This is a genomic window from Comamonas thiooxydans, assembly GCF_002157685.2.
Lineage (GTDB): Bacteria > Pseudomonadota > Gammaproteobacteria > Burkholderiales > Burkholderiaceae_C > Comamonas > Comamonas testosteroni_H.
The window spans coordinates 2,341,167-2,456,509 of sequence record NZ_AP026738.1 but is presented as its reverse complement, the minus strand read 5'-3'; the positions used below and the strand labels follow the sequence as shown (position 1 = coordinate 2,456,509).

98 protein-coding genes (1 of these 98 only partly in view) are annotated in these 115,343 nt (G+C 61.6%); 55 read left to right on the top strand and 43 right to left on the bottom strand.

What is annotated here, in order from left to right; translation table 11 throughout:
* Positions 1-185: 185 nt before the first annotated feature.
* The 4 genes from CTR2_RS11335 to CTR2_RS11320 all read right to left on the bottom strand — a co-directional run bounded on the left by CTR2_RS11335 (position 186) and on the right by CTR2_RS11320 (position 7,165).
* Complete coding sequence (locus CTR2_RS11335; RefSeq protein ID WP_087084007.1) at positions 186-1,652, bottom strand: efflux transporter outer membrane subunit; 1,467 nt, start codon at positions 1,650-1,652, stop codon at positions 186-188.
* Between the two features lie 13 nt (positions 1,653-1,665).
* Positions 1,666-4,896, bottom strand: coding sequence for an efflux RND transporter permease subunit (locus CTR2_RS11330; RefSeq protein ID WP_087084008.1), 3,231 nt, complete (start codon positions 4,894-4,896; stop codon positions 1,666-1,668).
* Between the two features lie 22 nt (positions 4,897-4,918).
* The gene (locus tag CTR2_RS11325) at positions 4,919-6,160 is read right to left on the bottom strand and encodes an efflux RND transporter periplasmic adaptor subunit (protein ID WP_087084009.1); all 1,242 of its coding nucleotides are present in this window, start codon (positions 6,158-6,160) and stop codon (positions 4,919-4,921) included.
* Between the two features lie 180 nt (positions 6,161-6,340).
* Positions 6,341-7,165 carry an alpha/beta hydrolase gene (locus CTR2_RS11320; RefSeq protein WP_087084010.1) on the bottom strand — a complete coding sequence of 275 codons (825 nt, stop codon included), beginning with the start codon at positions 7,163-7,165 and terminating at the stop codon, positions 6,341-6,343.
* A 176-nt stretch (positions 7,166-7,341) separates the two neighbouring features.
* Here CTR2_RS11320 and CTR2_RS11315 point away from each other — a divergent pair, with 176 nt between their 5' ends.
* Complete coding sequence (locus CTR2_RS11315; RefSeq protein WP_087084011.1) at positions 7,342-8,268, top strand: LysR family transcriptional regulator; 927 nt, start codon at positions 7,342-7,344, stop codon at positions 8,266-8,268.
* A gap of 38 nt (positions 8,269-8,306) precedes the next feature.
* On the opposite strand, the gene hrpA is transcribed toward CTR2_RS11315, so the two are convergent.
* A complete protein-coding gene (gene hrpA, locus CTR2_RS11310; RefSeq protein WP_087084012.1) occupies positions 8,307-12,353 on the bottom strand; it encodes an ATP-dependent RNA helicase HrpA in 4,047 nt (1,348 codons plus the stop codon).
* Positions 12,354-12,529: 176 nt separating this feature from the next.
* Between hrpA and CTR2_RS11305 the strand changes: the two genes are divergently transcribed.
* The 4 genes from CTR2_RS11305 to CTR2_RS11290 all read left to right on the top strand — a co-directional run bounded on the left by CTR2_RS11305 (position 12,530) and on the right by CTR2_RS11290 (position 17,438).
* A complete protein-coding gene (locus CTR2_RS11305; protein ID WP_087084013.1) occupies positions 12,530-13,708 on the top strand; it encodes a metallophosphoesterase in 1,179 nt (392 codons plus the stop codon).
* A 468-nt stretch (positions 13,709-14,176) separates the two neighbouring features.
* A complete protein-coding gene (locus tag CTR2_RS11300) occupies positions 14,177-15,001 on the top strand; it encodes a zinc ribbon domain-containing protein (protein ID WP_087084014.1) in 825 nt (274 codons plus the stop codon).
* A 5-nt stretch (positions 15,002-15,006) separates the two neighbouring features.
* Complete coding sequence (locus CTR2_RS11295) at positions 15,007-15,669, top strand: hypothetical protein (RefSeq protein ID WP_087084015.1); 663 nt, start codon at positions 15,007-15,009, stop codon at positions 15,667-15,669.
* 65 nt (positions 15,670-15,734) lie between these two features.
* Entirely contained in the window at positions 15,735-17,438 is a 1,704-nt protein-coding gene (locus CTR2_RS11290; protein ID WP_087084016.1) for a zinc ribbon domain-containing protein, read from the top strand.
* Between the two features lie 96 nt (positions 17,439-17,534).
* Here the strand turns inward: CTR2_RS11290 and CTR2_RS11285 are convergent, their stop codons facing one another.
* The 3 genes from CTR2_RS11285 to CTR2_RS11275 all read right to left on the bottom strand — a co-directional run bounded on the left by CTR2_RS11285 (position 17,535) and on the right by CTR2_RS11275 (position 23,065).
* The gene (locus CTR2_RS11285) at positions 17,535-19,388 is read right to left on the bottom strand and encodes an enterochelin esterase domain-containing protein (RefSeq protein WP_087084017.1); all 1,854 of its coding nucleotides are present in this window, start codon (positions 19,386-19,388) and stop codon (positions 17,535-17,537) included.
* Positions 19,389-19,404: 16 nt separating this feature from the next.
* Positions 19,405-21,630: a TonB-dependent receptor gene (locus tag CTR2_RS11280; protein WP_087084018.1), complete on the bottom strand. Its 2,226-nt coding sequence runs from the start codon at positions 21,628-21,630 to the stop codon at positions 19,405-19,407.
* A gap of 154 nt (positions 21,631-21,784) precedes the next feature.
* Complete coding sequence (locus tag CTR2_RS11275; RefSeq protein WP_087084019.1) at positions 21,785-23,065, bottom strand: XAC2610-related protein; 1,281 nt, start codon at positions 23,063-23,065, stop codon at positions 21,785-21,787.
* Positions 23,066-23,198: 133 nt separating this feature from the next.
* Here CTR2_RS11275 and CTR2_RS11270 point away from each other — a divergent pair, with 133 nt between their 5' ends.
* From CTR2_RS11270 to argA, 16 genes are all read left to right on the top strand, one after another.
* Positions 23,199-24,392: an MFS transporter gene (locus tag CTR2_RS11270; protein ID WP_087084020.1), complete on the top strand. Its 1,194-nt coding sequence runs from the start codon at positions 23,199-23,201 to the stop codon at positions 24,390-24,392.
* 872 nt (positions 24,393-25,264) lie between these two features.
* Entirely contained in the window at positions 25,265-25,855 is a 591-nt protein-coding gene (locus tag CTR2_RS11265) for an A24 family peptidase (RefSeq protein ID WP_087084021.1), read from the top strand.
* Positions 25,856-25,887: 32 nt separating this feature from the next.
* Positions 25,888-26,733 (top strand): Flp pilus assembly protein CpaB, encoded by an 846-nt coding sequence (gene cpaB / locus CTR2_RS11260; RefSeq protein WP_087084022.1) that lies wholly within the window; start codon positions 25,888-25,890, stop codon positions 26,731-26,733.
* A 66-nt stretch (positions 26,734-26,799) separates the two neighbouring features.
* Positions 26,800-28,368, top strand: coding sequence for a type II and III secretion system protein family protein (locus CTR2_RS11255; RefSeq protein ID WP_087084023.1), 1,569 nt, complete (start codon positions 26,800-26,802; stop codon positions 28,366-28,368).
* Between the two features lie 14 nt (positions 28,369-28,382).
* Entirely contained in the window at positions 28,383-28,712 is a 330-nt protein-coding gene (locus CTR2_RS11250; protein ID WP_087084024.1) for a hypothetical protein, read from the top strand.
* A 164-nt stretch (positions 28,713-28,876) separates the two neighbouring features.
* On the top strand, positions 28,877-29,086 hold the full coding sequence (locus tag CTR2_RS11245) for a Flp family type IVb pilin (RefSeq protein WP_034408050.1): 210 nt from the start codon (positions 28,877-28,879) through the stop codon (positions 29,084-29,086).
* 187 nt (positions 29,087-29,273) lie between these two features.
* A complete protein-coding gene (locus CTR2_RS11240) occupies positions 29,274-29,483 on the top strand; it encodes a Flp family type IVb pilin (RefSeq protein WP_087084025.1) in 210 nt (69 codons plus the stop codon).
* A gap of 187 nt (positions 29,484-29,670) precedes the next feature.
* A complete protein-coding gene (locus CTR2_RS11235; protein WP_034408044.1) occupies positions 29,671-29,880 on the top strand; it encodes a Flp family type IVb pilin in 210 nt (69 codons plus the stop codon).
* Between the two features lie 116 nt (positions 29,881-29,996).
* Positions 29,997-31,208 carry a pilus assembly protein TadG-related protein gene (locus CTR2_RS11230; protein ID WP_087084026.1) on the top strand — a complete coding sequence of 404 codons (1,212 nt, stop codon included), beginning with the start codon at positions 29,997-29,999 and terminating at the stop codon, positions 31,206-31,208.
* Positions 31,209-31,213: 5 nt separating this feature from the next.
* A complete protein-coding gene (locus tag CTR2_RS11225) occupies positions 31,214-31,657 on the top strand; it encodes a TadE/TadG family type IV pilus assembly protein (RefSeq protein ID WP_034408168.1) in 444 nt (147 codons plus the stop codon).
* Positions 31,654-32,097, top strand: coding sequence for a TadE family protein (locus tag CTR2_RS11220; protein WP_087084027.1), 444 nt, complete (start codon positions 31,654-31,656; stop codon positions 32,095-32,097). The genes CTR2_RS11225 and CTR2_RS11220 overlap by 4 nt, the downstream gene beginning before the upstream one ends.
* 15 nt (positions 32,098-32,112) lie before the next feature.
* Entirely contained in the window at positions 32,113-33,273 is a 1,161-nt protein-coding gene (locus CTR2_RS11215) for a CpaE/TadZ family protein (RefSeq protein WP_087084028.1), read from the top strand.
* Between the two features lie 27 nt (positions 33,274-33,300).
* A complete protein-coding gene (locus CTR2_RS11210; RefSeq protein WP_087084029.1) occupies positions 33,301-34,716 on the top strand; it encodes a TadA family conjugal transfer-associated ATPase in 1,416 nt (471 codons plus the stop codon).
* 21 nt (positions 34,717-34,737) lie between these two features.
* Positions 34,738-35,727, top strand: coding sequence for a type II secretion system F family protein (locus CTR2_RS11205; RefSeq protein WP_087084030.1), 990 nt, complete (start codon positions 34,738-34,740; stop codon positions 35,725-35,727).
* A 27-nt stretch (positions 35,728-35,754) separates the two neighbouring features.
* Positions 35,755-36,666: a type II secretion system F family protein gene (locus CTR2_RS11200; RefSeq protein ID WP_087084031.1), complete on the top strand. Its 912-nt coding sequence runs from the start codon at positions 35,755-35,757 to the stop codon at positions 36,664-36,666.
* A 474-nt stretch (positions 36,667-37,140) separates the two neighbouring features.
* Positions 37,141-38,487: an amino-acid N-acetyltransferase gene (argA, locus tag CTR2_RS11195; RefSeq protein ID WP_087084032.1), complete on the top strand. Its 1,347-nt coding sequence runs from the start codon at positions 37,141-37,143 to the stop codon at positions 38,485-38,487.
* 102 nt (positions 38,488-38,589) lie between these two features.
* On the opposite strand, the gene CTR2_RS11190 is transcribed toward argA, so the two are convergent.
* Positions 38,590-39,405, bottom strand: coding sequence for an AraC family transcriptional regulator (locus CTR2_RS11190; RefSeq protein WP_087084033.1), 816 nt, complete (start codon positions 39,403-39,405; stop codon positions 38,590-38,592).
* A 275-nt stretch (positions 39,406-39,680) separates the two neighbouring features.
* Here CTR2_RS11190 and CTR2_RS11185 point away from each other — a divergent pair, with 275 nt between their 5' ends.
* The 3 genes from CTR2_RS11185 to CTR2_RS11175 all read left to right on the top strand — a co-directional run bounded on the left by CTR2_RS11185 (position 39,681) and on the right by CTR2_RS11175 (position 44,874).
* Positions 39,681-41,342: a 2-isopropylmalate synthase gene (locus CTR2_RS11185; RefSeq protein WP_087084034.1), complete on the top strand. Its 1,662-nt coding sequence runs from the start codon at positions 39,681-39,683 to the stop codon at positions 41,340-41,342.
* A 263-nt stretch (positions 41,343-41,605) separates the two neighbouring features.
* Entirely contained in the window at positions 41,606-43,999 is a 2,394-nt protein-coding gene (locus tag CTR2_RS11180) for an adenosylcobalamin-dependent ribonucleoside-diphosphate reductase (RefSeq protein ID WP_087084035.1), read from the top strand.
* A 227-nt stretch (positions 44,000-44,226) separates the two neighbouring features.
* Entirely contained in the window at positions 44,227-44,874 is a 648-nt protein-coding gene (locus CTR2_RS11175; protein WP_087084036.1) for a dihydrofolate reductase family protein, read from the top strand.
* Between the two features lie 137 nt (positions 44,875-45,011).
* Here CTR2_RS11175 and CTR2_RS11170 read toward each other — a convergent pair whose 3' ends face one another.
* From CTR2_RS11170 to bla, 9 genes are all read right to left on the bottom strand, one after another.
* Entirely contained in the window at positions 45,012-45,377 is a 366-nt protein-coding gene (locus tag CTR2_RS11170) for a hypothetical protein (RefSeq protein ID WP_087084037.1), read from the bottom strand.
* A 324-nt stretch (positions 45,378-45,701) separates the two neighbouring features.
* Positions 45,702-47,132, bottom strand: coding sequence for a chloride channel protein (locus CTR2_RS11165; protein WP_087084038.1), 1,431 nt, complete (start codon positions 47,130-47,132; stop codon positions 45,702-45,704).
* Between the two features lie 205 nt (positions 47,133-47,337).
* Positions 47,338-47,694: a DUF3325 domain-containing protein gene (locus CTR2_RS11160; RefSeq protein WP_087084039.1), complete on the bottom strand. Its 357-nt coding sequence runs from the start codon at positions 47,692-47,694 to the stop codon at positions 47,338-47,340.
* A complete protein-coding gene (locus CTR2_RS11155) occupies positions 47,691-47,993 on the bottom strand; it encodes a hypothetical protein (protein ID WP_087084040.1) in 303 nt (100 codons plus the stop codon). Before CTR2_RS11155 ends, CTR2_RS11160 begins: the two co-directional genes overlap by 4 nt.
* Positions 47,994-48,007: 14 nt before the next feature.
* On the bottom strand, positions 48,008-49,648 hold the full coding sequence (locus tag CTR2_RS11150; RefSeq protein WP_087084041.1) for a PepSY-associated TM helix domain-containing protein: 1,641 nt from the start codon (positions 49,646-49,648) through the stop codon (positions 48,008-48,010).
* A gap of 10 nt (positions 49,649-49,658) precedes the next feature.
* Positions 49,659-52,241, bottom strand: coding sequence for a TonB-dependent siderophore receptor (locus tag CTR2_RS11145; protein WP_087084042.1), 2,583 nt, complete (start codon positions 52,239-52,241; stop codon positions 49,659-49,661).
* Positions 52,242-52,341: 100 nt separating this feature from the next.
* On the bottom strand, positions 52,342-53,313 hold the full coding sequence (locus tag CTR2_RS11140; RefSeq protein WP_254913375.1) for a FecR family protein: 972 nt from the start codon (positions 53,311-53,313) through the stop codon (positions 52,342-52,344).
* Positions 53,314-53,321: 8 nt separating this feature from the next.
* The gene (locus CTR2_RS11135; RefSeq protein WP_087084044.1) at positions 53,322-53,789 is read right to left on the bottom strand and encodes a sigma-70 family RNA polymerase sigma factor; all 468 of its coding nucleotides are present in this window, start codon (positions 53,787-53,789) and stop codon (positions 53,322-53,324) included.
* Between the two features lie 198 nt (positions 53,790-53,987).
* Positions 53,988-54,893, bottom strand: coding sequence for a class A beta-lactamase (gene bla, locus CTR2_RS11130; protein WP_087084045.1), 906 nt, complete (start codon positions 54,891-54,893; stop codon positions 53,988-53,990).
* 113 nt (positions 54,894-55,006) lie between these two features.
* Between bla and CTR2_RS11125 the strand changes: the two genes are divergently transcribed.
* The 3 genes from CTR2_RS11125 to CTR2_RS11115 all read left to right on the top strand — a co-directional run bounded on the left by CTR2_RS11125 (position 55,007) and on the right by CTR2_RS11115 (position 57,461).
* The gene (locus CTR2_RS11125) at positions 55,007-55,870 is read left to right on the top strand and encodes a LysR family transcriptional regulator (protein ID WP_087084046.1); all 864 of its coding nucleotides are present in this window, start codon (positions 55,007-55,009) and stop codon (positions 55,868-55,870) included.
* Between the two features lie 139 nt (positions 55,871-56,009).
* Positions 56,010-56,726 (top strand): glutathione S-transferase, encoded by a 717-nt coding sequence (locus CTR2_RS11120; protein WP_087084047.1) that lies wholly within the window; start codon positions 56,010-56,012, stop codon positions 56,724-56,726.
* A 99-nt stretch (positions 56,727-56,825) separates the two neighbouring features.
* Entirely contained in the window at positions 56,826-57,461 is a 636-nt protein-coding gene (locus CTR2_RS11115) for a LysE family translocator (protein ID WP_087084048.1), read from the top strand.
* A gap of 35 nt (positions 57,462-57,496) precedes the next feature.
* Here CTR2_RS11115 and CTR2_RS11110 read toward each other — a convergent pair whose 3' ends face one another.
* The 7 genes from CTR2_RS11110 to CTR2_RS11080 all read right to left on the bottom strand — a co-directional run bounded on the left by CTR2_RS11110 (position 57,497) and on the right by CTR2_RS11080 (position 64,269).
* Complete coding sequence (locus tag CTR2_RS11110; protein WP_087084637.1) at positions 57,497-58,009, bottom strand: disulfide bond formation protein B; 513 nt, start codon at positions 58,007-58,009, stop codon at positions 57,497-57,499.
* Positions 58,010-58,170: 161 nt separating this feature from the next.
* Positions 58,171-59,298, bottom strand: coding sequence for a sulfate/molybdate ABC transporter ATP-binding protein (locus tag CTR2_RS11105; protein WP_087084049.1), 1,128 nt, complete (start codon positions 59,296-59,298; stop codon positions 58,171-58,173).
* Between the two features lie 29 nt (positions 59,299-59,327).
* Positions 59,328-60,368 (bottom strand): sulfate ABC transporter permease subunit CysW, encoded by a 1,041-nt coding sequence (gene cysW, locus CTR2_RS11100; RefSeq protein WP_087084638.1) that lies wholly within the window; start codon positions 60,366-60,368, stop codon positions 59,328-59,330.
* Positions 60,368-61,225 (bottom strand): sulfate ABC transporter permease subunit CysT, encoded by an 858-nt coding sequence (gene cysT / locus CTR2_RS11095; RefSeq protein WP_034352054.1) that lies wholly within the window; start codon positions 61,223-61,225, stop codon positions 60,368-60,370. The genes cysW and cysT overlap by 1 nt, the downstream gene beginning before the upstream one ends.
* A 154-nt stretch (positions 61,226-61,379) precedes the next feature.
* Complete coding sequence (locus CTR2_RS11090; RefSeq protein ID WP_003067963.1) at positions 61,380-62,381, bottom strand: sulfate ABC transporter substrate-binding protein; 1,002 nt, start codon at positions 62,379-62,381, stop codon at positions 61,380-61,382.
* A gap of 217 nt (positions 62,382-62,598) precedes the next feature.
* Complete coding sequence (locus CTR2_RS11085; RefSeq protein WP_087084050.1) at positions 62,599-63,186, bottom strand: RBBP9/YdeN family alpha/beta hydrolase; 588 nt, start codon at positions 63,184-63,186, stop codon at positions 62,599-62,601.
* A 141-nt stretch (positions 63,187-63,327) separates the two neighbouring features.
* The gene (locus CTR2_RS11080; protein ID WP_087084051.1) at positions 63,328-64,269 is read right to left on the bottom strand and encodes a LysR family transcriptional regulator; all 942 of its coding nucleotides are present in this window, start codon (positions 64,267-64,269) and stop codon (positions 63,328-63,330) included.
* Positions 64,270-64,464: 195 nt separating this feature from the next.
* Between CTR2_RS11080 and CTR2_RS11075 the strand changes: the two genes are divergently transcribed.
* Together CTR2_RS11075 and CTR2_RS11070 are read left to right on the top strand one after the other, a co-directional pair.
* A complete protein-coding gene (locus CTR2_RS11075) occupies positions 64,465-65,082 on the top strand; it encodes an FMN-dependent NADH-azoreductase (protein ID WP_087084052.1) in 618 nt (205 codons plus the stop codon).
* Between the two features lie 212 nt (positions 65,083-65,294).
* Positions 65,295-65,711, top strand: coding sequence for a hypothetical protein (locus CTR2_RS11070; protein ID WP_254913377.1), 417 nt, complete (start codon positions 65,295-65,297; stop codon positions 65,709-65,711).
* Positions 65,712-65,754: 43 nt separating this feature from the next.
* On the opposite strand, the gene CTR2_RS11065 is transcribed toward CTR2_RS11070, so the two are convergent.
* The 6 genes from CTR2_RS11065 to CTR2_RS11040 form a co-directional block, all read right to left on the bottom strand.
* Entirely contained in the window at positions 65,755-66,534 is a 780-nt protein-coding gene (locus CTR2_RS11065) for an SDR family oxidoreductase (RefSeq protein ID WP_476390651.1), read from the bottom strand.
* A 91-nt stretch (positions 66,535-66,625) separates the two neighbouring features.
* On the bottom strand, positions 66,626-67,624 hold the full coding sequence (locus CTR2_RS11060) for an ABC transporter substrate-binding protein (protein WP_087084055.1): 999 nt from the start codon (positions 67,622-67,624) through the stop codon (positions 66,626-66,628).
* Between the two features lie 22 nt (positions 67,625-67,646).
* Complete coding sequence (locus CTR2_RS11055) at positions 67,647-68,423, bottom strand: ABC transporter permease (RefSeq protein ID WP_409021390.1); 777 nt, start codon at positions 68,421-68,423, stop codon at positions 67,647-67,649.
* Between the two features lie 8 nt (positions 68,424-68,431).
* Entirely contained in the window at positions 68,432-69,205 is a 774-nt protein-coding gene (locus CTR2_RS11050; protein ID WP_087084057.1) for an ABC transporter ATP-binding protein, read from the bottom strand.
* Complete coding sequence (locus tag CTR2_RS11045; protein WP_087084058.1) at positions 69,195-70,661, bottom strand: acyl-CoA reductase; 1,467 nt, start codon at positions 70,659-70,661, stop codon at positions 69,195-69,197. The genes CTR2_RS11050 and CTR2_RS11045 overlap by 11 nt, the downstream gene beginning before the upstream one ends.
* Complete coding sequence (locus tag CTR2_RS11040) at positions 70,658-71,752, bottom strand: LuxE/PaaK family acyltransferase (RefSeq protein WP_087084059.1); 1,095 nt, start codon at positions 71,750-71,752, stop codon at positions 70,658-70,660. The genes CTR2_RS11045 and CTR2_RS11040 overlap by 4 nt, the downstream gene beginning before the upstream one ends.
* Before the next feature lie 472 nt (positions 71,753-72,224).
* Here CTR2_RS11040 and CTR2_RS11035 point away from each other — a divergent pair, with 472 nt between their 5' ends.
* From CTR2_RS11035 to CTR2_RS11005, 7 genes are all read left to right on the top strand, one after another.
* The gene (locus CTR2_RS11035; protein WP_087084060.1) at positions 72,225-74,354 is read left to right on the top strand and encodes a TonB-dependent receptor family protein; all 2,130 of its coding nucleotides are present in this window, start codon (positions 72,225-72,227) and stop codon (positions 74,352-74,354) included.
* A 617-nt stretch (positions 74,355-74,971) separates the two neighbouring features.
* Positions 74,972-75,721 (top strand): energy-coupling factor ABC transporter ATP-binding protein, encoded by a 750-nt coding sequence (locus CTR2_RS11030; protein ID WP_087084061.1) that lies wholly within the window; start codon positions 74,972-74,974, stop codon positions 75,719-75,721.
* Positions 75,714-76,307 (top strand): energy-coupling factor transporter transmembrane component T family protein, encoded by a 594-nt coding sequence (locus CTR2_RS11025; RefSeq protein ID WP_087084062.1) that lies wholly within the window; start codon positions 75,714-75,716, stop codon positions 76,305-76,307. The genes CTR2_RS11030 and CTR2_RS11025 overlap by 8 nt, the downstream gene beginning before the upstream one ends.
* A gap of 10 nt (positions 76,308-76,317) precedes the next feature.
* Positions 76,318-76,911, top strand: coding sequence for a biotin transporter BioY (locus tag CTR2_RS11020; RefSeq protein WP_087084063.1), 594 nt, complete (start codon positions 76,318-76,320; stop codon positions 76,909-76,911).
* The gene (locus tag CTR2_RS11015) at positions 76,908-78,419 is read left to right on the top strand and encodes an AMP-binding protein (RefSeq protein WP_087084064.1); all 1,512 of its coding nucleotides are present in this window, start codon (positions 76,908-76,910) and stop codon (positions 78,417-78,419) included. The genes CTR2_RS11020 and CTR2_RS11015 overlap by 4 nt, the downstream gene beginning before the upstream one ends.
* A 5-nt stretch (positions 78,420-78,424) precedes the next feature.
* Positions 78,425-79,648, top strand: coding sequence for an acetyl-CoA C-acyltransferase (locus tag CTR2_RS11010; protein WP_087084065.1), 1,224 nt, complete (start codon positions 78,425-78,427; stop codon positions 79,646-79,648).
* A gap of 82 nt (positions 79,649-79,730) precedes the next feature.
* A complete protein-coding gene (locus CTR2_RS11005) occupies positions 79,731-80,387 on the top strand; it encodes a nitroreductase (RefSeq protein ID WP_140401051.1) in 657 nt (218 codons plus the stop codon).
* 243 nt (positions 80,388-80,630) lie between these two features.
* Here CTR2_RS11005 and CTR2_RS11000 read toward each other — a convergent pair whose 3' ends face one another.
* From CTR2_RS11000 to CTR2_RS10985, 4 genes are all read right to left on the bottom strand, one after another.
* Positions 80,631-81,431 (bottom strand): MetQ/NlpA family ABC transporter substrate-binding protein, encoded by an 801-nt coding sequence (locus CTR2_RS11000; RefSeq protein ID WP_012838141.1) that lies wholly within the window; start codon positions 81,429-81,431, stop codon positions 80,631-80,633.
* A gap of 204 nt (positions 81,432-81,635) precedes the next feature.
* Positions 81,636-81,944, bottom strand: a complete 309-nt coding sequence (locus CTR2_RS10995) for a single stranded DNA-binding domain-containing protein (RefSeq protein WP_012838140.1) — start codon at positions 81,942-81,944, stop codon at positions 81,636-81,638.
* 141 nt (positions 81,945-82,085) lie between these two features.
* Entirely contained in the window at positions 82,086-82,751 is a 666-nt protein-coding gene (locus tag CTR2_RS10990) for a methionine ABC transporter permease (RefSeq protein WP_003055731.1), read from the bottom strand.
* Positions 82,752-82,756: 5 nt separating this feature from the next.
* Positions 82,757-83,803: a methionine ABC transporter ATP-binding protein gene (locus tag CTR2_RS10985; protein WP_087084067.1), complete on the bottom strand. Its 1,047-nt coding sequence runs from the start codon at positions 83,801-83,803 to the stop codon at positions 82,757-82,759.
* A 328-nt stretch (positions 83,804-84,131) separates the two neighbouring features.
* Here CTR2_RS10985 and CTR2_RS10980 point away from each other — a divergent pair, with 328 nt between their 5' ends.
* From CTR2_RS10980 to CTR2_RS10965, 4 genes are all read left to right on the top strand, one after another.
* Complete coding sequence (locus CTR2_RS10980; RefSeq protein WP_087084068.1) at positions 84,132-84,542, top strand: hypothetical protein; 411 nt, start codon at positions 84,132-84,134, stop codon at positions 84,540-84,542.
* Positions 84,543-84,962: 420 nt separating this feature from the next.
* Positions 84,963-86,348: a DUF1329 domain-containing protein gene (locus CTR2_RS10975; protein ID WP_087084069.1), complete on the top strand. Its 1,386-nt coding sequence runs from the start codon at positions 84,963-84,965 to the stop codon at positions 86,346-86,348.
* A 123-nt stretch (positions 86,349-86,471) separates the two neighbouring features.
* A complete protein-coding gene (locus CTR2_RS10970; RefSeq protein WP_087084070.1) occupies positions 86,472-87,869 on the top strand; it encodes a DUF1254 domain-containing protein in 1,398 nt (465 codons plus the stop codon).
* Between the two features lie 17 nt (positions 87,870-87,886).
* Positions 87,887-89,374 carry an MBL fold metallo-hydrolase gene (locus CTR2_RS10965; RefSeq protein ID WP_254913378.1) on the top strand — a complete coding sequence of 496 codons (1,488 nt, stop codon included), beginning with the start codon at positions 87,887-87,889 and terminating at the stop codon, positions 89,372-89,374.
* On the opposite strand, the gene CTR2_RS10960 is transcribed toward CTR2_RS10965, so the two are convergent.
* Positions 89,375-90,280 carry an MBL fold metallo-hydrolase gene (locus CTR2_RS10960; protein ID WP_087084072.1) on the bottom strand — a complete coding sequence of 302 codons (906 nt, stop codon included), beginning with the start codon at positions 90,278-90,280 and terminating at the stop codon, positions 89,375-89,377.
* A 94-nt stretch (positions 90,281-90,374) separates the two neighbouring features.
* On the opposite strand from CTR2_RS10960, the gene CTR2_RS10955 reads away from it, so the two are divergent.
* The 3 genes from CTR2_RS10955 to CTR2_RS10945 are packed head-to-tail and all read left to right on the top strand — an operon-like array spanning position 90,375 to position 91,597.
* The gene (locus CTR2_RS10955) at positions 90,375-90,719 is read left to right on the top strand and encodes an ArsR/SmtB family transcription factor (protein WP_087084073.1); all 345 of its coding nucleotides are present in this window, start codon (positions 90,375-90,377) and stop codon (positions 90,717-90,719) included.
* Entirely contained in the window at positions 90,716-91,159 is a 444-nt protein-coding gene (locus tag CTR2_RS10950; RefSeq protein WP_087084074.1) for a YeeE/YedE family protein, read from the top strand. Before CTR2_RS10955 ends, CTR2_RS10950 begins: the two co-directional genes overlap by 4 nt.
* 18 nt (positions 91,160-91,177) lie before the next feature.
* Positions 91,178-91,597 carry a YeeE/YedE family protein gene (locus CTR2_RS10945; protein WP_087084075.1) on the top strand — a complete coding sequence of 140 codons (420 nt, stop codon included), beginning with the start codon at positions 91,178-91,180 and terminating at the stop codon, positions 91,595-91,597.
* Between the two features lie 170 nt (positions 91,598-91,767).
* Here the strand turns inward: CTR2_RS10945 and CTR2_RS10940 are convergent, their stop codons facing one another.
* Positions 91,768-92,688 (bottom strand): LysR family transcriptional regulator, encoded by a 921-nt coding sequence (locus tag CTR2_RS10940; protein ID WP_087084076.1) that lies wholly within the window; start codon positions 92,686-92,688, stop codon positions 91,768-91,770.
* 177 nt (positions 92,689-92,865) lie between these two features.
* On the opposite strand from CTR2_RS10940, the gene CTR2_RS10935 reads away from it, so the two are divergent.
* The gene (locus tag CTR2_RS10935) at positions 92,866-93,537 is read left to right on the top strand and encodes an orotate phosphoribosyltransferase (protein WP_087084077.1); all 672 of its coding nucleotides are present in this window, start codon (positions 92,866-92,868) and stop codon (positions 93,535-93,537) included.
* Positions 93,534-94,790 carry a hydantoinase/carbamoylase family amidase gene (locus tag CTR2_RS10930; RefSeq protein ID WP_087084078.1) on the top strand — a complete coding sequence of 419 codons (1,257 nt, stop codon included), beginning with the start codon at positions 93,534-93,536 and terminating at the stop codon, positions 94,788-94,790. Before CTR2_RS10935 ends, CTR2_RS10930 begins: the two co-directional genes overlap by 4 nt.
* Before the next feature lie 137 nt (positions 94,791-94,927).
* Here the strand turns inward: CTR2_RS10930 and CTR2_RS10925 are convergent, their stop codons facing one another.
* The gene (locus CTR2_RS10925; protein ID WP_087084079.1) at positions 94,928-96,553 is read right to left on the bottom strand and encodes an FAD-dependent monooxygenase; all 1,626 of its coding nucleotides are present in this window, start codon (positions 96,551-96,553) and stop codon (positions 94,928-94,930) included.
* A gap of 23 nt (positions 96,554-96,576) precedes the next feature.
* Positions 96,577-97,575 (bottom strand): tripartite tricarboxylate transporter substrate binding protein, encoded by a 999-nt coding sequence (locus CTR2_RS10920; RefSeq protein ID WP_087084639.1) that lies wholly within the window; start codon positions 97,573-97,575, stop codon positions 96,577-96,579.
* 68 nt (positions 97,576-97,643) lie between these two features.
* On the opposite strand from CTR2_RS10920, the gene CTR2_RS10915 reads away from it, so the two are divergent.
* Together CTR2_RS10915 and CTR2_RS10910 are read left to right on the top strand one after the other, a co-directional pair.
* Entirely contained in the window at positions 97,644-98,573 is a 930-nt protein-coding gene (locus CTR2_RS10915) for a LysR family transcriptional regulator (RefSeq protein WP_254913379.1), read from the top strand.
* A 416-nt stretch (positions 98,574-98,989) separates the two neighbouring features.
* Entirely contained in the window at positions 98,990-101,362 is a 2,373-nt protein-coding gene (locus CTR2_RS10910) for a DNA polymerase II (protein WP_087084640.1), read from the top strand.
* 18 nt (positions 101,363-101,380) lie between these two features.
* Here the strand turns inward: CTR2_RS10910 and CTR2_RS10905 are convergent, their stop codons facing one another.
* Both CTR2_RS10905 and CTR2_RS10900 read right to left on the bottom strand, forming a co-directional pair.
* A complete protein-coding gene (locus CTR2_RS10905) occupies positions 101,381-103,642 on the bottom strand; it encodes a xanthine dehydrogenase family protein molybdopterin-binding subunit (protein WP_087084081.1) in 2,262 nt (753 codons plus the stop codon).
* 17 nt (positions 103,643-103,659) lie between these two features.
* The gene (locus CTR2_RS10900; RefSeq protein ID WP_087084082.1) at positions 103,660-104,124 is read right to left on the bottom strand and encodes a (2Fe-2S)-binding protein; all 465 of its coding nucleotides are present in this window, start codon (positions 104,122-104,124) and stop codon (positions 103,660-103,662) included.
* Positions 104,125-104,271: 147 nt separating this feature from the next.
* Between CTR2_RS10900 and CTR2_RS10895 the strand changes: the two genes are divergently transcribed.
* Complete coding sequence (locus CTR2_RS10895; RefSeq protein WP_087084083.1) at positions 104,272-105,210, top strand: LysR family transcriptional regulator; 939 nt, start codon at positions 104,272-104,274, stop codon at positions 105,208-105,210.
* A gap of 352 nt (positions 105,211-105,562) precedes the next feature.
* On the opposite strand, the gene CTR2_RS10890 is transcribed toward CTR2_RS10895, so the two are convergent.
* Positions 105,563-106,534, bottom strand: coding sequence for a Bug family tripartite tricarboxylate transporter substrate binding protein (locus tag CTR2_RS10890; RefSeq protein ID WP_087084084.1), 972 nt, complete (start codon positions 106,532-106,534; stop codon positions 105,563-105,565).
* An 80-nt stretch (positions 106,535-106,614) separates the two neighbouring features.
* Positions 106,615-107,388, bottom strand: coding sequence for a 3'(2'),5'-bisphosphate nucleotidase CysQ (gene cysQ, locus CTR2_RS10885; protein WP_254913380.1), 774 nt, complete (start codon positions 107,386-107,388; stop codon positions 106,615-106,617).
* Between the two features lie 117 nt (positions 107,389-107,505).
* Here cysQ and cysD point away from each other — a divergent pair, with 117 nt between their 5' ends.
* The 7 genes from cysD to CTR2_RS10850 all read left to right on the top strand — a co-directional run.
* Positions 107,506-109,425 carry a sulfate adenylyltransferase subunit CysD gene (cysD, locus tag CTR2_RS10880; protein WP_310224064.1) on the top strand — a complete coding sequence of 640 codons (1,920 nt, stop codon included), beginning with the start codon at positions 107,506-107,508 and terminating at the stop codon, positions 109,423-109,425.
* The gene (cysN, locus tag CTR2_RS10875) at positions 109,425-111,338 is read left to right on the top strand and encodes a sulfate adenylyltransferase subunit CysN (RefSeq protein WP_087084086.1); all 1,914 of its coding nucleotides are present in this window, start codon (positions 109,425-109,427) and stop codon (positions 111,336-111,338) included. The genes cysD and cysN overlap by 1 nt, the downstream gene beginning before the upstream one ends.
* Before the next feature lie 112 nt (positions 111,339-111,450).
* The gene (locus tag CTR2_RS10870) at positions 111,451-112,560 is read left to right on the top strand and encodes a DUF1214 domain-containing protein (RefSeq protein ID WP_087084642.1); all 1,110 of its coding nucleotides are present in this window, start codon (positions 111,451-111,453) and stop codon (positions 112,558-112,560) included.
* Positions 112,557-113,744, top strand: coding sequence for a sulfotransferase family protein (locus tag CTR2_RS10865; protein WP_087084087.1), 1,188 nt, complete (start codon positions 112,557-112,559; stop codon positions 113,742-113,744). The genes CTR2_RS10870 and CTR2_RS10865 overlap by 4 nt, the downstream gene beginning before the upstream one ends.
* 11 nt (positions 113,745-113,755) lie before the next feature.
* Entirely contained in the window at positions 113,756-114,478 is a 723-nt protein-coding gene (locus tag CTR2_RS10860) for an EthD domain-containing protein (RefSeq protein WP_087084088.1), read from the top strand.
* A gap of 31 nt (positions 114,479-114,509) precedes the next feature.
* On the top strand, positions 114,510-114,965 hold the full coding sequence (locus CTR2_RS10855) for a nuclear transport factor 2 family protein (RefSeq protein WP_087084089.1): 456 nt from the start codon (positions 114,510-114,512) through the stop codon (positions 114,963-114,965).
* A 13-nt stretch (positions 114,966-114,978) separates the two neighbouring features.
* Positions 114,979-115,343, top strand: the 5' portion of a protein-coding gene (locus tag CTR2_RS10850; protein ID WP_087084090.1) for an SRPBCC domain-containing protein. Its footprint extends 115 nt past the window's final position; the window shows 365 of its 480 coding nt (coding positions 1-365); it begins with the start codon at positions 114,979-114,981; the stop codon falls past the right edge of the window.

The window sequence follows — 115,343 nt, the reverse complement described above, 5'->3', positions numbered from 1 at the left end:
AGCATCCATTGACGATCCACATGGACCGTCAATGAATCTAGCACCACTGGCGCCCGCGCCGCCAGAGCCTCAAGTCTTGCCTTGATGCCCATCAAACCACTGAGCCTGTACGGGCACGGCTGGCTGTGCAGCAGGAGTCACAAGCCGGCAAACCGGCCGCCAGGGCGGACGGGACAGCTCTCGCCTCAGCTGCTTGCCGCCACAGGCTCTCCGCTGTCCCAGCCGCCGCCCAGCGCGCGGATCAGCGCCACCGTGGCCGTGTACTGCGCGGTGCGCACCTGCAAGGCCTGGCGCCGGTTGCGCAGCTCGTTGCGGCGCGCATCGAGCAGCTCCAGCTGGCTCACCAGACCGTTGCGATAGCGCACGTCCGAGAGATGGGTGGCGCGCTCGGAAGACTGCACGGCCTGCCCCAGCACGCGGGCCTGGCCCGAGAGCAGGCGCAAGGCACTGAGCTGATCCTCCACATCCCGAAAGGCAGCGAGCACCTGGCCGCGCTGGGCGGCCACGGCTGCTTCCAGGCGCGCCCGGGCGCCCTCTTCCTGGGCGGCCCGCTGGCCGCCGTCGAAGATGGGCAGAGACAGCAAGGCGCCTATGCCCCAGGAGCGTGCCGACCACTTGAACAGATCGCCCAGCTCCGGCGAGGCATAGCCGCCATTGCCCGTGAGCGTGATGGCCGGAAACCACGCGGCCTGCGCCACGCCCACGCGGGCCTGGGCCGCCAGCACCGATGCCTGGGCCGCCGACACATCGGGGCGGCGCGCCAGCACCGTCGCGGGCACGCCTGCCGGAATCACCGGCAGCGTGGCTGCCTGCGGCTGCGAAGCCAGCGCAAAGCCGCTGGCCACATCGCCGACCAGCACGGCCAGCGCATGCGTGAGGGCCGCCTGCTGGCGCTCAAGAGCCAGTGTCTCCGCCTCGGTGGCCGAAACCTCGGTCTGCATGCGCGCCACATCCAGCTCTGCCGCATCGCCGGCGCGGTAGCGCTTCTCGATCAGCGTCAAGGTCTCGCGATAGGCAGCCAGACTCTGCTCGACCAGCTGGCGTTCGGTCTGCAGCGAACGCAGCTGCAGATAAGTCTGCGCCACATCGGCCTGCACCATCAGCCGCGTGCTCTGCAGCAGGGCCTCGCGTGCGTTGGCATCCTCGCGTGCCGCTTCGCTGGCCCGCGACAGGCGGCCGAACAGATCCGCTTCGTAGGAAAAGTTCAAGCCGGCCGTGACCAAGGTTGCGGGCTGCATGCCGTTCGCGGTGTTCACACCGGCCTGACGGGCGGCACCGCCCGCGGCCCCGATCTGCGGCTGACGCTGCGCATCGGCCGAGCGCAGCAGTGCCCGCGCTTCGGCCAGACGTGCCGCAGCGGTCTGCACGTCGGTATTGGCTTCACCCGCACGCTCCACCAGCGCGCTGAGCTCGGTGTCGGCAAATACCCGCCACCAGGCACCGCGCGGCTGGGCCTCGGCCGGGGCGGCCGTGGTCCAGCCGGGAGCAGCGTCCTTTCCGGTGCTGAAGCTCGCTGGCACGGCCACGCCGGCATGCTCTGCCACCGTGGGCGGCGCACTCGCGCAGCCCGCGAGCACCAGGGCCGCCATCAGCGCGCTCAGGGACGGCATCAGGGATCGAATGCCTTGCATCGTTTTCATATCGGAATCCATGGTTGATTGGGGCTTATTCGTCATGGCCGCGCGGCGCAGCAGGCATGGGCAGGGCCGAGGCGCCGTGACCCTGCTCGCTGATCGGCGCCACATGACTGCCATGCTGCTGCAACGGGCGGTTGCCGGCCAGACGACGCAGCACCACATAGAACACCGGCGTGAGGAACAGGCCAAAGGCCGTCACACCGATCATGCCGGCGAACACCGCCACACCCATGGCACTGCGCATCTCGGCTCCCGCGCCCGTGGACAGCACCAGGGGCAGCACGCCCATGACAAAGGCCAGCGAGGTCATGAGGATGGGGCGCAAGCGCAGGCGGCTGGCTTCGATGGCGGCCTGCACGGGCGTGCGGCCGGCAAACTCCAGCTCGCGGGCGAACTCCACGATCAGGATGGCGTTCTTGGCCGACAGCCCCACCAGCACGATGAGCCCGATCTGCGTGAACACATTGTTGTCGCCGCCGCTCAGCCACACTCCCGTCATGGCGGCCAGCAGGCCCATGGGCACGATGAGGATGATGGCGATGGGCAGGGTCAGGCTTTCATACTGCGCTGCCAGCACCAGGAAGACCAGCAGGATGGCGATGGGGAACACCAGCACGGCGGAATTGCCGGCCAGGATTTCCTGGTAGGTCAGCTCGGTCCACTCGAAGCCTATGCCGGGCGGCAGGGTTTCGGCGGCAATGCGCTCGACGGCTGCCTGGGCCTGGCCCGACGAGAAGCCGGGTGCGGGACCGCCATTCACGTCAGCGGCCAGAAAGCCGTTGTAGCGCATGGCGCGTTCTGGCCCGAAGCTGGGCTCGAGCTTCATCAGCGCCGACAGCGGCACCATCTCGCCCGTGGTGGAACGCACCTTGAGCAGTCCCACATCCTCGGCACGCGCCCGGTAGGCGGCATCGGCCTGCACTCGCACGCTGTAGGTGCGACCGAACTGGTTGAAGTCGTTCGCGTACAGGCTGCCCAGGTAGATCTGCAGCGTCTCGAAGATATCCGTCACGGGCACGCCGAGCTGACGCGCCTTGGTTCGGTCGATGGCGGCATAGAGCTGGGGTACGTTGACCTGCCAGCTGGTGAACAGGCCGGCCAGCTCCGGCGTCTGGTAGGCCTTGGCCATGAAGGCCTTCACGGCCGCGTCCATGGCGTCATAGCCCAGCGAGGCACGGTCCTCGATCTGCAGCTTGAAGCCGCCGGTCGTGCCCAGGCCCGCCACGGGCGGCGGCGGGAACATGGCGATGAAGGCTTCCTGAATGCTGCCAAAAGCCTGGTTGAGCTGGCCCGCCACGGCACCGCCGCTCTGGTCTGCATGCGTGCGCTCGGCAAAGGGCTTGAGCGTGACAAAGACAATGCCCGAGTTGGAGCTGTTGGTGAAGCCGTTGATGGACAGGCCGGGGAAGGCGATGGCGTCTTCCACATTGGGATTGTTCTTGACGATCTCGCCCATGCGGCGGATCACGTCTTCGGTACGGTCCAGCGTGGCACCATCGGGCAGCTGGGCAAAGCCGACCAGGTACTGCTTGTCCTGGGCCGGCACAAAGCCGCCAGGCACCAGCTTGAACAGACCACAGGTCGCGCCCACCAGCACGGCGTAGATCACCAGCATCAGCGCCTTGCGGCCGATGACGCGCTGCACGCCGCCGCTGTAGGCATCGGAGCCGCGGCGGAACAAGGCATTGAAGCGGCGAAAGAACCCGCCCAGCACGCGCTCCATGCCGCGTGTCAGAGCGTCCTTGGGCGCATCGTGGCCGCGCAGCAGCAGCGCGGAAAGCGCAGGCGACAGGGTCAGCGAGTTGATGGCCGAGATCACCGTCGAGATGGCGATGGTCACCGCGAACTGGCGATAGAACTGGCCCGTCAGGCCGCTGATGAAGGCCAGCGGCACGAACACGGCCACCAGCACCAGGGCGATGGCGATGATGGGCCCGCTCACCTCCTGCATGGCGCGGTAGGTGGCCTGGCGCGGCGACAGACCGGCCTCGATGTTGCGCTCCACGTTCTCCACCACCACGATGGCGTCATCCACCACGATGCCGATGGCCAGCACCAGGCCGAACAGGCTCAGCGCATTGATGGAAAAGCCCAGCAGGTGCAGCACGGCAAACGTCCCCACCACCGACACCGGCACGGCCAGCAGCGGAATGATGGAGGCACGCCAGGTCTGCAGGAACAGGATCACCACCACCACGACCAGGGCCACGGCTTCCAGCAGGGTCTGGATCACGGACTTGATCGAGGCACGCACGAATTGCGTGGGGTCGTAGGCGATGCGGAACTCCACGCCTTCAGGCATGTGCTTTTGCAGCTCGGCCATGGTGGAGCGCACATTGGCCGAGATCTCCAGGGCATTCGAGCCCGGAGCCTGGAACACGCCCATGCCGACGGCGGGGTCGTTGTTGAGCAGGGAGCGCAGCGAATAGTCGGCTGCGCCCAGCTCCAGCCTGGCCACGTCACGCAAGCGCGTCACGGCACCGTCGGAGCCGGTCTTGACGATGATGTCGCCGAACTCTTCCTCGGTCTGCAAGCGGCCTTGCGCATTGATGGACAGCTGCATGTCCACACCGGGCAGACCGGGCGAGGCGCCGACCACGCCGGCCGCAGCCTGCACGTTCTGGCCGCGGATGGCAGCCACCACATCGGCGGCCGAGAGACCGCGCTGCGCCACCTTCTGCGGGTCCAGCCAGGCACGCATGGAATAGTCGCCGCCGCCGAAGATCTGCACCTGACCCACGCCCTTGATGCGCGCCAAGCGGTCCTTCACATTGAGCACGGCATAGTTGCGCAGATAGTCGATGTCATAGCGGCCGTTGGGCGAGACCATGTGCACGACCATGGTCAGGTCGGGCGCGCTCTTGACCGTGGTGATGCCCAGGCGGCGCACTTCCTCGGGCAGGCGTGGCTCGGCCTGGGAGACGCGGTTCTGCACCAGTTGCTGGGCCTTGTCGGGATCGGTGCCCAGTGCAAAGGTCACGGTCAGCGTCATCACGCCGTCGGTCGTGGCCTGGCTGCCCATGTAAAGCATGCCTTCCACGCCGTTGATGGATTCCTCCAGCGGCGTGGCCACGGTTTCGGCAATCACCTTGGGGTTGGCGCCGGGGTACTGGGCGCGCACCACGACCGAGGGGGGGGCGACCTCGGGGTATTCCGAGATCGGCAGCGTCCGCATGGCGATCAGGCCAGCGAGAAAGATGAGCACCGACAGCACACCCGCAAAGATCGGGCGGTCGATGAAAAATCGGGAAAGGTTCATGGTGTCGGAGGATTAAGGGTTCTCAGACCGTGGGTTGCTTGGCGGTGCCGCGGCCATCGGCCAGCTCGGCCTTGGCATCCATGGGCACGTCCTGAGGCGCGACCACCACGCCGGGGCGCACACGCTGCAGTCCGTTGACGACGATGCGCTCGCCGGCCTTGAGGCCCGAAGTGACCACGCGCAGGCCGTCCACCGGCGCGCCCAGTTGCACCTCCCGGTACTCGGCCTTGTTGCCCTCGCCAATCACCAGCACGAATTTCTTGCTCTGGTCCGTGCCCACGGCGCGCTCGTTGATGAGCACGGCCTGGGTGGTCTGGGGCTGCCCCATGCGGATGCGCGCGAACTGGCCGGCCATCAGCGTGCCGTCCACATTGCCGAACACGGCGCGCACACGCACCGTGCCGCTCTTGGCATCGACCTGGTTGTCTATGAGCTGCAGATGACCGGCATAAGGCGTGCCGCCGCTGGTGCCCACACCCATCTGCACGGGAATGGTTTCAATCAACGCACGCGTGCTGCGTCCCTGGCTTGCGCTCTGCAGCCCCTGCAGCGCCTGGGCCACGATCTGCTCGTCGGCGTCGAAACTGGCATACATCGGATCCACCGACACCAGGGTGGTCAGCACCGGCGCTCCGGCTCCCGAGCTCACGAGATTGCCCACGGTGACTTCGATGCGGCCCACGCGCCCGCTCACGGGAGCCTTGACCTGGGTGTAGCCCAGGTTCAGCTTGGCGGTCTGCAGCGCCGCCTGGGCGGCGCGCAGATTCGCATCGGCCTCGCGCCGGGCATTCACCCGTTCGTCGTATTCCTTTTGCGCGATCGCCCGCTCATCCCACAGACGCGTGGCGCGCTCGGACTCGCTCTGGGTGTAGGCCATGCGCGCCTTGGCGGCAACCACCTGGGCTTCGGCGCGATCGACTTCTGCCACATAGGGAGCCGGGTCCACGGTGAACAGTAGATCGCCAGCCCTGACCAGCGCACCTTCCTTGAAATGCACGGCCTGCACCGCTCCCGAGACGCGCGGCTGCACATCCACGCGCTGCACGGCTTCGAGGCGGCCGGAGAATTCATTCCACAGCGTCACGTCCTGCTGCAGAACCTGGGCTGCCGAGACCGGCACGGCCGGCGCGGCGGCTTGCGCAGCCGGCGCTTCTGCGTGCGACGCCTGCAGGCCCAGCATGGCGGCGGTCGTGGCGATCACTGCAGCGGCGACGCCGACGGCGGCCCACCGGCGGCGGTTGGAGAGTTTGGAGTGCTCGTTCATGGCAATGTCTTTGGTTCAAGGGTTGAAAGCGGTAGCGGCTCTTTCGGCGGCAGGCAAGACTCATCCCTTCCAGCGCTCAGGCCAGGAATCGAATGAGAAAGAGAAGAAAAAGGCGCAGCCATGCTGCGTCAGGCCCAGGGGGCCGGATCAGGTCGGCGGTCTCAGCAGGGCAGGATCAGCTCAGAGCCGACATCGGGTGGTTTCGAAAAACTGGCGCAGCTGGCCTTCACAGGGGCAAGACTCGGGCGGTGGCTCCATCAGCGCCTCCGGCCACTGCCCCACTTCGGCGAACACATGCGGGAAGACGGTCAATCCGGCAGCTTCCAGCCGTGCGGCATAGTTCAGCGCTTCATCGCGCATGGGGTCTATCTGCCCCACCAGAATCAGCGTCGGCGGCAACCCCGCCAGACGGCGGGCACGCGCGGGCACGGCATAAGGGTGCTCGGCATCGTGCGGGCCGCCCAGGTACTGGCACCAGCCCGCAGCCCATTTGCATTCGACGGACTCGCCCTGAGCGGCACGCTGCGAAGGCGTGGCAGCGCAGGGGTCGAGCATCGGCGAGATGAGGATCTGCCCGGCCAGCGGCGGATGCTGCTGATCGCGCGCCATCATGCAGACGCCAGCAGCCAGATTGGCGCCGGCCTCTTCGCCGGCCAGATAGAGCGGAGCGCCCTTTCCGGCCAGCTTGGTGCGTTGCTTGTAAGCCCACAGCAGCACCTCGTAGCCTAGCTCCAGCGGACGCGGAAACGGATGCTCGGGTGCCAGCGGATAGGCCAGCGACACCACACAGGCCCCGGCCGCCGCCAACGAGCTGCCGACGGTGCAACCGTTGTCCAGATCTCCGGCCACAAATGCGCCGCCATGGAAATGCAGCACCAGCGGGACGACTTCGCCGCGCCGCTTGCCGCCGTATATGCGCACATCGGCCTGCACACCGTCGGCCACGGAAATCGTGGTGTCGGTATGAGGAATCGGCTGCAATGCGGTGGCTTTGGTGTTTGACATGGATTTTCCGGACAGGACCGGGTGATGGAACAGAAATGTAGCAACAGCACTTGACGGCATAAACCCCGCAAACGCGGCCACACTGTTTCCAATTCTCGAACAATGACGGTGTGAGCTGTGTGTGAGAATCCCGCATCCTCGGCGAGTCCGGGTTTTCGCGAGGACAAGGAGATCCCATGGATCAGATACAGGCTATGCGTATTTTCGCGCGGGTCGTGGAAGCCGGCACTTTCACGCGTGCAGCCGATTCGCTGCAAATGCCAAAAGCCAGTGTGACCAAGAATGTGCAGGCGCTGGAAGAGCGCCTGCGCGTAAAGCTGCTCAACCGTACCACGCGCCGCGTCACCGTGACCGCCGACGGTGCGGCCTACTACGACCGCGCGGTACGTCTGCTCGCCGACTTCGACGACCTCGAGGCCAGCGTCAGCCAGGCCCGCACCACGCCGCGCGGGCGCCTGCGCGTGGATGTGGGAACGACCGTGGCGCGTCTGCTCATCATTCCCCATCTGAGCGAGTTCCAGTCTCGCTACCCAGAGATACAGATCGATCTGGGCGTGAGCGACCGCACCGTGGACCTGATCAGCGACAACGTGGACTGCGTAATCCGCGGTGGCGAGCTCTCCGACCAGTCCCTGGTGGCGCGCCGCATCGGCAATCTGGAATTCATCACCGTAGCCGCCCCCGAATATCTGCAGCGCCACGGCGTGCCCCAGCATCCGCGTGACCTGGAGTCAGGCCATCGCAACGTGATCTATTTCTCTCCGGTCTCGGCCCGGCGCTATCCGCTGGAGTTCCACAAGGGCGGCGAAGTGATAGAGATCGCCAGTCCCGCGCATCTTGGCGTCAACGAGGGCAATGCCTATATCAGCGCCATACTCGCAGGCCAGGGCATAGGGCAGCTCAGCCGCTTCCAGATTCACAAGTACCTGGAAAACGGCCAGTTGCAACGGGTGCTGGAGGACTGGAAGCACCCTCTGCTGCCGATCTATGTGGTCTATCCGCCCAACTCCCACCTCAGCGCCAAGGTGCGCGCCTTTGTGGACTGGGTGGTGGAGCTGTTTTCGCGCAATCCGCTGCTGCAGGGCGAAAGCCGGCCCGCCTAGGCAGGCAGGGCCGCACTTGCCAAACCGTCAGGGCAGCATCACTGCTGCAGCTGCGCCCAGACCTTGTCCAGCCGCTTGGCGCTGACCGGATACGGCGTGCGCAGCTCCTGGGCAAAAAAGCTCACGCGCAGCTCCTCCAGCATCCAGCGGTACTCCTGCATGCGGGCATCGATCTGCCCCTTGCGCTCGGCCACCAGCCGCCAGTAGCGCTGCTCCAGCGGCAGCAGCTCCTTGAGCTTGGCGGCATCGCGCGCCGGATCGGCCCGGTACTTGTCCAGGCGTGAGGTAATCGCCTTGAGGTAGCGCGCGTAATGACCGAGCTGCGCCCAGGGGGCCACTGCGATGAAGTTCTTGGGCATCAGCTTTTGCAGCTGCTCGCTCGCGTCCTTGGTGGCCTCCGGCGCGTTCTTGGTGTCCTTGATCTTGCGCGCGGCGGCCGCGTACTCGATAAGGATGGTGGCCGACATGCGAGCCACCTCGTTGGCAATCAGCGTCAGGCGGCCACGGCCGTCCTGCACGCGCTGCTTGAAGTCGGCCTCGTTGCTCGGCAGCGGCTCCTGCAGAAAGGCGCGGTCTATGGCCACGTCGATGATCTGGCTGCGCAACTCCTCCTGCGTACCCAGCGGCATATAGGCCACGGCCATCTTCTGCAGATCGGGAATATTCTTTTCCAGATACTTGAGCGCATCGCGAATCTGCAGCGCGAACAGCCGACGCAGACCCACGCGGTGCTTCGCAGCAGCCGCTTCGGGCTCGTCGAAGACTTCGATGCCGACGGCGTCGCCATGGTCGATCAAGGCCGGAAAGCCGATCAGCGTGGTGCCGCCCTTCTTGATCTCCATGAGCTCGGGCAGCTCGCCGAAACTCCAGTCCTTGTAGCGCGCATCATGCGACTGGGCCGGCTTGCCCGCCACAGCCTTATCATTTTTAGGAGCTTCTTGCGCTTTATTCTTCTCACTTTCAGATGCTTTTTTCTCTGAATTTACCGGATCACCAGCGCCAGCAGCTACCTTTAATGAAGCAAGCGCCTGGAAAGCGCCGCGTGCCTTGGCGCCCCACTCGGCCTTGAGCGCACCCAGATTGCGGCCCTGGCCCAGCTGGCGGCCATGCTCGTCGGTGATGCGGAAGTTCATGAACAGATGCGGGCTCAGCATGTCCAGCTTGAAGTCGGCGCGCTTCACATCCAGCGAAGTCTCGTCGCGCACCTGCTTGAGCAAGGCATCGATCAGCCCACCCTGGGCCCAGCGCTCGTTCTGCGTGAACAGCTCGGCCAGCCGCGCCGCGCTCTCGGGCAGCGGCACGAAACGGCTGCGCGGGCGCTGGGGCAGGCTCTTCAGGAGCGCCTGGATCTTGTCCTTGAGCATGCCCGGCACCAGCCACTCGGCGCGCTCCTCCGACACCTGGTTGAGCACGAACAGCGGAACGGTGACGGTGATGCCGTCGCGCGCATCACCGGGGCTGTGCAGATAGCTGGCGCTGCAATCGGCACCGCCCAGCTTCACGGTCTTGGGGAATTTGTCCGTGGTGATGCCTGCGGCCTCGTGCCGCATCAGCTCGTCCCTGGACAGGCGCAGCAGCTCGGGCTGGTTCCTGCTCTCGGCGCGGAACCACTTGTCGAAGCTTGCGCCGCTGTACACATCCTTGGGCAGATGCTGGTCGTAGAAGGCAAAGATCAGCTCGTCGTCGACCAGCACGTCCTGGCGACGGCTCTTGTGCTCCAGCTCCTCGACCTTGCGCATGAGCTTGAGGTTGGCGGGCAGGAAATGCCATTGGGTTTCCCACTCGCCCTCCACCAGCGCCTGGCGGATGAAGAGATTGCGCGCCTCGTACGGATCGACGCGGCCGTAGCTGACGCGGCGGCCGTTGTAGACCACCAGGCCGTAGAGCGTGGCGCGCTCCAGCGCCACCACATCGGCCTGCTTCTTGCTCCAGTGCGGGTCCAGCAACTGTTTCTTAAGCAGATGGCCGCCCACCTCCTCCAGCCACTGCGGCTCTATGGCCGCAATGCCACGGCCGTAGAGACGCGAGGTCTCGACCTGCTCGGCCGCCACGATCCAGCGGCCGGGCTTCTTGCTCAGGTGCGCGCCGGGATGCGGGTGGAACTTGATGCCGTGCGCGCCCAGATAGCTCTCGCTCTCCTCTCCACGATAGCCAATATTGCCGAGCAGCCCCGACAGCATGGACAGGTGCACGGCCTCATAGCCCGCAGCCTCGTTGTTGAGCAACCATTTCTGCTCCTTGACCACGGTCAGCAGCTGAGAATGAATGTCGCGCCACTCGCGCACGCGGCGAATATTGATGAAGTTCTGGCGCAGCAGCTGCTCCCATTGGCGGTTGCTGATCTTGTGCGTGGCCTCGTCGGCCTGCTCGGCGGGGTTGAACAGCGCCAGCCGCTCTTCCACCGTGCCTTCGACCTGCGCACCACTGGCACGCTGACTGACGGGCAGAAAGGCCTGGTTGCGCGCATTGGGCTTGGCCGCAGGCGCGTGCTGGGCCGCCATCTCCTTGCGGCTCTTGGCCACGACCTTGCCGCCGCGCGCATCCGACAGCCACTTCCACAAACGCAGATAGCCGCTGAATTCGCTTTTCTCGTCGTCGAACTTGGCATGTGCCTGATCGGCCTGCTGCTGCGCCTCCATGGGCCGGTCACGCACGTCCTGCACGCTCAGAGCCGAGGCGATGATCAGCACCTCGGCCAGGGAGCGACGTTCGCGCGCCTCCAGAATCATGCGGCCCACGCGCGGATCCAGCGGCAGGCGTGACAGCTCCTTGCCCATGGGCAGCAGATGGCCGTGATCGTCCACCGCGCCCAGCTCGGCCAGCAGCTGATAACCGTCGGCGATGGCACGACCCGAGGGCGCTTCGAGGAAGGGGAAATGCACCACATCGCCCAGACCCAGCGACTTCATGCGCAGGATCACGCCAGCCAGCGAGGAACGCAGGATTTCGGGGTCGGTGAAGCGGTCGCGGCTGACAAAGCTCTCTTCGTCATACAGGCGGATGCAGATGCCGTTGGCCACACGACCGCAACGGCCCGCGCGCTGGTTGGCTGCGGCCTGCGAGATCGGCTCGACCAGCAACTGCTCCACCTTGCTGCGAAAGGAATAGCGCTTCACACGCGCCGTACCGGCGTCGATCACATAGCGAATGCCCGGCACCGTGAGCGAGGTTTCGGCCACATTGGTAGCCAGCACGATGCGCCGGCCCGTATGGCCGTCAAAGATGCGGTCCTGCTCGGCCTGCGACAGGCGCGAGAACAGCGGCAGCACCTCGGCGCTGCGCAGCGTGGGCGAGTGCTGCAAATGCTTGCGCAGATGGTCGGCGGCTTCGCGAATCTCGCGCTCGCCCGGCAGGAAGATCAGGATATCGCCTCCCTTGCCGCCGGCCCAGAGTTCATCGACGCCATCAGCAATGGCGTCGTTCAGATCCTTGTCCTTTTCACCCTCGAACGGGCGATAGCGCATCTCCACCGGATAGGTACGACCCGAAACCATGATGACGGGCGCAGGACCGTTCTTGGATTCAAAGTGCTTGGCAAAGCGGTCGGCATCGATGGTTGCCGAGGTCACCACCACTTTCAGGTCTGGGCGCTTGGGCAGGATCTGCTTGAGATAGCCGAGCAGAAAGTCGATGTTCAGGCTGCGCTCGTGGGCCTCGTCGATGATCAGCGTGTCATAGGCCTTGAGCAGCGGGTCGGTCTGGGTCTCCGCCAGCAAGATACCGTCGGTCATCAGCTTGACCGATGCGCCTTTTTGCAACGTGTCCTGAAAACGCACCTTGTAGCCCACCACCTCGCCGGGCGGCGTGTTCAGCTCTTCGGCAATGCGCTTGGCCACCGAGCTGGCGGCAATACGGCGCGGCTGGGTGTGGCCGATCAGATGGCCGCGCACCTGGCCATTGGCGTCGGGCGCGGCATTGAGCCTGCCCCGGCCCAGTGCCAGTGCGATCTTGGGCAGCTGCGTGGTCTTGCCCGAGCCGGTCTCGCCACAGACGATGATGACCTGATGGCGATCCATGGCCTCCATGATTTCCTGGCGACGGCTGGATACGGGGAGCGACTCGGGGAAGTTGATCTTCAAAGACATAAGGGCTGGGATTATCCCCGTCCTTGGCCGGTCTTGCGCAGTGATGACAAAAGCAGCCGTGCCGCGCCATTTTCAACGCCATGCGGTGCAGCCGGCGATGGTGGCTGCAGCAGCGTTCATCGCGGGGACAGCAACGCTTGCTATGCTCGCGGCAATTTCCGGTTTCTCTCCTGCCCATGGTTTCGACTGCTGCTCTCGTCATCCCTCTTCTTGCTCTCTGGCTCTGGTGGCCTGTCTCCAGTCTCAACGGCACCTCCCGTCTGGCCCGCCTGCTGGCCGTGCTGATCACGGCCTTGCTGGGCATTGCGCCGGCCTTGCTGCTCAAGGCCGCGCAGACGAATGCCCTGCCCTACGCCGTGGTGGCGCGCCTGCAGGTTCCCGGCGGCTGGATTCTGGCCATGCTGCTGATGCTGGCGCTGTTCGTGCTGCTGCGCGATCTGCTGTGGCTAATCGCCCGACTCATAGGGCGAGCCAGCCTGGCGCAGTTGCTGCACCTTCCCGCACTCACCTCAGCCGCCGTGGTGGCGACCGGCTGCCTGAGCGCCATCGGCGTCTTCAACGCCCTGCAGCCGCCCAGGGTGCATGAGCAGCAGATCGCGGTCAGAAACCTGCCCAGCGCCCTGCAGGGCCTGCGCATTGCCGTGCTGGCCGATATCCACGCCAGCCCGGTCAATGATGCAAGCTATGTGCAGACCATCGTGCAGCGCACCCTGGCCACCACACCCGACCTGATCGTGCTGCCCGGCGACATGGTGGACGGCGATGTCGCCACCAGCGGCGCCCATGTGGCGCCGCTGGCTGCCTTGAGCGCGCGCTACGGCGTCTGGGCGGCGCCGGGCAACCACGAGTACTACAGCGGCTACAACGCCTGGATGGCCGAGTTCCGCCGCCTGGGCCTGAATCTGCTGGAAAACCGCACGCAGCTGCTGAACATCAAGGGCAGCAAGCTGGCCCTGTCCGGCATCGGCGACCCGGTGTTCGGCCGCACCTCGCCCAACAACGCCGACCCCGAGGTTGCCGAAGGCGTCCCCCCCGATGTGGACGCAGTTGCAGCCCAGGCCCGCAAGGCCGGCGCACAGTTTCATATCCTGCTCGCGCATCAGCCCAAATTCGCGCGCGACAACGCGGACAAGGGCGTGAATCTGCAGATATCGGGCCATACCCACGGCGGGCTGATCCTGGGCATGGACCGCTGGCTGGTGGCGCCCGTCAACAACGGTTTTGTGCGCGGCGAATATGAAATCGACAATATGAAACTGCTGGTCAGCAGCGGCGCGGGTCTATGGGCCGGTTTTGCCATACGCCTTGGTGTGGCACCGCGAATCGAGTTGCTGACGCTGGTTGCGCAGCAGTGATTACCGGCCTTGCTGACTCTCGAGGTTCAGCAAAGCCTGTATTTCATTGAAATCTTCACCGCGCAAAACACTCTCAACCATTTGAAGCATTTGCAAAAATCAAACAGATTTCGAGATTCGAGCTTTCCCGGCAACCCCGGCCTCCATAAAGCACCTGATTTATTTCCTTCTTTTCAAATCAGTCACTTACGCCCCATAAATCCCTTGAAACTCCGCGCAGTCCCATTAACCCAAACTCCATTCATAGATTGCCATGCCTGACAAAAAGCTGTCAAAACCGAACGTGCTTACATTCCCGTAAAGCGATCCGGCAGGCTGCGGCAAATGCGCCGCTAAGATACAAATCATTTTTCAGGGTCCGTACCGGTTCATGCCGATGCGCAAAAACCGGCCCATATTCCACGCATTGCCAAGGCAGCAATGCCGCCGAGCGGCCATTCCAGCGGACTCTTTTCTCGATTGCAGACCATGAATTGTTCCCAATGCGGCAATCCGCTCTCTCCGAATGCCAAGTTCTGCAAGAACTGCGGCGCCAGACAAGCACCGGAAGCGGCAATCACTGCTGTTGAAAAAATCTGCAGCCAATGCCAGGCTGTCTGCAAGCCCGAGGCCCGCTTCTGCACACGATGCGGCCTGGTGTTCGAGCGCCCCGGCGATAGCCATGCCGCAGTGGCAACTGCGCCGCCCATGCCTTCAGGTGCCTCGCAGACCATTGACAGCGCAAGCCTGGCCCCTCCCCTGATCGAGCCCATGGATGCACCCGCGCCAAGGCCGCCACAGTCGGAGCCTGCCGCAAGCTTTGCGCAGCGCAATGACCGCACGCCTGCCTTTCCCCAGGAGCCGGTGCGCGGCAACAATGCCTGGATCAAGTGGGTGGTGCTGGCACTGCTGGTCGCCGCCATTGCAGGTGGTGTGATGATGGCAAGCAATATGAAGGGCCTGACCAGCTCGGGCAATAGCGCATCCAGCTCGTCCCAAGCCGGCAAGGATGGGATTTCGCCCGAAGACAAGGCCAAGGCCGACGCCCTGGTCGGCCCGCTGGGCGGCAGTACCGCAGCACAAACGACACCTGCCGAAAATGCCCCGATTGCTGGTGCCGTAGACAACGCGCCCGCCACGGCAGTCACGCCCGCAGCGACGACAGCAAACACTGCCAGCGACGCACCCGCGCCTGCGGCCAGCCCGGAGCCGTCTTCAGCCCCGGCATCTGGCAAACCGCCCGTGCCGGCCCCTGCAAGAACACCTCCAGTCAAGAAGAATGCCGCGCCATCCCTGGATGACCTGCTGGATTGAAAGCCATGAAAAAACTCAAACTCACTGTGCTCGCCTGCGCCGCAACCCTGCTCGGCGGCTGCGCCAGCTTGCAAGATGCCTCCACATCGCTGAGCTGCATGCTCTCGCGCGTCACCAATTCCGCAGACCCCAGCTGCGGCCCTGGCGGCGGCGGGCCCGCAACCGCTGTTTCGGGCGGGCAGAACGAGCGCTTTGCCCGTTTGCAGGCCGCTCTGGATCAGGAGACGCAGCATGCGCAGAGCATGCAGGCCCAGGCCGTTCAAGCCATGCAGAAGCTGCCGGCCAAACAACGCGCCGTGGCCGGGCCGGTACAGACCAGGAACGTCAGCATCGCCGACGGGCAGTCGGGACAGGCACACCAGATGCGCAGTTTCTCCGCACTGACCGTGGAGATGCCGCTGGCCGCCAAGGGTCGCAAAGAATATACACAGGCCATGAATGTGCTCAAGGAACTGGCCAATGAACTGGCCGACAACCGGGGCTCATCCAGCATCGTGGTCGATCAGTCCGACGAGGATGTCAGGGCCGGGCGTGTGAATACCGCCACTGGCACCACCCAGTCCAAGGGCGGCAAACCCGTGACTGTCATCAAGAAGATCGATACTGGTCTGCCCGCCGGCGTGGAGCGCTACACCATCGAAGCCGGCGAGATCCGCGGCAAGCTTTGACCCCCGGCCAGCCAGCGGCTCATCGCGCCGGACCAGCCAGCCTCAACCATCAGACAGGACGAAAAATGAGAGAGCAATCCCTGGGAGAAATACGTTTTGCCACCCTCGCCAGAGCCGCCGAAGGACTGACGCAGTGGCGACCGCTGCTGCTGTGCTTTCTGACACTGCTGCTGACCGGTGCACTGATAGCAGGCGCGGCCTGGATGCTGGTCAAGGCTGGCTTCTTCATGTACCTGATCTTCATGCTGGCGGCCATGGTCGCGCTGCTGGCAGGCTCTTCGGGCGTCGGCATCATGCTCATGGACAAGGCCAGGAACGAGCCCGTTCGCTCCTTCTCAGCGGCGGCATCAGCCGGTCTGCTGTGCCTTCCCAAATTCCTGCTGGTCGGCCTCGCGATATTTGTTGCCACGCTGGCCTACTACCTGCTGGCCGCCGTCATTTACTTCATCTGCAAGATTCCCGTGCTCGGCGGCATTCTGGCCTTTGTAGCCCACCCGATTCTGGTGCTGGTCGCCGCAGCCTTGCTGATCGCCATGATCTGGGTCATCGGTCCCTTGATGGGTCCCGCGCTGTGGAGCGGCCTGTCCGTCAAGGCTGCTCTGGCCAATGTGCTGAGCATCGCGCGCAAGCGCCTGATCGAAGTGGTCCTGATGGAAGTCGTGCTCTATGTCATTTTGGGCCTGGTCTGCTTCATGCTGTTTGCCGGACTGGTGCCTGCCACTGTCTCCCTGACCGGGATGGCCATGAGCATTACTGGAGATGCCGGTTCCATGGCCGGCATGTTCATGGGCGGCGGCTACGGCCGTGGCTACGGTGGCGGCTTCAATCCCATGGGCATGATGGGTGGCGGCAGCACCGGCCTCATCGCCGGCCTGGGCGTTCTCTATTGCGTGGTGGGCGCACTGCTGGCCCAGGTTGCCATCATGGGCATGAATCTGATCTATCTGCAGGCCCGTGAAAGCGTGGACCCTGCCGAGGCCGAGGGTGCACTGGACAGCCTGATTGGCGATGTTCGCAAAAAAGCCGAGGAAGCCAAGGCCCAGACCATGGCTGCCGCAGAACGCACCATGGCCGCGGCCGAGCGCGCCAAGCAGGCTGCCAGCGAGCGCCTGCAGGAAGCCACAGCCAAGCCCTCCGCCACCGACATCCCGCCTGGCACCGACAGCAATGCCAGCGCTGGCGCAGCAACGGCTGCCGCAGCAACGGCTGCCGCAGGCCTGACTGCCGCCACAGCAGCATCCACCGAGCAGGCGTTTGCCGAGCAGCAGGCGCGCGAGCGTGCTGCCGCCGATGCGGCGGAAAAAGCACGTCAAGGCGCTGAAGAGGCTGCCGCCCGCCAGCGTAGCGAAGCCGAGACGGCACGCCTGCGCGCCGAGGCCGAAGCAGCCCGCCTGAAGGCTGAAGCCGAGGCCTCCGAGCAAGCTGCACGCGAACGTGCTGCTGCCGAAGCTCAGGAACTGGCCGCACGCCAGCGGGCCGAAGCCCAGGCAGCAGAGCGTGCAGCACAGCAAAAGGCCGCTGAGGAGCGCGCCGCAGCCCAGGCTGCCGAAGAAGCACGTCAGCAAGCAGAAGCCGAGCGCTTGAAAACCCAAGCCGAGCAACTGGCCAGGCAGCAGGCTGCCGAGCGTGAAGCAGCCCGGGCCCGTGCCGAAGCAGAGGCCACCGAGAAAGCCCGTCAGGCTCAGACTGCGCCGAGCTGCCCAGCCTGCAGCGCCCCGGTAGCCGCCAATGACCTGTTCTGCGGCGAATGCGGCAACAAGCTCAAGTAGAAGCTTGCATGGAAAAGCCTGCAGCGCTTGCGAACGGGCGCTGCAGGCCAAAAGCAAAAAAGGGGCTTCCGGCCCCTTTCTTTATGCTCCCCGGACTCAGAGCCCGCAAGCCTGTGCAACCTGCTCCTTGAGCCCCTCGGTCGATGGTTCTCGCCCCGTCAGCGCCAACAGCCCGCAGGCCAGCGAACCCTGCCAATGCACATAGTCATGGCCAGTGCTGTGTACCCGCTGCACGACCTTGTTGCCCTTGGCACGCAACACATCGCCCAGTTCCTGGCTGGTTTCGCGTATGCCTGCCTGACCACCGCGAGCCCCTTCGTATAGGCCGGCATCAAAGTAAAAGCGAATGGGCAGTTGCGGTGCTTGCTCATACTGGCGAGCCAGCCAATTGGGCGACTCGCCCTTGGGTGCCCACCAATAGGAGCCCGAGAGACTGAGCACATTGCCAAACCACTGCGGATAGCGCAGCGCCACATAGCTTGAAGCCAGGCCGCCATAGCTCGATCCTGCGATCACCGTGCGCTCGGGCCCGGCCGCTATGCCCTGTGCCTTGAGCCAGGGCATGAGCTGCTGACCCATGAAGTCGGCAAACACCGGATTGGGCGGCAACTCGCGGCTGCGCGCGTCGCCTGCGCCATTGGCCACCAGCACGACTGCCGTTGCTGGCAGCAGGCCGTCGGCCATCAGGTTGTCGATGATGGCGGGCGTGGGAACCTGACGCAGATAGGCCTGGGCGTCGAACAGCACCAGCAAGGAACGCTGAGCCGCATCGGCCTGCTGCCAGCCCTGCGGCTTGTAGATCCAGATGTCGCGCCCATTGCCCAGCGCCTGGCTACCCAGCCAGTGACGCTGCAACTGGCCAGTTGCCACGCTGGCGCGGGACTGGCTCCAGGGCTGGGGTGGCGCCTTGACCAGCGTCAGCACGGAGCGACCGTCGTAGCGATCCTGCACCGCCTGCAAATCCGCAGACCGCCCCCAGCTCTGGCGATTGAGCGGATCGCGCTGCAAAGTGGACAGAATGGCTCGGCGCTGAATCATGGCATCGGCCGAGACTGCAGGCACATCGGGAGCAAAACCATAGCTGAGCCGCGCATCCCTGGGCATGACGAAGCTGGCCCACCAGACATCGCTGCTTCCGAGGCGCTGCAGAGGCTCATGGTTGCCCGAGGGACTGCCGAACAGACGCACGGACTGCCCGGCGCCGCGCCAGACAAAGCTCACCAGCTGATGCTCGGCATCCCAGGGCTCGATCAGCGGCGTACCCTGGCGTTCCATTTCCTGCCAGAAGCCGCGGCTGTCGCCGCCTTGCGCCAGCCGCGCCTGCAATGTCTTGAGCCTGGGGCTGCGCAGCGGCTCTGGTTCGATCTCTGCAGCAGGCGCATGGCTGGCCGCCAACGGCGCCAGCACCTGGGTGATAGTCAGCTCGTAGGCACCAGGACTGGGCGCAGCATAGGTTGGAGCATCGCTGCGCCCATCCTGCGCCGCCGACACACCGTTTGCTGCCGACGCATAGGACTGGACCTTCACGGCGCGCAGCACCAAACGCTCCTGCACCTTGCCTCGGCTTTGCCAGGTGAATGCGTGATCGACGCCTTCGCCCTGGCTCAACCGACGCAGATGGCGCCCGTCAGGTGTTTCCACATCCAGCACAACGCCCAGCGCCTGCAGATTGCCGCGCACCACGGCACCGGCCGGTGCGTCCAACTGCAGGCTGAACGCCTGCCCAGGTTCCAGCCGGCCGGAGAGCGGCTCCCGCACCGCAAGCAAGGAGGCCGCCTTGCCCGCGCTCTGAACAGAGCCGCCAGGCAAGGGCTGGGCCGCACCGACCGAGCCGCTGATGCCGACGCTAGCCGCAGCCAGCAGACCTGGAACAAGCAAGGAGCGCAGCCCTTTTCCGGATGGCCTGTGCCCCGTCACCGGCAAGCACAAGCCTTGGAGATCTTCATGCATTGATGCCTCCCTCTTCTCAGAATTCCACGGCGGCGCTGATGCGCACGGTGCGCGGCGCGCCCACGGTCAGGAAGTTGTCGGCAAAGGCGCCGGCCCAGTAATTGCGAGCAAAGACGTTGTCCACCGTACCGCGCAGCACCACCTTCTTGTCGGCAACGCGCGTGGTGTAGCGGGCACCGACATCAAAGCGCGTCCAGCTCGGGGCCCGCAAGGTGTTGGCCGAGTTGACCCACTGCTTGCCCGTATGCACCAGGCGTGCGTTCAGCGCCAGACCGGCCACGCCCGGTACATCCCAGTCTGCCGCCAGATTGGCCGCCCAGCGCGCTGCTCCGAATGCATCATGGCCGTCGTTGGCACCGCCCTGGGTGCTGGTCAGCTTGGGCTGCAGATAGGTGATGCCGCCCAGCACACGCAAGCTGGAGCTCAGAGCACCAAAGGTATTCCACTCCACACCGCGATTGCGCTGCTCGCCATTGAGCTTGAGGGTATTGGCCGCCGTATCGATGGTGGTCGAAGGCTTCTCGATCTGGAACAGCGAAAGCGTATTCGTCCAGCCAGCGCGGCGCCACTTCACACCCGCCTCCATCTGCTTGGATTTGTAGGGTGCGAATGTCTCGCCTGCATTGGCATAGGTGGAGCCCACCTCGAGACCGGGGCTCAGCCCCTCGATGTAGTTGGCGTAGAAGGACAGATCCTCGCCCCAGGGCTTGGCCACCAGGCCCAGCATGGGAGTGACGGCGCTCTCGTCGTAGCCCTTCATCTTCTGATTCACGCGCTGGTGGCGTGCGCCCAGCGTCAGCTGCAGCCGGTCCTGCAGCAGGCTCAGGGTATCGGCCACGGCGAAACTGCGGATTACATTGTCGTTTTCCTGGCGCACGGCATTGCGCGGGCCCGCCAGAACCGGCAGCACCGGATCGTAGATATTGGTGGCGTAGCTGCTGCTGACCACGATGGGCAGCGCGCGTCCGCTTTGCTGCTGCAGCTCGTTGAACGAGAACACCAACTGATGGCCCACATCGCCGGTTCTGAAGCGGCCGCGCAACCCCGCGTCCAGCGCCGTGCTGTTGGTATAGCCCTGCAGGTTATAGGTCTGGCCCACGGCAGAGCCGTCGCCCACGGCATTGAGCACCACACGTGTGCCCGTGGGCTGGCCAGCATAGTCATGCCAGGCCTTGCCCAGGCTACCGTAGAGCTGCCAGCTGTCGCTGAGCTCGAAGCTGCCGCGCAGCGCCACCGATTTGTTCTCCACTTCGGTGTTGACGCCGCGGAACAGATTGTTGCTGGCATCCGGCGCACCGATCAGATTCTTCATCTTGCCAAAGCTCACCATCACCGGGCTGCCGTTGTCCAGGTTCACCTTGTAGTGATAGGCATCCAGCCCCAGCGTGAAGCGATCGCCCTGATAGTCCAGCGCCACGGCGCCCAAACGGCGGCGGCGCTTCTGGTCGTCTACCTCGGTCTCCCCGCTGGACAGAGCGCCGTTAAAGCGAATGCCCAGGCGGCGCTCGGGGCCGAAGCGCCGCGACACATCCACATGCTCCTGCAGTTGCGAACCCGAGGTGAAAGTGGTGGTCAGCCGCGTCAGATCATCGGCCAGCGGCTTCTTGCTGACCACATTCACCACGCCACCCACCGCCCCATTGGGAGCCATGCCGCCGAGCAGCGCACCCGGGCCCTTGAGCAGTTCCACGCGCTCTATCATCTCGGTCGGCACATGGCTGTCGGGCGCCAGGCCATACAGGCCGTTGAAAGCCACTTCGCTGGCATTGACGTCGAAGCCGCGGATCACATAGTTTTCGTTGACATGGCCGGTATTGGTGGTGAAGCGCACTGAAGAGTCGTTTTCCAGCACGGCAGCCACCGTGGCCGCATTCTGGTCGCGGATCAACTCTTCGGAATAGGCCGTGCTGTTGAAGGCGGCATCCATTACATCCACATTGCCCAGCAGCCCCAAGCCTGCGCCCTTGGCGACCTGGGCACCAGAGGCCAGCGCAGGCAGAGCGTTGCCGTCCTGCTTGCTGGAAACCATGACTTCGCTCAGGCGTTTTTCCTGCGGGTCCGCTGTCTGGGACTGCGCCTGGGCGCCTGCACTCAAAACCACCAACACAGCCAGCCCCACGGCTGAGCGGGGGCTGCGGCACGCCGCAGAAGACAGCCAATGCGCGAACGGAGAGAACTGCGTGGATACGAGCGCTGAAGCCGACGGCGCCTTGCCTGCGCCGCCACGAACTGGGGTTGCCATGTAGACCTCGTCTTTGATCGATCTCCTATGGCTAAAACGAAGTGCGTGGCTAAGGCTTGTTGAGAATGAATCTCAATTATCTAAATTGTATAACAAGCAAACATTCTCAAAACGATAGCAGCAAGCGATTTCCATTCATAGCGATAAACCATTTTCAAGGCTGGGCCCCTGCGGGCTTTTCCGTCTCGCAGTCCTGCTCGGCATTCTCGCTCATCAGTACACGCACCACCTTGTGGGCATCGGCATCGAAGACTGCGATATCGGGGCAGTAACGGGCACCTTTGGGCGTATCGACCTTGCGGTAGCTTGGGCCATAGGCCTTGAGGATCTGGGGTGGCTGTCCGGGTCTGGGCTCGGCCAGCACCTGTACCAGGTTCTGGCCCATGGTCGCAGCAGGATCGGCATCGCACCAGTCGGCAGCGGGCTCCTGCCCCAGACTCAGCTCGCCTCCCCGCTGGTAGAGGCCGGCAGGCCAGTGCACATGGCCTTGCGCATAGTCCGGCACCTGATAGCAGGCCATGAGCTTGCCGCCCTTGCGCACCGGCAGCATATGGCTTTCAGCCTGCTCGACCAGTTCCAGCCCTGCGGGCTTCCAGGCATAGATGTTTACGCCATGGCTACAACAGCTGGCGCGCCATTCGCTGTAGATGCGCCTGGCCTTGCCATCGAATGCGGGTGAGCTGATGTCCTGCAGGGACTGCGGCCCCAGCACCAGCTTCTGCGTGCCCGGGTCGTAAAGCCAGGTGCGGTGCGCAATATTCGGCCCCGCAGGCAGATCCAGCGCCTGGGTCAGGTCAGGCCAGCCGTCAAAATTCGCATCCACCCAGCGCGGCTGCACCAGCCAGCAACTGCCCACGGCGGCGGTCGGCAGGCTTTGCTTCAAGCGCCCCTGCTCATAGACCTGAATGGCGGAAACCTGGAGATCCGTATGTTCGCCGCAGTCGGCCAGAGAACGCAGCTTCTGATCCATCAGCAGGCGCAGCTCGTAATTCAGCGCATGGGAAAAAACCGAGGGCTGGCGCAGCAGATTGAGCGGCCAGCGCTTCTTGCCGTCCATGGACTGCCACTGGCCCTGCAGACGCGGTGGCGCCATGCCAGGCAAGGCCGCCAGCGACCAGCGGCCCGAAGGCTTGGGATCGCTTGCACTCGCCATCGGCGTCTCGGTCAGTTGCCCGCTTGCCGAGCCTTCCAGATCAAGTGTTGCGCCAGGCCGATTGCAGGGCTCGTAGCAATAGCTGCCGCCGACGGCGCCGTCGAGTCGCCACAGCTCCAGCTTGACCGCCTTGCCGGCGATCTCGCCGCGATAGCTCGCGGACCAGACCACCGCTTCATGCGGGGCGTCTGCCGTCCCGGCATGCGTCATCGACGCCCAGCTCATGAGCGCCAGAGCAATGTTCAGGCCTGCAGCCCGGCCAGTCAGGCATTTCAACGTCATATCACTCCCGTTCACTTCGATCACCAGGCTCGCGACTGCACCATGCCCGCAGCAAACCTTTTAATGTGCGGCCAATATGAATGCTGCAAGATGTGACAAATCTGCGTACAAGCATGGGCAGCCGAAGCGATTTATGCAATCAGACAACAACACACAACAAAGCCGCAATATGGGCCTGCTGGTCGCAGCCCAGTCCCTGGGAGGTGCCTCTCCGCCCATCATCATCTCACTGGGCGGTCTGGTCGGGCAGCAACTGTCGTCCAACCCCACCGCGTCCACCTTGCCGGTCAGCATCTACCAGCTCGGGCTGGCGCTGTCCACACTGCCGGCCGCCTGGATCATGAACCGCATGGGCCGCCGCGCGGCCTATGTGCTGGGCGCCGTTCTGGGCGTGATCTCCGGCGTGGTCGCCGCGCAAGGCATTGCCCGCAGCGACTTCGTCACCTTCTGCATCGGCACGGCGCTGGCTGGCTTTTATGCGGCCTGCGTGCAGAGTTACCGCTTCGCCGCCACCGATATGGTGAGCGAGCCTGCGCAACAGGCCAAGGCCATTTCGCGTGTGATGATCGGGGGGCTGATTGCCGCCATCATCGGGCCGCAGGTGGTGATCTGGACGCGCGACGCCCTGCCCGCCACACCGTTTGCCGGCAGCTTCTACAGCCAGGCGGTCCTGGCCCTGCTGGCCCTGCCCTTGCTCATGGGCCTGCGCCTACAGCCGCCTCAGACCAAAACCGCCGTGGCTGGCGACGCCAGGCCTCTGGGCGAGATTGCCCGCTCCCCCCAATTCGTCGTGGCCTGCGCTGCCGGTGTGGTCAGCTACGGACTGATGGCGTTCCTGATGACCGCCGCCCCCATGGCCATGGTGGGCTGCGGCCATAGCGTGGGCGAAGCCGCCATGGGCATTCAATGGCATGTGCTGGCCATGTTCGTGCCCAGCTTCTTCACCGGCAAGCTGATTGCGCGTTATGGCAAGCGACCCGTGACCGCTCTGGGCCTGCTGATGATAGGCGCGGCTGGCGTGCTGGCCTTGATGGGCCTGGATATCTTCCACTTCTGGGGCTCGCTGATTTTGCTGGGCGTGGGCTGGAACTTCGGCTTCATCGGAGCCACGGCGCTGCTGACCGAGTGCTACCGCCCTTCGGAGCGCGCCAAGGTGCAGGCACTCAACGATTTCCTGGTCTTCGGCACGGTGGCCGTGGCCTCGTTCGGATCGGGGCAGTTGCTGCACAGCGCTGGCTGGAACGGCATCAATATCGGCATGCTGCCCCTGGTGGCCGTCGTGCTGGTGCTGCTGGGCCTGCACAGCCAGCGCAGGGCAAACGCCTGAAGCCGGCAAGACGATTGCTATCAACATCAAAGCTGCTGGCGATCGCTGGATGAGCGCATCCGGGTCTTTCTGCATCGAAGTCATTGCATATCAACCGCCAGGCGCTATTTTTCGATAGAACCGTATCCGATGCGAATGCGCTCATCCTGCATCGGATGGACTGAGCCTTCACCCACAGCAGACAGGCAACCAGACCGCAGCCTTGGCGCCTGGCGAACAAACTGCCTCGGCACATGACTGCTGGTGGTCGAGGACTACCTCGGCCCCATCCCTCAAAGCGGCTACTCAACCCTGGCTCAGACCCTGTCCCAAGCCACGGAGCCAACATGCCGAAGCAGCCAGGCCATGCACCGGCAGGCATTGCAAGCTTCTAAAAATGGGTAACGCTCGAAGCAAAGTTCAGCGTATTCCCAAGCCTGCGCCGAGAGCAGCTACCCGGCAGGAAGCAGGTCTTCGAAGGCCTGCGCGATTTGCTCAGAAGCTATCTAAAGAGCCCAGACACTCAGGCTCCGAGCCCGCGCCTTTCAGCGCCCACGCTCACGATCCAAGACTCAAGACCCGTCATGCGGCGTGAGCCGGTCTGCGTCAGCAAGCGCATGAGACCACTGCTTACGCAACCTACAACGGCGTCACATTTGCATCTCATTCAGATTAGAAAAATCCTTACGAACTCAAATATTGATAAGCGATTTCTATAGGAATAGTATTTCCACAAAATTAAACAAAAGAATGAAGTTGATAGAAAAATTGTATTTAGTCACACATAGCCCGAATCCTGTGGACACCAGTCAGATGAGCTGAACGCAGCAGACAGCCAGCGTCAACTCTGAGGCCCGAACAGGATTCGCTGAACACAGGACTGGAGGTTGACCATGACATCTTCCGAACTCAGCGCAGCATCCGAACTCGTGGCCGCCGTTTTCACCGAGCCGCGTTCGCTGATCCTGTTGCTGCTTTTGCTGGCAGCCAGCATCTGTGACCTGCGCACACGTCGCATCCCCAATCGCCTGACCTTCGGCGGCGCCGCCCTGGCCCTGCTCTACGGCCTGCTAGCCCCTCATCCCCACACCGGCGGCTTTTTCTGGGCGCTGGGCGGCATGGCGGTAGGCCTGGCATTGATGCTGCCTCTCTATCTGCTGCATGCCATGGGAGCCGGCGACGTGAAGCTGATGGCCATGGTCGGCAGCTTTCTAGGCCCCGCCGCCGCCTGTCAGGCCGTGATCTTTATCTTCATCACCGGCGGTGTGGCTGCCATCAGCTACGCACTCTGGCACCGCATGGCCGGCAAGCTGGTGCGCAACTCGGCCGAGGCAGTGCAGTTGCTCTACGTCAATGTCGCTGCGGGGATCCGTCCCGATGCTCGCTCCAACTCGGCGCATTCGGTAGGCACCTTGCCTTACGGCGTCAGCATCGCCCTGGGAACCCTGGCGTTCCTGGTCGCTCGGCAGTTCACCTGGGTCTAGTCACTTACATCACGGCATAGCGGGAGCCTCCCATGAAAAACCTCAAAGCTTTGGGTCTGTTTATCCTCGCAGCACTGGCCAGTCTGGCAGCGGCTGTCTACGCCGCCAACTGGGTGGCCCAACGCGGCAGCTTAGACGCCGACAAGGTGGTCGTCGCTGCCACCGACATTCCACTGGGCGGCAAGATTCTGCCGACCATGCTGAACACGGTGGACTGGCCACGGGGCTCGATACCTGATGGCGCCTTCCATGATATGCAACAGCTACAGGATCGCGTCGTCAAGGTCGGAGTGCTGCGCGGCGAAGCCGTGCTCGAAGGCAAGCTGGCCCCGGTCGGCACCAAGGGCGGACTGGCTGCCGTCATCGCTCCGGGCAAGCGGGCCATGACGGTGCGCGTCAACGATGTGGTCGGTGTTGCGGGCTTCGCCCTGCCCGGCAACTACGTGGATGTGGTGGTCAATGCCCAGCAGGAGCAGAACGGCAAGACAGAAGAGTCGCGCCAGATCAGCAAAACCGTGCTGGAGAACGTGCTGGTTCTGGCCGTGGCCCAGGAGGCCGATCGTGACGAGACCAAACCCAAGGTGGTGAGTGCCGTCACGCTCGAGTTGAGCCCGGAAGATGCCGAGAAACTCGATCTTGCACGCAGCGTAGGCAATCTTTCACTGGTGCTGCGCAACCAGATTGACAAGGACCCGACCAGCACCGCTGGCATCACCAAGCACCAGCTTTTTGGAACACCCGAACCAACCCCTGCACCCATCAAGGTCGCAGCTCCTGCCAAACCCGCAATGCAGCGAGCCAGGCCCGCACCCCAGACTTCGACGGCTACCTGTGTCGAGGTCATCCAGGGCGGCGCTCGCACTCTCAACTGCTTCTGATCTTCTACTCGCAACAACTCAGAGAGGTCGGCTGTGCAACATCATCACCTATACATAGCAGCTAGCATGCTGCTCGCCAGCTCAGCACCTGTGCTGGCCCAATCTGCGGGCACACCTGCCCAGCCCGGCCCCGTGGCTGCGGCAGCTCCCGCAGCTCCCCGCAACACCCTGCCCGCCAGGAATTGCACGGCCATCCGCACGGAGGATCCGACCACCGTCACGCTGGGAAAATCCGTGGTCATTCCGCTGAGCTCGCCCATGGCGCGCATCCTGGTGAGCGGCCAGACACCCGGAGCGGGCCAGGCAGCAGCACCCATGGCCGCGAATAGCCAGCCGCAAATGCAGAACGGCATGGGCGATATCGAGGTGCAATTGCTCAGCCCGCGAGACCTGTTCTTTCGCGGCCGCAAGTCCGGCTCCATGAACGTCATCCTGCAAAACGCCCAGGGTGCCTGCTTCATCAAGGACGTGATCGTCACCATGGACCCGGGGCCGCTGCAGGCCAAGCTCAGCGAGCTCATGCCCGAGGAACGCAGCATCCGCGTCCAGGGCGCCGACAATGCCCTGGTCCTGAGCGGAGAGATCAGCAATCCGCTGCGCCTGGACGATGTGGTGACGCTCGCCGGCGCCTACAGCGACAGCAAGAAGATCGTCAACCTGCTGCGCACCACTTCGCCTCACCAGGTAATGCTGGAAGTCAAGATTGCCGAGGTCAGCAAGACATTGCTCGACAAGCTCGGGGCCAGCCTTGCGGGCCAGCGCATCACCAGCAATGGCATGAACACCTTCTCCATCGCGTCCAACTTCCTGAGTGGCGGCGGCGGACTGCTGAGCGCCATGCGCATAGGCAAAGGCTCGATCAGCATTGACGGCCAAAAAGACGACGGCCTGGTGCGAATCCTGGCCGAGCCCAACATCATGGCCATCAGCGGCCAACAGGCCAGCTTTCTCTCGGGCGGCAAGATCTTTATTCCCGTCGCACAGAGCAATACCACTGGCGTGCCAGTGATGACGCTGGAGGAAAAAGAGTTCGGCATCGGCGTCAAGTTCACGCCCACCGTACTGGGTGGCTCACGCGTCAATCTCAAGCTGGTCTCAGAAGTGTCCGACCTGTCTCAGACAGGCTCACCCTTCACCGCCATCAATGGCGTCACCTCGGTCATCCCCTCGCTTTCGGTGCGACGCGCAGACACCACGGTGCAGCTCAATGACGGGCAAAGCCTGGTCATTGCCGGTCTCATCAAAAACAACATCACCGAGGCCGTCAAACGCTTTCCGGGACTGGGGGAAATACCGGTTCTCGGCGCGCTGGCCCGCAGCACCGAGTTCCAGACCGATCAGACCGAGTTGATGTTCATCATCACTCCGCGCCTGGTGCAGGCACTCGCAGAAGCACCCAGAGTGCCCACCGACAACCATGTGGTGCCCTCACGCGCCGAGGTCTATCTCAACGGTGCGCTGGAAAGCTCCAAGCCCGCGTCAGCCGCGAGGACTGCGCCCGCCGCAGCCATGCCGTCCGGCACTGAAACCCCAGCTCCGGCACCTGCCCCGGTAGCAGCACCTCAGGAGCTGCAACCCCAAGCACCGGCCGAGCCCTCGGTTGACCGTCCCGCCCCCCTGAATCCGCCCACCTGAACCGGAGGCAAGCCATGATCGAACGCAGCATCCTATTTCCCGTGGCCCTCGCAGCCCTGCTGGCGGGCTGCGGCAGCACAACCCCTCACTACGACGCTCGTTTTGGCGAGGCTGTGCGCACCGCCCGCATGCAGATGACCCTCAACCCTGAAGCCGGCAAGACTCCTGGCGTCGGTGTTGATGGAGCCACAGGCATGGACGGTCGAGCCGCAGCGCACACCATGGAGCGCTACGAGCGCAGCTTCAAAACGCCACCGCAGGCAGTCAATGTCATCAATATTGGCGGCTCGCTGACCAGCAACCAAAGCGGTGGCGCAGGCGGGGGCAGCGGCGGCACGCCCTAGTCCTCGGAATCTCCAACAAACCGATTCACCAGTTCCACACCATTGAATTTGAAAGGAGAGCAGATCGCATCGCGGCCTTGCACGCCACTTGCCGCCGGCCCTGCAAACCGGCACCCAACCCGTGTAGATGTTTTCGATCCGTTACTCACTTTAGAGGTATCACCATGAACAGCATCGCTCAGCAATTTGGCCATTCCCTGCAATCCTTTGTCCAGGATGAAGAAGGCGCGCAGATCATCGAATACGCGCTCGTCGTGGCCGTAGTTTCCATCGGACTGATTCTTCTGATGAAGTCTTCAATCAGCAACGCCCTCTTCACTGATTGGCTCACCAAAGTCAAGGCTTGCCTGACCAACTCGGCTAGCTGCACCTAACTGTATTGAGAGGTAAGCCATGACGGAGCCGCGCTCACTGTCATGGCCATTAGCAAAGAACCGATCAAGGCGCATTGGACCATGAAAAACAGCCCGCACTACTGGACCACAACCCGGCACATGCGTGGTTCTGGCGCCGCGCTATAGCGCCAGCATGGAGTCGTTGACCCAACTTTGAGGTATCACCATGAACAGCATCACTCAGCAATTTGGCCATTCCCTGCAAGCCTTTATCCAGGATGAAGAAGGCGCGCAAATCATCGAATACGCACTCGTTGTGGCCGTGGTCTCCATTGGCTTGATCCTGCTAATGAAGTCTTCAATCAGCAACGCCCTCTTCACTGATTGGCTCACCAAAGTCAAGGCTTGCCTGACCAACTCGGCTAGCTGCACCTAACTGTATTGAGAGGTAAGCCATGACGGAGCCGCGCTCACTGTCATGGCCATTAGCAAGGAACCGATCAAGGCGCATTGCACCATGAAAAACAGCCCGCACTACTGGACCACAACCCGGCACATGCGTGGTTCTGGCGCCGCGCTACAGCGCCAGCATGGAGCCGTTGACCCAACTTTGAGGTATCACCATGAACAGCATCGCTCAGCAATTTGGCCATTCCCTGCAAGCCTTTATCCAGGATGAAGAAGGCGCGCAGATCATCGAATACGCGCTCGTCGTAGCCGTAGTTTCCATTGGACTGATTGTTCTTATGAAGTCCTCCTTAGGCAGCACCCTCTTCGATGATTGGCTCACCAAAGTCAAGGCTTGCCTGACCAACTCGGCTAGCTGCACCTAACTCTATCCACAGACAAGCCATGGCGGTCGTCTCGTCCGTCATGGCTCTCCAGCCAACCACTCCATTCGAAACACATCATGAGAAACCACCCACACCTCAGGTCCAAAGCCCGGCCCATGCGTGGTTCTGCCGCACAGCGGCGGCAGCATGGTGCCTTTCTGATTACCTTTGCCCTGTTCATGCTGTTCCTGTTGGGCTTTATGGGCATTGCATTGGATTTTGGCCGGCTGTTTATCGTCAAGACCGAACTGCAGACGGCCGTGGACAGCTGCGCGCTGGCCGCGGCACGAGAGCTCAACGGCCAGCCTGACGCCATCACACGTGCCCAGAGCGCAGGCATGGCGGCGGGAAACAGCAACAACGCCAACCTGCAATCCGCAAGCTGGAATGGCGTTGGCAAGATCGCCGCCAGCGATATAGGGATCTTTCGCGACAAGACATATGCACAGACTACCCTCGCCAAAGATGCACGGTATGTCGAGTGCAAATACACCATGAACAGCATCAAGCTCTGGCTGCTGCAAGCCATGGGTTCCTTTACCGGCGATAGCGCCACCTGGCCCAATACAGGCACCGTAGGTGCGAGGGCCGTGGCCACACGAAGTGTTGCCCAAAGTTCCTGCCCAATCCCGGTGCAGTTGAAGCAGTCCAAATTTACGACCCTCAACAAGGGCGACTGGATCATCGCGCTCAGCAAGTCAGGAAGCAGTGGTAGCGACTTCGGCTGGGCCAATCTGGACGGTTCGACGAGCGCTACCGAAACATGGGCAGAAATGGAGGGGAAATACTGTAGCTCCGAGTATCCTCCTCTTCCTATCGGCACCAGCGGCGTGAAAACCTCTGTTTTTGAATATTGGAATCACCGCTTTGGTATTTACAAGGGTGCTCTAAATGCGACCAATGGCCCAACCGTAAGTCGCCCTGATTACACGGGCTATATCTACACCGCCACAAACTGGCCCAGCAAGTTCAACGCCTACAACGGCCCAGCTCAAGGCGGCATCCCCAACTTCATAACGCAGCGCCAGTCGTTTACTCCTTGCAGCCCCAGCTGCCCCATTAATGGGAGCAATGAAACTGCTGTTAGCTCCGCACAACTCCAAAGCTATGGCGCAGACCGCCGCCTTGTACTGACACCTGTCGTGAATACCGCAGGCAATGTGGTCAATTTCGCCTGCATGCTGATGCTTCAGCCAATTTCCAATCCGGTCAAAGAGGACATTTACCTCGAGTTCCGAGGCAATGCCAGCGATCTCGACAGTCCCTGCACCACCACCGGTCTGGCAGGCGGAACAAACGGCCCTTTGGTACCCGTCCTTGTAAGGTGAACCTCATGCGCAAATATCAGCATCAACAACAAGGGGCAGCGCTGATTGAGCTGGCGCTAAGCATTCCTTTCATGATCATGCTGAGCATGATCGTCATCGAGTTCGGCCGTGCCCTTTACGAATACAACACGGTGACCAAGTCGGTACGAGATGCTGTGAGGTATCTTTCCGTGCAGATGCCAAACACCCTGTGTGCCAATGCGCAGAACCTTGTGGTGTACGGCACAACTACTACGGGCACCCAACCACTGGCCCCCGGACTCAAGACCAGCGCCGTGAGCTGCAGCTGGCAGACCACAGGTGCACTTCCGCTGATCAATACCGTCACCGTCACCGTTACCGGGTACCACTTCACGTCACCGGTGTCCGGCGTGTTCGGCCTGCAGCTATTCACCAACGGCGGTATCAACTTCGGCAATATCACCGCCACGATGAGGACGCTGACATGAAACACCTCACTCAACGCGGCTCCACGCTCATTGAATTTGCACTGGGGCTACTGATCTTTCTGATGTTCCTGCTGGGCGTGGTGGATTTCAGCCGCTTGCTCTACACCTGGACCGCGGCCAACGAAGCCACACGTGCCGGTGCTCGCTATGCGGTGGTGTGCGATGACCTGAATCAGAAAGCTAGCGTGCTGCAATATATGAAAAATCGGCTGCCGCAGATCACTGCTGTGGACGTGAAATGGAAACCCGACAGCTGCACGACTGCCACCTGCCAGAGCGTCACGGTAAGCATCCCTCAAGACGGTCTGAAGTTCCAATGGATCGCGCCCATCGTGGGTTCGGCGGCGCAGACCGTCATTGGCATGCCGGGATTTAGCACCACCCTGCCGCGTGAAATCATGTACCAGGATCTAAACGTCCGCTCGGACTGCACTCCTTAATCAGGGAGAATTCGTATGAAAATCGCCATCATCTCCCCCAACACCGCCCATCTCCGCGAGATGGCCCATGTGCTGCAAGAGCAATCCCATCAGGTGCAGACCTTCGAGGGTGGCAAGACCCGCATGCCCACGATTGCCGAGCAGGAGCTGCCGGATCTGATGATCGTCGATGGTATGTGCTGCGACCCCGCAGACCTGGCCCCGGTGGAGCAGGTAACTACCCATCACCCACGCATGGCCGTGGTCCTGCTGTGCGCCCAGCAGACACCAGAGTTTCTGCTGCAATCCATGCGGGCGGGCGTGCGCGAGGTTCTGCCATCGCCACCGCCGCCGCAGGCGCTGGCCGATGCCGTTCAGCGCCTTGCCAGCAAATTGCAGGACAGCTCCCCCTCCCGTGCACAAGGGCAAGTCATGGCCTTTCTGCCCTGCAAAGGCGGTGCCGGCGCTACTTTCCTGACCACCAATCTGGGCTGGGCGCTGGCGCAAAAGCACTCCGTGCTGTTGATCGACCTGAATCTGCAGTTTGGCGATGCGCTGCCCTATCTGCATGAAGGCAAGCCAAGCTCGACATTGGCGGATGTGGCACGTGACCTTCACCGCCTTGACGCCTCTTTTCTCACGGCCAGCACGGTAAAGATCACACCGCGTCTGCATGTGCTGGCGGCCCCCGAAGATGCCATGCATGCCATGGAAGTGGAGCCCGGGCATATTGAGGCCATCGTGCAACTGGCTGCCACGCACTACGACTTCGTGCTGCTGGACATGGGGCGCGTGCTGGACCCCTTGGCTCTACGCGTGCTCGACAAAGCGCAGTGCATTGTTCCTGTGCTGCTGCCCAACGTACCCGCCGTTCGCAATGCGCAAAAGCTGCTGCGCATGTTCCACGATCTGGGCTACCCGGAAAGCCGCCTGCATCCGGTGCTGAACCGGGTGGACAGGCGCAGCGAAATCGGTCTGTCTGAAGTGCGCAAGACCCTGGGCCTGGAGCAGCAATGGCGCAGCATTCCCGACTCTTCCCAGGAAGTACAAGCAGCCATCAATGCTGGAGCACCGCTGGCCGAATCCGCTCGCAGCAGCAGCGTGGTGCGCGAGCTGACGGCCTGGGCCGATGCACTGTCACCTCGAACTCATGAAGAAAACGGCAATTTTTTGAACCGGCTCTTTCGCCGGGCGTAGGCATCCGTATTGCAGAAGGAGACTGTCATGTCACTACGAGATTTCTTGACCGCGCCATCGACACGCACGCCCAAGCCTTTGCTGCAGGTCGTGTCTGAGTCCACAGATATGTCGGCCATGCCGGCAGCAGAGCCTCCTGCGCCATCCACCCCCATCTATGGTCACTCTGCGGCCTATCTGGCACTCAGAAGCCGCATTCATGCCAAGCTGCTGGAGCGGTTTGATCTTGCTGCCCTGGATGCAGTATCCGTGCAGACACTGCAGCAAGAAATTGCGACCATGACCGAGCGCCTACTGACTGAGGACTCCGCGGCCATCAACGATCTCGAGAGAAAAATGCTGATCCGAGATATCCAGCATGAGATGCTGGGTTTCGGTCCACTCGAGCTGTTGATGGCCGACCCTTCGGTATCGGACATCCTCGTCAATCGCTACGATCAGATCTATGTGGAACGCCAGGGCCGACTGGAGTTGACGCCCGTTGTCTTTACCGATGAAAAGCATTTGCTGCGCATCATTGACAAGATCGTTTCACGCATAGGCCGGCGCATCGACGAATCCAGCCCCATGGTCGATGCCCGCCTGCCAGATGGTTCGCGCGTGAATGCGGTCATCCCGCCCGTGGCCCTTGATGGCCCCATGATGTCGATCCGGCGCTTTGCACGCATCCCTTTGCGCATGGAGAATCTGATCAACGATCTCAAAAGCCTGACACCTGGCATGGCCCTGGTTCTTGAGGCTCTGGCCAAGGCCAAGGTGAACATGATCATCTCTGGCGGCACCGGGGCCGGCAAGACAACGCTGCTCAACATTCTCTCTAGCTATATTCCTACAACCGAACGCGTGGTCACCATCGAGGATGCGGCCGAGCTGCAACTGCAGCAGCCTCATGTGGTGCGCATGGAAACGCGCCCGCCCAATATAGAGGGCCGTGGCGAAATCACGCAGCGATCCCTTGTGCGTAACGCACTGCGCATGCGCCCTGACCGCATCATCATCGGCGAAGTCCGGGGCGCCGAAGCGGTAGACATGCTGCAGGCCATGAACACCGGCCACGAAGGCTCATTGACGACCATCCATGCCAATACGCCACGCGACTCTTTGGCTCGGCTCGAGAACATGGTCGGCATGGCAGGCCTCAATCTGCCGCACCAGGCCGCGCGCCAACAGATTGCCTCTGCCATAACGGTGGTCGTGCAGGCACTCCGGCTCACGGATGGCAAACGCAAGATCACCAGCATCCAGGAGATCACGGGCATGGAGGGCGATGTGGTGACCATGCAGGAGATCTTTGCCTTTACCCAGACCGGGATCGGCGCCAATGGTGAAGTCCAGGGATATTTCCACGCCACGGGTGTCAGACCCAAGTTCGCCGATCGGCTCAAAGGCTTCGGCATTGCGTTGCCCGACAGCATCTTCGCTCCAGAGCGCCACTATCAATGAACTCCGCAAAAAGGTGCCGCCATGCTGTCCTTTTTTTCTTCCCACTCGATCCTGGTAATCATCGGTCTGGTGTTTGTAGCAGTGCTCCTGCTACTGGAAGCACTGCACACGATCTGGAAGAAGTACAAGAGTCCTGAGGCAAAGCGGCTTGAGCGCCGACTCAGAGCCTTGTCAGCAGCCGATGACAACAGCAATCCGACCAAGCTGGTCAAGGAGCGCGTACTTAGCGATATGCCCAGAATGCAGCGTGTGCTGCAAACCATGCCGCGCGCACATCAGCTAGACCGCTTCATCGTTCAATCAGGCCTGGACTGGACGGTTTCGGGCTTGATGCTAGGCAGTGCGATGCTGTTTGCGCTAGGTATGCTGACAACCATCATGCTTCGCCAGCCCATGGAGTTGGGCGTGCTTTCAAGTTTGGTGCTGGGTTCCCTTCCATGGCTGTTTCTGCAACGCAAAAGACTGCAGCGCCTAAAACGTATGGAACACCAACTCCCAGAAGCTCTGGACCTTATCGCGCGCGCATTGCGCGCAGGCCATGCATTTTCCGCAAGCCTGCAAATGGCTGGAGAGGAACTGACCGAACCTATCGCCGATGAGTTCCGCCTGGTGCATGACGAGATCAACTATGGCACCTCGCTACAGCAGGCCTTGACCAATCTGGGTGAGCGGGTACCGATCACAGATCTGCGCTACTTCATCGTCGCCGTACTGATACAGCGCGAATCTGGCGGCAACCTCACCGAGATGCTCAGCAACCTGAGTCGCCTGATCCGCGAGCGGCTCAAACTCCATGCCAAGGTCCGCGTACTCTCCGCTGACGGGCGAATGTCGGCCTGGTTCCTGGGTTTGATGCCATTTGGACTGGCCGCTCTGCTCAATCTAATGAATCCGGAATTCATGCATCCGCTCTGGACTGACCCTATTGGCATCACCATTTTGAAATGGTTGGCCGCACTGATGGTCATAGGCCTGTTGCTGCTGCGCCGCATCGCCCGTATCAGGGTTTGAGTCCATCTGAAACGCAAGGAGTCCTCCATGTTGATCGTCGCCCTGCTCACTTTCACCGCCGTCATGCTGGCTGCTGGAGCCTTGTTCTTCTGGGCAACACCAACAGTCGCCGAGCGACGCCTACAGTCACTTACCCCCACCTCTCAAGACAAGGGGTGGACAGAAACAGTCGTCAAGCTGGTCGGCCCATTTGCACACCTGTCGTCACCCACCAAAGACAGTGATGCAACGCCATTGCGGCTGCGCTTTCTGAATGCCGGCATCCGCCACGAAAGTGCACCACTGCTGTACTTTGGAGTCAAAACGCTGCTGCCTATTGCTTTGGGACTGGCGGTGTACTCGCTCATGCGGACAACCAGCAAGGCAGATAGCACCCAGCTATTGTTCTTCCCCTTGGTGACCGCTCTTGTGGCGTGCTACCTGCCGAATCTGGTTCTGCGCTGGATGGCCTCGCGCCGCAAGCGCGAGATCTTTGAAAACTTTCCCGATGCCGCCGATTTGATGCTGGTCTGCGTAGAAGCAGGCATGGGCCTGGATGCCGCGCTGGGCAAGGTAACCGATGAAATTCGCATCAAAAGTGAAGCCCTGGCGGAGGAGCTCCACTGGACCAACCTGGAAATGCGTGCCGGCAGCACTCGCGAAAAATCCTTGCGAAATCTGGCCGCCCGCACCGGTGTAGATGAAATTCACACTTTTACGGCCATGCTGACGCAGGCAGACCGATTTGGTACCAGCATAGGCGAATCGCTCCGGGTTTTCTCGGATGATCTACGCCACAAACGGCAGATGCGCGCCGAAGAGCTCGCCGCCAAGATCCCCACCAAGATGCTGCTGCCGCTGGTGACCTGCATCTTCCCGGCCATCATCATGGTGGTTCTGGGTCCAGCCATCATTCGAATCGTGCGCATGATCCTGCCCATGATGGGCGGCAGCATGTGAGGGCTTCAACAGGGGTTCGGATTCGCCTCTCTGACGAGATATCCTGAAAGTAGTCTCGACATCTTTGATCTAATCCACGGGGACGGCAATGACCTGCAGAGGGCATGTGCCCTCTCCATGACGCTTAGATTGACAATCTTGAGCTGGCCCCTTGTCGACGTGGTCGAAAGATGCGACATGAAATGAGCCGTACGGATAGATCTGCGCAGACGGCAATCGGACAGATTGACCGAGTGTCTAGCTTTGCCTCGCATGGGTTCGACGCTGACTACCACTCGGAGCTCTGCTCAAATACAAGCCGTCATTTTTTGAAAACTTCACGCCACAAAAGCCACAAACTGTGCGATCAGCGCGCACAAAACCCTGCAACAACGAGCTAAGGCAAGCGAGTAACCGCTACACTTTGCGCCTCAGGCCTGCGTAATACCCGACGCAGGCCTTTTTTCCCGCTTTTCGAGGTTTTCGCGCACTGCCATGTCCACCGTCTTCAATTTCACCTTTGTTCCCTGGTTCCGGTCTGTGGCCCCCTATATCCACAAGTTCCGACACCAGACCTTTGTGGTGGGCCTGACCGGTGAAGCCATTGATGCGGGCAAGCTCAGCTCCATCGTCCAGGATCTGGCCATGATCCAGGCCATGGGCGTCAAGATCGTGCTGGTGCACGGCTTCCGCCCCCAGGTCAACGAGCAATTGCGCCTCAAGGGCCAGGAGCCGCGTTATTACAACGGCATGCGAGTCACCGACTCCATAGCACTGGACTGCGCCCAGGAAGCGGCCGGCCAGCTGCGCTACGAGATCGAAGCCGCCTTCAGCCAGGGTCTTCCCAACACGCCCATGGCCGGCGCGCGCGTGCGCGTGATTTCGGGCAACTTCCTCACGGCCCGTCCCGTGGGCATTGTCGACGGCGTGGACTTCATGCACTCCGGTCTGGTGCGCAAGGTCGACGTGGAAGGCATTCGCAGCGCACTGGACTCCGAAGCCATGGTGCTGGTCTCGCCCTTCGGCTTCTCGCCCACGGGTGAGGCCTTCAATCTCAGCATGGAAGAAGTGGCCACCCGCGTGGCGATCGAGCTCAAGGCCGACAAGCTGCTGTTCCTCACCGAGGTGCCTGGCGTACGCATGGACCCCAACGGCCCTGCCGACGAGAACAACCCCATCGATACCGAGCTGCCGCTGGACGCCGCGCGCCGCCTGCTGGCCCAGCTCCCGCCTGCGCAGCGACCTACCGACGTGGGCTTTTATCTGCAGCACTGCGTGCGCGCCTGCGAACATGGTGTGGAGCGCAGCCATATCCTGCCCTTCTCCACCGACGGAGCGCTGCTGCTGGAGATCTATGTGCACGACGGCATAGGCACCATGGTCATTGACGAAAAGCTCGAGGAACTGCGCGAGGCCACGATCGACGACGTGGGCGGCATCATTCAGCTGATCGAGCCCTTCGAGCGAGACGGCACGCTGGTCAAGCGCGACCGCACCGAGATCGAACGCGATATCGCCAGCTACACCGTCATCGAGCATGACGGCGTGATCTTCGGTTGCGCGGCCCTGCACCCCTATCTCGAGGCCAAGACCGCCGAAATGGCCGCCGTCACCGTCTCGCCCAAGAGCCAGGGTACGGGCGATGGCGAGAAGCTGCTCAAACGCATCGAACAGCGCGCCCGCGCCCTGGGCTGCGAAACCATGTTTGTGCTGACCACGCGAACCATGCACTGGTTCATCAAGCGCGGCTTTCAGCCCGTGGAGCCCGAATGGCTGCCGGAGGCCCGCAAGGCCAAGTACAACTGGGGCCGCAAGAGCCAGGTGCTGGTGAAGAAGCTCTAATCCGCCTTCATTATTCAAAATAGCTTCCAACGTTTGATGAACAAGCGTGGGAAGCTATTTTCGAAGCAAAAGATCTTGATGCGGCAGGCGTTGCAAGACCGGCTAAGGCCGCCTAGCCCGGCCTGCCGACGCTACAAACTCCGATGGCGGGCGGCCGAACTGCTTGCGGAATGCAGCCGAGTATGCGCTATGGCTTTCATAGCCGCTTTCCAGTGCCACAGTCGTGATGGCCATCCCCTGCAGCAACTGGGGGATGGAGGCCATCAGGCGCATCTGCTGATACCACCTGCCCCAGTTCATCCCGGTGCTTTTCAGAAAACGGCGGTGCAGCGTCTTGGGCGTGAGCGCATGCTGCTGCGCCAGCGCCTCCACCGTGGTGCGCTGTGCCGGAGCATGCAGCATGCTCTCGCAGATGCGTCGCATCAGCGCATCCTCCGGCCAGGGCAGGTAATACGGCAGCGGAGCCAAGGACCTCAGCTCCTCCAGCAGCAAACTTCCCAGCAAGGCATCGCGCGGGCGATGCGGCCCCTGATGAGGCAATTCGACTAGCGCCACCATCAGCTCCCTGACCAGCGGCGAGACATGCAGCACGCAATCCTGGGCCGGCAGCTGTGCGGACCAGGCCTCGTCGACGAACAGACCATAGGCTCGCACCGCCGTGGTCGCAGTGATCCGGTGCAGCATGCCCGGGCGCAGCCACACCGCTGTAGTGGGTGGCACCAGCCACCGGCCGCAGGGGGACTCGACCAGCAACACGCCTTCAGAAGCATAAATGACGTGACCACGGGCATGGCTGTGCTGAGGCACCACATGACCAGGCGGATAACGCTGCTCCACGCCCGTGACAGGCAGTGGCGAGGCCTGGGCATGCTGCAGATCCAGCGCATGCGCACCATGTTCGGGGGAGGCAAAACCCATTCAATCTGTCCAAATCTCTACAACAAATGGATATCTATCGATAGAAGTCTATACCGTTGACGACATAAAGTAGCCCCACTGTCTGCATCAACCCGCACTTTTGCCGTGAAACACCGCCACCCGCTTTCGCTATGCCTACTGGCTCTGACATCTGGTCGGGGTCCGCATGCACGCGTTCGCGCATGGTCCCATCCTAGTCTCCCCAGACCCCGACCTTAGCCAGCCCAATGCGGGCAGGGAGACCAGATCATTGTTTCCCAAACCCCAAGGTCTCTATGCTGGCTGATCCCTCTACAAAATACCGCGCATTTCCCGTTGTGGACTTGCCCACCCGCCAATGGCCTGCCCGTACATTGGCGCAAGCGCCCGTGTGGCTTTCGACCGACCTGCGCGACGGCAACCAGGCGCTGTTCGAACCCATGAACCGCGAGCGCAAGCTGCGGTTGTTCGAGGAACTGGTCGCCATCGGTTTCAAGGAAATTGAAATCGGCTTCCCCTCCGCTTCCCAGACCGACTTCGACATCGTGCGCCACCTGATCGATGCGCAGCTGATTCCGCATGACGTCACGCCCATGGTCATCACCCAGCTGCGCGAGGACCTGATTGCCACCACGGTGCGCAGCGTGGCGGGTGCGCGCCGCGTGATCGTGCACCTGTACAACGCAGTGGCCCCGGCCTTCCGCGAAATCGTCTTTGGCATGGAAGTGCCGCAGATCATTGCCATGGTGGAGCACCATGTGCGCCACCTCAGGCAACTGACCGAGCAGCACCCCGAAACCGAGTGGGTGCTGCAATACTCCCCGGAAACCTTCTGCATGGCCGAGCTGGACGTTTCCCTGGCCGTTTGCAATGCCGCCATTGCAGCCTGGGATGCCGGTCCTAAGCGCCCCATGATCATCAACCTGCCGACCACGGTGGAGGTTTCCACCGCCAATGTGTTTGCAGACCAGATCGAATGGATGGACCAGCGCCTGGCACGGCGCGAGCACATCACGCTGTCGGTACATCCCCATAATGACAGAGGCACTGGCGTGGCCTGTGCCGAGCAGGCCCTGCTGGCCGGCGCCCAGCGTGTGGAAGGCTGCCTGTTCGGCAACGGCGAGCGCAGCGGCAATGTGGATCTGGTGACGCTGGCCCTGAACCTCTACACTCAGGGCATTGCCCCCGGCCTGGATTTTTCCGACATCGCTGCCGTGGCCCGCATCGCCGAAGCCTCGACAGCCCTGCCCATACATCCGCGCCACCCCTATGTGGGTGACCTGGTGTTCACGGCTTTTTCCGGTTCGCACCAGGATGCGATTGCCAAAGGCTTTGCGGCGCAGAAAGCCGATGCCCCATGGCGCGTACCCTATTTGCCCATAGACCCGCAGGACCTGGGACGTACCTATGACAGCATCGTGCGCGTCAACAGTCAGTCCGGCAAAGGCGGTATTGCCTTCCTGCTGCAAAAGGACTGGGGCATCACCATGCCGCGGCGCATGCAGATCGAGTTCAGCGCCATCGTCCAGGCCTGGGCCGACAGCAGCGAAACCGAACTGAGCAGCGCACAGATCTGGGAGCTGTTTGAAGCCACCTACCTGCGTGCCCAAGCCGGGTCTCGGTCACTGCGCTATCAAAGCCACCGCCTGTTCGGCAGCCCGCAAGGCCAGGGTATCGAGCTGCACTGGCACGATGCCGACGGGCAACTCAGGCTGTGCAGCGGCATGGGCAACGGCCCTATTGCAGCCACCGTTGCTGCACTGGAGTTGCCGCTGCGCATCGACAGCTATGAAGAGCGCAGCCTGGGCAACGGCGCCGACGCCTGCGCCGTTGCCATCATCGAAGCCGCATGGCCTGGCGTGCCCGGCTCACGGTTTGGCGTAGGCATGCACGCGAACATCGTCACCGCATCGGTGATGGCGGTCGTGAATGCCGCTGCGCGCTTTGAGGGGGCATGATTCAGACCCGTGCGTAGCCTTACGTTGCTTCGCCCTATCGTCGGCCGATACCGCTTGAGGCTCGACCTGCGCGGTGCCCTCCCTCATACGCCGACCCGGTCTTTTCCGTCTATTTTCAGCGGGTCTGTCACAATTTTGGGGCGGGCCCGTTCTGGCGACGGAGGCCTCGGGTCACTTGGTGCATCGCCGATGTTGCGCTGCGTCACAGTACTGGCAAACAGTCTGCGCTACAAAGTCGGCATCCGATTAGCATGAGGCATGTCATGAATACACTCCCTCCTCAGGCCATCAGCCAGGATGTGCTGGCCGAAAAATATCTGGCCGACGGCGAGCAATCCGAACAAGAGCTGTTTGCCCGCGTGGCACGAGCCCTGGCCGCCGTTGAGAAGCCTGAGCTTCAGACGCATTGGGAGCAGCAATTCCTGGCCAATCTGCAGCGCGGAGCCATCGGTGCTGGCCGCATCATGGCAGCGGCGGGGCTGGACACCAAGGCCACGTTGATCAATTGCTTTGTGCAGCCCGTCGCCGACGCCACCAATGGTTTCGACACCCAGGGAAACCCCGGCATCTACACAGCGCTTTCTCAGGCAGCCGAGACCATGCGCCGCGGTGGCGGCGTGGGTTATGACTTCTCCAACCTGCGACCGCGCGGTGCGCTGGTGCGCGGCACCAACTCCTTTGCCTCGGGCCCTTGCTCCTTCATCGATGTCTTCGATGCATCCTGTACCACGGTGGAGTCGGCCGGTGCGCGTCGCGGCGCCCAGATGGGCGTGCTGCGCATTGACCACCCCGATGTACTGGAATTCATCACTGCCAAGCGACAAAAAGGCCGCTGGAACAACTTCAATGTTTCTGTGGGCGTGAGCAGCGCCTTCATGCAGGCGGTCAGGGACGACGAAACCTGGGAGCTGGTGCATGTCGCCGTTCCCAGCGAGGCTCAAATACAGGCCGGCGCCCATCGCCGCGACGACGGCCTCTGGGTCTATAAAAGCCAGCCTGCGCGTGCGCTATGGGATGCCATCATGCGCTCGGCCTACGACTTCGCCGAGCCCGGCATCCTGTTCCTCGACAACATCAACGCCGACAACAACCTCTGGTATGCCGAGCAGATTGCCGCCACCAACCCCTGCGGCGAGCAGCCCCTGCCGCCCTATGGCTGCTGCGATCTGGGTCCCGTCATACTCACACGCTTTGTGCGTGAGCCGTTCACACCTCAGGCTTTCTTCGACATGGAGGCCTTTCGCGCCGCCGTCGCGGTTCAGGTGCGCATGCTGGACAACGTGCTGGATGCCACCGTCTGGCCCCTGCCCGAGCAGCAACGCGAGGCGCAGCAAAAGCGCCGCATCGGCGTGGGCTTCACAGGACTGGGCGACGCCCTGATTCTGCTGGGCCTGCGTTACGCCAGCGATGAAGGCCTGCAGCAGGCCGCATCAATAGCCCGCGCCATGCGCGATGCGGCTTATACCGCGTCGGTGGAGCTGGCACGGGAAAAAGGTGCCTTCCCTCTGTTCAACGCCAAGCAGTATCTGAAAAGCGGCTTTGCCAAACGCTTGCCCAAGGAGCTGCGCGCTGCCATCAAAAAACATGGGCTGCGCAACAGCCATCTGCTGTCCATCGCGCCCACGGGCACCGTGTCGCTGGCCTTTGCCGACAATGCGTCCAACGGCATCGAGCCCGCTTTTTCCTGGACCTATACGCGCAAAAAGCGCACGGCCGACGGCGGCGAGCAGTTCTACACCGTACAGGATCACGCCTACCGCCTCTACAAGGCCTTGCACGGCGACGATGCCCCGCTGCCCGAGTGCTTTGTCAGCGCCTTGGAGCTAAGCGCCAGCGAGCATGTGGCCATGATGCGCTGCGTCCAGCCGTTTATCGACACTTCGATTTCCAAGACCGTCAACATCCCGGCCGACTATCCGTTCGAGGACTTCAAGCACCTCTATATGGAGTGCTGGGAGGTCGGCCTCAAAGGCTGTGCCACCTACCGCCCCAACGACACGCTGGGTGCAGTGCTCTCTACCGAATCTGCCTCAAAAACCTCTCAAAATCCCACTAATAAAGCGCAAGCTGCTATCAATTCCTCAGGCTCCAATGGCACGGCGGCCGTGATAGAGCGCCGCCCCGAAGGACCGCTCAATGCCGTGGTCGACAAGATCGAATACTTCACGCATGACGGCATAAGGCGTCTCTATCTCGTCGTCAGCTTCATGGTGGTCGACGGTGTGGAGCGTCCCATCGAGTTCTTCATGCCCGTGGGCCAGACCGGGGAGAGCCAGCAATGGATCACGGCCACCATGCGCAGCCTGAGCCTGGCCGCGCGTGGCGGCTTTCTCGACAAGGCCCTGGCCGATCTGCGCAAAGTTGCCTGGGATCGCGGACCTGTACGCTACGGCACCAGGATGCGTGATGACGGCAGCCGCATTCCGCTCTGGCATGACAGCGAAGTGGCGCTGCTGGCCTACGCCATCCAGAGCATCATCGCCAACCGGGGCCTACCCCAGCCCGCGCCCAGCACGGCGGCCACGCCGGCATCTCCCTCCGAGAACAATGCCTCCGTCACCGGTCAAAAATGTCCCGACTGCGGAGCACATGCCATGATCAAAAAGGATGGCTGTCAGTTCTGTACCGCCTGCGGCTTTGTGGGGTCATGCGGTTGAAAAATGGATCGCTTGAATTGCGAACAAGCGGGGCAGCCAGTTGGATGACTGAGTCCGCAGCAGCATCCATTCAGGCAGAGACCCAAGGCAGCGGTCCGACGCGGCTTCGGACCCAACACCCTGCGCGCAACAATGCGCTGGGTGACCGAGGCATGTGGAAACGCCAGGTACAGACGTTGATATCAAGGCCATCGATCATCACTCTTTAACCTGAAAGGTGTTCCGTCATGAAAGTCAAAGTCCTCTGCTTCGGCATCTCGCTGGACGGTTACGCCGCCGGACCCAACCAGGATTTGCAGAACCCGCTCGGCGTCGGTGGGCCTGAGATCCTTGAGTGGTTCTTCCCCACCCAAGTCTTTCAGCGTATGCATGGAGGGTCTCAGATCGGCGAAACAGGTGTCGACAATCAGATGGCCGAACGCTCCTTCGAGAACATCGGTGCGTGGATTCTGGGGCGCAATATGTTCGGCCCGATACGCGGCCATTGGCCCGACGAAAGCTGGAAGGGCTGGTGGGGCGATGAGCCACCCTATCACGTGCCCGCATTTGTCCTGACCCACCATGCGCGGCCCGTGCTGCGCATGCAGGGAGGCACCGATTTTCACTTCGTCACGGATGGCATTGCATCGGCGCTGGCGCAAGCCAAGGCAGCCGCAGGTGGTCGCGATATTCGCATAGGCGGCGGCGTAGCCACCGTGCGACAGTTCCTGCAGGCGAGACTGGTCGATGAGATTCACCTCGCTGTACGTCCTCTGTTGATGGGGGCCGGCGAAAACCTCTGGCAAGGCCTGGACATGCGTGCTCTGGGCTATGAGGTCGCCGAAGTGAGACAGGGCGAACGAGCCATGCATGTGATGGTGCGCAAACAAGCGTAACGCCTGAAAATTGGGTCGCACTTGATACATCAGACGTACTCTTGGCAATCCGGACTGTCCAGGCCCATTGACCTGACACTTGTGACGCTCATGCTCCAACCGGGACGGCTAGCGACAGTCGTATTCAGGACGCTTGTTCAACGCTTTGCTTCGGAGGTCGAAAGAGATGATTTGCTGGACCGATAGGCCAGATCGGTGCCGCAAGTGATCTCAGTCGTAGGCGTCGCATACATCACCAATGGCGAGCTCGCCCAACTTCTCGCTCTTTGGATATCACATTCCAGCTCTTGCCTCTCAAGCTCGACCATCAGGTACTCACGGTAAGCATCCACTCGGACCTTCGGCTCGGTGGTCGCGCTTTGAAGCAACTTATTGAGTTGTTGCTGCTCATGCAGCATGCCCTTCTGGCGATCGAGCAAAGGCTGGAGTCCTGCCTCGACAGGCTGTATTGCGTGAGCAAAGCCAACCCAGGCCATGGCGATAAAAAGAGCGACTTGGCGCATGTTTGTGCTTCGCCCCCGCGTAAGTAAAGTGGATAGCATCAACCCCTGGCCTTGCCCACAATAACACTTGCCGCGCTGAGATGCACTATGGGTCGCCTCACGCCTTTGCCTTTATATAGGGGTTGGCGGAAGTACTCTTACTGCCGTCCGGCATCCAACGTCAATGACTGAGTGCGACTCTCTCAAAGAGCCTGTAGGCCCGGCTCACCGACTGCGCCACGCGCCCAGGATCACCTGAACCCTTGACTTCACCCGAGCATAATCACCGTTGGCCCAAACCATTTCCATTCCTCGTAGACGCTGCTCATGGATTCAACTGACAGCCTAGCCTTGGCGCGATTTTTGCAGTGCATCGGGCTCGGATGACTCATCCAGTGTCACTGGCTGCGTGGACTCCGCCGGAGCCGCAGCGGTTTCTGGCTCCTGCTCCTTGGGCAAAGAGGCCCTTGCCACCTGGAGCATGTGCAGGGCCAGCGATTCATACAGCGGCCGCGCAATCATGCGCGAGATCATGCTGGCGATCATGGCCGATGCCATGAGGCTCAGCACCAGTGCGTGGCCATCCACCATCTCCATCACGATGATGAAGGCCGTCAACGGCGCCTGGGTGACCGCCGCCAGAAAGGCCGCCATGCCCATCGCTATCAATGCAGGAGCTATATCCGTAGTTCCAACAATCGATGCAACGTTATTCCCCACGCCTGCACCAATCGACAGCGAAGGCGCAAAGATACCACCGGGTACGCCCACCCAGGCCGATAGCCAGGTGGCGATGAATTTGAGCGTGACGTAGAACTCGGGCACATCGGCCTCGCCCTGCAGCATATGCTTGACGGCTTCGGAACCCGCACCAAAGGTGGCGCCGCCGGTGACCACGCCGATGACGGCAATCAGCAGTGCCAGCATTGCCGCAAAGCGGATGGGAAAGCGTGACCTGAGCTTGTTGAGGCGCTCCGTGGATGAAGTCAGCGAGTGGGTCATGAGCTTGGCGAACAAGCCGCCCAGCACGCCACAGGTCAGCGCCACGGCAAGACAAGGCAGCAGGTCACGCCAGCCGAGCTCGGCCACACGTATGCGGCCAAAGTAGCTCAGATTGCCGAAGACCGAGACCCCCATCAGGCCGGCCAGCACAATGGCAGCGATGATGAGTCCGCTGGAGCGCGACTCCAGCTTGCGCGAGAGTTCCTCGATTGCAAACACCACGCCCGCCAGCGGGGCGTTGAAGGCTGCTGCAATACCTGCCGCGCCACCAGCCACCAGCAAGGCATGGGTATTGATGACGGACTTGGGGCCCAGCCAGCGTCGCGCCGAATGCATGACACCGGCAGCCACCTGAACAGACGGTCCTTCCCGCCCTATCGACAGCCCCGCAAGAAAGCCCGCACTGGACAGCACGATCTTGGCAAACGACAGCCACAGCGACACAAAGCGCTTGCGCAAGCCGGCATCGACCGATGGCTCCAAGGTGGCAATCACCTGTGGTATGCCCGAGCCGCTTGCACCGGGAGCCCATTTGCGCGTGGCCCAGACAGCCGCAGCCGTGATGGCGGGCATCCAGATCAGCACCAGCCAGCCGTGGACGCCGTGGTAGATGCTCTCGAAAAAGCCGAAAGCCGCCTCGGCCAGCAGCGTGAAAGCCACCACGCTCAGCCCCGCTGCCGCGGCATAGGCCAGCACCACCGTCCGCTCCAGCCAGCGCTTGCCATCGCGCATCTCTTCATTGAGGTTGTGAAAAAAGTCTGGCTCTTGATGCATGGACGGGCATTCTTTCCGGGGCGGGTGCAAAACGGGCGAATGCCCCCATTCTGCGCCAGCTGCTGGGCTGCGCCGATTCGCAATGTCCACAACGGCCAGCATCGCAGGTGTGCCGAATGGAGGCCCGAGCCTGGAACCCCCAGCAGAACCAGGCGGACTGCCCGGGGCAGATAGACCGCCGCGTTCTATCCCCGGGCGGCCACTGTCATCGCATTGGGTCCGCCAGAATCGTCCATGCCAAGGCGCCCAGGCCACCCATGGCCGCAAACACCGCACCCTGCCGAGGCATATAGGCGAGCAGCCATGCGACCGCTAGCGCGGCCACACTGAGGCAGCCCAGCCAGACGACTATTCCCACCGCGCCACCCCAGCAATCCATGCAGTGCCGCAGCGCCAGCAGCATCAGCGCGGCCCCCGCCAGGCGCAGCACAACCCGCAGCGCCGGCCCGGGCTCGCCGCGCGATACAAGCTGATCGCAATGCCTATCCATCGCCTGGCTCAGCACCAGCATGCCTGCCAGGCACAGCGCCAGGGCGCAGAGCATCACTTGCCACAGACTCATGCCACACCTTTCAGCGCCTGCAGCGCAGCCGTCAACAAGGCAGCCGAGCCCGCCATCCAGGCCATCACGCGCAGCAGGCTGCGCACATGGAAGATCCAGAGCGCCACTGCGGTGTAGAGCAAAAAGCTGATCAAGGTGGATAACAGCACCGCTGGTGCACGCGGCATGGCACCCACGGCCACAAGCGCATGGGCCATCACGGTGCAGGCCAGCGCCGTGAGCGCATAGCCGCCCAGCGTGGCCATCAGCACGCGCAGCAGCACAGCCCAGCGATAGCGCTTGGTCTGTGCCCTGGTCATTATTGCCGCCGCTTTCATGTGAGACCTCCCGTAACCGCGCCACGGCCCGCACGCTGCTGCTTCACGCTCTTGCTACGCCACGACTTTTCATGCCGCCATGCCCCCCAGGCCACCAGCAGGCCCAGCGCCATGCAGGTCAGCTCCAGCCCGGCCCGCTGACCATCGCCCTGGGCCAGGTACAGCAGCAGGTGCTGGCCTGTAGTCATGGCATTGAGCAGCGGCAAGCCCAGGCACAGCAAGGCCAGCATCCATAGCTGTTCGCACCAGGCCTGGCGCGCCGTGCGCAGCAGCGCATGCAGCAGGCTCAATGCCCAGACGGCAAAGAACACGCGGATTTCCCAGCCGGAGCGCGGCTCCAGCGCCAGCGGCAGCAGGCGGTTGCCGTAGAGATAGGCAATCGACGCCAGTGCCGAGCCTGCCAGCGCTGCCACATTGAGCGCGTCGATACAGCGGTACATGGAATGCGTGGCCACACCCCATTCATTACCGCTTCTTGCACGGCGCTTGACCGCAAACAATATCGATCCGCTGGCAATCATTGCCGTGCCGACTAGGCCCAGGACAAAGTACAGCCACTTCATCGTCCAGCCACCAAAGGTGACCAGATGCAGCGCGCTGATGACGGGATAGGTGTCAGTCGCCAGATTGCCGGGGGAGGGATCGTTTGGTGCTTGCAGCAAGCGACCGCTGGCGGCATCAAGGATTAGTGAATTGGCGCTGTTGACCATTCGGCGCGTCGCTGCCGTATCCGGCCTCCCTTCCGTGAAGCGTACCGTGGCTGGCGCACCTTCAGGTCGCTGCACCACCACACCCACAACAGGCTCCGTCAGCAGGGACTGGGCCTGCTGCGCAAGGCCGACAAGATCCGCACCAGCCTTCGCAGGCGCATCTGAAGCCGCTTTCACCTCGGGCCTGGCCTTCAACTCGGACTCGTAGCGGCTGTAGGCCGAACGGTCCTTCCCATATAGCGATTGCAGCGGCCAGGGCATATAGCTGGTGTAGAAATGCGCGAGTCCGGTGTAGACGATCATGAACAGAAACGGCAGCGTGAGCACGGCCGATGCGTTGTGCGCATCCAGCCAGGAACGCTGCCCCTTGCCGGGCCGGAAGGTGAAGAAGTCCTGGAAGATGCGACGGTGCACGATCACGCCCGAGACCAGCGCCACCATCATGCACATCGAGACCAGTCCCACCACCCAGAAGCCCGCGATACCGCCCTGGAGAGAATAGTGAAAGGACATGAAATGCCGGCCGCCCTCGGTCTGACGCATGGCTGGTTCGGGCAGGACTTCGCCCGTCTGCACATGCAGGTTGGCCTGCAGATCGCCGTCCTGGGAACGCGCGAATACCTTGACGCCCTCGCCGGTGTGCAGCGGCAGACCGATGCGCCAGATGTCGGCATCCGGCGCCGTCTTTCCCAGGTGCTGCTCGGCCAGCCGCAAGGCCAGCAGACGCTCTTCCCGAGAAAGCGGCTGCTGGCCGCTGCCCTCCAAAGGTGCACCCTGCATCCACAGCGTGATGGGCTCACGGAACACGCTGATCGAGCCTGTCAGAAAAATGGCGCAGAGCAGCCAGCCGCACACCAGGCCACACCAGGTGTGCAGCCATGACATGGTCTGGCGAAGTCCGGGCCGGGATGCTGGCTTGCCGCTCATGTCGGCCCGCTCAGAACGCGCCACGCAAGGTCAGCAGCACGCTGCGCGGCTCGCCATACCAGTTGCCGCTGCCCGAGGTCCCAACCGTCTTGTAGTAAGACTTGTCGAACAGATTGTGCACATTGAGTGCAGCCGACCAGTTGCGATTGATGCGGTATTGCACGCTGGCGCCCCAGACGGCGTAGCCAGCCTGGGTGAAACGGAAGGGAACGGCATCGCCATCGTATTGGCCCGATGCCGGGTTGTAGCTGTTGGCCGTGCCGCTGACATAGGTGGCGCTTTGCAGCGTCACGCCACCGCCCACCGTCCATGGCGAGAGCTGGCCCTGCAGCTGATAGGTGCTCCACAGCTTGAACAGATGCTTGGGTGTGATGGAGCTATAGACCAGTTGCGACGGGTCGGTCTTGTTGCGATTGTGGTTGTAGGTATAGCCGGCAAACAGCTGCCAGCCCTGCGCCAGCTGACCGCTCACTTCCATGTCCACGCCCTGGCTGATGATCTTGCCCTGCGCGACATAGCAGCAGCTCAGACCCAGATTCCCCACATCCGTATCCGGATAACGTGGATCACGCACCGCCTGCCCCTTGCGCTCGATACGGTACAAGGCCAGCGCAGTATTGAGCTTGCCATCGGCGAGCTCCCCCTTCATGCCCAGCTCGAAGCTGCGGCCCTTGATCGGGTCCAGCGCAGCGCCTGGTGCCGGCCCGGCCAGCATATTGGCCTGCGACTTGTGGATCTCGGTCACGCTGCCATAGGCCGTCCACTGCTTGCCCAGGTCATAGACCAGGCCCGCATAGGGAGTGAAGATGCCGCTTTCGCTGTAGTATTCGCGACCGCTGGCCCGAACACTGCCATCGGCGTTGTAGTTGATGTATGGGGTGTCGTAGGAGTAGCTGGCATAGCGCCCTCCGACAATGGCGGTGAGCTGATCCGTCAGGCTCAGGTTGGCACGACCATAGAAGCCTTTTTGTGTGGCGCCGTAGCCCGGGTAGCTGCGTGTCTTGCGCTCGCTTGCAGCCGGGGGAATTCTGCCGGGATCGAACTCGTAGACATTGGTCAGCGAAAGCGGCGTGTCCATCTCGGAGTAGTAAGTGTCCTGATCGTCACGCACCTTGCTCCAGTCCGCACCGAGCAGCAAGCGGTGCTTGCGGCCGAATAACGAGAACGGGCCGCTGGCATGCACATCCAGGCTTTTTTTCTCCGAACGAAAATCGTTGGAAAAGCCGGTCCAGTTGGCGCCCAGACCTGTGACCGGATCGACAGCCCCGCTGAGGCTGGCCAGCCGCGCATCGCTGTCCACCTTCTGATAATTGACTTGAGCCTTGAGCTTCCAGTCCCCCGCCAGTTGCTGGTCGAGCTGCGCAAAAACTTCCTTGGCGCTCTTGTCGTAGTGGCTCCAGCCCGCCATCAGCGCGGTTTTGCGGGACAGCTTCAGATCATCGCCATTGGCGGCACGCGGCAGGCCTTCGCGCCAGGGAGTGGCCTTGAGCTTGTCGTAGCTGGCTCCCAGGCTCACACGCGTGGAGCTGGTCACATCGGCCTCCAGAATGCCGTAGAGCAAGCTGTTTTGCGAATCCGCTCCACGATAGAAGAAGTTCTTGTCCGAATGCGCGAGCACGGCACGACCACGCAGGCTGCCTGCTTCATTCAACGGACCCGCAACATCCAGCTCGGCCTGTTTGCGACTCCAGCTGCCGACGCCCACCGAGCCCAGAATCTGCTTTTGCGTTGTGGGACGCTTGCGCACCAGATTGATGGCACCGCCAGGCTCCCCATTGCCGCTGAACAGCCCGTTGGCGCCGCGCACCACCTGCACGCTGTCATACATGGCCAGATTGGGGTCGAACAGCTGCTGGCTGAAGGCATCCACGCTGGCACCGTCGATCTGCACATTACTGATCTCGAAGCCGCGCGACAGAAACTTGGTGGCCGCACCGCCCAGCCCCCCCGCCCCGCCATAGTCCACCGTCACGCCGGTGGTCTGCTGCATCACTTCCCCCACATTGCTCATGGCCTGGTCTTCAATGCGCTGGCGCGTCACCACCGAGATCGACTGTGGTGTCTCGCGGATGTCCTGCCCTTTGCCCAGGGACACATATGAGGCGGCATACGAGCCGCTGCCCTCTGTGGCTTCGCGTTCTGCCTGCGCGGTCACCGTCACCTCGCCCAGCATGCCGGTCTGGCTGCTGTGGCGGCGCACGGTGATGGCCGACCCGGCAGGTACGGCTTCCAGCCCGCTCCCAGTCAGTGCCTTGCCCAACGCCTCGTTCAAGGTATGAACGCCTTGCAGTGCCGGCGCCGTGCGGCCCTCCACCAAGGCCGCATCGACCGAGACCGACACGCCCCAGGTGCGGGCCAGTGCATTCAATGCCTGTCCCAGGGGCTGCGCAGGCAAGCTAAGGCTGCGCGATGTGGACATGGCCGTCTGGCTGCTGGCGCTCTGGGCATGAGCCGTTGGCAACACCGCCAGAGCTGACCATGCCAGACCGGCCATGGCACTGGCCAGAGCCACGCTGCGCAGACTGCCACCATGCGAACCCGCAGCCAAACCCTTCCCTTGGTTAGAAGAAAAATGAGAGTGATTTCTTTTCATCAAATACGTCCTGTGAATTGCTTGTCAAAGTGCTTTCACAGTGAAGACGCATGAAACGGCTTGTACCGGACAAAAAATTTTCAGCCGTCCAGGCCAGCCCTCAGCGCCGGTGGATGACGACTCTGCCATCGGGCAGTGACTGCACCCGCACCGGCAGGGAGCGCGACAGGCTGGCGATGAAGATGGCAGGCTCGCGCAGCTTGAAGCTGCCGGTCAATCGCAGGGCTTGCAGAGAAGCTGCATCGTCCAGCACCATCGGCTGGGCCAGGTAGTCATTCCAGCGCGCCACGACCTCAGGCAGTGGCGTGTGGTCAAACACCAGCCAGCCTTCACGCCAGGCGCCCACATCCGCCGCGTTCAGGGAGTAAGGGGCAAGCTGGCCTTCTGCATCCAGGCGCAAGCCCTGGCCTGCGCTCAGGAGTGCGTCGGGGGGGCGATCGGCCATGCCGCCCTGCTTCCACACTGCCACACGCCCCTGAGCAACGCTGACCTGCAGGCCGGCAGGCCGCAGCGCCACGGAGAAAACCGTGCCCAGCACACGCACGCGGCCCAGTGCCGTGTGCACTTCGAGGGGACGCTTTGCGTCATGAGCTACATTGAGCCGGATTTCGCCCTGCTGCAGATGAACCTCGCGGCGCTGTCGGTACAGCAGCACCGAGGCATCGGTGCCAGGTGCCAGATCGAGCTGGCTGCCATCGGCCAGATGGCGGCTCAATTGCTGTCCATGGCCTGTATGCAGCGCCATCTGCTCCAGTGGCTGCAGCCAATGCCAGCGGCCGAGCATGCCGGCCAGGCCCGCCACACCAGCCACCCCCAGCACGGACAGCGCGCGACGGCGCGTCTGCTGCGCACGCGCCGACTGGGTGGCGGGCATGGGCATCTCACCTTGCAAAGCACTGCCCTCAGTCTGCGCCCAGCCCACCATGGCAGCCTGGGCCGCCAGCTCATTCGCGGGCTCACTGGCACGCCAGCGTCCCAGCGCCTCTGCGGCCGCCTGCGCTGCTTCGGTACTTGCGCCATGCTGGCGAGCAATCAGCAACAAGGCGTATTCCAGCCGTTTACGCTCGGGCATCTCGGCCTTCATGACTTGAACCCCATGCAATCGCAGACGGCACGCACCACATGTTTTTCGATGGCGGCTTCGCTGATATTCATATGCGCTGCTGCCTCGGCATGACTGAAGCCATAGATGCGCACCAGCACAAACACCTCGCGGCGCTTGCGCGGCATGGCTTGCAAGCGCCGTGACAGCAAGACCAGTTGCTGTCGCCCTTGCATCTGACGCTCGGCCGAGGGTGCCTCGTCGCCCCCCACCACCGCCAAGGTCTCCAGCATGCGGGCTTCTGCAGCGCGGCGGCGCGCATCGTCGATCACAATGTTCTTGCCGGTACGAAACAGCAGTGCTCGCAAATCCCGTACCGCAAGCTCTCGCGACTGCATGGCAAAGACGCGGGCATAGCTTTCCTGCACGACATCCGCAGCCGCATCCCGGCTATTGAGCGAACGAGCAAAGAAACTGACGAGTTCTGCGTAATAGTGCGCAACCACGGGTACACCTCGACCTCTTGCGAGGCATGCCGCCCAGGCTCTGGAATCGGCCGCAAAACATGCAGCGATGGAGCGGGAAAGCGCAGACTCTACCAGAAAATGAGAATCAATCTCATTAAATGAAAAATCTCGACGCCTCTTCGCATCAATGCAGAGCCGGCGTCGTGACAGGCTTTGAACCTGCGGCTCCTTCGCTGATCAGATCGCGTAATACCAGCGCTTGATCGCTTCACCAGCCCTGGCCAGCACGGCTTCACGCCCCGCCCCATCGAGCTGGCTGCCGGTCAGATAGGCTGTCACCAGCAGCGGCGCAGATTGCGCAGTAGGCCAGACGATGAGCGTATCGCAGGCCGTGCCCCTCTCGCCGCTGCCTGTCTTGCCACCCGCCTTCCAGTCGCCGGGCATGCCGGCACGAACGCGCTTGTCACCGGTACGGCTGTCCACCAGCCACTGCTGCAACAGGGCGCGGGCATAGCCCTCCAGCACATCGCCCAGCAGCAGCTTCTGCAGACTTTGCACCATGGCCTGCGGTGTCGTAGTGTCGCGCTCGTCGCCGGGCAGCGCAGTGTTCAGCGAAGGCTCGTTGCGGTCCAGCCGGGTGGTGCCGTCTCCCAGTTCGCGCAGCCATTGCGTCAGCGCCGCCGGCCCACCGCTGGCCTCCAACAGCACATTGGCCGCCGTGTTGTCGCTGACAAGCACCATCGCTTCACACAGCTCCTGCACCGTCATGCCTCCATTGGCACCCGCGCGCTTTTCGGATATCGGCGACCAGGCCACCACTTCGGAAGGAGAGTAATAGAGCTTGCGCCACAGACGAATTTCATCTCGCTGTGCCAGATACAGCATGCGTGCAGCCAACAAGGTCTTGAAAGTGCTGCACATGGGAAAGCGCTCATCACCGCGCCAACCCGCCTCGGCGCCGCTGACGGTGTCCAACACATACAGGCCTAATCGGCCCTGGGCCTCAATCTCCAGCGCTGCCAACTCATCGCTCAATGTTTTCGCTGCTGCGGCTTGCTGCTTGGAGATAAAAGCACAGCCGCTCAGTCCCCAGGCCCCCAGACCCAAGGCCAGTCCTGTTGTCAGCATGCTGCGTCGCTGCATAAGATCCTCTTTTGGTTAACTGCCATGGTTTGAAGCATAAATCGGTAGATTCGTATGAACCAGCAGTAATAATTGACGCCATCCATTAGAAAAATTTTTACCTCCATCATCCCATGCAGCTTCCACTGAACGCCTTGCGCATGTTTGATGCGGCCGCCCGTCATCTGAGCCTGACCCGCGCCGCACAGGAACTGCATGTGACGCAGGCCGCCGTCAGCCAGCACATCCGCAATCTCGAAGAGCGCCTGGGCAAGCCTTTGTTTCGCCGCCTGCCGCGCGGCCTGGCCCTGACCGACGAAGGTCAGGCTTTGTGGCCCGTGGTGGCACAAAGCTTTGAGCGCATAGAGCAGTCGCTTCAGCAGGTGGCAGAGCCACGACCACGCGAAATTCTGACCGTGGGAGTGGTCGGCACTTTTGCCATAGGCTGGCTGATCCCCAGGCTGAGCCAGTTCCAGCAGTTGCATCCCTATATAGACCTCCGCCTGCTGACCAATAACAATCGCGTGGATCTGGCCGGCGAAGGACTGGACGCTGCCGTGCGCTTTGGCGACGGTGCCTGGCATGGCACGCACGCGCAGATGCTGCTGCGCGCGCCGCTTTCGCCCATGTGCACCCCCATGCTGGCACAGCAACTGCGCGAGCCTGCCGACCTGGCCCGGCAAACCCTGCTGCGCTCCTATCGCACTCAGGAATGGGAAGGCTGGTTTGCTGGCTTGGAGCAGGCAGCCCCGCTGGCGCGCGGAGCCATGTTCGACTCTTCGCTGACGCTGGCCGAGGCCGCCGCCCAGGGTGCAGGCATTGCCCTGCTCCCCGCACGCATGTTCGAACACATGCTGCAACAGGGCCGGCTGGTGCGCCCTTTTGCCCATGAGGTCGACACCGGCGCCTACTGGCTGACCTATCTCAAGTCGCGTCAGGCCAGCGCCGCCCTGCAAACCTTCAGACAATGGCTGATGACCCAGCTGCAAACAGACTGAAGCTTCCGCCCCGGAATGGTCCGAACCATTTCATGCCAGGCGCCCCAAGCTATCAATCCGTGAGTCCTCTGCACCATCTAAGCCGCACAGGTCTGCATGGCTTCAGGGCAACGGGTACAGTACACGCCCAGCAAGCGCCATGGCGCTTTGGTTTCATTCATCTCATCAGATACCTGCCTTGACTGCCGCCGCCACACTGCCCGTCCTGTACTCCTTCCGCCGCTGCCCCTATGCCATACGCGCCCGTCTGGCACTGACCCATGCCGGCCTGGCTTGCGAGCTGCGTGAAATCAATCTGCGCAACAAGCCGCAGGCGCTGCTCGATGCATCGCCCAAGGGCACGGTGCCCGTGCTGGTACTGCAAGATGGAAAAGTCATCGATCAGAGCCTGGAGGTGATGCTGCATGCGCTGCGCGGCAACGACCCCGATGGCTGGCTGCAACCCACGCATGGCAGCCTGGAAGACATGCTGGCCCTGATTGAGCGCAATGACGGCTTCTTCAAACAGGCTCTTGACCGCTGCAAATACCCCGAGCGCCATGACGCCGAGGCCGTGAACCAGGCCCAGGCCGATGCACTGACCTGGCTGGCGGCCCTGAACGATCAGCTCGAGGAGACCGGCTATCTGTTCGGCCTGAACCCCAGCCTGGCCGATATGGCACTGCGCCCCTTTGTTAGGCAGTACGCGCGCATCGACGAAGCGCAGTGGAACGAGCAGCCCTGGCCCCACCTTCAGGCCTGGCTGCAGCGCTGGATCGATTCGGCGCTGTTCGCCGAAGTGATGGAGATTTACCCGGGCTGGGTGCCCGGCACGCGCGGACCCGTGTTTGCCGCAGGCATCGTGGGCAGCGACTGAGCCGCCGCTTCCTGCCGTTTTCAGGGGCTGCATCGCGCAGGAAAAAGTAAAAGCTGGCACAGTGGCAGGCTGTTACCAACCGCCTGAGCCTTTGCAGCCATGACCCTCGCCACCCTGCTCGTCTTCTCGCTGGTCGCGCTGATCGCGATCATCACCCCCGGCCCCACCGTGCTGCTGGCGCTGGCCAACGGCTCGCGCCACGGCGTGCGCCGCGCCCTGCCGGGCATGCTGGGAGCTGTACTGTCGGACTTCGTGCTGGTCGGCGCGGTGGCTCTAGGCCTGGGCGCCTTGCTGGCGGCTTCCGAATTCTGGTTCTCAGTAGTCAAGTGGGCCGGCGCGGCCTACCTGGCCTGGCTGGGCCTGCGCATGCTGCGCAGTCGTGGCGGCTCGCTGTCGGCGCCCCAGGGCGAGTCCGGCACAGGCAGCTACAGCGCCCGCAGTGTGCTGCTCAAGTCTTTCCTGGTGGCGGTGACCAATCCCAAGGGCTACCTGTTCTGTTCGGCCCTGCTGCCTCAGTTCATTGACCCGGCTGCGGCCCAGGCGCCGCAGTACATCGCCATTGCGCTGGTATTCGCGCTCATCGACTTCCTGGTGATGCTGGCCTATGCCTTCGCCGGCTCGCGCGCCGCGCGGCTGCTGCGCGGGCAGGCCGTACTGTGGCTGGACCGCCTGTGCGGCGGCATGTTGCTGGCGCTGGCAGGCTCCCTGGCCTTCTACCGCCGCGCCACGAACTAGCCGCTTGCCATTGCCTCGGCGCAGCCCCCGAACTGTCAGAGCCTGCGGGCCGCGCCGCCACGGCGGGCCAGCAGCACCAGCAGGGCCAGGCTGATGATGACGAAGCAGACAAACGACCAGTTGGCAATGGAGCCGCCCAGCAAGGTCCAGTCAATCGCCGCACAGTCACCCGAGCCCTGGAAGATCATGGGAATGGAGCGGCTGAAGGAGTAGTGCTCGATCATTCCGTAGAAGTCACGGCCGCAGGTCGCAAACTCGGGGGGATACCACTGCAGCCAGCTCTGGCGTGCTGCCACGAACGCGCCGAAACCGCTGCTCAACAGGGCCAGAATGCCGAAGCTCATCCACCAGCCTTTTTGGCCTCTAACGCTTGCCAGTCCTGTGAAGATAGCTACCAAGATCAGTGCATAACGCTGCACGATGCACATGGGGCAAGGCTCAAGGCCCACCACATGCTGCAGGTAAAGGCCAAACGCCAGCATGGCCACACAGGCGACGCTGATCAGCGCCAGGATGCGCCGTGGCGCAGTTTCAAACCATTGAAGCATCATTATCTTTCTGCGAAATATCTAAATCATGCCAGCACCAAGGATAACGCCCTCTGATGCCTGCATGACTCCTTCGCAGAAGACTGCAAGCCAGAGCCGCCTCGCAGCGACTCTGTGATCCCCCTAAGAGAGGGGAAAGGCGCATAGCGCCTCAGGGGGTGTCAAATCCCGGCCGCCTCATCCAGGAACACCTTGGCCCGGCGCGGCGTCACCACCAGGGTTTCACCTTCACGCAGACCCATGTCCTTGAACTGCTGTGCGGGAATCTGGGCTTCAATCAGCGCGTCTTCACCGGCATGGCTGGCGTTTGGTGTGGTCTCGGAAGGAATAAGTTCCAGCCTTGCGATGGGACCAACCACAATGGCGCGCGAAAGCTGGGCCACGATGCCTGTCGGACGTCCCTGGGCGTCGAGATTCTGGCCCGGGGAATAGCGCTCCACTTCCAGATCATGGGGCCGCACATAGGCAAAAGCCTGACTGTCCTGAGCACCGTGCGCATCGCTGCTGTCGAGCTGCATGCCTTCGTCCAGATAGACCCGGCCGTCGCTGGCGCGCCCCTTGAACAGGTTCACATCACCCAGGAAGCCATAGACAAACGGGGTGGCCGGGTTGTCCCAGACCTGCTGGGGTGTGCCTTCCTGCTCGATCTTGCCCTGGTTGATGACCACCACGCGATCCGCCACTTCCAGGGCCTCTTCCTGGTCGTGGGTCACGAAGATGGAAGTCACATGCAGCTCGTCGTGCAACTGGCGCAGCCAGCGGCGCAGTTCCTTGCGCACCTTGGCGTCCAGCGCACCAAAGGGCTCGTCAAGCAGCAGCACCTTGGGCTCGACGGCCAGGGCACGGGCCAGCGCGATACGCTGACGCTGACCACCCGAGAGCTGCGATGGATAGCGCTCGGCAATCCAGTCCAGCTGCACCAGCTTGAGCAGCTTCATGACCTTTTCCTTGATGACTGCCTCGCTGGGGCGTTCCTTGCGCGGCTTGACACGCAGGCCGAAGGCCACGTTCTCGAACACGGTCATGTGGCGGAACAGCGCATAGTGCTGGAACACAAAGCCCACGTTGCGATCGCGCACATGCACATCGGTGGTGTCTTCGCCACTGAAGTGGATGCTGCCCACATCGGCCGTCTCCAGCCCAGCGATGATGCGCAGCAGCGTGGTCTTGCCGCAGCCCGATGGGCCCAGCAAGGCGATCAGCTCGCCCGATTTGATATCCAGACTCACATCGCGCAGGGCCTGAAAATCGCCGAACTGCTTGCTGACATTACGAATTTCGATACTCATGATGAATCTCTTGTTCTGACCCGGGCAGCTCAGGCTGCCTTGGCGGTTTGGTTCGTTGCGAGGCTGATCTGGCCCGGGCGCTCGGGCGGTGCTTCGGCAGCGGCCCTGGCCTGCTGCTCGGCACGCCATTCGGCGAGGGACTTGATCACCAGCGTCACCAGTGCCAGCAGCGCCAGCAACGATGCCACGGCAAAGGCGGCTGCCGCCTGATAGTCGGCATACAGCACTTCCACATGCAGCGGCATGGTATTGGTCTGGCCCCGGATATGGCCGGAGACCACGGACACGGCGCCGAATTCGCCCATGGCACGGGCATTGCACAGAATCACGCCATAGACCAGACCCCATTTGATATTGGGTAGGGTGACATTCCAGAAGGTCTGCCAGCCCGAGGCACCAAGCACGATGGCGGCCTGCTCTTCATCACTGCCCTGGGCCTGCATCAGCGGGATCAGTTCACGGGCGATGAAGGGAAAGGTCACGAACACGGTGGCCAGCACAATGCCGGGCACGGCAAAGATGATCTGGATCTCATGCTCGGCCAGCCAGGGGCCCAGCCAGCCGTTGGCGCCAAACACCAGCACGTACATCAGACCGGCAACCACAGGCGAGATGGAGAATGGCAGATCGATCAAGGTGGTCAAAAAGGCCTTGCCCTTGAACTCGTACTTGGCGATGCACCAGGCGGCGGCCACACCGAAGACCAGATTCAGGGGCACGGCAATCAGCGCCATGATCAGCGTGAGCTTGATGGAAGAGATTGCATCGGGCTCGCCCAGTGAGGTGACATAGACATCCCAGCCCTTGCGCAGCGCCTCGCCAAAAACGGACAGCAGCGGCAGGATGAGGAAGATCAGCATGAACAGCAGGGCCACTGTGGTCAGAACCCAGCGTACCCAGCGCGGCTCGGTCGTGGTCATCTTCTCCAGCTTGGCGCTCTTGGGCGGGGCCGTGATCTTGTAGAGCACGACCAGGACCAGCAGAGCAATCGCGATGATGGTGAAAAGATGCGCCCAGATGGGCTGCAGATTGGGAAACAGCGCCTGAATCGCTGCGTGAATCGAAGACATCAGCGGCCTCCCTGCGCCTTGCGCTGCCATGCCTGCAGTGCGTTGATCAGCAGCAGCAATACAAAAGAGATCAGCAGCATCACCACGGCCACGGCCGTGGCACCGGCTACATCGTGTTGATCCAGCTTGGCCATGATGATCAGCGGAGTGATTTCCGAGACCATGGGAATGTTGCCGGCAATGAAGATCACCGAACCATACTCACCCACGGCGCGCGCAAAAGCCATGGCGAAACCGGTCAGCAGCGCCGGGCCGATATGCGGCAGGATGACCTTGTAGAAGATCTGCCAGCGCGATGCGCCCAGGCTGGTTGCCGCCTCTTCCAGCTCCTTCTCGAAGTCTTCAAGCACCGGCTGAACGGTACGCACCACAAAAGGCAGACCGATGAAAATCAGTGCAATGGCGATGCCCTTGGGGTTGTAGGCCATCTGAATGCCCAACGACTCGAAGTACTGTCCGATCCAGCCATTGCCCGCATACAGCGCCGACAGCGAGATACCGGCCACGGCCGTAGGCAGCGCAAACGGCAGATCGACCAGCGCATCCACCACCTTCTTGCCGGGGAACTGATAGCGCACCAGCACCCAGGCGATCAGCATCCCGAACACCACGTTCACGCATGCCGCAATAAAGGACATGGTGAAGGACAGCTCGTAGGAAGCGACCACGGCCGGCGCCGAGACCGCAGTCCAGAACTGCTCCCAGGTCAATGAGAAGCTTTTGAACAGCAGCGCTACCAGCGGGATAAGCACGATGATGCTCAGATAAAAAATGGTGTAGCCCAGCGTCAACCCGAAACCGGGCAACACTCGCTTGGCACTACGCGCCTTGCGTGGGGCTAGAGCAGCAGAGGACATATTCAAGGACGGAACGGGGAGAGGATTTCACTGAAGGTCAATCAAGCACGGCCCAGCTCGAAAACATCAAGCAAGGGCCGTCCCGCAGCGAGGATGTTGTCCCTCCCGCGCAGCGGGAGAGGAGGAAACCGCAAAGCGGTTCAGGGGGAGCCGATTACTTACCGGGCGTATACAGCTTGTCGAACTGACCACCATCGTTGAAGTGCACCTTCTGCGCTTCGGTCAAAGAGCCGAAGTACTTGGCCACCGTGAACTGCTTGATGGGCTTGAACTGGTCGGCGTGCTTCTTGAGCACCGCTTCGGAGCGCGGGCGGATCGCATGCTTGGCAGCGATTTCCTGAGCCTCGTCGGAGTACAGCCACTGCAGATAGTCGTTGGCCAGCTGGGTCGTGCCCTTCTTGGCCACAGTGCGCTCGACCACGGCAACGGGGTTCTCGGCCACGATGCTCACCGAAGGGTAGACGGCGTCGACCTTGCCCTGGCCGAATTCACGGTCCACGGACACGACTTCGGATTCGAAGGTGATCAGCACATCGCCGATATTGCGCTGCAAGAAGATGCTGGTCGCATCGCGACCGCCCTTGCCCAGCACGGGCACGTTCTTGTAGAGCTTCTGCACGAATTCGGCCGCTTGCGCATCGGTGCCGCCCTTTTCACGCACCGAGCCCCAGGCTGCCAGATAAGCGTAGCGACCATTGCCGCCGGTCTTGGGGTTGACCACCACGACCTTCACATCCGGGCGCACCAGATCGGACCAGTCCTTGATGTTCTTGGGATTGCCGTTGCGCACCAGGAACAACATGGTCGATGTCGTGGGCGATGCGTCATGCGGGAACTTCTTGTTCCAATCCTTGGCGACCACGCCGTTCTGGGCCAGGAAATCCACATCGGTGGTCGTGTTGAAAGTCACCACATCGGCAGCCAGACCGTCGTTGACGGCGCGGGCCTGGGCACTGGAGCCGCCATGGGACTGATCCACCTTGATGTCCACGCCCTTGGTCTTCTTGTAGTGGGCAATGAAGGCAGCGTTGTAATCCTTGTAGAACTCGCGAGCCACGTCATAGGAGACATTGAGCAGCTGCGTTTGTGCCGAGGCAGCGCCTGCTGCTGCCAGTGCGATGGATGCCAACAATGTCTTGAGCTTCACGGAATGCATGGTTCGCTGCCTTTTCTTGAGCAATGTGTATAGATGTACACATTGTGCGAACGACTCCTTAAAACTCAAAAGAATATATTTTTCTTTGTTTTTCTGAAATTTAATATAAAGAATAAAACAGCACGGGAGTTCAAGGTAGAAATAGCTGCAAGCGCTCTACCAGAAAGCGCATACAGCTATCAAAAGAAAAGCATGAAAGAGAAACAACCCCTGGATTTCAGGCCGCAAGTGCAGCTGCCTGCAAGGGCCGGGCCGAGGCCTGGGCATTCCAGCCGCCCTGCTCGGTCAGCGACTGCAGCAGTGCCAGCCCCAGCGGCCAGGCACCAAAGCCCGACTCGATATTGATATGTCCGGCGTTCTGCAAACGCACCAGCTCGCTGCCCCAGGCCCTGGCATAAGCGCCCGCACGGCGAATGGGGCAGAACGGATCATTGCTGCTGGCCACCAGCACGCTGCGATAGGGCAGCGGCGCATAGGGCACGGGAGCGAAGTCCGCCAACTGGGCACGACGCTCGGGGTCGGCAGGAGCCACCAGCAAGGCGCCATGCACGCGCGCTGCGGCAGCCTCGCCCAGATGCGCTGTCGTGATGCAGCCCAGGCTGTGAGCCACGATGACGGCAGGACGCTCATCGGCGAGCAAGACTTTTTCCAGCTCCCCAACCCAGGCATCGCGGTGCGGCACCAGCCAGTCCTGCTGCTGTACACGCACGGCGCCTTCCAGCTGCTCTGCCCACAGGCTTTGCCAATGACCGGGGCCGGAGTTGCGCCAGCCTGGCACGATCACGATGCGAAATGGGGATGTCATGCTGCCTCCTGTAATCTCGGAGCGCCAGCCGGGCCAGAGGAAAAAGCCCGGCGTGCTCCTGATCTGATAACAAGGCAGTCATTGTGGGCAAGGCCTGCCCAAATCCCAACGAATGTTTTGTTGTTATCTTATGGGCAGAAGCTAATGCTGCGCCGAGGCCGATGCTGCTTTTTGCACGGCAGAGATGCTGCTGCCCGGCATGCGCTCCCCAAGGAAGTCCAGGAAATGCCGCACCGCCGGTGCCAGCCCACGCCGCGAGGGGAACACCGCATGCACGATGCCGCGCGGAGGTGCCCATTGCGGCAGCAACTGCACCAGAGTGCCCCGGGTCAATTCGTCCTGACACATATAGTCAGGTAGCCAGCACATGCCGCTGCCAGCCAGAGCGGCAAATTTCAGCGTCAGCAAGTCATCGACCACATAGCGCGGCTGCAATTGAAGCCGGTGCTCCTTGCCTTCGGGCCCGACGAGCAGCAGGCTGGAGTGGCCATCGACTGCGGTCATCGCCATGCTGTCCAGCAACTGCAAGTCCTCCAGCGACCTGGGCGTGCCCTGGCGCTGCAGCAGATCGGGGCTGGCCACCAGAATCTGGCGTGAGCTGTCGAGTCGCTTGACGACCATGGAGCCGCTGTCCTCCAGCGTGGCACGCACGCGCAATGCGACATCAACCCCCTCCTCGACCAGATTGACCGGGCGGTTGGTGACGTGCATCTCCACCTGCACCAGCGGGCAGCGCTTGAGGAATTCGGGCATCAGCTCGCCCAGGACGGTCTGCGCCAGTGTCACCGGACAGGTCACACGAATGGTGCCGCGCGGCTCGGTCTGGACTTCGGCCACGGCATCCGACGCTGCCAGAGCGGCATCGCGCATGGCCTGGCCATGACGCAGAAAGGTCTCCCCCACTTGCGTCAGAGACAGCTTGCGGGTGGTGCGTTGCAGCAAGCGCACCCCAAGGTGAGTCTCCAACTCGGCAACACGACGCGAGAGGCGCGACTTGGGAATACCCAGTGCCCGCCCCGCAGCGGCAAAGCCGCCGCGCTCGACCACTTCGACGAAGTACAGCATGTCGTTGAGATCCACCATGCATATATCCTTGGACTCGATTGAATTGATATTTGGAACGATCTATCGCATTTTTGCAGACTTATTGCCGAATCTAAACAAATCTACAATCTATCCCATTGCAATTCAAAACGAATCACTGTTTTTGCCGCAACGCAGCATCCGAGCTGGGCAAGAAGTGCTCTCTTACTCATTTTTAGAGGTATAGGTACCAATATGCAAATCCTGCACATCGACTCTTCCATCACTGGCTCCAATTCCGTTACCCGCGCCCTGACAGCCGATATCGTTGCCAACCTCAAGCAGGCCAACCCCGAAGCCAAGGTCGACTACCTGGATCTGGCCGTGAGCGCCCCCAGCCACCTGAGCGCGCAATCTCTGGGCTTTCGCACCGGCCAGGCCGCTGCCACCGAAGTCGAACGCCAGGAAAACGCTGTCTCCGAAGCGCTGGTCAGCCAATTTCTGGCTGCTGACGTGATCGTGGTGGGCGCCCCCTTCTACAACTTCACCATTCCCTCGCAGCTGAAGGCCTGGCTGGACCGTATCGCCCAGGCTGGCCGTACGTTCAAGTACACCGCCACCGGCCCCGTGGGTCTGGCCGGCGACAAGAAGGTCATCGTCGCTTCCGCTCGCGGCGGCGCATATTCCACCAGCGAAGCGGGCCAGGCCATGGAGCACCAGGAAAGCTATCTGAAGGTGATCTTCGGCTTCATGGGCGTGACCGACGTGACCATCGTTCGTGCTGAAGGCGTGGCCATGGGCCCCGACGCCAAAGCTGCAGCCATGGAAGCAGCCAAGGCTCAGATCGAGCAAGCGCAAGCCGTCGCTGCCTGATAGCTGGCAAAGCTGCAAAAGCCGGTACCGCCCAGGGCGTGCCGGCTTTTTTGCGCAACAAACTTGCCTACGACCAAGGTTTCGGACATTTCCGACTGAAGTTATGGAAAAAATTGCCGATCTGAGGGCCTGAACCCGCTATTTTTGATACGCTGAAAACAGTTAGATACCGATCAGGTCCGAGTCCCGGTTGCTCGGACGTGCTTTCCCAGATGCCAGCTTCCCGCCCCATGTCCACCGCCATCCATCCAGCGCCTCAGCGCTCCGACGAAAACCTCGTCGTCACCGCTATTGCCGCGTTCCTGGTGGCAGCACTGATTCTGGGCACGGTCGCCTACCAATACCTCAAGCATTCGCAGCAACAAGAGCAGACCCGTACCGACCGTCAGGCCTACAAGCGCTACAACGACTACCTAAAGTCCACCGAGCAGGCCGCTCCCGCGCCTGCCACCAAGCAGCCCGCCCCCGCACAGGTCAGCGCGCCTGCCGCACCACCCAGCATGGCCGAGAAGCTGCTCAGCCACCCTGCCGTCACGCCAGGCCCCGGCTTCAACGCTCCCGGCGTGCAGCAGACCGGCGTGGCCATCATCGACGCGATAGATCACGCCCAGGCAACCGCCAAGCAGTAAGGTCAAGAAGGAGGCAGACGGGCTTTGCCTTGCTGCCCGCCACTCAGCGCATCACCAGACCGCCGTCAACAAGCAGCAGTTGCCCGGTCATGAAACTGCTGAGCTCCGACGCAAGGAACAGCACCGGCCCCGCCACATCTTCGGGCCGCGCCAGCCGCCGCAGCGGCGTGGCCGCCATCAGCGATTCACGAAAAGACTCCTTGCTGCCCTGTGTGCCCTGCGTGGGATAGACCAACCCGGGCGCCACGCAGTTGACACGGATGCCCACAGGCCCCAGCTCGCTGGCCAGATTGCGGCTGAAGGCCAGCAAGGCCCCCTTGGATGTCGTGTAGTCGTGATAGGCAACGACAGGCTGCTCCACCAGATTGCTGACGATGTTGACAATGCTGCCACGCGCGCGTTGGCGCATCAACGGCAGCACTGCACGGCAGACATTGAAGCTTGCACCTACGGCCCCGTCGAACTGGGCCTGATAGTCCGCCCATTGCAGATCGTCAAAACGGCTGCGGCGTTCCGGATCGAATGCATAGGGCCTGAAGGCATTGTTGACCACGATATCAATGCCCCCCGCTTCGCGCACTATGCTGTCCACCATGCTCTGCACCGCATCGGGCGAACCCACATCGGCCTTGACCGCCCAGGCATCTCCGCCCGAGTCCTTGCCCGCGGCCAGGCAGGCATCCACGGTGCTGGCTGCAGCCTCGTCATTGGACAGGTAGTTGATGGCCACGGTCGCACCCTCGCGCGCAAACGCTAGGGCAATCGCCGCACCGATGCCGCGGCTGGCGCCCGTCACCAGCACCACCTTGCCGCGCAAGCCCATTGAAGAAGACTGACTCATATTCACGATTTCCGTTCAAACACTGGCAGGTCCCTGGGAAGAGACAGCAGGCAACGCGCCTGCGGGGGAAGATTTACAGCGGCATAACCACATCCGCCACCTTGATCTGACGCTGCACCATGCCCAGCGATCGGTAGGCATCGGCACCCTTTTGCAGCGCGGCCAAATCGAAGCTGCCCAGCGGCTGGCCCTGGACTGCTGGCAAGGAAGAAGCGTTACGCAGGCGTATCACATCCAGATTGATGTCGCGGCGCGTACCGTCGATGGCATATTTGCTGGCCAGCACCGAAGCCTCCTCGGGATTCGCCATCATCCAGGCAGCGCTTTCACGGTAGCCCTTGACGAATGCCTTGAGCAAGTCCTTTTTCTGCTGGAACACTTCTTCACGCACCACAAACATGTCGCTGGACATATTGAGGTGGTCGCTGACCTGCATCACATTGACATCGCCGATGCCCTTGCGCAGGCCCACGGCCAGGCCGGTATCCGTGGCGGCCGTGGCGTCAACCTGACCCTGCATCAGGGGCGCAAAGTTCAGCAGGCCGGTCACGACAATGCTCACATCCGACTCCTTGAGGCCAGCCTGATGCAGCATCACCAGCAGGTTCTGGCGCGTGCCGCTGGCAAGGCTGTAGACACCGATCTTCTTGCCCTTGAGGTCTGCGGGCTTGCGAATGCCCGAGGACTTGAGCGAGACCACATTGAACACGTTCTGCGGATAGATGTCGTAGATCGCCACCAGCTTCTCGCCCTTGTCCAGAGCCATGAAGAAGGAACCGGGGTCGGTAAACGCCACATCGGCCTGGCCGCTGAGGATGTTGCGAATCGCATCGCCGCCGCCCGCTCCGGGCAGATAGGCCAGCTCCACACCGTTCGCCTTGAAGAAGCCTTTTTCAGGCTCGACCAGAATATTGGTGATCTCGCTGATGGGCTTGCTCCAGCCGGCCAGGCGAATCTTGCCCTGCAGAGGAACCGCCATGCTGGTGCCGGTCATGGCAAGGCCGCTCAGGCCTGCACAGGCGCCGAGCAGGCTGCGGCGAGAGATGAACGAAGTCTGGTTGCTGGTGTGCATGACAAATGGTTTGAAGATGCAGTCAGGCACGGTCGCCCGACTGCGAGGTTGAAAAGTGATGGGAGCGCAGCAGATGGCGCTCCAGAACAAGACAGGCCTGGTACAGCAGCAGGCCCATGGCGGCAATCAGCACCAGCGCCGCAAACATCAGCGTGGTGTCCATCATTCCCTGGGCGGCAATGACCACGGCGCCCAGGCCCTGGCTTGCGCCCATAAACTCGGCCACCACGGCACCGACCAGCGCCAGCACGACGGCCACGCGCAGCCCGGCCAGAATCGCGGGCAGCCCGGTCGGCAGCTTCAGGCGCAGCAAGGTCTGCAGTCTGGTTGCGCCCAGCATGCGAAACAGCTGCAGGCGCTGAGCATCCACCTGCCGCAGGCCCGTCAATGTGTTTTCCATCAATGGGAAAAAGCAGATCAGCGCCGTGATCAGCACCGTCGGCAACATGCCGAAGCCGAACCACAGCACAAACAATGGCGCCAGGGCCAGCTTGGGCACGACCTGGCTGACCACCACATAGGGCTTGAGCACGCGCTCCAGCAACTCGGACTCAGCCAGCGCCATGCCTGCCAGCAGGCCCACGGCGCCGCCGACGAGCAGGCCCAGCAGCAAGGCCTGCAAGGTCGCCCAGAGATGCGGCCAGAAATAGCCGGACGCCAGGCCCGACCCCAGCGACAGCGCCACTGCCGAGGGCGCGGGCAAGACCAGTGCCGACAAGCCAAATTGCCTCGCAGCCAGCTCCCACACTGCAATGACAGCTATCAAAAGAGAGGCAGACAGCCAATGTGTCTTGTTCATCAAGCTGCTCATGCGCAACCTCGGTCCATGGATGCGCGAATGCGCGCGCAATAGTCGTTGAACGCCGCACCATGGCGCAGGCTCTGCTGGCGCGGTTCTGGCAGCTCTATCGACCAGTCGTCCACGATGCGGCCGCCATGTATGAGCGCAATGCGGTCCCCAAGATAGACGGCCTCGTTGATGTCGTGGGTGACGAACAGCACCGTTGTGCCATGCCGATGGCAGGTGCGCAGCAAATCGTCCTGCAGCTCGGCGCGCGTGATGGCATCCAGGGCCGCAAAAGGCTCGTCGAGCAACAGCAGCGGTGGCTCCAGAATCAGGGCGCGCGCCAGCGCCACGCGACTTTGCTGTCCACCCGAGAGCTGGCCCGGGTAAAGCCGGGCATGGGAGGCAAGACCCAGTTGCTCCAGCAATTGCATGGCCGCCTGTCGGTCCTGCTGCGTGGGTTTGCGCTGCAGCGACACGGGCAGCAGCACATTGTCGATCACCGTATGCCAATCCAGCAGTGTCGGTGCCTGGAACATGAAGCCCAGCTGCGGCCCCGGCGCGGCCAGTTCGCTGCCGCGCAGCAAGACATGCCCCGACTGAGGCCTGAGCAGGCCTGCCGCCAGCTTGAGCAGCGTGGTCTTGCCGCAGCCGCTGCGCCCCAGCAGGCAGTGAAACTCTCCGGCCCCGACCTGCCAGTCCACACCATCCACCACGGGCGCTCGTCTCGGGTAGCTGAATCGGGCCTGCTTGAACTCCATGAATGCCACGGCGGTATCCACTCCCTCAGTCCGCATAAGAGGCCAGCGGCTGGGCCGCCAGTTCTGCCGACTGCTCGATCTCCGTCATGCGCACCAGATCCAGCAGGTTGAAGCGCCCGTCATGGTGCCAGCCCGCCTCGGGCATGCTCATGGAACCAATGGCGCTGATACGCGTGACGCCAGCCGCGCCCAGCAGCCCGGCCAGGCGGTACAGCTCTTCGGGACCGGCCGCAATGCCGGCGGTCTGCAGATAGTCACGCTGAGCGGTCACCACGGGCAGCACGGCATCGAGCCGATCCACGGCCACCACGGCAATCGTGCGATACAGCGCTGTCGGTGCCAGGGGCTGCAGATCCTCGCTGTAAGCCACGCTCCAGGGTGCATCCACAGGCCCCAGCAGCTGGTGAGCTTCGCCGCCCCACTCCATGTTCTGCTGCCAGCGGGCCAGCGCCGCCGCTTCTTCCAGATCCAGCTCGCGGCGTGCGAATCGTCGCTGCAGATTGGCAAGCTCGGCGGCCAGGTAGTCGGCAAAAGCACGCGGAGAGACCGGCGCCCCGCGCTGCACATAGAACACATGGGGCGAGTAGCAGCCCTGCTGGTCATAGCGCATCACGTCCCAGGCGGCCAGCCTTGCCATGCCCGGAGCCTTGAGCGTATCCAGCGCCTGCGCGCCGATCAGGCCAAAACCCAGCTTGTGGCCATGCGGCAAAAAGCGGGTCGTCACGGGCAGGCGACGGCGCAGCGCATCCAGCGTCTGGTTGCCACCGTAGGCCAGCACCGTATCGGCCTGGGCATAGAGTGCGTCGGCCTCCTCGCCGCCTGCGCCACGCCACCAGACCACGGCCAGGCAATCGGCCAGCGGCGGGTGGACCTCGGCCAGCAGGCGTGCAAACCATCCCGCAAACAAGGGCTCGGCACTGGCCAGCTTGCCAATCGCGGGGGCCTTGACCAGCAAGCCGCAGACCAGGCTCCACAGCGACAGCGCAGGTACGTTGCCGGCCCAGCTGTGTACCAGCAGATCCGGGCCGAAAGCACGTACGGCCCCGCCCTTGGCTGCCGGTTGAAAGCCATCGAGCACCGCCGGGTTGGCAAAATCCTCGGCCACAAAGCGCTTGAGCTGCGCCGCACGAAAGGTCTTGAAAAACCCCGTCAGCCCCAGCCGCACCATATCGGCGTCATAACCGCTGACCACGGGCAGCCAGGCTTCGGCCTGCTGGCGGTAGATGTCGTTACGGTCCAGCAGGCGGGCCATCGCACGATCGACCGCATCGATGATCTCGGCCACCGGCATGGGGCGCAGATGGGCGGCTGCGGCCTTGCGTACTCGACAGGCCAGTGCCTGCATCTGAGGCGCCGTCAGCACGGGAACACTGACTTCCAGCAGCTGACCGTCCCGAGACCCGAAGTCCAGCGTCTGCCACTGCACTTCCTCGTCGTTCAGGCCGGGCAGATAGCCGGCCTTGATACGCTGTAGCTTGCGCTGCTCGCTCATGCGCCGGCAGCTTTCACAAACTCTTCAACCGCCAGCGAGCAGCCCTTGGCGGCGGCGCCCTCGGCCCGCCCCAGCAGCAAAAAGCCGTCTTTCTCCTGCGGGCCGGCCCACAGGCCCACATCCTCGGTCAGGATGGTGGTCACCGCGTTGTAGTTGGCCAGATCGCAATGCACCAGAATGCCGCGCTCACCAGCGGCCACATCACGACCGGTGATCGGCTCGACCAGACGCGAGCGAATCCAGTGCGGACCGGACTTGACCGAAGGCAGAGCCGCATTGCCATCGTCATAGAACTGGGTGCTCAGCTCGGTCATGCCATACATATTGATGCACAGACTGCGCGGCACGCCCAGCAGCTGCGAAAGCTCGGTATAGAACTGCTCGAGCGGCAGCTCCCGCGACTGCCCCTTGTAGCCGCCCGTATCCAGCACGCGGCTGCCTGCGGGCAGGCGAAAGCTGCGCCCCTGCGCACGCAGGGCATCCATCACATGGACCAGGCTGAAGCTCGCGCCCAGCAGGGCAAAGGGCTGGCCGCTGCGCTCGGACTCCTCCAGCGCGGCACAAAGGGCCGGCATGTCCAGCCCTTCCGAATTCAGATAGTAGCGGCTGCCGGCCGAGCCGAATTCGGACCTAGCCAGGGCCAAATAGTGGGCCAGCGAGGAATTGGGCATGGCCTGCTCATCGGGAAACAGAATGCCCATGGGCATGCGCTCCAGGCCCTGCATGAAACGCTGAGCGAAATAGCGCTTCATGGACAGGTCGTAGACATCGAGCTGCGGATGGAAATGACGTCCGCGCGCAGCGCGGCCCGTGGTTCCGCTGGTCATGAATACTCGCTCGGCGGGCGACGGCGGCTCGCTGCGCAGCTCCATGGCCTTGAAAGCATCAATGGGCACCGCCGGAACATCGCGCCAGCTCCTGACATTGCGCAGCGTGGCGCCGCGCCGCTGGCAAAAGCTGCGAAACGGCGCATTGCATTCGTACTGGTAGGCGAAAAGGCGCAGGGCGAGTTGATTGAACTGGTCGTCGGTGCAGTCATCCATTGCGATGAAAGCAAGCAGATCGGCGACCAGCGAAGCGGCCTTGTCCATGAAATTCCTTCGAGAGCGGGGACGTCATGCTCCGAAGGCTTGCTGACCATGCGAGAACGCACTGCCCTGAGGTCAGCTTGCAAGCTCTTCTTCCGCCGGTATGAACCGGGTCAAGTTCGCGGGTGTAGATCTCAGCACTGGCGTGCACCCCGGAGCGCGGCGCCATCTTACCCCAACGGCATCGCTGCACGGGGCCTGAGCCGCCGCATGAAAGTCGCGTCACTTGTAACCTGGGGTAATGCTCCATCACGGGGAAGAAGGCCATCCACAGCAGAAATCATGAAAACATTACCACCCAAATACAATTGGAACAAAATTGCAAGCTGCCCGACACGCACCTTGCCATGGCACCGACAATGACGCAGGCGCGTACTGCCTGAGCGAGCGTCACGCCGTAGCAAGAAGCGCTGTCGACAGAGCTTGCAGCCATCCAGGGCACCGAACGTCCACCCCAAGCCCCAGAGATATTCACATGCATTTTTCGCGCCTTTGTCATCTGGCTGGCTGGCCTGTGGCCGCCGCCGGACTGCTGCTGACAGCACAGTCCGCAACAGCCCAGCAAGCCGCCGCCCAGCCGGAACTGCCCCAGTTGTCCGAAGTCACCGTGCGCAGCACCTTGCAGGAGTCCGCGCTTGAGCAGACCCCGGCCTCCGTGACCGTGCTCGACGGCGAACGCATGCGCGAGCGCAATCTGCAGGTCAATCTCTCGGAGTCCCTGAGCACAGCTCCGGGCCTGCAGCTGCAGAACCGCCAGAACTATGCGCAAGACCTGCAGCTGTCGATTCGCGGCTTTGGAGCACGCTCCACCTTCGGCGTGCGCGGCATACAGATCTATGTGGACGGCATCCCATCCACCATGCCGGACGGCCAGGGCCAGACCAACAATATCGATATCGCCTCGCTGGAGCGCGTGGAAGTGCTGCGCGGCCCCTACTCCGCGCTCTACGGCAATGCCTCGGGCGGCGTGATCAATGCCTATACCGAACGCGGCGAGGGTGCGCCCTCGGTGGAAAGCAGCTTTGCGCTGGGCAGCGACGGCCAGAAGCGACTGGGCCTCAAGGCCAAGGGCGAAGCCAATGGGATTGGCTATGTGCTCAGCGCCAGCCGTTTTCTCACCGACGGCTACCGGTCCCAGAGCGCCGCAGACAAAAACCTGTTCAACGCCCGCATCGACGTCAAGCCCGACGAATACAGCCAGCTGACCCTGGTGGCCAACCATGTGGACATCGATGCCAAGGACCCGGGCGGCATCACGCCCAAGGACTGGGCGGCAGATCCGAAGGCTGTGGCGTCCAATCCCTTGCTCTACGACTCGCGCAAAAGCGTGAAGCAGACCCAGGCCGGCCTGACCTATGAGCGCGAGCTGGGCGCTGGCCAGGCTCTGCGTTTCATGGCCTATGCCGGCCAGCGCGAGATGATGCAGTTTCAGTCCACCCCCAAGGCATCTCAGACCGGCTACAGAGGCGGGGTGATCGGTCTCAAGCGCGACTATGGGGGCATCGATGCGCGCTGGAGCGGCAAATACGAGCTGGGCAGCGGCAGCCTGGGCCTGATTGCCGGCTTGGCCGCCAACACCGTCAGGGAAGACCGCCAGGGCTACAAGAACTTTGTGGGCAACCAGCTGGGCGTGGTCGGCGAGCTGGTGCGCGACGAGCGCAATACCCTCACCAGCATAGACCCCTATCTGCAAGCCTCCTGGGCCTTTGCACCGCGCTGGAAGCTCGATGCCGGCCTGCGCTGGAGCAATGTGCAGTTCCAGTCGCGCGACCATTTCCTGGCCGACAAAGACGATAGCGGCAATGCCGGATTTCATAAGCTCCTGCCGGTGGTTTCGCTGCAGCACGAGCTCAATCAGGACACCAATATCTATGCCTCTCTGGGTCGCGGCATGGAAACACCGACTTTCAACGAGATCTCGTACCGCCCCGATCTGGTGGGCGGTCTGAACTTCGGCCTCAAGCCTGCGGTATCAACCAGTGCCGAGCTGGGCATCAAGCAGCGCTTCAAAATGGCCGGTCTCTACGGCAACTGGTCTGCGGCGCTGTTCCAGACCAGCACCGACAATGAGATCGTGGTGGCCAGCAACGACAACGGTCGCACCTCGTATCAGAACGCCGGCAAGACCCGCCGCCGCGGCATGGAGCTGAGCGCCAGCACCTGGCTGATGCCCCAGCTGCGCCTGAACGGCGCGCTGACGCTGCTCGACGCTAGCCTGCGCAGCGGCTATTGCGACAGCAAGGGCCAGGACTGCATTCCCGCCGGCAACCGTATTGCCGGCACGGCCAGACATCTGGGCTACCTGGGGCTGGAATGGCTTCCCGCCACCGACTGGCGTGTGGGTCTGGACTGGCGTCATGTGGGCCGTATTGCCGCCGACGACAAAAACCAGGTCTATGCCCCCAGCTACAACGTGGCCAGCCTGAGCGTGGGCTACACCAAACGCCTGGGCGCCTGGAAGCTCAGTGCCTTTGCCCGCGTCGACAATCTGGCGGACAAGAACTATGTGGGCTCGGTCATCGTCAACGAAGGCAACGGACGCTATTACGAACCGGCCCCGGGACGTCAATGGATGGCCGGAACCAGCCTCAGTTACCAGTTCTAAACATGTCATCCGGCAAAGCCGGACAGCAGAAAGCGGGCCCAGTGCCCGCTTTTTCACGTCCGGACAGATCAAAAGCGATTTTTTCAGAAAAATTTTGGTGCTTGCAAACTGCCTGTCTAAGCCAGAAAACCGCCAATCCCGCACCGGTTTGACTGCCTGACGGCAGAGGTCCGCCACAGCTTGCGCTCATCAGCAGTGCAAGCCACGTCAAAACATCGCTATCCACGGCCAACCTCACGAATCTTCGCGCCAGCGCTCGTACAGTTTGAGCGGAGTTAGCCCCTGAAGCAGGCAAGAACAGCACACAGTAATTCTTTACTCTGCAACGCACTGTCATCCAGCGCGCAACTGTCACGAAATGCAGGGCAAATGGCAACAGGCGGCTGCCCCAATTAAAGAAATCATTTCTTATAGGAAATTCACATAAAAAGAGCTCAGATGGCGGTCTTTTGAAAGCAAATTCACAGCGCTAGAATCCGCCACCAACGCTGCCTCGTATGTTTGAAGTCGGGGCACGGTTTCAGATTCCTCCGTATGTCAGCCCTTTTCGTTTCTTGCCATCCCCATTCCAGCCCGGCACCTTGCAGCCCTGCCATTCCCGCAGCTGGAGCTGATGTATGAGTGATGGATTGCAAAGCCCCGCCCAACAAGGCGTGCAGTTGGTCGATATACGGCTGCAGCGCGGCCAGACCCAGGTGTTTGACGGACTGAACCTTCGCCTGACTGAAACGCGCATTGGCGTGATCGGCAACAACGGCGCGGGCAAGTCCAGCCTGTTTCGCCTGCTTTGTGGGCTCGAGCTGCCTCAGGCCGGACAAGTACTGGTGGATGGCATGCCCTTGCTGCAGGCCCGCCAGCACAAGCCCGGCCTGATCGGCCTGATGTTCCAGAATCCGGACGATCAAATCATCTTCCCCACCGTGGAGGAAGAACTGGCCCTGGGCCTTCGCCCCCAGGGCCTGAGCAAGCAGCAAGCCAGGGCCAGGGCGCGCGAGTTGCTGGCCGCACGCGGCCTGGCCCACTGGGCCGAGCGGGCCGTCAGCAGTCTGAGCCAGGGCCAGCGCCAGCAGGTGTGCTGGCTCTCGCTGCTGATTGCCGCGCCGCAACTGCTGCTGCTGGACGAGCCCTTCGCCAGCCTGGACCTGCCCGGTCAGGCCCGCCTGGCCCAGGATATTGCCACTGCACCGCAACAGGTGCTGGTCTCCACCCATGTGCTCGACCATGTGCGCGACTTTGAGCGCGTGATCTGGCTGGAGCAGGGTCGGCTGCGCGGCGACGGCCCGGGCCGCGACATCTGCAGTGCCTACGAGACTTCCGTGCGGGAGCAGCTGATGCAGAAGACCTCCCACGGAGACCTGCATGGGTAGTCTCTACAGCGAAGTTGCGACCTGGCTGCATCGCTGGCCGGCCGGCCTCAAGCTCTTGCTGCTGGCGGTTTTCGGTACGCTGCTGTTCCTGATCGCCAACCCCTGGGTACTGGCGGGCTGCGGCGTGGCTTGCCTGGCTCTCTGGATATCGCTGGGCCAGGCCACGCAGGTGGCGCGCCGGCTGATGCGCTCGGTTATCGTCGCGGCGCTGCTGGTGGCGGGTTTTCATGTCTTCATGGGCAACCCTGTGCTGGCAGCCGTCAGCAGTCTGCGGCTGATCTGCGCCTCGACCCTGGGCATTGCGCTAACCATCACCACCCGCCCCAGCGATCTGGTCGAGGTACTGGAATGGCTGCTGGCCCCGCTGGCCCGCCTGGGCATCCCCACCGAGCGCGTGGCCATGCAGCTTGCACTCATGCTGCGCTTTACCGAACATTTCTTTGTGCAATGGACAAAGCTGGACGAGGCATACCGCCTGCGCACCGGCAAAAGCGGCGGCCTGCGCCTGATTGCACCGCTGACGATTCATATGCTGCAGGCCACGCGCCGTGTAGCCGACGCCCTCTGGGCAAGACTGGGTTTCTAGGAGACCGTTGATGACTACCACTCCCTCTCACACCGTATCGCGCGGCGGCGCACGTTCCATGGCTCAGGTATCTCTGTTCGCCGCCCTGATGGCCGTGATGGGCCTGATTCCCAAGATCGACCTGCCGTTCGGCGTGCCCATCACCATCCAGTCGCTGGGCGTGATGCTGGCAGGCGTCATGCTCGGGCCCTGGCGCGGCCTGCAGTCCATGGCGCTGTTTCTCGCGGCCGTGGCCGTGGGCCTGCCCCTGCTGTCTGGCGGTCGTGGCGGCATCGGAGTCTTCATGGCACCGTCTGCCGGCTATCTGATCGGCTATATGCTGGCCGCCGGCATTGCTGGCGCCATCATGGCTGCCCTGCCGCAGAGCACGCCGCGTCGCACGGCGCTGAGCGCCTTCATCGCCTCCTTGATCGGCGGCCTGCTGTGCCTGCATGCCTTTGGCGTGCTGGGCCTGATGCTGATGGCCAAGATGAGCCTGAGTCAGGCCTTTGCCGTGACGCTGGCCTTTGTGCCCGGCGACTTCATCAAATGTGTTCTCTGCGCCATCATCGTCCACACCGTGGCGCGCGGAATGCCTGACTGGCGTTTTGGCGGTCGCCGGTGAACGCGCTGTCTGCCGCGGCACCGCTGCAGGGCTTCTGGCAGCTGGTTCATGGCCCGCTAGCCCATTGGGCGCGGCACCGGCCCGATATGGTGGCCCTGCAGAGCGAAGCCGGTTCCTGGACCTTTGGCGAGCTGCATGCCGAGGTCGAGCAGCGCTCGGCACGCCTAGTGGCGCAACGCGCACCGCAAATGCTGTTGCTGGATGCCGGCCGCTCCACGCTGGAGCGGCTGGTGGACTTTCTGGCCGTGATCCACAGCGGCCGCTGCGCGGCGGTCGCCGACCCCGACTGGCAACCGGCCGTGCGCCAGCGCATTGAAGGCTGGCTGCCCGAGCAGCCCTGCGAGCTGGAATCTGCCGCACCGACGGCGGCCTTCTATACCGGCTTTACCTCGGGCAGCACCGGCCTGCCCAAGGGCTTCAAGCGCCACCATCTGTCGTGGACGGAGAGCTTTCGCGTCGGGCTGCAGGATTTCGGCCCCGTCGTCGCCCAGCGCACGCTGGCACCGGGGCGCATCTCGCATTCGCTGTTTCTGTTCGGAGCCATGCAAGGCATCTGGTATGGCTGCGGCGCCGTCATGCAGGAGAAGTTCTCGGCCTCGCGCTGTCTTGCAACCCTGGCGCGCGGCGATACCCCCTGTCTTGTCGCCGTGCCCAGCCAGTTGCTGCTGATGCTGCAATGGGCGGAGCATAGACAGCTCGCACCGATTCCCGAAGTCGAGCTGATCACCATCAGCGGCGCGCGCTGGATGCGCGCCCACACACCAGCGCTGCGCGCCCTGTTCCCCAAGGCCCGCATCATCGAGTTCTACGGAGCCTCCGAGGCCAGTTTTGTCGCCTGGATGGATGCCGACGAAGCCAGCGGCCCGCAGGCCGTGGGCAGGCCATTCAGCAATGTAAAGCTATCCATTCGCCCCACCGGCAGCGATGCCGCAGAAAATGCGCTGGCCGAGCATGGCACCAGCCATGCCAGCGACGGCCTGATCTATATCCGCAGCCCCATGCTGTTCATGGACTATGTGGGCGACGCCCATGACGCCACGGCCGTGCTGCGCGACGGCGACTGGCTGTCCGTGCGCGACATGGGCCATATCGACGAACGCGGCATGCTGTGCCTGGCAGGCCGCCAGAGCCGCATGATCGTCACCCAGGGCAAGAACCTGTTTCCCGAGGAAGTGGAGAACCTGCTGGCCAGCCACCCCGCGATTGCCCAGGTCTCGCTGCACGGCCAGGCCGATGCGCTGCGCGGCCTGCAGGTACACGCGGTGCTGCAATGGAGGCCGCAGACCGAGGTGCCTTCGGCCCTGGAGCTGAACCAGTGGCTGCGCGAGCGCACCGAAGCCTTCAAGGTGCCGCGCCAGTGGTGGATCTGCGAGCATTGGCCGCAGACAGCCAGCGGCAAGACCGATCACGGCCAGCTGGCCCAGGCCCTGCGCGCCCGGATGACAGCGCCGACCGATGCCGGCATATCCCCTGCCCAGCTCCCCGCATTGCAGCCGTGGCAGAGTTGAGGCCCATGCCAAGCAAGACCCCCATCATTGCCTGGGCCCGCAGCCCGGTGGCTCCGATCGGCTCGGCCCTGGCTCGGCTCAGTCCCCATGAGCTGGGCCGGCCGCTGCTGCTGTCACTGCTGCAGCAAAGCGGCTTGCCGGCCCATGCCGTGGATGCGGTCGTCATCGGCAACGCCCTGGGCGCTGGCGGCAACCCGGCACGCATGCTGGCACTGGCCGCAGGCCTGCCAGACGGCTGCGCCGCGCACACCATCGATACCCAGTGCTGCTCCGGCCTGGATGCGGTGGCCATGGCCGTGGGTCTGCTGCAATCGGGTCAGGCCGAGGTGGTGATTGCCGGTGGCGTCGAGGCCTGGAGCCGCGCCCCCCTTCGCCAGACCCGCCCGCTGCTCCCCGACGAGCAACCCCAGGGCTACGAGCGCCCGCCATTTGCCCCCGATCCCGAGCGCGACCCCGATATGTTGCAATCAGCGGCCGACTATGCGCTCGCGCATGGCTTCAGCCGCAGCCAGCAGGAGCAGTATGCGCTGCTCAGCCACAGCCGGGCCCTGGCCACCCAGGCGCAACTCGCCCCGGAAATCGTGCCTGTGGCAGGGCTTGGGACCGACACCTATCCGCGTGCCCTCCAGCCCGCTCGTGCCGCGCGCATGCCGGTGGTGGCCCAGGGCTGCAGCCAAGCCGCCAGTCCCGGCGATATCGCCGCCCATGCGCTCAGTGCGCTGACCATCTCGGCCAAGGCCGATGGCGCGGCCCTGCTTTTGCTGGCCACGCCCGAGGCCTGCGCCCGCTGGAATCTGCAACCCCGCGCACAATGGCTGGCCAGCGCCAGCGTGGGCGCCGCGCCGGAAACACCGCTGCTGGCCGCCATTGCGGCAGCGCAGATGGCGCTGGCCCGAGGCAGCCAGGCGCTGGCCGGGCCGCACAGGCCGCAGTTGCTGGCGCGGGAGCTGTCGGCCATCGAACTGCACGACGCCTTTGCCGTGCAAGGCCTGGCCTTTTGCGCCGCCATGGGCCTGGCCCCCGAGCAGATCAACAGCGCAGGCGGCGGCCTGGCGCGCGGCCACCCGATAGGCGCGTCAGGCGCGATCGCGCTGGTTCGCTGCCTGGCACAGCTTGAGCATCAGGCCCAGTCATCGACACCCGAGGCCGCACTCGGCCTGGCGGCCATTGCCGGAGCCGGCGGCATCGGCGCAGCAACCCTGGTGCAATGGCTGCAAGCCGCTCCCTGAATTCATTTTTGATAGCTATCAACACATGTCCAGCAACGGTTCAGTCGCAAAAAAATCTGAAGGCTTCGACTTGCCTGCAGGCATGGCACTGATGCAGCAGCGCCGCTCCATACGTGCTTTCCTGCCCGATGTCGTGCCTGATGCCCTGCTGCAGCAGTTGCTGCTGACGGCGCGCCAGGCGCCCAGCGGCGGTAATCTGCAGCCGGGCCAGCTGATCGCAGTGCGCGGCAAGCTGCGCGAGCAGCTGACTGCCGCCCTGCTGCAAGACGTTGAAAGCCAGGTGCCCGAATGCGAGGATTACGCCTACTTTCCGCGCCCCATGCCCATGCAGCTGCGCAAGCGTCAGGTGGCTTCGGCCCAGGCGCTTTACGGCGCCCTGGGCGTGGCGCGCGACGACCGCGCCGGGCGCGAAGCGCAGTTTGCGCGCAACTACCGCTTCTTCGATGCGCCCGTAGCGCTGGTCGTCACCATCGACGCCCATTACGGTCCCGGCGGCTATATGGATCTGGGCATGACGCTCTACGGCCTGCAACTGGCGGCCGCCGCCATGGGCCTGGGCAGTTGCGCCATCGGTGCCCTGGCCTCCTACCCTGCCACCGTGCGCCGCGTGCTGGGCCTGACCGAGAGCAAGCACATCGTCTGCGGCCTGGCCCTGGGATGGCCCGACGAGACCGCTCCCGTCAACCAGACCCAGACCACGCGTGCACCGCTGGCTGAATGGTTTCAGGTCATGGAATAAGCAAAAAACAATAGCTGCCAGCGCCAGTGATTAAATGGTTTTCCATAGAAAGAAGCGAAAATCAATGTGCAGCCAGCGCAGGCAGCTATCAACAAGAGAGCAAAAAAGCGCTGCAGGTGCAGCGCTTAGTTCAATGCCCTCAGTCAGGCATGCCCCATCAAAGAGACAGCCAGCAAGCGCCGCCGCGCAGCAATGCTGTCGTCCCCCTCAGGGGGAAGCCGCAAAACGGCTCAGGGGGAGCTTCTAGAACGCCGGGAAGACCGAGCCCTTGAATTCCTTGTCGATGAACTGGCGCACCTCATCGGAGTGATAGGACTTGATCAGCTGGGCGACCCAGGGCTGATTCTTGTCGGCATCGCGCACCACCATGATGTTCACATAGGGGTTCTTGGCCGACTCCAGCGCAATCGCATCCTTCTTGGGGTTCAGACCAGCCGAGATCGCGAAGTTGGTGTTGACGGTGGAGGCATCCAGATCGTCCAGCGAACGTGGCAGCTGGGCCGCATCCAGCTCGACGAACTTGAGCTTCTTGGGGTTGGACACCACATCCAAGGGCGTCGCCTTCAGGCCAGCACCCTCCTTGAGCTTAATCAGACCCTGGGTCTGCAGCAGCAGCAGCGCGCGGCCGCCATTGGTGGGGTCGTTGGGGAGGCCGAACTTGGCGCCGGTGGGGAGCTCGGACAAAGCCTTGATCTTCTTGGAGTAGATGCCGATAGGGAAATTCACCGTGTCGGCCACCCAGCTGATTTTGTATCCACGATCCTTGAGCTGAGCATCCAGATAGGGGCGGTGCTGGTAGCTGTTGGCATCCAGGTCGCCTGCGGCCAGCGCCGCATTGGGCTGGACATAGTCGCCGAACTCGATGACCTTGAGGTTCAAGCCATTCTTGGCTGCAACCTTTTTGACCACTTCCATGATCTGCGCGTGAGGGCCGGCGGTCACGCCGATCTTGATGGTCTTGTCCTGGGCCTGGGCTGCAAAACCCAAGGTGGCCGCAGCAGCCACGGCCAATGTGGTGCGCAAAAGCGAGCGCTTGTTCAACATGCAGATTCCTTATGCGGAAGATTGAGAGTGGCTAAGACTGTAGCGTCAGTTTCATGTGCCGGAGCGCTGTTTCTTAGACAGATTGCTCAGATGCAAACTACAGATTGGCAATGCAAGCCTTCACGGGTTGGAATGCGGCAACCCAAGCGCCCACAAAAAAGCCCGCTCCTTCACGGTGGCGGGCTTGTCTGCATGCGCAGGCTGTCAAAGATCGGACATCGTGGGTGCTGCCAGCACCTGCTGGGCCACTACGTCAAGCACAGCATGGGACTCATCCTGCCTGTCGATCCAGACCTTGGGCGTGAAGCTGCCGCGCAAGGCAATCGCATCGCCTTCGGAGAGACTGCGCAGCACGGCGCAGGGTGCGTTGTCGAAAGCGACGATATTCACTGGAATCGAGGAGCCGTCGCCTGCATTGGCTCGCATGCGGGCCACCATATAGGGGCGGCGGTTGCGGTCTACGCGACTCTCGGGGATGCCGGTCAGTCGGCCGGTAATCAAACCATCCATCATTTGCTGTTATCTACCCAGAAAAAATCATGGCCGCCCTTGAGCAAGAGCGGCCTTTCAAAAAATCTTGAACCTGCATTTTAGGGCGGCGCCTGTTTCCAGGCAGCGCCCCTTTTCTTAATTTTTTGTAATGTACGGCACGGCTCAGCGATGGCTCAGACGGCGCACGGCCCAGTCGCCCAGGCTTTGAATGGCTTGCACAAAGAAGATCAGGATGATCACCACGACCAGCATCACGTCGGGCAAGAAGCGCTGGTAGCCGTAGCGAATACCCAGGTCGCCCAGGCCACCACCGCCGATGGCGCCCGCCATGGCCGAGTAGCCAGTCAGGCTGACGAAGCTGATGGTCAGACCCGCGACGATGCCAGGCAGCGCCTCGGGCAGCAACACCTTCCATACGATCTGGCCGGTGGTCGCGCCCATGGACTGGGCCGCCTCGATCAGGCCGCCATCGACCTCGCGCAAGGCAGTCTCCACCAGACGGGCCACAAACGGCGCCGCCGCAATCGTCAACGGCACCACGGCCGCCCAGGTGCCGATGGAGGAGCCCGTGATCAAACGCGTCAGCGGAATGATGGCCACCAGCAAGATGATGAAGGGGGTGGAGCGCAGCGCATTCACGATCCAGCCGACAACCTTGTTGGCCGGGCCGTTCTGCAAAATGCCGCCATGGTCGGTCAGGCGCAGGAAAACGCCCAGCGGAATACCGATCAGGCCGCCGATCAGGCCCGAGATGCCGACCATGATCAGCGTCTCCCAGAAGGAATCCAGCAGCAGCTGGAGCATCATTTCGGAAAAATTCTCAAACATCGCTCTCAATCCTTGCTGGACACGATCTGCACTTGCACACCGCTGGCACGCAGGTGCTCCACGGCCGCGTCAATCTTGGCGGCCTCGCCGCTGGCGTACACCGCCAGCGAACCAAAGGTCTGCTCCTGGATCTCGTCGATCTGGCCGTGCAGAATCGACAGATCCAGACCCAGCTCGCGAATCAGGTGCGAGAGAATCGGCTGATAGGCGCTCTCGCCTGCATAGGACAGGCGCAGCAGCTGGCCTTGCTGACCGGGCTGCAACTGGGCGGCCAGCTGGTTCACGCGCTTCATCACCGACTCAGGCAGTTGCTGGGGCACGATTTCGTCGATCAGGCTCTTGGTGATCGTCTTCTGAGGGCGGGTGAAGACATCGATCACGGGCCCCAGCTCGGCGATCTCGCCACCGTCGATCACGGCCACGCGGTCGGCGATCTGCTTGATCACCAGCATCTGGTGGGTGATCAGCACCACGGTCACGCCCAGCTCGCGGTTGACCTTGCGCAGCAGATCCAGAATCGAGCGCGTGGTTTCGGGGTCCAGTGCCGAAGTGGCTTCGTCGCTGAGCAGCACCTTGGGATTGCTGGCCAGCGCCCGGGCAATGCCCACGCGCTGTTTCTGGCCACCGGAAATCTGGGCCGGATAGCGGTCGGCCAGATGATCCAGGCCCACCAGCTCCAGCAGCGGCGTCACGCGCTGGTAAATCTCGTCCTTGGAAATACCGGCCAGCTCCAGCGGCAGCGCCACGTTGTCATACACGGTGCGGGACGACAGCAGATTGAAGTGCTGGAACACCATGCCGATGTCGCGGCGCGCGGCGCGCAGCTCGCCGTCGGACAGCTGCATGAGATCGCGTCCGTTGACGATGACCTTGCCTTCCGTGGGGCGGTTGAGCAGATTCAGGCAACGCACCAGCGAGCTTTTGCCCGCGCCGGAGCGGCCGATGATGCCGAACACCTCGCCCGAGGCGATTTCCAGATTGATGCCACGCAAGGCGTGCACCGGGCCCTTGGGGCCTTGGTATGTCAGGGATAAATCCCGAATTTCTATCATGAAGAATATCGCGAATCACGCATGAATAATGCGTTTGACGCTATAAAAAGTGATTGATCCCATCCCAGCTGCAGCGCTGCCGGGCAGCGGGCAATGCAGGCCCTCGTTCTGGTAGATGCCGGCAGATCAGGCCAGCCTACTTTTAGTAGTAACCCTCAATAATGCCTGAGTCTAGGCAAACCTGAGAGCAACTGGGACAAGTGAATTCACTTATGGCGCCGCCAGCACGCCATCCAACGCAGGCCTTGCCCGGGCCTGCCCCCACTGGCGGCATGGCACTGCAAGCCTTAGCATGCTTGCATCTGCCCCAGGTTTTCTCTGCCGCCCTATGCAGCCGCCTCCCCTGCCCATCCGTGTTGAATGCCCACCCGGCGCCTGCGACTGCCGGCGCGAGCAGTTGCTGAGCACGCCGGACGCGGATCTGCGCATTCTGCAGCTCACGCGCGAGGAAGAGAAAAAGCTGCTGCAGCGCCTGGAGAGCATCAGCAGCCTGGTCGATCTCGAGCATATGCAGCAGCGCATTCACGCGCTCCTGGGTCTGGAGATACGCATCACCCCCGGCAACAACGAGGTGCGCACCATGCGCGGCATCCAGATCGACCTCGGCGACCTGCCAGGTCTATGCCGCAAAACGCGTCAGAGCATTCCCGCCGCGATCCGCAAGGGGCTGGAGCGCAAGCCCGAGATTGCCTGGGCCCTGCTGGATGCGCATGACCTGTTTGGCATGTCCGGCAGCTGATTCCAGCGCCGGCCAGGCCTGACAACAAAGCAGACACTTCGCCACCTGGGTCTTCAGACAACGCTAGTCCTTGCGGCCTACGTCGCCCGGCCCATGGGGGCCTTTCGCCTTCAAAAGCAACACGCCCGATATCCCTCGAGCGCATTTTCATCTTGGTTTTCCCGAGGTCGGATGCCGCAGGTTTTCCCTTACCCGAGCGAGTCAACCCAGGGCTGGAGCGGCAGCCTGTCTCTGAGGTGACTTCGCTAGGCCTTAGGGGCTAGTCCAAACGAGCGATGGTGAGCCGCAAGGCTCGCTTGAACATTGAATTCATCGACAGGCGCCAAGTCAGCGACTAGCTGACCTGGACTAGACCTTGGCCCGATTCGCGGGCAGATCGATAGTGCAAATGCTGCACACATACATCTTTGAGGATTCGTGATGGAAAGCAATGTGAGCTACCGCGCCCTGATCGCGCTGGCCGTGACCAGTGTCATGGCTGGAGCAGCCGCCGCCAAAGGCAGCCCCGAAGAAATCGAAAAGCTGGGCAAGTCCTTGACCTGTATCGGTGCCGAAAAAGCCGGCACCGCCAGCGGCGTGCCCGAATACACGGGCAAATGGCTGGGAACGCCGCCGGGAATTCAGTACACCCCGCATACGGGCCAGCACCCGGTGGACCCCTATGCCAGTGAAAAGCCTCTGTTCTCCATCACAGCCGAGAATGTCGCCAAGTACGCCGCCAATCTGACCGAAGGCCAGAAGGCCATGTTTGCGCGCTACCCCAAGACTTTCAGCATTCCCGTCTATCCGGGTCACCGCGACTTCCGCTATCCGGACTTTGCCTGTGCCTCGGCCAAAGCCAATGCGCAGAACGCCGTGATCAGCGCCGACGGAATGGGTGCCGACAACGCGGTCAAAGGGGCAATACCCTTTCCCTTCCCCAAGACCGGCATGGAACTGGCCTTCAACAACCTGTTTCCGCTGCGCTCGTTCACCGAACACACGCTGCGCGACAACGCCTACGTGATGCAGGATGGCTCCACCGTCTTTGGCCGCGCCGACAACCGCAGCATGAGCTTGCTGAACTCCCCCGAGCAGGCAGGCAAGCCGCTGGAAGGCACCATGGCCCAGGGCATGAATGCGGTCAAGCTGCCCGAGCGCGAAAAAGGCGGGGTCAGCGTCAGCCGGGAGCCTGTCAACTTCGGCAAGGACAAGCGCCTGGGCTGGAGCTATGACCCGGGCACACGCCGGGTGCGCCAGATTCCCGAGTACGGTTTTGACCAGCCCATGGGGGGCGGCGTGGGCGCCAAGATGACGATTGATTCCGACCGTCTCTTCAATGGTTCGCCCGAGCGCTACAACTGGAAGAATCTGGGCAAGAAGGAAATCTACATTCCCGCCAACGCGTACAAGATTCACGCCAATACCGTGAAGTACGCCGACCTGCTCAAGCCCGGCCATGCCAACCCCGACTACATGCGCTACGAACTGCGCCGCGTCTGGGTGCTGGAAGCCACGCTCAAGGAAGGTTATCGCCATCTCTACGGCAAGCGCGTGCTTTTCCTTGACGAAGACACCGGCCACGCCGTGATGAGCGACTTCTACGATGCACGCGGCAATCTGTGGCAGCAAGGCCTCATCAATTACTACTACGCGTTCGACTCCAACGCCTGGCATGCAGGCACGGCCTTCTACCACGACCTGATCGGCGGTGGCTATGTGGCCTACAACCTGTTCCAGGAACGCCCCAAGGGTCCCGTGCTCAACAAGGGAGACATGAACCCCTCCATGTTCACCCCTGAAGCCACGCGCAACGCCGGCACCTGAGCGACTGCCACCTCCATGAGCCGCTGACACACGCTGCATGCGGTGCTCGCGGCAAAAAGGCCTGGGCCGGGATGAAGAAAGCACCGGCCCCGGTCATCACCACCACCACACCATTTCAATCACATGTCAAAGTTGAACCGCGCCGGGCTGCGCGCCATGGCGGCTGCTGCATTGTGCCTTTGCCTGGGCATGGCCCATGCCCAGACGCCCGCTGCCACCGAAGACCAGGCTCTGGACAGCCTGATCCGCGAGGCCATGCTCTATGCCTACCCCTATCAGGAATTCATGAAAATGCGGCATGAAGCCCTGGAGGTCAAGGACTCTGCCACCGCCACCACGCTCAACCACTTCCGCCACTCACGCCACCTGGCCACGCCCAAGGACCGCTGGGCCAACGGCCCGATTCGCGACACCTTCTACTCCACCGCCTGGCTGGATCTCGAAAAGTCTCCCCTGGTGCTGTCCCTGCCCGAAACGCATGGCCGCTACTACGTGATCGCCATGATCGGCGCAGACCTCAACACCTTCTCCTACGTCGGCCGGCGCATTGGCGGCACCAAGGCACGCAAGGTGGCCCTGGTCGGCCCGCGCTGGAGCGGCAAGATTCCGCAGGTCGACCAGATCGTGCGCGCGCCTACGCGTGATGTCTATCTGAATCTGCGCGTACTGGTCACCGGTGAAGATGACCTCAAGAGCGCCCATGCAGTACAGGATGGGTTTCGCATGGAGCCTGTGCTCAGAGCCGACGCCGACAGTCCGCAACTCAAGCCGCAAGCCCAGGACTGGAGTCGCTTTGTCGATGTGAGCAACGAGGCCCTGGCACGCAACCCTCCGCCCGGTACGGAACAAGCACTGCTGCAGCGCTTTGCCAGCGTGGGCATCTGCGGCAAGGCCTGCAGCTGGGACAAGCTGCCCGAGGCCGTGCAGCAGCGCTGGCTGAGCCTGGCACCCGAGATCGAGAAGAACGAACTCAAGAATCGCCTGAATGCCGACCGCAAGACGGCTGACCCCAGGCGCAGAAACGGCTGGACCCCTTATCGCCTGCCTGACGGCTTTGGCAGCAACTACGCCATGCGTGCCCAGTCGGCTGCCATGTCGGGCGGCATCCTGGGCCTGGAGGCCGCAGAGGCCACCTATTTCGCGGCCAGTGTGGACGGCAACAATCAGGCGCTCGGCAAGGGACAGGCTTACCGCCTGCATCTGCCCCAAGGCCGTCTGCCCGCAGATGCCTTCTGGTCCATCTCTCTTTATGAATTCGTGACCGGAGGCCAGTACATGGTGGACAACCCCATCAACCGCTACTCCATTGGCGACCGCACCAGGGGCATGAAGTTCAACGCCGACGGCAGCCTGGACATCTGGTTGCAGCCCACGGACCCGGGCCCAGAAAAGCGCGCCAACTGGCTGCCCACGCCCGAGAAGAACCTGTTCTATCTGATGGCCCGCGCCTACCAGCCCTGGCCCGAGGTGCTGGATCCTTCGTGGATTCTGGAGCCCGTGCAACGGATCAACGCCCAATGAATGCAGCAATGTCCAACATGAAGAAAATATTTCGGCTCTCGCGATACGCCTTTGCCACGGCCCTGGCACTGAGCCAGTTCGGTACGGGCACGGCCAACGCCCACGATCAGGATGACCGCGGGGGCTCGGGAGCGAAAAGCCCCGCTGTGCTTGCCGCCCGCGCCCAGGTGTTCAAGGCCAATCCGCAGATGGTCAGGTCCATCATGGAAGGCGGTGGCTTTGGCACCGAGCTGTCGTATGCAGTGGCCAACAGCATGTACAGCCGAACCGACCAGAACGCCATCGCAGAGGCCCGAGCCAGACTCAGGGTAGAGGCCGTGGCTCCGCGTACCTGGCTGCTGCGCTTTCCCATCGTCAATGTGGTGGTCTTCGAGACCGATGAAGGCCTGGTTCTGGTCGATAGCGGCTACGCCCCGGCAGGCCCGGCCTTGGCCGAGACGCTGAAGAAGCTCAGCCACAAGCCGCTGCACACCGTCATCCTCACGCACTTTCATGCCGACCACGCCTTTGGCGCCTGGGCATTGATGGACCAGAAGCCGCGTGTAGTGACCGAGCAGCGCTTCATCGCCCAGATGGAGCTGGACATGCGCAGCAACGGTCTGATCGCGCGCAACAACCAGCAAAGCGTGGCCGATGTGCCGCGCACCTGGGCCGATGCAGTGCGCCCCACAGAGACCTTCCAGGACAAGACCACGCTCACCATAGGCGGCGAAGACTTTGTGCTGACCCATGCGCGCGGCGAAACCGAAGACCAGATCTGGGTCGCAGTGCCCGGCCGCAAGATCGTGGCCAGCGCGGATTACTTCCAGGGCTTTTTGCCCAATGCAGGCAACGGCAAGCGCCGCCAGCGCTACCCCGAGGAGTGGGCCCAGGCCCTGCGCGACATGGCTGCACTCAAACCCGAGCTGCTGCTGCCTGCGCATGGCCCGGCCATCACCAAGCCCGGGGAAATTCAGGACCGACTGCCCGCCCAGGCCCAGATGCTGGACAGCATCTCCAGGCAAGTGGTGGCTGGCCTCAACAGCGGCGAGCGCCGTGATCTGGTGATTGACAAAATCACACTGCCGCCGGAGCTGGCCCGGCGAAGCGATGCACGCGAGCTCTATGTCTCGGCCAAGGATATCGGCCGCATGGTGGTCAGCGAGTACAGCGGCTGGTGGGACGATATTCCATCGCACTGGCGCCCGGCGCCCCTGGCCAATGAGGCCAAAGAAATCGTGCAGCTAGCCGGCGGTGCCAGGCCGGTGATTCAGCGTGCAGTGGCGCTGGCAGACAGCAATCCGGAGCTGGCCTCTCATCTGGCCGACTGGGCCTGGTATGCAGACAGCGATGACCCCGAGGTGGCTCAAGGCGCACTGAAGGTCTATTCCGCACGTGTTGCCAAGCCTCTGCCCACGCAGGAAGTGCTGGTCTATGCCGAGCACATGGTGCGCCTGCAGCTCAAGCTCAATGAGCTGAACAGCACGCGCGCGGCCAGCGCCAGTCAGAGCAGCACAGCGCATTAATCACTGCTGTAGACCCTGCGGAAGCTGCCCATTCCTGGCAAAGGCATTGATGGGCAGCTGGATATAGATACGGCCATCATCCTGTGCAGGCGGCAGCTTGCCCGCCCGCACATTGACCTGGACCGAGGGCAGAATCAGCGTGGGCATCTCCAGCGTGGCGTCGCGTGCGGTGCGCATCTGCACGAACTCCGCCTCGCTGACGCCATCATGCACATGGATATTGCCGATGCGCTGGGCCTGCACCGTGGTCTGCCATTGCGGCTCTCGCCCAGCCGGCGGGTAGTCGTGACAGACCCAAATGCGGGTCTGCCCAGGTAGCTCCAGGATGCGCCGAATCGAACGATAGAGCGTCGCCGCATCGCCGCCGGGAAAGTCGGTGCGTGCCGTGCCCACATCGGGCATGAACAGGGTATCGCCCACAAACACGGCATCTTCCACACGATAGGCCATATCGGCCGGAGTATGGCCGGGCACATGCACGGCCAGCAACTCCAGCTGACCCAGCGGCAGACGTTCACCATCCTGCACCAGATGGTCGAACTGGCTGCCGTCGGGCAAGAAGCTGCGCTCGAAGTGATAGATCTTGCGAAACACGGCCTGCACATCACGGATATGGGCACCGATCGCCACCTTGCCACCCAGATGGTGACGAATATGCTGGGCCGCGGAAAGATGATCCGCATGGGCGTGAGTTTCCAGAATCCACTGCAGCTGCCAGCCATTGCCTCGCACATAGTCAATCAGCTTGTCCGCGGAGCGGCTGCTCAGGGTGCCGGATTTGGGCTCGAAATCCAGCACCGGGTCAATCACTGCGGCCTGACCACTGATCGTATCGGCCAGAACATAGCTCACGGTACCGGTCGCTGCATCAAAAAACGGCTCGATATGCATCACATTGGCTGACATGGCGACTCCTAAAACGATGTACCCGAAACACCGAAGCACATCAATCAATTTACTTTTTTATATAATATATGAAAATATTTTGAAAAACGGAACAGTGAACTCATCAACCTTTGACGAAGCACAGGCCGCGCTGGATTTGCCTGCCATGCGAACCCATGCAGGCGAAGCTGTGGCCATGCTCAAGCTGCTGGGCAACGAAGACCGACTGCTGCTGCTGTGTCAGCTCTCCCTGCAAGAGCGCACCGTGGGCGAGTTGGAGCGACTGACAGGCGTGTCCCAGCCTACCTTGTCCCAGCAATTGGGCATTTTGCGGCGTGAGGGTCTGGTCACCACCCGCCGCGAAGGCAAATTCATCTGGTATCAGCTGGCCGATGCCCGCGCCCTGCAGCTGATGCAAACCTTGTATCAATTGTTCTGCCAACCAGGAGAGACAGCATGAATATCTTATGGAGTGAATTCACGCCCTGGACATCTCTGGTCGGCGGCCTGCTGATCGGTCTGTCTGCGGCCCTGCTCATTGCCTTGCTGGGTCGCGTGGCCGGCATCAGCGGCATTGCCGGTGCATTGCTGCAGTTGCCGACCTGGTCCTCTGTCAAACAGTGGAGCTGGCGCCTGGCATTCATATTGGGCATGGTTGCCGCGCCGTTGATCTGGTCGCTGTTTGCCCCGCTGCCAGCGATGCAGCTACCTTCCAGCCCGGCAATCATCATCGCCGCCGGGCTGCTGGTGGGCTTCGGCACGCGCATGAGTTCAGGCTGCACCAGCGGCCACGGCGTGTGCGGTCTGTCACGCCTGTCGCTGCGCTCTCTGGCCGCTACGGCGACCTTTATCGCCACGGGCGCCATCACCGTGTTCGTGATGCGCCATGTCATTGCTTGAGTCAGCAAGGAGAACATCGTGATCATCAATATTGCAGCCTTGCTCTGCGGACTGGTGTTTGGCCTGGGTCTGATTCTTTCGGGCATGGGCAACCCCGCCAAGGTGCAGAACTTTCTGGATTTTTTCGGCCGATGGGATCCTTCGCTGGGCTTCGTCATGGGCGGAGCCATCGCCGTAGGCCTAATTGCGTTCACCTGGGCCAAGCGCCGCAAGACCGCCTTGTTGGGCGGGCCCATGCAACTGCCCACCAGCACCGTCATTGATCGCAAGCTGCTGACAGGCTCAGCCCTGTTTGGCATAGGCTGGGGACTGGCAGGTTTTTGCCCCGGCCCGGCGCTGATGAATCTGGCGACCCTTGCACCGCAAGTCTGGCTGTTTGTCGCCGCCATGCTGGCCGGCATGTGGGCGCAGCATCTGTGGGCTGCAAAGAAAAGCTGAGACCTGCCGGTGATTCGCTCAGGAGTCATCCACAAACCGACGTGCCTGGGCCGTGCAGGCTGCCTGCGTCACTTGCCCATCGCTTTGCAGGCACGCAATTGCAGACATCGGCCTTGACCAGCTGAAGTGACTCCAGCAAAGGCATATCGCGTCATGCCATCCGCTCTGCCTCACTCCTTCGGCATCAGCGCCTGCGCAAAATGTCTGGCCGGAGCAGGCAGGTCGGCAAAGCTATTGGCATACAGCTTGAGGCTGCGCTCTGCCCAGGCATCGGTCAGCGGCACCGCATGCAGAGCACGAGCCTCGCCCAGTCTCTGGTACGCGCCTTCGGGCATGACGCCTACACCCAGCCCGCATTCGATCATTCGGCACATGGCACTCAGGCTGTCGACCTCGATGCGCTGGCGCAGCATACGTCGGCCGGCGCGGGCTTCCTGATTGAGCACCTCCTGAACGATGCTGCTGTCGCGCAAACCGATCTGTGCGTAGTCCAGTGCCTCTTCATAGGCCAGTTCCTGATGATGGGCCAGAGCGTGGTCATTGGGCATGATCAGTACCATGCGTTCATGCCGGTACGGCATGGACTCTAGGCCCTCGACTTCGTCGCTTGGACTGCAGACCCCCAGATCAGCCATGTGATCGCGCACGGCACGCGCCACCGAGCGACTGGTTGCCTGGCGCAGATCGATGCGGATATCGGGATGATGCTTCACGAAGATCGCAATATCCTCAGGCAAGAACTGCTCCACGGCGGAGGCATTGGCACTGAGGCGCACCAGCCCGCGTACGCCCCGCGCATATTCACCAAGGTCGTCACGCAGGTGTTCGACACCCAGAAGAATCGTGCGCGCATGCGCGAGCAGCAACTCTCCGGCAGGGGTCGGGCGCACCCCGCGGGCATGGCGCAGCAGCAAGGGAGTACGGGCCAGGGATTCCAGTTCGGCAACACGCTTGCTGACCGCCGAGGCGACCATGCCGCCCTGCTCGGCCGCCCGCGCAATACTGCCGTGTTCGCAGATCAGCACGAACAGATCCAGCGATGACAGGTCTATCTGGCGCAAAAAACTACGCGGCGAAGTGAAGTCGGACATGGGGCGATGACAAGCAGGCGCTCGGGAGCGCAGCCAGGGATTTCAGACAGGACGCAGCGGTCAACACCCAGATGCGCAGCTCAAGCCATCACGTTTTGGAACGGCTCGAGGAATTTTAGCCACTTCTTGCCGCAAGCCTGCCTACTTAACATGCCCACTTTGCCAACACACACGCTCATGCTTCTATCCGCTTCCGACGCGCCACGCGTTGCCCAGGCCCTGGTCGGCCTCGGCGCTGTACGCATTGCTTCGCATCAACCGTTCATCTACACCTCGGGCTGGGCCAGCCCGGTCTATGTGGATGCCCAGGTCCTGATGTCCGATGTCGCTCTGCGCAGCGAAATCATGGACATTGCAGCTCGCCGCATGCGACCACTGATTGCCGCCAGCGGCATCAATGCCATCGTGGGAACCGAAAGCTCGGGCATTGCCTTTGCGGCATGGCTGGCCGAGCGACTGGAGCTGCCCATGCTCTATCTGCGCAAGCGTCCTGTCGGCTGGGACATCACCGCCCAGCTCGAAGGCCGCCTGCCTGCCGATGCCAAGGTCCTGCTGGTGGATGACGTCACCACCGACGGCCGCTCCAAGGCCGGGACGGTTGCCGCCCTGCGCCGCGCCGGTCCCGTGGTCGAGGACGTGCTGGTTCTGCTCGACTATGCGCTCTATGCCCCCCAGGCAGGCACCCTGGCCGATCACGCCTTGTCCCTGCATGCTCTAGCGACATGGAATCAGCTGCATGAAGCGCTGCTTGCGAGCGGACAGCTCAGTGCAGAGCAAAAGGCCACGCTGGCGGACTTCTCGGCCTCGCCTGTGGACTGGTCCATTCGACATGGAGGTAGCGGAGCATGATGGCCTGCAACACCATGACGGATACCAGCGCACTGGCGCAAGCCCTGCTCTCGGAAATTCGCGATGCCACCCGCGACGGCCTTGGCGTCACCCGCGAAAGCTACGGCGCAGGCGAGACGGCCGCGCTGCGCATACTTGAGAAGCGGGCCGCAGATCTGGGCCTGAACCATGAATGGGATCGAGCCGGCAACCTGTGGCTGAGCCTGCCAGAGGAAAACCGGACGGAACCCTACATCGTGGTTGGCTCGCACGCCGATTCCGTGCCGCAGGGCGGCAACTTCGACGGACTGGCAGGCATTGTCGCCGGCATGCTGATGCTGCTTCAGCTGCGCGGCCGCCACGAACAGGCTCCGCCACTGCGCGTTCTGGCCCTGCGCGGCGAGGAAAGCGCCTGGTACGGAAAGGCCTACCTCGGCTCTCTGTCCCTGCTGGGCAAGCTGCCCGCCGCCACATTGAAACGCCCTCACCGCGATGGCGCAGGCGTGCTGAGCGAAGCCATGTCGCGCTGTGGCGCCGATATCGACGCCATTCAACGCGCCGAGCCGCTGCTGGATCTCGCGAATGTATCTGCCTATCTGGAGCTGCATATCGAGCAGGGTCCGGTCATGGTCAATCGCGGCTGGCCGGTGGCCCTGGTCACAGGCATCCGCGGCAACGTCCGCCACAACCTGATCCGCTGCATCGGCGAAACCGGCCACTCGGGCGCCGTGCCGCGCTGGCTGCGCAAGGATGCATTGCTGGCGGTTGCCGAGCTGCTGTCGCGTATGGACGAACACTGGCGTGTGCTGCTGCAGATGGGCATGGACATGGTGATGACCACGGGCATCTGCTCCACCTCGGCGCAATCGCATGCCGTTTCCGTCATTCCCGGCGAAGTGGCATTCAGCTTTGAGGTGCGCAGCCAGGACACCCAGACCCTGGAGCGCTTCTATACCCTGATGCGCGAAGAATGCCAGGCCATAGAGCGCGCCCGTGGCGTGCGTTTCGAGTTCGACGAGCGCCTGTTCACGGAACCGGCCACCATGGATGCGGGCTGGCTGAACCGTCTGGAAGCAGCCGCCGCCCAGAACACGAAACTGGAGCGCATGGCAAGCGGAGCCGGCCATGATGCAGCAGTGTTCGCCAATGCAGGCGTGCCCTCGGCCATGGTCTTTATCCGCAACGAAAATGGCTCTCACAATCCGTATGAGGCCATGGACATAGACGATTTCCTGGCAGGAGTCGATCTGCTGACCCGCGCGCTGATTGCCTGAACCCTGCCCGCTCGGGCCGGGCACTTTTGGTGCAGCCATGATTGCGCTGCCGGGACACCAGTCCCGGTAGCCAAGGCGGCCCCTCGCCCAGGCCCAGGTGCGATTCAGGCGAAGGGGCATCGAGCTGTCTCGCTCTTTCAGACGACTGCCTTGAGCAGATTTTCCACATCCTCGTTCGACAGGAATTTCTCGCTATTCGTCCAGGCCACAAATGCATCCGGACGAATCAGTATCAAGTCAGATCCATAGCGCGCAAACTCATCCGTTCTGGTGGTTTCGACAATAGTCAGGGGCAGCCGCTTGGTGTCGGCAATATACCGAAACGTCTCAAGCGTTTGAGCGGGCGTATCGGCTGCCAGCAGCGTGTAGCCCTGCCCCAAATGCTCGAATATATTTCTGCCATCGCCGAGCGCGGCCGGAGCCAGGTGGTGACCGGCACGTGCCGTGAATATATGTGAACCCTTGGCACTGCAATTGCTAACGGCCGACGCCCGAGCACTACGCACAATGGGAGAGCCCTCATAGTTGGGCTCGAAAGCATGCACCTCGCCTGCGGCCCCATTGGCCCTCTGACTCCAGGCGGCTTCAAAGGCACTCCTGTCCTTTGCCGGATCAAAGCTGTCCAGAAACTGGTGATCCGTCTCTATGGACTTGGCAATAAAGTCGTCAATTGTGGATCTGAATACAGGACGGCGCTCCTGATCATAGGAGTCCAGCAGCGCTCCGCTGCCCCAGCCTTTCAACACAGCTGCCAGCTTCCACCCGAGATTACGAGCATCTTCCAGGCCCGAGTTCACCCCATAGCCGCCATAGGGAGGATGGCTGTGCGCTGCATCCCCGGCTATAAAGACCCGGCCTGAGCGATAGCTGTCGGCAAGCATGAAGCGCAGATCCCAGAAGCCGATATGTTCGAACTCGACATCAAAAGATGCTCCAACAGCATCTTCCAGATACGCCCGGAAGTCGAAGTTGTCTGCCGTGGTTCCCGGTGGCACTGGCGCATGGAAGAACCAGGTATTGCCCAGATCGACGCGGCCGAAAAATTTCCAGTAGCCCTTGAGTTCAGGCTGAAGCACGTTGTAGTAAGACTTGCCGGGAAAGCGCTCAAGCAACGTGTGCAGTCCCTGTGAGCGGAACACGAGCAGAACCATGAGGCGGTCATGATCGGTCTTGGTCTGGGTGATGCCCGCTTGCTGACGCACGCCAGAGCGCGCTCCATCACAGCCCACGACATAGCTCGCACGCAGCGTCCTGCCATCCGATCCGTTTTTTTCGGATACCGTGACGCTGACACCCTCGTCGTCCTGCTGCAAGCTATCGAAATTCCAGCCGTAGAGGGTCTCAACAGATGGCAGCTCGGCAGCTCTGTCCCGCAGAACCGCTTCCGTGGCGTACTGAGGCAGGCGCTCGTTGGCCGTGAAGTAGTAAGGCTTGACGAGATCGCGCTGGAGCCAGTCGTAGGAATAAGACCCCAGCAATGTGTTGTAGGCCGTCAGGCCTCCTATGCCGTATTCAGGCGGAATGGTACGAGCCGCGCGAAGCTCCTTTTCAGCACCCCAGGCGTGGAAGTGCTCCATGGTGCGCTGGGTCAGGTTCTGCCCCTTGGGAATCGGTTGCGGCTTGGCGTAGCGCTCCACGACGATACAACGGATGCCGCGCTGACCCAGCTCTATCGCCAGCCCCATGCCCACAGGGCCGCCACCCACGATGACTACATCGGCATCCTTGTCTGGCGCTTGTGTCTGATTGACTTGCATATTCATTTGCTTTTCTTGTGATGGCCAACCTATTCGGCAGTAATGCCCTGGGTCTTGATGAGATTGCCCCAGCGCCTGGCATCGGCTTCAATCAAGGCCTGGAAGGCTTGAGGAGTGCTGTGCTGGGGCGTCATGCCCTGGGACTCGAATGCTTTGGCAACTTCAGGCTGAGCAAGAATGCTCTTCAAGGCTTCGTTGATGCTGCGCACAAACTCGGGAGACAGGCCTTTGGGGCCCAGCAAGCCATACCACATGTCCACATTCATATCGCCCAGATTCAGACTCCTCAGCGAGGGCACCTGAGGCAGGAGCGGGGACGGCGTGTCTGAACTTATCGCAAGCGCGCGAAGCTTGCCTGCCTTGATGTGCTGCAAGGCGACGTGGATAGGGAGAAACATCAGATCAATCTGTCCGCCCAGCAAGTCGGTCAAGGCCGGGGCCGTGCCGCGATAGCTGACATGTGTGAGCGATATCCTGGCTTTGCTCTTGAGCAGCTCTGTTGCCAGGTGATGGGGGGTTCCGGCACCGGGCGAGCCATAGTTCAGCACGCCAGGATTTTTCTGTGCATAGCTGATGAGCTCCTTCAGATCCGTGATCCGGGATTGAGAGCCCGTGACCAGTACCAATTGACCTACGCTGGTCTGGCTGATGGCGCTGAGATCACGAACCGGGCTATATCCCATCTTGGGGTATAGCTCGGTATTCATCACCAATGTGTTCACGGTGACAAGCAAAGTCGTTCCGTCGGGAGTGGAGCGGACCACCTCCAGGGTACCGATATTGCCCGAGGCCCCTGGCTTGTTGTCCACGATGAAGGGACGCTGAAAGCGCTCCGAGAGCTTGGGGCCGATGACTCGGGCAATCAGATCGATGCCCGTGCCTGGCGTGAATGGCACAACCAGCCGCACAGGAGCCTGCGTATTCGCGAATGCCGAAAGTCCGGGGGAACCCGCAGCTGCTGCGGCAGCCAGGGTAAGAAGCGCCTTGCGGCGGCTCAGGGCCAGGCCTCCGGCGGAAGGTGTAAGCATGGTGTCTCCTTGTGTTTTGTGCTGCAATTGCACCGCGTCCATTGATTTGAATCAAACGGGAATTTTTGGTGAATTCATCAGTAAAGCTGATTAATGTCGGAAGCCGTCAACTGCAGGCGTTTCTCGAGATATGCAAGTGCGGCAGCTTTGCTTCAGCGGCAGAGCGCATTCATCTGTCTCCGTCGGGAGTCAGCATGCTGGTCAAGGAGCTGGAGCGCCAGCTGGGGGTCAGGCTATTCGAGCGAACCACACGCGCAGTGGCATTGACCGACGCAGGCCGACTGCTGCAGCCCTATGCCGAAAGAGTGGTGACGGAACTGCGGCAACTGGGTCTGGCCTTGCAAGGCAGCTCCTCTGCCTCTCGTTCAACCCTGACGATTGCGGCAACGCCAGTGATCGCGACCTGCCTATTGCCGAAGGTTGTGGCCGAATTTGCGCGCAAACATCCCGAGGTGCGGATCCAGGTCATGGATGGCAGCCTCGATACCGTTCGGCAAGCGGTTCTTGAAGGACATGCCAACATGGGTATGGCGTTTTTTGTGAAACCTGCCGCAGGCCTGCTCAGAGAATCGGTGTGCCGATTCCGGCTCATGAGCATCGGCCCGGGAGAGAAGCGGCACAGCAAACAGATCCAGCACCGAACATGGAAATCCCTGGATGGCCTGCCCATGATTGCTCTGCCGATTTCAAACCCGATTCAGGCCTTGATTGACAAGCATCTTCCCCGCGTCAAGGCAAGCCAGGAAGAGCGGGCAGAAATGAATTTTCTGGGCACCATGATTGCCATGGTGAAAGCGGGCCTGGGTAACGCGGTCGTCCCCTCCTTCATGATGGAGGAATGCCAGCAGCACGGCTTGAACATAGCGATGCTGACCGAGCCAGCTGTTCACCTCAACATGTACGTCGCGCTACGGAGAGGCGCAGATCGACAGCTTGCCGAGACTCAATTCATAGAAGCCTTGAAAATGCATATTGCCATGTCAGATGACCTGGCTTGATGCCCCACCGCCCCTTTCATCCTCTGAATCCATCCGTCCTCGCATATGGCCTGAAAACTCGAACCCTGGCGTCCCGCGCAACTCTCACGCCAGTTCGGAATTTCAGACCAAGCTTCTACTAATGCCTGCTATCGATAGAGGCAGCCATCGATCGGCGGCAACTTGATGACGGTTTTCAGCCCTCTCGGAGCATTTGCATCACTCCATCTATGTGCTCCATCCGCTTTGGATCTGTGGAACGCCTAGATTGCTGTTGACGTGGCTCTGTTGGAAAAACGCGGTCATGATTGCTGGGTATCATTTCATTGGAACTTCGTTCGAGACATGTGGCTTGCTCTGCAAGCTCATGCCATCACACACAGCCATGGCCTTGAACTCCGGTTCAAGACAGTCACATTCGCTTGACTTCATCTTTCGTGCTATCTCCAGAACGCCAGGGATTCATACTTACTCGCAATTGGCGAGACACACCGGCGGGCGTCGAGCTTGAGTATTGGCTGGCAACCGATAGCGGCCCCCTGAAGGTCCTCCTCACTGCTCAGAAATCTGTGGCTTTCGTCGAGGCCCGTCACAGAGAAGCGGTAGAAGCGCAACTCCCTCCCCTGGCTGGAGCGGAATTGCGGGAACTGGGACTGAAGAGTTTTCAGCAAGAGCCCGTCTTGGGTATCTATGCCCGGAGTTTTCGTCAACTACGGCGACTTGCACGCACTCTCCAGCAACTAGGCATCCCCCTTCTGGAGGCTGATGTTCGACCACATGAGCGTTACTTGATGGAGCGCTTCATCACGGCGGGCGTCGCGCTGCAAGGCGGTCGGACAGAACATGCGGCGCTGGTGAACTGCAAGCTTGTTCCTGCGCCCGATTTCCGGCCGGTTCTGAAGGTCGTGTCATTGGACATCGAGACCAGTCAGCACCAAGATCTGTATTCGATCGCACTGGACGGCATGGCGGAGCGCGTCGTTTTCATGCTGGGTGAGCCTCCTGCCAAACCCGTAAGAACGCCTGGTTTCGAGCTGATTCATTGCTCAACACGCAAAGCCATGATTGACAAGCTCAACGACTGGTTTGCACGCAATGATCCGGACGTCATCATTGGATGGAATGTCATTCAGTTCGACCTGCGTGTGCTGCAGAAAACGGCAGACGAATGTGCAACACCACTACTCCTGGGGCGCGAGCGCAAGCCCATTGCATGGCGAACTCATCCCGGTAAACAAGGCTATCTGTTTGCTCCCATGCCAGGACGAGTTGTCGTTGACGGGATTGAAGCGCTCAGGGCCGCAGTCTGGAGCTTCCCGTCCTTCAGCCTCGAGAACGTCGCGCAAGAGCTTCTGGGCGAAGGCAAGGCTATCGGAGACGAGTACGACAAGATGGCGGAAATCGAGCGGCGCTACCAGCTAGACAAGCCCGCTCTTGCAGCCTACAACATACGCGACTGCGAGCTGGTTCTACAAATCTTCGAAAAGGCGAAGCTGCTGCAGTTTGCGATGGAGCGCGCCCACACCACGGGCCTGCAACTCGACCAGTTCGGTGGCTCTATTGCCGCATTCAGCCATCACTATTTGCCACGCATGCACCGCATGGGGTATGTCGCGCCCAACGTGGGCGATATTCAAGGAAAGTCCTCCCCCGGCGGCTACGTCATGGACTCCAAGCCTGGCTTCTACGACTCCGTCGTGGTTCTGGACTACAAGAGTCTCTATCCATCAATCATCCGCACCTTCCTCGTTGACCCCGTGGGTTTGGTAGAGGGTCGTCATGCCGACTCTTCAGAGCTCCCGATCAGAGGCCCAAGGGGCACGCTCTTTTCTCGCGAGAAGCACTGTCTCCCGGAAATCGTGACCACCCTCTGGCAGGCCCGAGATGAGGCCAAACGCACCAGGAACGAACCACTGTCGCAAGCGCTCAAGCTGGTGATGAACTCATTCGCTGGGGTGCTAGGCGCGTCGGAATGCAGATTCTTCAATCCGGATTTGATTTCAGCCATTACCTTACGTGGCCACGAAATGGTGAAGCTCACAAGGGATCTGGTCGAAGAGCACGGATATGAAGTCATTTATGGAGACACGGACTCCATCTTTATTTGGCTCAAGCGGCCCCATACCACCGAAGAGGCATATGCCGTGGCTGCCCAGCTGGCCCAGGACATCAACGCGTGGTGGATTCAAACCCTGCACCAAGAGCAAGGCCTGAAGTGCTTTCTTGAGATCGAGTTCGACACGTATTACAAGAAGTTCTTCATGCCCACCATCCGCGGCTCGGACATCGGCAGCAAGAAGCGCTATGCCGGCCTGAGTGTAGATGCCGCCGGAAACGAATCGATGATCTACCGCGGCCTTGAAATGGCGCGCAGCGACTGGACACTGCTGGCACGGCAGTTCCAGGAGGGCTTGCTCTCGCGCGTCTTCCAGGGTGTCCCCTACCGCGAGTTTGTCATCGAGTATGCCCACTCGACACTGGCGGGCAAGAAGGATGATCTGCTCATCTATCGCAAACGCCTGCGACATCGCCTGGATGCCTACGTGGCCAATGTGCCACCACAGGTCCGTGCCGCTCGCATTGCCGATGAGTACAACGATCGTGTGGGACGACCCAGGCAGTACCAGAACGGCGGCTGGATCCAATACGTCATGACCAAGAATGGCCCTGAGCCTTTGGAAATCCGCCGCTCACGCATCGATTACGAGCACTATCTGACGAAACAGATCAAGCCGATTGCCGACTCGATCTTGATCCCTCTCGGAGAAGATTTCGTCACTCTGACATCTTCTCAGCAGGAGCTTTTCTAGCGATCCAAGCTCATGCTCTCACGCTTTCTGGAAAGGCAGCTCGCGTGGTGTATGGCCGCTCAACTTGGCGATGGCGTTGGCAAACGCGGGGGCCAATGGCGGCACACCCGGCTCACCCATACCCGTGGGCGCATCGGCACTCGGCACGATATGCACGGAGATCGCTGGCATATCGGTCAAGCGGGCCACGGTGTAATCATTGAAGTTACCTTGCTCCACCTGTCCATCCTTGAAGGTGATCGCAGCTCCAGGCAAGCACATGCCAAGGCCCATCAAGGCTCCACCCTGCACCTGAGCCTCGACACTGCGAGGGTTCACCGCCAGATTGCAATGCACGCCAGCTGTAACCGCATGCAGCTTAGGAGCACCATCCTTCATCGATGCCTCGACCACATAGGCAACCACCGAATCGAAAGACTGGTGCACAGCCACTCCCCAGGCTCTGCCTTCGGCCAGTTGGCGCTTTCCGTAGCCCGACTTTTCGACTGCCAGTTGCAACGCTGCCTTGTGACGCGGATGCCTGTCGCCAAACTGCTGCAGCCTGTATGCGACAGGATCTTGCTTTACAGCTCGGGCAATTTCGTCCATCAAGGTCTCCATCACATAAGCGGTGTGCGTAGAGCCCACGCTGCGCCACCAGAGAACCGGCGCATTGAGCTCGGGGTGATGCACCGAGAGTCTCATCGGCAGCTCGTACGGCTCTTTCATTCCTTCAACCGTCGTGGTATCCACTCCGTTCTTGAGCATGAAGCCCTCAAACGCCGTGCCTTTGGCAAGCGACTGGCCGACGATCACATGGTCCCAGGCGATCACCTTTCCCTTACCGTCAAAACCTATTTCGGCGCGATGCACATGCATGGGTCGGTAATAGCCCCCTTTGACATCGTCCTCGCGGCTCCAGATCATCCGCACCGGTGCGCCAATACCAGATGTTCTGGCGGCCTTGGCAATCTCGCAGGCTTCGGCCACATAGTCACTGCGCGGGTTGGCACGGCGGCCGAAACCGCCCCCTGCCATCTGGACATTGACTCGGACATTCTGCGGTGCCACGCCAAGCACACGCGCAGCCGTTGCAACTTCCCAGCCCGGAGCCTGCGTGCCCAACCAAAGCTCAACCTTGGCATCCTTTCCTGCACCTGTCACACGCACCGTGCAGTTCAGAGGCTCCATCGGCGTATGGGCCAGGTAGGGGAATACATATTCGGCACTGATTTTGTGAGGAGCACCGTTCAGTGCCGAAACATCGGCATCGAACTTGAGCGCGCCCGGCTTTTTGGCCAATTCACGATACTGCGCCAGTTGCTGAGCCGAATCGACTTTGCCAACCGCGGCGCTGTCCCACTGGATTTTCAGGGCATCGCGCCCCTGCTTGGCTGGCCAGTAACCATCGGCCAGCACCGCAACCAGCTCGCCCCCCCACACACTGGGCACACGAAGCACTGCACGCACACCCTTGATGGCTTTGGCTGCCGCATCGTCCACCGCTTGAATCTTGCTTCCATACACCGGCGGATGCGCCACAACCGCGGTCAGCATACCCGGCAGATGCATGTCGATGCCGTAGGACTGTCTGCCGCTGGACTTGGCGCGTGCATCGAGCCGTCCCGTGGCATGACCGATGATGCGAAAGTCTTTGACGTCCTTGAGCTTCACCTGCTGCGGAACAGGCATCTTCATGGCCTCATCCGCCAACTCGCCGTAGCTCAGCTTCTTGCCCCGAGGTCCGATCACCTGCCCTGCCTGAGTGCGCAAGGACTGCGGGTCTACACCCCAGCGCTTGGCAGCCGTGGCCAGCAGCATGGAGCGGGTTCGCGCCCCCAGTTCACGATACTGGACATACGAGTTCTTGATGGCAGTGGAGCCGCCCGTGAGATGCATTCCCATGACCGGATCCAGATATGCGGGATCGGCATTGCCGTGCACGCTCTGCACCTTGGACCAATCGGCGTCCAGCTCTTCGGCCAGCACCATGGGCAGGCCGGTTTGCACGCCTTGACCGAACTCCAGACGGTTGATGGTGATCGTCACCGCGCCATCGCGATCAATCTTCACAAAAGCCGATGGCTGCTGGTAAGGCTTGAGTGAGCTTGTAGACACCTGTTCGTTACCCTTCGCTTGTGCCGGCACAGCTGCGGGGAATACACCCAACGCAAAACCAGAGGCCGTCGCCAGCTTGAGGAAATCGCGCCGCTCGAGCTTTAGGTCTGCATCTATGGAATCAGCCGCCAGCGCACGCAGACCTTTGGGCAGGTCGGCAAAAAGATGGTTGGGAATAGGCATGGGATGTACTCCTTCTTTTAGGCCGACAGGTTTTTGGCAGCATCGTGGATGGCCGCACGGATGCGTGTATAGGTTCCGCAGCGGCAGATATTGCCCGCCATGGCTGCATCGATATCCGCATCGCTGGGCTGGCGATTGCTTTTGAGCAGCGCGGTCGCACTCATGATTTGCCCACTTTGGCAATAGCCGCATTGCGCCACATCGTTGCGAACCCAGGCATCCTCGACAGCCTTTCCCACCTTGTCTGCGGCCTGCGCTTCTATGGTGTCTATCTTCTGTCCCTGCGCCGCAGAGACGGGCGTGATGCACGAGCGTATGGCCTGGCCATTCAAGTGCACAGTGCATGCCCCGCACATGGCCATGCCGCAACCAAATTTGGTCCCTGTCATACCCAGTGTGTCACGCAAGGTCCAGAGGATGGGCGTTGAAGGATCCACATCAGCCGATGCGGGCTTGCCGTTGAGAGTGAATTTGACAGGCATGGGGGCTTTCTTGTTTGCTTTTCGACACGACGACTGCTGCAGGCACCTGGGCAGCGCGTGAAGCAGAGGCAGTGTGCGCCATGCAATGCAAAAGAAAAAGTCAAGCAGACTATTTAAGTTATTAAGTTTTACTTAAAAATAGAGGACGTGAAGCCCGAAATACTCGCCTATCTGGCTGCCTTTGAGCAGGTAGCTCAGCATCGCAGTCTGACCTACGCCGCCCACGCCATCGGGGTCACGCCAGCCGCCCTGTCCCAGACGATCAAGAAACTGGAAACCCGTCTGGATGTACGCCTGTTCGATCGAACAACGCGCAGCCTCAACCTGACAGAAGCCGGAAGAATCTATCTGGAACGCATTTCCCCGGCTCTCACCAACCTGCGCGAAGCGACCGAGGATCTTCAGCTCCAAGCTGGCGTCGAAGGCGGCACGCTGCGCCTCACCATCTCTCATCCTGCTGGCCAGGTGCTCGTCGAGCCAATGCTCGCCGAGTTCTTTGCACTGCATCCGCACATTCACGTCGAGCTGGTCTATGACGACGGCTTTGTGGACATCGTGCGAGAAGGATTTGACGTCGGCATACGCAATGGCGAGTCACTGGAGGGCGATATGGTTGCCGTGCCACTCACACAGGATCTGACCATGTGCTTCGGTGCATCTCCTGCTTACCTCAGGACACACGGCACACCCGAGCACCCCGACGAGCTGGAGCAGCACCTATGCATCAACTACCGCATGAGCAGCAGCGGCGCAGTCTACAAGTGGGAATTCAATATCGACGGCAAACTGAGCGAGCGCTCCGTGAGCGGGCCACTGACAGTCAACCATAGTGACACGGCCATGCGCGCTGCCCTGGATGGTATCGGTGTGATTACCGGCTGGCGCGAATCCATGACCGACGCATTCAACACAGGCCAGTTGATTGAAGTACTGAAGCCCTATTGGGCAAGCTTCCCGGGCTTTTATGCTTATTACCCACACCGAACACACCTGCCTCTCAAGACCCGGATATTTCTTGATTTTCTGGTCCAGCATGTGCAGCGCAATGGCTTGTCCGAAACAGCCCGCGGGCCAATGAGGCTCTGACCGTGGCTTCCTCTGGTGTATTTCTCAATCAGTGACTTCCCGTCATTTATTCGTTTAAGTCTTATGTCCCATCGCCGGATATTCTTCAAAGGACGCCCCCCTGCGGTAGCTTGGCAACGATGGTTGCCACTCATGTCCGCATCGCGATACCGGTCAACGCCAGGTTGATGGCCAGCAGGAGACCATGAATGCCAGTTCCAGCCCGATTATTGGCTTGAAGTCCGCTATCACAGCTCAGGAACAAGCGCAGCAGACCTCATGCTGCCGTTCAAACCGAGCAAGAACAGATTCGGCACGACGATTTCTACATCAAATGACCTAGTTAAGTTCGAGCCCCAAAGAATTCATGGGGTCAATATAGAAAATCGTCTCTCTTAAATAAGCTTCGGTAGATCTGACCTTCAGCTTGCAAAAATGGTTTGAATTGCTTGTAGTCCTTGTATGCAACCTCAAAACCTATATTTTCCAGTTGATCCACAAAGCCCGTTTCTTTGATCACGTTATTGATCTCGGCGGATAAAAATAGAGCCAGTTCGGATGATGCTCCCTTTGGAAGGAAGATTCCTTGCCAGTATTCGAAGCTGACGCCTTGGAGCCCCTTCTCCTGAAACGTAGGAATATCGGAGAAACGCTTAGACCTATGGGCCGATGCAATGCCCAATGCATGCATCTTTTGGCTTTGCAGATGAGGGGCTATGGGAGCAAGCCCCGCAAAGAGTAGGTCCACTTGATTGCTCAGCAGGCTTGCAGTTGCAGAAGCAGCTCCTCCGTATGGAACATGCAATAGCTCCACACCCAGGGCTTTGCCCAAGCTCTCGCCCACCAAATGCTGCAAGCTGCCAATTCCTGAGGACGCGAAACTCAAGCCCCGGGAATTTTTTTGTGCTGCAGTTGCGATATCACTCAGCTGATGTATTGCGGAGTCGCCACGCGTGGCAAGAACAATAGGAGCAGAGGAAATTTTGGCCACCGGCACCATGTCAGCGACTTCGCCCGACTCCTGGCTTCTGGTGTAAATGGGATTGATGAAGATCTCGGCAGGCGACGCCAAGAGCAACGTATTTCCATCAGGCCTGGATTTCGCAACATAGTTCGCAGCAATGGCTCCACCCGCCCCCACTCTGTTTTCCACATAGACGGAACGCTGCAGTCGCGCTGAGAGATGGGTTGCAAACGCGCGCGCCAGGGTATCCATAGCACCACCGGCTTCGAATCCGACAACGATTTTGACGGGTTGGCGAGACGCAGCCTTGTCGGCACAGGCTGCACTCATCAGCAGCCCACAAAGCAGGCAAGCTCGAATTAGCGTCGCTGCAAAGTTCATCTATCGTCAAACAGAGAAGTGGTGAGTGCCCGCACTCAAGGCATTCGGGGCGGGTGGCAATGCTGTGCGAAAGTTTGAAATCAGCGGTAATCTGCCGAGCAGGCATAAAAATGAGGGTTACTCAAATCTCGCTTGCCGTAGCTCAGAACATCTCCATTGAGCGCATGAATCTGGCCGCCTGCCGCGGCCAGCACCGCATGACCCGCAGCGATATCCCACTCCATGGTGCGCCCCAGGCGTGGATAGAGGTCAGCCTCTCCCTCTGCGATCAGACAAATCTTGAGCGATGAGCCTGCACTTTTGAGTGACCGCACCAAGCGCCCATTGAGAAACTGATCAAGCGCATCAGCATCCCCGTGCGAACGACTGGCCACCACATCAAGGCCATCCTCTGGAATGCTTCTGCATTCAATGGCCTGGCGCTTTCCCTGCACCTCCAGCAATGCGCCAAGTCCTATGGCTCCCGCGTACATGCGATCCAGCGCTGGAGCGAAAACGACACCCAGCACAGGGGTTCCATTTTCGATCAGCGCGATATTGACTGTGAACTCGCCATTGCGGTTGATGAATTCCTTGGTGCCATCAAGAGGATCCACCAGCCAGAAGCATTGCCCCATCTCAGGTACATATCCCGCTGCAGCCGCCTCCTCGGAAACGACGGGAAACTGCGACGGCAAGGCGCCTAGACGCTCAAGAATCAGGCGCTCGGCCTTTTCGTCGGCTTCAGTCACGGGCGATGCATCCTGCTTGCCGCGTACCTCAAAGTCGCAGCAGTAGATCCTCATGACTAAAGCACCCGCTTCGCGGGTGATGGCCATTACGTCTTCAAGCAGTGCACTTCGAGTCTGAGTCACAAAAATCTCCTGTGTTGTTATTCATGTGGTCCGTTTGGCCTATGCGCCGATCAAAGGACAGGCCGACAGTAAATGCATCCGGATCTTCGCAAATGAGCGAGTGAATGTTTAACAGGAATGAGCATGGCTGTTGGTAAGAAACTCAGTGTCCAGGAAATCAATCCACTGCGAATTCAAGCTGTGAAATTGCGGCTTGAAGGCAAGACGCTCAAAGAAGTCGGCAAGGCGACAGGCCTGTCCACACCAACCATCATTGCCGCCCACAAAGCCTGGCTGGAAGGGGGATGGAACGCTGTCCTTGTGCGCGAGCGAGGCCGCAAACCTGGCGAAGGCCGCTCCTTGTCGGCCATACAGGAGCAGGACATCTATGTGCAACTGGTCAGCACCCAGCCCGCCGACCACGGCCTGCCTTTTTTGCTGTGGCAGCTAGAAGCCATGCAGCAGCTGATCTTGCAGCGCCAGCAGCTTGACTTGCCCGAGCGTACCAATGCCCAGTACCTGCAGCGCTGGAACCTGAATGCCGACCGTCCTGCAAAGCGCATGAAGCAGGCATCCAGCAATGTGCAGCGCTGGTATGCCAGCACCTATCTGGATATTTGCGAGCAGGCCCGAAAAGAGAGCGCCAGCATTGTCTGGATAGATGATTTTGGTGCCCATAACAACTGCCCAGGACGCCTGAGGCACGGCATCCTGCGTGCCGTCAACAACCGCGGCAAGGTGTATTGGCAACCGTATGAAGGCAGCCTGTGCGCGGCGCATCTGGAAGATTTTTTTGATCGCCTCAGGTGCTCCAGCGAGGGCAAGATCTTTGCCCTGCTTGCCGCCATGCAGTGGCAGCGCGCAGCCACTTTTTCATCGCTTGCCAGCGACAGCCACGACCGGCTGCGCCTGTTTCATCTGCCTGCTGCCACAGAGATGCTCAGCCAGTCGAACGAACTGGCCAGCAGCATCTTGAAGACTGTGCAAGACGTATCGCTGGTACCGAAGAACACCTATGCCAGAACCCCAACGTCAGCAAAGCTGGACCCTATGGCGAGCATGGCGCAGCAACTTCTAAAACATCAATTCGCGCAAAGATTTGCTTTAACGGACTCCTACAGTTGGCAGCACCCAAAACAAAAAACCAAGGAGAAATCTGTGGTGCTGACTCATTTGCAAAGGCTGGAAGCCGAGAGCATTCAGGCCATGCGCGAGGTTGTTGCCGAGGCAGAAAACCCCGTCATGCTCTACTCCATCGGCAAGGACAGTGCGGTCATGCTGCATCTGGCGATGAAGGCCTTCTATCCGGCCAAACCTCCCTTCCCTTTGCTGCATGTGGACACGACCTGGAAGTTTCAGGACATGTATCGCTTTCGTGATCAGATGGCAGCCAAGCTAGGCATGGACCTGCTGGTCCACATCAACCCCGAAGGTCTTGAAATGGGCATCAGCCCGTTCAAGCATGGCTCGCAAATTCATACCGACATCATGAAAACCGAGGGCCTGAAGCAAGCTCTCGACAAGTATGGCTTCGACGCTGCCTTTGGTGGCGCGCGCCGCGACGAAGAGAAGTCTCGCGCCAAGGAACGCATCTTTTCCTTCCGCTCAGACCAGCACCGCTGGGATCCCAAGAACCAGCGCCCGGAACTCTGGCATCTGTACAACACACGCAAGAACAAGGGCGAGTCGATCCGCGTGTTTCCGCTGTCCAACTGGACCGAGCTGGATATCTGGCAGTACATCTATCTCGAAAACATCCCCATCGTTCCACTCTATTTTTCAGCGCCTCGCCCCGTGGTGGAGCGAGACGGCACGCTGCTGATGGTCGATGACGAGCGCATGCCGCTCAACAGTGGCGAAGTTCCCATGATGCGCAATGTTCGCTTTCGCACTCTGGGCTGCTACCCCCTGACGGGTGCCGTCGAATCCGACGCCAATAGCTTGCCCAAGATCATTCAGGAAATGCTGCTGACCCGTACTTCGGAACGACAGGGCCGGATGATCGACCACGACTCGGCCGCATCCATGGAAAAGAAGAAGCAAGAGGGGTATTTCTGATGTCACATGTATCTGCACTCATCTCCGAAGATATCGAGAAATACCTGAAGGCACACGAGCAGAAAAGCCTGCTGCGCTTCATCACCTGCGGCAGCGTTGATGACGGCAAGAGCACGCTGATCGGACGCCTGCTGTACGAATCCAAGATGCTGTTTGAAGACCAGATGGAAGCACTGGTCGCGGACTCCAAGAAAGTCGGCACGCAGGGCGGCGAGCTGGACTTCGCACTGCTCGTCGATGGTCTGGCCGCAGAGCGCGAACAAGGCATCACCATCGATGTGGCCTACCGCTTCTTCTCGACCGACCAACGCAAGTTCATCGTGGCCGACACGCCCGGCCATGAGCAGTACACCCGCAATATGGTCACTGGTGCCTCCACCGCCGATGTGGCCGTGGTGATGATCGATGCGCGCCGCGGTGTGCTGACTCAATCCAAGCGCCATAGCTATCTGGCATCGCTGATCGGCATCCGCAAAATCGTGCTGGCCGTCAACAAGATGGACTTGATGGCTTACTCCGAAAAAATCTTCAACGACATCGTGGCCGACTACCGCGAGTTCGCCAAGAAAATCAACCTAGAAGACATCACGGCCATCCCCATGTCGGCCTTGCGTGGTGACAACATCACCGAGCAGAGCGAGCACATGCCCTGGTACCGCGGCACCACGCTCATGGGCTATCTGGAGACGGTGGAAATCGACGAAGCGCACCAGCAAAAGCTGCCGTTTCGCATGCCTGTGCAATGGGTCAATCGCCCCAACCTCGACTTCCGCGGCTTTGCGGGCTGCATTGCCAGCGGCCAGGTTCACCCCGGAGACAGCGTCCGCATCCTGCCTAGCGGGCGTGTGACCAAGGTTGCGCGCATCGTTACCCAGGATGGAGATCTGCAGCAGGCGGTTGCTGGCCAGTCCGTTACCATGACCTTGGCCGACGAGGTGGACTGCAGCCGGGGCGATGTGATTGCGGTTGCGGATACACCTTCCGATGTGGCTGATCAATTCCAGGTCACGCTCATCTGGATGCATGAGCAGCCCATGCTCGGTGGCCGCCCCTATCTGATGAAGATCGGCGGCAAGACGATTCCCGTCACCTTCGCCGCCCCCAAGTACAAGATCAATGTCAACACGCTGGAGCATCTGGCCGCCAAGGAGTTGGCGCTCAATGAAATCGGCGTCTGCAATCTGTCCAGCAGCCAGCCTATCGCTTTCGATTCCTACAAGGACAATCGCGAAACAGGCAGCTTCATCCTGATCGATCGCCTGAGCAACGCCACGGTGGGCGCGGGTCTGATCGACTTTTCGCTGCGTCGCTCGCAGAACATTCATATGCAGCATGTGAATGTGAACCAGGAAGCGCGCTCCGAACGCCTGCATCAAAAACCTGCCTTGCTATGGTTTACCGGTCTGTCGGGCGCTGGCAAATCCACCATTGCCAATCTGCTCGAAACCCGTTTGCATGCGCGTGGCCGGCATACCTATCTGCTCGACGGCGACAACGTGCGTCACGGCCTCAATCGCGACCTTGGCTTCACCGACGCAGACCGCGTGGAAAACATTCGTCGCGTCGCCGAAGTGGGCAAACTGTTTGTGGACGCCGGGCTGATTGCCATCACCGCCTTCATCTCGCCATTCCAGGCAGAACGCGAAATGGCGCGCAAGCTGGTGAAAGATGGTGAGTTCCTCGAAGTATTCATCGACACACCGCTTTCCGTTGCCGAAGAGCGTGACCCCAAGGGCCTCTACAAGAAAGTGCGCCGTGGCGAACTGAAGAACTTCACGGGGATCGACTCACCGTTTGAAGTGCCGGAGTCTCCGGACATTCATATCTCCACCCCCGCGATGACTGCGCAAGAGGCGGTAGACAAGATCATCGCCGAACTGGTGGCCCGCGAAATCATCGCCGCGGAAGACTAAAGCAACTGGATGAACGGTGGCGTTGCCAGTCTTTGCAACGCCCTCTTTCTTCTTTCACCCACCGCACACAGCCACCACCTGGCAATGCGCGGCACTCAAAGAAAGCCAGATCATGGATACCCAAACCATTAATGAACAACTGCTTAGCGGCGAAACCTGGTCGCAGTTCTGCGATCACCTCAAACGCTGCGGCCAGCAGATTCTGCGTCCCGAAACCCCTGCCGACCCCGCAACGCGGGCAGAAGGCTATCGCTATCTGACCCGACTGCTGCGGATCGCACTGGAGATGCATGTGGAATTCGCCGACCCGGCGTTTCCCAGCTTCTTCAAGACCTCGCACGAAACCGCCAAGATTGGCGCGGACAACCCGGACAACATCTACGAATACTCGCGCCTCAACGGTTCCATGAAATACCGCATTCATGGCAACCGAGGCACCGTTTCGTACCTGAGCTTTTGCACGCAAAAAGGCGGCTATGAAACCGATGGCCGGATGGTCGTCACCGGGTTTATCGACGCCACACAACTCAAGACTGACGAGAACGGCGACTTCGAACTCATCGTCAGCCGTGACCCGCAGCCGGGTAACTGGCTGCCCATGGAAGATGCCTCGGTGTCGCTGCTGGTGCGCCAGACCTTCATGGATCGCAAAAGCGAAGTGCCCGCCAAGCTCGCCATCGAGCGCATTGGCACCACGGACACCCCCGGCCCGCTGGACCCACAGGTGCTGGCGCAGTCGCTGCAGCGCGTGACATCCTTTGTCGAAAACACCGCCAAGCTTTTTGCAGACTGGGCTCAAAGCTATCTTCCTCATAGCAACCAGCTGCCCCCTGCGGACCAGGCCTACTGCCAGTCCGTTGGCGGCGACCCCAATATCTTCTACTACCACTCGCATTGGGAACTGCGCGAGGACCAGGCCCTGGTCATTCATATCGACAAGGTGCCGGAATGCTCGTTCTGGAATCTGCAGATCAATAACTACTGGCTGGAGTCTCTGGACTACCGCTACCACCAGATCTGCATCAACAAGCACCAGGCCCAGTACGACGAAAACGGCGGCGTCACTCTGGTGCTGAGCGAAAAAGACCCTGGCATTGCCAACTGGCTGCAGACCGCCGGCGTACGCCAGGGAACCATGTGCCTGCGCTGGGTTGGCGCCAAGGAGCAGTGCCACCCCACCACCAAAGTGATCTCGATAGACCAGTTGTTGGAGACTGTATGAATGCCCCTGTGACACCCCAAACTCTGCACGTCGAAGAACTGCTGCAAGCTGCATGTGAGCGTGCACCAGGCCTCAAAGATTTTGGCAACGACAACTATCGGCAAGCGCTGGAAGTTCTGACGCAAGCCCTGAACACCGAAGCCAAGCTGTCGGCAACCGGTATTGCCATGATGCGCGAGCGACTCGTGGGCCAGCTGGTCAATCGCCTGCTCATGGAGGACTATCTCCAGCGCTTTCCCGAAATTGCACAGATCGAGATCGAAGACCCATTGGTCATCGTGGGCTTGCCGCGCACCGGCACCACCATGCTGCAGCGAACACTGGCCGTGGACCCGCGCTTTTACTCTGCTGCCTGGTGGGAGACTCGCTACCCCGCGCCACTGACCGGCGAAGGCCCGCAGGACTGCGCCCACCGCATTGCAATGGCCAAGGCGGAAGTGGCGCAGACGATTGAGGCGATTCCCCAGATTCTGTCCATCCACCCCATGAGCGCCACGCTGTGCGACGAGGAATTCATGCTCATGGAGCATTCCTTTCTCTGCGCCATGGACGCTTACGCCGATGTGCCCAGCTACACCGCCTGGCTCGATCAGCAGGATCAGCGCCCCGTCTATACGCAGCTCAAGAAGATGCTGCAGTTTCTGCAATGGCAAAAGAGCCAGCGCGGCGAGGCGCAGGGCCAGCGCTGGCTGCTCAAAGCCCCGCAGCATTTGCACACGCTGGAAATTCTGCTGTCCGTCTTTCCCCTGGCTCAGGTCATTCTGACCCATCGCGAGCCCGCGCAGACCATCCCCTCCATGGCCAGCATGGCGCATACGCTGTGGCAGATCTACAGCGACCAGCCGGACCCAAGCTCTGCAGGCCGCCAGTGGAACAGCCGCATGGCGCGTGGTATTCACCACACCATGCAAGTGCGCGAGCAGCAGGACAGCCGACGCTTTCTGGATATCCACTTCTCGGACACCGTGGCCAAGCCCATGGAGGTGCTGGAGGCTGTCTATCAGTTCGCCCAGATGCCCTTCACCGAGAAAGCCCGCACCGATGCGCAGCAATGGCTGTCTGGCAACGGCCGGGAAAAGCGTGCGGGTCATGACTACAGCCTGGAGACCTTTGGCCTGAGCGAGCAGCAGATGCAACGCGACTATGCGCTGTACCGATCCCGGCATCTGCCAACCCAAAGCTAAGAGGTGCTTTCATGGAAAAAATCATGTTCAGCCTGTGGCGCCCCGCACAGCATTCGGCAGAAAGTTGGCGCCAGTCGCTGATGGATTTGCAAAGATCCCTGCAAGCCTGTGGTGCCTCGCGGATTCGTGTGATGGTTGTCGATGACGCCATGGACAAGGCCGCAAGCCAGCGCATCACTTTCAGCCAACATCCTCTCGATGGAATGATCAGTCTGTGGCTGGACAGCGCATCCATGCTGGGCCCGGTGCATACGCTGATCGCGCAGCAGGTGGCAAGCCTGCATGCCTATCTGGTTTGCGAGTCCGAGCCTTACGCCGAAGAGCGCAAGGCGCGCATTGCGCGTTTTGATGCTGAAGTGGCTTTAGGCAAGCGCACACCAGGCATGTGCCAGGTGGCACTGTTCAGAAAGCCGGTCGGCATGGACTTTGAAGAATGGATGGTTCACTGGCGTGAAGGCCATGGCAGCAATGCCTACCCGCTGCAATCCATCTTCGGATACCGGCAAAACCTGGTCGTACGGCGCTTGACCAAGGACGCACCGGAAGTCCACGCCATCGTCGAGGAGCAGTTTCCCGATATCGCAATCGGCAGTGCTCACGGCTTCTATGACACGCAAGGAGATGAAGACCTGCTGCGCCAGCGGCAGAAATACATGTCCGAATCTGTGACTCCCATCATGGATTTCAGCAGCCTCGACTGCATTCTCACCAGTTTCTATCAAGTCAGCGCTTGAGACTGACCCACTACCACCGGAGACAAAACACATGTTGGACCTGGAAGCCATTGAGTTGATAAAGCAGCTCAAGGCGCGCTACTTTCGCGCCATCGACACCTGCAATCTGGAGTTGCTGCAGGACATGCTGACGCCAGACATCAAGCTGGCCTTCAAAAGCCCGGCTTACGAATTCCACCTGGAAGGCCTGGACAAGGCACTGGACTTCTACAAAACCTCTTTCACCAAGACCCGCCTGGCCATGCACAACGGCCACACGCCGGAGATCGAGGTCAAGGGAGACGAAGCCAGCGCGCTCTGGTATCTGAACTATGTCTTTATCAATCTTGAAGAGAAGACACATATGCACGGCGGCGCGATCTATGAAGACCGCTATGTCAAGCGCGACGGCCGCTGGTGGATTGCAGAGACGGGCTACAAGACCTTGCTTGAAACCGTGGAGCCACTGAGCGAGCAGTTGCAGATCACCTCCAAGCCCATCAACTGAAGCGATCACTCCAATGACCAAAGCTGCCAACCTCGTCACCTCCATCAAGGTAGAAATCAATGCCCCCGCCAGCGTGGTCTGGGAAGTGCTGGCCGATCTGGAGAACTACCGCCTCTGGAATCGCTTCTGCCCCGACATCCGCTGTGGGCTCAAGCTCAATGACTTGGTCGAGATGAAAACACGCCATCCGCTGACGGGTGAAGTCTGGCCTGTCAATGAATACCTGGTTGCGTTTGAACCCGAGCAACTGCTGTCCTGGGAACAGCGCCCCGTGCCCGAGAACAAGGACGCTGCGCGTCGGGATCAATACATAGAGGCGATTGACGCCAACCGCTGCACCTACTACACGACCGACCAGTTCCTGGGACTGAACGCCGA

What these genes read in the sequence shown, in the direction of transcription:
- CTR2_RS10985 (WP_087084067.1), bottom strand. Translation starts at nt 83,803, where the DNA reads ATGATAGAAATTCGGGATTTATCCCTGACATACCAAGGCCCCAAGGGC.
- CTR2_RS11325 (WP_087084009.1), bottom strand. Translation starts at nt 6,160, where the DNA reads ATGAACGAGCACTCCAAACTCTCCAACCGCCGCCGGTGGGCCGCCGTC.
- CTR2_RS11035 (WP_087084060.1), top strand. Translation starts at nt 72,225, where the DNA reads ATGCATTTTTCGCGCCTTTGTCATCTGGCTGGCTGGCCTGTGGCCGCC.
- CTR2_RS11140 (WP_254913375.1), bottom strand. Translation starts at nt 53,313, where the DNA reads ATGCCCGAGCGTAAACGGCTGGAATACGCCTTGTTGCTGATTGCTCGC.
- CTR2_RS11055 (WP_409021390.1), bottom strand. Translation starts at nt 68,423, where the DNA reads ATGAACAAGACACATTGGCTGTCTGCCTCTCTTTTGATAGCTGTCATT.
- CTR2_RS10940 (WP_087084076.1), bottom strand. Translation starts at nt 92,688, where the DNA reads ATGTCCGACTTCACTTCGCCGCGTAGTTTTTTGCGCCAGATAGACCTG.
- CTR2_RS11160 (WP_087084039.1), bottom strand. Translation starts at nt 47,694, where the DNA reads ATGAGTCTGTGGCAAGTGATGCTCTGCGCCCTGGCGCTGTGCCTGGCA.
- CTR2_RS11280 (WP_087084018.1), bottom strand. Translation starts at nt 21,630, where the DNA reads ATGGCAACCCCAGTTCGTGGCGGCGCAGGCAAGGCGCCGTCGGCTTCA.
- CTR2_RS10870 (WP_087084642.1), top strand. Translation starts at nt 111,451, where the DNA reads ATGGATACCCAAACCATTAATGAACAACTGCTTAGCGGCGAAACCTGG.
- CTR2_RS11065 (WP_476390651.1), bottom strand. Translation starts at nt 66,534, where the DNA reads ATGGGCTTGCGCGGCAAGGTGGTGCTGGTGACGGGCGCCAGCCGCGGC.
- CTR2_RS11185 (WP_087084034.1), top strand. Translation starts at nt 39,681, where the DNA reads ATGCTGGCTGATCCCTCTACAAAATACCGCGCATTTCCCGTTGTGGAC.
- CTR2_RS11050 (WP_087084057.1), bottom strand. Translation starts at nt 69,205, where the DNA reads ATGCGGACTGAGGGAGTGGATACCGCCGTGGCATTCATGGAGTTCAAG.
- CTR2_RS11180 (WP_087084035.1), top strand. Translation starts at nt 41,606, where the DNA reads ATGAATACACTCCCTCCTCAGGCCATCAGCCAGGATGTGCTGGCCGAA.
- CTR2_RS10990 (WP_003055731.1), bottom strand. Translation starts at nt 82,751, where the DNA reads ATGTTTGAGAATTTTTCCGAAATGATGCTCCAGCTGCTGCTGGATTCC.
- cysT (WP_034352054.1), bottom strand. Translation starts at nt 61,225, where the DNA reads ATGTCCTCTGCTGCTCTAGCCCCACGCAAGGCGCGTAGTGCCAAGCGA.
- CTR2_RS10965 (WP_254913378.1), top strand. Translation starts at nt 87,887, where the DNA reads ATGAAGAAAATATTTCGGCTCTCGCGATACGCCTTTGCCACGGCCCTG.
- CTR2_RS10905 (WP_087084081.1), bottom strand. Translation starts at nt 103,642, where the DNA reads ATGCCTATTCCCAACCATCTTTTTGCCGACCTGCCCAAAGGTCTGCGT.
- CTR2_RS11040 (WP_087084059.1), bottom strand. Translation starts at nt 71,752, where the DNA reads ATGGACAAGGCCGCTTCGCTGGTCGCCGATCTGCTTGCTTTCATCGCA.
- CTR2_RS11235 (WP_034408044.1), top strand. Translation starts at nt 29,671, where the DNA reads ATGAACAGCATCGCTCAGCAATTTGGCCATTCCCTGCAAGCCTTTATC.
- CTR2_RS11270 (WP_087084020.1), top strand. Translation starts at nt 23,199, where the DNA reads ATGCAATCAGACAACAACACACAACAAAGCCGCAATATGGGCCTGCTG.
- CTR2_RS11240 (WP_087084025.1), top strand. Translation starts at nt 29,274, where the DNA reads ATGAACAGCATCACTCAGCAATTTGGCCATTCCCTGCAAGCCTTTATC.
- CTR2_RS11150 (WP_087084041.1), bottom strand. Translation starts at nt 49,648, where the DNA reads ATGAGCGGCAAGCCAGCATCCCGGCCCGGACTTCGCCAGACCATGTCA.
- cysW (WP_087084638.1), bottom strand. Translation starts at nt 60,368, where the DNA reads ATGTCTTCGATTCACGCAGCGATTCAGGCGCTGTTTCCCAATCTGCAG.
- CTR2_RS11315 (WP_087084011.1), top strand. Translation starts at nt 7,342, where the DNA reads ATGGATCAGATACAGGCTATGCGTATTTTCGCGCGGGTCGTGGAAGCC.
- CTR2_RS11250 (WP_087084024.1), top strand. Translation starts at nt 28,383, where the DNA reads ATGATCGAACGCAGCATCCTATTTCCCGTGGCCCTCGCAGCCCTGCTG.
- CTR2_RS11205 (WP_087084030.1), top strand. Translation starts at nt 34,738, where the DNA reads ATGCTGTCCTTTTTTTCTTCCCACTCGATCCTGGTAATCATCGGTCTG.
- argA (WP_087084032.1), top strand. Translation starts at nt 37,141, where the DNA reads ATGTCCACCGTCTTCAATTTCACCTTTGTTCCCTGGTTCCGGTCTGTG.
- CTR2_RS10930 (WP_087084078.1), top strand. Translation starts at nt 93,534, where the DNA reads ATGATGGCCTGCAACACCATGACGGATACCAGCGCACTGGCGCAAGCC.
- CTR2_RS10865 (WP_087084087.1), top strand. Translation starts at nt 112,557, where the DNA reads ATGAATGCCCCTGTGACACCCCAAACTCTGCACGTCGAAGAACTGCTG.
- CTR2_RS10920 (WP_087084639.1), bottom strand. Translation starts at nt 97,575, where the DNA reads ATGCTTACACCTTCCGCCGGAGGCCTGGCCCTGAGCCGCCGCAAGGCG.
- CTR2_RS11245 (WP_034408050.1), top strand. Translation starts at nt 28,877, where the DNA reads ATGAACAGCATCGCTCAGCAATTTGGCCATTCCCTGCAATCCTTTGTC.
- CTR2_RS11175 (WP_087084036.1), top strand. Translation starts at nt 44,227, where the DNA reads ATGAAAGTCAAAGTCCTCTGCTTCGGCATCTCGCTGGACGGTTACGCC.
- CTR2_RS11200 (WP_087084031.1), top strand. Translation starts at nt 35,755, where the DNA reads ATGTTGATCGTCGCCCTGCTCACTTTCACCGCCGTCATGCTGGCTGCT.
- CTR2_RS10970 (WP_087084070.1), top strand. Translation starts at nt 86,472, where the DNA reads ATGTCAAAGTTGAACCGCGCCGGGCTGCGCGCCATGGCGGCTGCTGCA.
- CTR2_RS11335 (WP_087084007.1), bottom strand. Translation starts at nt 1,652, where the DNA reads ATGGATTCCGATATGAAAACGATGCAAGGCATTCGATCCCTGATGCCG.
- CTR2_RS11265 (WP_087084021.1), top strand. Translation starts at nt 25,265, where the DNA reads ATGACATCTTCCGAACTCAGCGCAGCATCCGAACTCGTGGCCGCCGTT.
- CTR2_RS10855 (WP_087084089.1), top strand. Translation starts at nt 114,510, where the DNA reads ATGTTGGACCTGGAAGCCATTGAGTTGATAAAGCAGCTCAAGGCGCGC.
- cysD (WP_310224064.1), top strand. Translation starts at nt 107,506, where the DNA reads ATGAGCATGGCTGTTGGTAAGAAACTCAGTGTCCAGGAAATCAATCCA.
- CTR2_RS11210 (WP_087084029.1), top strand. Translation starts at nt 33,301, where the DNA reads ATGTCACTACGAGATTTCTTGACCGCGCCATCGACACGCACGCCCAAG.
- CTR2_RS11225 (WP_034408168.1), top strand. Translation starts at nt 31,214, where the DNA reads ATGCGCAAATATCAGCATCAACAACAAGGGGCAGCGCTGATTGAGCTG.
- CTR2_RS11030 (WP_087084061.1), top strand. Translation starts at nt 74,972, where the DNA reads ATGAGTGATGGATTGCAAAGCCCCGCCCAACAAGGCGTGCAGTTGGTC.
- CTR2_RS11330 (WP_087084008.1), bottom strand. Translation starts at nt 4,896, where the DNA reads ATGAACCTTTCCCGATTTTTCATCGACCGCCCGATCTTTGCGGGTGTG.
- CTR2_RS11215 (WP_087084028.1), top strand. Translation starts at nt 32,113, where the DNA reads ATGAAAATCGCCATCATCTCCCCCAACACCGCCCATCTCCGCGAGATG.
- CTR2_RS11220 (WP_087084027.1), top strand. Translation starts at nt 31,654, where the DNA reads ATGAAACACCTCACTCAACGCGGCTCCACGCTCATTGAATTTGCACTG.
- CTR2_RS11230 (WP_087084026.1), top strand. Translation starts at nt 29,997, where the DNA reads ATGCGTGGTTCTGCCGCACAGCGGCGGCAGCATGGTGCCTTTCTGATT.
- CTR2_RS11290 (WP_087084016.1), top strand. Translation starts at nt 15,735, where the DNA reads ATGAGAGAGCAATCCCTGGGAGAAATACGTTTTGCCACCCTCGCCAGA.
- bla (WP_087084045.1), bottom strand. Translation starts at nt 54,893, where the DNA reads ATGCAGCGACGCAGCATGCTGACAACAGGACTGGCCTTGGGTCTGGGG.
- CTR2_RS11285 (WP_087084017.1), bottom strand. Translation starts at nt 19,388, where the DNA reads ATGCATGAAGATCTCCAAGGCTTGTGCTTGCCGGTGACGGGGCACAGG.
- CTR2_RS11145 (WP_087084042.1), bottom strand. Translation starts at nt 52,241, where the DNA reads ATGAAAAGAAATCACTCTCATTTTTCTTCTAACCAAGGGAAGGGTTTG.
- CTR2_RS11190 (WP_087084033.1), bottom strand. Translation starts at nt 39,405, where the DNA reads ATGGGTTTTGCCTCCCCCGAACATGGTGCGCATGCGCTGGATCTGCAG.
- CTR2_RS11010 (WP_087084065.1), top strand. Translation starts at nt 78,425, where the DNA reads ATGCCAAGCAAGACCCCCATCATTGCCTGGGCCCGCAGCCCGGTGGCT.
- CTR2_RS10860 (WP_087084088.1), top strand. Translation starts at nt 113,756, where the DNA reads ATGGAAAAAATCATGTTCAGCCTGTGGCGCCCCGCACAGCATTCGGCA.
- CTR2_RS11115 (WP_087084048.1), top strand. Translation starts at nt 56,826, where the DNA reads ATGACCCTCGCCACCCTGCTCGTCTTCTCGCTGGTCGCGCTGATCGCG.
- cysN (WP_087084086.1), top strand. Translation starts at nt 109,425, where the DNA reads ATGTCACATGTATCTGCACTCATCTCCGAAGATATCGAGAAATACCTG.
- CTR2_RS10960 (WP_087084072.1), bottom strand. Translation starts at nt 90,280, where the DNA reads ATGTCAGCCAATGTGATGCATATCGAGCCGTTTTTTGATGCAGCGACC.
- CTR2_RS11275 (WP_087084019.1), bottom strand. Translation starts at nt 23,065, where the DNA reads ATGACGTTGAAATGCCTGACTGGCCGGGCTGCAGGCCTGAACATTGCT.
- CTR2_RS11025 (WP_087084062.1), top strand. Translation starts at nt 75,714, where the DNA reads ATGGGTAGTCTCTACAGCGAAGTTGCGACCTGGCTGCATCGCTGGCCG.
- CTR2_RS11080 (WP_087084051.1), bottom strand. Translation starts at nt 64,269, where the DNA reads ATGGTGGATCTCAACGACATGCTGTACTTCGTCGAAGTGGTCGAGCGC.
- CTR2_RS11060 (WP_087084055.1), bottom strand. Translation starts at nt 67,624, where the DNA reads ATGCACACCAGCAACCAGACTTCGTTCATCTCTCGCCGCAGCCTGCTC.
- CTR2_RS11110 (WP_087084637.1), bottom strand. Translation starts at nt 58,009, where the DNA reads ATGCTTCAATGGTTTGAAACTGCGCCACGGCGCATCCTGGCGCTGATC.
- CTR2_RS10890 (WP_087084084.1), bottom strand. Translation starts at nt 106,534, where the DNA reads ATGAACTTTGCAGCGACGCTAATTCGAGCTTGCCTGCTTTGTGGGCTG.
- CTR2_RS11255 (WP_087084023.1), top strand. Translation starts at nt 26,800, where the DNA reads ATGCTGCTCGCCAGCTCAGCACCTGTGCTGGCCCAATCTGCGGGCACA.
- CTR2_RS10995 (WP_012838140.1), bottom strand. Translation starts at nt 81,944, where the DNA reads ATGATGGATGGTTTGATTACCGGCCGACTGACCGGCATCCCCGAGAGT.
- hrpA (WP_087084012.1), bottom strand. Translation starts at nt 12,353, where the DNA reads ATGTCTTTGAAGATCAACTTCCCCGAGTCGCTCCCCGTATCCAGCCGT.
- CTR2_RS10980 (WP_087084068.1), top strand. Translation starts at nt 84,132, where the DNA reads ATGCAGCCGCCTCCCCTGCCCATCCGTGTTGAATGCCCACCCGGCGCC.
- CTR2_RS11070 (WP_254913377.1), top strand. Translation starts at nt 65,295, where the DNA reads ATGCCAGCTTCCCGCCCCATGTCCACCGCCATCCATCCAGCGCCTCAG.
- CTR2_RS11165 (WP_087084038.1), bottom strand. Translation starts at nt 47,132, where the DNA reads ATGCATCAAGAGCCAGACTTTTTTCACAACCTCAATGAAGAGATGCGC.
- CTR2_RS11105 (WP_087084049.1), bottom strand. Translation starts at nt 59,298, where the DNA reads ATGAGTATCGAAATTCGTAATGTCAGCAAGCAGTTCGGCGATTTTCAG.
- CTR2_RS11305 (WP_087084013.1), top strand. Translation starts at nt 12,530, where the DNA reads ATGGTTTCGACTGCTGCTCTCGTCATCCCTCTTCTTGCTCTCTGGCTC.
- CTR2_RS11120 (WP_087084047.1), top strand. Translation starts at nt 56,010, where the DNA reads ATGGCGCTTTGGTTTCATTCATCTCATCAGATACCTGCCTTGACTGCC.
- CTR2_RS11075 (WP_087084052.1), top strand. Translation starts at nt 64,465, where the DNA reads ATGCAAATCCTGCACATCGACTCTTCCATCACTGGCTCCAATTCCGTT.
- CTR2_RS11295 (WP_087084015.1), top strand. Translation starts at nt 15,007, where the DNA reads ATGAAAAAACTCAAACTCACTGTGCTCGCCTGCGCCGCAACCCTGCTC.
- CTR2_RS11000 (WP_012838141.1), bottom strand. Translation starts at nt 81,431, where the DNA reads ATGTTGAACAAGCGCTCGCTTTTGCGCACCACATTGGCCGTGGCTGCT.
- cpaB (WP_087084022.1), top strand. Translation starts at nt 25,888, where the DNA reads ATGAAAAACCTCAAAGCTTTGGGTCTGTTTATCCTCGCAGCACTGGCC.
- CTR2_RS11170 (WP_087084037.1), bottom strand. Translation starts at nt 45,377, where the DNA reads ATGCGCCAAGTCGCTCTTTTTATCGCCATGGCCTGGGTTGGCTTTGCT.
- CTR2_RS11085 (WP_087084050.1), bottom strand. Translation starts at nt 63,186, where the DNA reads ATGACATCCCCATTTCGCATCGTGATCGTGCCAGGCTGGCGCAACTCC.
- CTR2_RS10935 (WP_087084077.1), top strand. Translation starts at nt 92,866, where the DNA reads ATGCTTCTATCCGCTTCCGACGCGCCACGCGTTGCCCAGGCCCTGGTC.
- CTR2_RS11320 (WP_087084010.1), bottom strand. Translation starts at nt 7,165, where the DNA reads ATGTCAAACACCAAAGCCACCGCATTGCAGCCGATTCCTCATACCGAC.
- CTR2_RS11155 (WP_087084040.1), bottom strand. Translation starts at nt 47,993, where the DNA reads ATGACCAGGGCACAGACCAAGCGCTATCGCTGGGCTGTGCTGCTGCGC.
- CTR2_RS11005 (WP_140401051.1), top strand. Translation starts at nt 79,731, where the DNA reads ATGGCACTGATGCAGCAGCGCCGCTCCATACGTGCTTTCCTGCCCGAT.
- CTR2_RS11125 (WP_087084046.1), top strand. Translation starts at nt 55,007, where the DNA reads ATGCAGCTTCCACTGAACGCCTTGCGCATGTTTGATGCGGCCGCCCGT.
- CTR2_RS10975 (WP_087084069.1), top strand. Translation starts at nt 84,963, where the DNA reads ATGGAAAGCAATGTGAGCTACCGCGCCCTGATCGCGCTGGCCGTGACC.
- CTR2_RS11300 (WP_087084014.1), top strand. Translation starts at nt 14,177, where the DNA reads ATGAATTGTTCCCAATGCGGCAATCCGCTCTCTCCGAATGCCAAGTTC.
- CTR2_RS11045 (WP_087084058.1), bottom strand. Translation starts at nt 70,661, where the DNA reads ATGAGCGAGCAGCGCAAGCTACAGCGTATCAAGGCCGGCTATCTGCCC.
- CTR2_RS10925 (WP_087084079.1), bottom strand. Translation starts at nt 96,553, where the DNA reads ATGAATATGCAAGTCAATCAGACACAAGCGCCAGACAAGGATGCCGAT.
- CTR2_RS10900 (WP_087084082.1), bottom strand. Translation starts at nt 104,124, where the DNA reads ATGCCTGTCAAATTCACTCTCAACGGCAAGCCCGCATCGGCTGATGTG.
- CTR2_RS11090 (WP_003067963.1), bottom strand. Translation starts at nt 62,381, where the DNA reads ATGCATTCCGTGAAGCTCAAGACATTGTTGGCATCCATCGCACTGGCA.
- CTR2_RS10950 (WP_087084074.1), top strand. Translation starts at nt 90,716, where the DNA reads ATGAATATCTTATGGAGTGAATTCACGCCCTGGACATCTCTGGTCGGC.
- CTR2_RS11020 (WP_087084063.1), top strand. Translation starts at nt 76,318, where the DNA reads ATGACTACCACTCCCTCTCACACCGTATCGCGCGGCGGCGCACGTTCC.